Source organism: Treponema sp. (assembly GCF_052169735.1).
GTDB lineage: Bacteria > Spirochaetota > Spirochaetia > Treponematales > Treponemataceae > Treponema.
The window spans coordinates 1-106,253 of sequence record NZ_JBQNBW010000001.1 but is presented as its reverse complement, the minus strand read 5'-3'; the positions used below and the strand labels follow the sequence as shown (position 1 = coordinate 106,253).

General features: G+C 42.8%; 109 protein-coding genes, 1 tRNA gene and 2 pseudogenes. 70 read left to right on the top strand and 42 right to left on the bottom strand.

Going from position 1 to position 106,253, the window contains the following annotated elements; genetic code table 11:
- Positions 1 to 213: 213 nt before the first annotated feature.
- A complete protein-coding gene (locus ACTTJ8_RS00560; protein WP_442720030.1) occupies positions 214 to 1,494 on the bottom strand; it encodes an integron integrase in 1,281 nt (426 codons plus the stop codon).
- A 189-nt stretch (positions 1,495 to 1,683) separates the two neighbouring features.
- Between ACTTJ8_RS00560 and ACTTJ8_RS00555 the strand changes: the two genes are divergently transcribed.
- Together ACTTJ8_RS00555 and brnQ are read left to right on the top strand one after the other, a co-directional pair.
- Complete coding sequence (locus tag ACTTJ8_RS00555) at positions 1,684 to 3,348, top strand: formate--tetrahydrofolate ligase (protein WP_442720029.1); 1,665 nt, start codon at positions 1,684 to 1,686, stop codon at positions 3,346 to 3,348.
- A 19-nt stretch (positions 3,349 to 3,367) separates the two neighbouring features.
- Positions 3,368 to 4,699, top strand: a complete 1,332-nt coding sequence (gene brnQ, locus ACTTJ8_RS00550; RefSeq protein WP_442720028.1) for a branched-chain amino acid transport system II carrier protein — start codon at positions 3,368 to 3,370, stop codon at positions 4,697 to 4,699.
- A gap of 124 nt (positions 4,700 to 4,823) precedes the next feature.
- Here the strand turns inward: brnQ and recO are convergent, their stop codons facing one another.
- The 3 genes from recO to ACTTJ8_RS00535 form a co-directional block, all read right to left on the bottom strand.
- Complete coding sequence (gene recO, locus ACTTJ8_RS00545) at positions 4,824 to 5,615, bottom strand: DNA repair protein RecO (RefSeq protein ID WP_442720027.1); 792 nt, start codon at positions 5,613 to 5,615, stop codon at positions 4,824 to 4,826.
- A 68-nt stretch (positions 5,616 to 5,683) separates the two neighbouring features.
- Positions 5,684 to 7,105, bottom strand: a complete 1,422-nt coding sequence (gene asnS / locus ACTTJ8_RS00540; protein WP_442720026.1) for an asparagine--tRNA ligase — start codon at positions 7,103 to 7,105, stop codon at positions 5,684 to 5,686.
- Between the two features lie 20 nt (positions 7,106 to 7,125).
- Positions 7,126 to 7,656 (bottom strand): adenine phosphoribosyltransferase, encoded by a 531-nt coding sequence (locus ACTTJ8_RS00535; protein WP_442719447.1) that lies wholly within the window; start codon positions 7,654 to 7,656, stop codon positions 7,126 to 7,128.
- A 187-nt stretch (positions 7,657 to 7,843) separates the two neighbouring features.
- On the opposite strand from ACTTJ8_RS00535, the gene ACTTJ8_RS00530 reads away from it, so the two are divergent.
- Both ACTTJ8_RS00530 and vapC read left to right on the top strand, forming a co-directional pair.
- Positions 7,844 to 8,047, top strand: a complete 204-nt coding sequence (locus ACTTJ8_RS00530) for a type II toxin-antitoxin system VapB family antitoxin (RefSeq protein WP_442719448.1) — start codon at positions 7,844 to 7,846, stop codon at positions 8,045 to 8,047.
- Positions 8,044 to 8,445, top strand: a complete 402-nt coding sequence (gene vapC / locus ACTTJ8_RS00525) for a type II toxin-antitoxin system VapC family toxin (RefSeq protein WP_442719449.1) — start codon at positions 8,044 to 8,046, stop codon at positions 8,443 to 8,445. Before ACTTJ8_RS00530 ends, vapC begins: the two co-directional genes overlap by 4 nt.
- A gap of 895 nt (positions 8,446 to 9,340) precedes the next feature.
- Here vapC and efp read toward each other — a convergent pair.
- From efp to ACTTJ8_RS00490, 7 genes are all read right to left on the bottom strand, one after another.
- A complete protein-coding gene (efp, locus tag ACTTJ8_RS00520; RefSeq protein WP_442719450.1) occupies positions 9,341 to 9,904 on the bottom strand; it encodes an elongation factor P in 564 nt (187 codons plus the stop codon).
- Between the two features lie 312 nt (positions 9,905 to 10,216).
- Positions 10,217 to 10,612, bottom strand: coding sequence for a type II toxin-antitoxin system VapC family toxin (locus ACTTJ8_RS00515; protein WP_442719451.1), 396 nt, complete (start codon positions 10,610 to 10,612; stop codon positions 10,217 to 10,219).
- The gene (locus ACTTJ8_RS00510; RefSeq protein ID WP_442719452.1) at positions 10,609 to 10,848 is read right to left on the bottom strand and encodes a type II toxin-antitoxin system Phd/YefM family antitoxin; all 240 of its coding nucleotides are present in this window, start codon (positions 10,846 to 10,848) and stop codon (positions 10,609 to 10,611) included. The genes ACTTJ8_RS00515 and ACTTJ8_RS00510 overlap by 4 nt, the downstream gene beginning before the upstream one ends.
- Positions 10,849 to 11,483: 635 nt before the next feature.
- On the bottom strand, positions 11,484 to 12,512 hold the full coding sequence (locus ACTTJ8_RS00505) for a hypothetical protein (protein WP_442720025.1): 1,029 nt from the start codon (positions 12,510 to 12,512) through the stop codon (positions 11,484 to 11,486).
- Positions 12,513 to 12,609: 97 nt separating this feature from the next.
- Positions 12,610 to 12,933: a type II toxin-antitoxin system RelE family toxin gene (locus tag ACTTJ8_RS00500; protein ID WP_442720024.1), complete on the bottom strand. Its 324-nt coding sequence runs from the start codon at positions 12,931 to 12,933 to the stop codon at positions 12,610 to 12,612.
- Between the two features lie 3 nt (positions 12,934 to 12,936).
- Complete coding sequence (locus ACTTJ8_RS00495; protein WP_442720023.1) at positions 12,937 to 13,257, bottom strand: type II toxin-antitoxin system Phd/YefM family antitoxin; 321 nt, start codon at positions 13,255 to 13,257, stop codon at positions 12,937 to 12,939.
- 298 nt (positions 13,258 to 13,555) lie between these two features.
- Positions 13,556 to 13,945: a nuclear transport factor 2 family protein gene (locus ACTTJ8_RS00490; RefSeq protein ID WP_255806286.1), complete on the bottom strand. Its 390-nt coding sequence runs from the start codon at positions 13,943 to 13,945 to the stop codon at positions 13,556 to 13,558.
- A gap of 138 nt (positions 13,946 to 14,083) precedes the next feature.
- On the opposite strand from ACTTJ8_RS00490, the gene ACTTJ8_RS00485 reads away from it, so the two are divergent.
- Positions 14,084 to 14,419: a winged helix-turn-helix transcriptional regulator gene (locus ACTTJ8_RS00485; RefSeq protein ID WP_442720022.1), complete on the top strand. Its 336-nt coding sequence runs from the start codon at positions 14,084 to 14,086 to the stop codon at positions 14,417 to 14,419.
- Positions 14,420 to 14,627: 208 nt separating this feature from the next.
- On the opposite strand, the gene ACTTJ8_RS00480 is transcribed toward ACTTJ8_RS00485, so the two are convergent.
- The 3 genes from ACTTJ8_RS00480 to ACTTJ8_RS00470 all read right to left on the bottom strand — a co-directional run bounded on the left by ACTTJ8_RS00480 (position 14,628) and on the right by ACTTJ8_RS00470 (position 17,890).
- A complete protein-coding gene (locus ACTTJ8_RS00480) occupies positions 14,628 to 15,638 on the bottom strand; it encodes an SH3 domain-containing protein (protein WP_442720021.1) in 1,011 nt (336 codons plus the stop codon).
- A gap of 46 nt (positions 15,639 to 15,684) precedes the next feature.
- Positions 15,685 to 16,794, bottom strand: a complete 1,110-nt coding sequence (locus ACTTJ8_RS00475) for a hypothetical protein (protein WP_442720020.1) — start codon at positions 16,792 to 16,794, stop codon at positions 15,685 to 15,687.
- Between the two features lie 94 nt (positions 16,795 to 16,888).
- Positions 16,889 to 17,890 (bottom strand): DNA-methyltransferase, encoded by a 1,002-nt coding sequence (locus ACTTJ8_RS00470; RefSeq protein ID WP_442719389.1) that lies wholly within the window; start codon positions 17,888 to 17,890, stop codon positions 16,889 to 16,891.
- A 217-nt stretch (positions 17,891 to 18,107) separates the two neighbouring features.
- Between ACTTJ8_RS00470 and ACTTJ8_RS00465 the strand changes: the two genes are divergently transcribed.
- Both ACTTJ8_RS00465 and ACTTJ8_RS00460 read left to right on the top strand, forming a co-directional pair.
- Entirely contained in the window at positions 18,108 to 18,638 is a 531-nt protein-coding gene (locus ACTTJ8_RS00465; protein ID WP_442715290.1) for a hypothetical protein, read from the top strand.
- Between the two features lie 158 nt (positions 18,639 to 18,796).
- Positions 18,797 to 18,868 (top strand) — tRNA-Gly (locus tag ACTTJ8_RS00460).
- 32 nt (positions 18,869 to 18,900) lie between these two features.
- Here the strand turns inward: ACTTJ8_RS00460 and ACTTJ8_RS00455 are convergent.
- From ACTTJ8_RS00455 to dnaN, 3 genes are read right to left on the bottom strand one after another with little or no spacing between them, the layout of a single operon-like run.
- Positions 18,901 to 19,407: a DciA family protein gene (locus ACTTJ8_RS00455; protein ID WP_442719390.1), complete on the bottom strand. Its 507-nt coding sequence runs from the start codon at positions 19,405 to 19,407 to the stop codon at positions 18,901 to 18,903.
- Positions 19,397 to 20,470: a DNA replication/repair protein RecF gene (gene recF, locus ACTTJ8_RS00450; protein WP_442719391.1), complete on the bottom strand. Its 1,074-nt coding sequence runs from the start codon at positions 20,468 to 20,470 to the stop codon at positions 19,397 to 19,399. The genes ACTTJ8_RS00455 and recF overlap by 11 nt, the downstream gene beginning before the upstream one ends.
- 3 nt (positions 20,471 to 20,473) lie before the next feature.
- Positions 20,474 to 21,577: a DNA polymerase III subunit beta gene (gene dnaN, locus ACTTJ8_RS00445; RefSeq protein WP_442719392.1), complete on the bottom strand. Its 1,104-nt coding sequence runs from the start codon at positions 21,575 to 21,577 to the stop codon at positions 20,474 to 20,476.
- A gap of 401 nt (positions 21,578 to 21,978) precedes the next feature.
- Here dnaN and ACTTJ8_RS00440 point away from each other — a divergent pair, with 401 nt between their 5' ends.
- Genes ACTTJ8_RS00440 through ACTTJ8_RS00425 form a run of 4 tightly spaced genes read left to right on the top strand, consistent with a single transcriptional unit; the run spans position 21,979 to position 26,969 of the window.
- Positions 21,979 to 22,782 carry an alpha/beta hydrolase gene (locus tag ACTTJ8_RS00440; RefSeq protein WP_442720019.1) on the top strand — a complete coding sequence of 268 codons (804 nt, stop codon included), beginning with the start codon at positions 21,979 to 21,981 and terminating at the stop codon, positions 22,780 to 22,782.
- A gap of 32 nt (positions 22,783 to 22,814) precedes the next feature.
- Positions 22,815 to 23,474: a YoaK family protein gene (locus tag ACTTJ8_RS00435; RefSeq protein WP_442715285.1), complete on the top strand. Its 660-nt coding sequence runs from the start codon at positions 22,815 to 22,817 to the stop codon at positions 23,472 to 23,474.
- A 59-nt stretch (positions 23,475 to 23,533) separates the two neighbouring features.
- Entirely contained in the window at positions 23,534 to 24,637 is a 1,104-nt protein-coding gene (locus ACTTJ8_RS00430; RefSeq protein WP_442720018.1) for a LysM peptidoglycan-binding domain-containing protein, read from the top strand.
- 43 nt (positions 24,638 to 24,680) lie between these two features.
- Positions 24,681 to 26,969, top strand: a complete 2,289-nt coding sequence (locus ACTTJ8_RS00425; protein ID WP_442720017.1) for a flagellar assembly lytic transglycosylase — start codon at positions 24,681 to 24,683, stop codon at positions 26,967 to 26,969.
- 97 nt (positions 26,970 to 27,066) lie between these two features.
- On the opposite strand, the gene ACTTJ8_RS00420 is transcribed toward ACTTJ8_RS00425, so the two are convergent.
- A complete protein-coding gene (locus tag ACTTJ8_RS00420) occupies positions 27,067 to 27,942 on the bottom strand; it encodes an SPL family radical SAM protein (RefSeq protein WP_442720016.1) in 876 nt (291 codons plus the stop codon).
- Between the two features lie 107 nt (positions 27,943 to 28,049).
- Here ACTTJ8_RS00420 and ACTTJ8_RS00415 point away from each other — a divergent pair, with 107 nt between their 5' ends.
- The gene (locus tag ACTTJ8_RS00415) at positions 28,050 to 29,000 is read left to right on the top strand and encodes a hypothetical protein (protein WP_442720015.1); all 951 of its coding nucleotides are present in this window, start codon (positions 28,050 to 28,052) and stop codon (positions 28,998 to 29,000) included.
- Between the two features lie 36 nt (positions 29,001 to 29,036).
- Here ACTTJ8_RS00415 and ACTTJ8_RS00410 read toward each other — a convergent pair whose 3' ends face one another.
- From ACTTJ8_RS00410 to ACTTJ8_RS00400, 3 genes are all read right to left on the bottom strand, one after another.
- Positions 29,037 to 29,297 carry a type II toxin-antitoxin system Phd/YefM family antitoxin gene (locus tag ACTTJ8_RS00410; protein WP_487248071.1) on the bottom strand — a complete coding sequence of 87 codons (261 nt, stop codon included), beginning with the start codon at positions 29,295 to 29,297 and terminating at the stop codon, positions 29,037 to 29,039.
- An 86-nt stretch (positions 29,298 to 29,383) separates the two neighbouring features.
- The gene (locus ACTTJ8_RS00405; RefSeq protein WP_442720014.1) at positions 29,384 to 29,896 is read right to left on the bottom strand and encodes a ClbS/DfsB family four-helix bundle protein; all 513 of its coding nucleotides are present in this window, start codon (positions 29,894 to 29,896) and stop codon (positions 29,384 to 29,386) included.
- 81 nt (positions 29,897 to 29,977) lie between these two features.
- Positions 29,978 to 30,805, bottom strand: a complete 828-nt coding sequence (locus ACTTJ8_RS00400; protein ID WP_442720013.1) for a helix-turn-helix transcriptional regulator — start codon at positions 30,803 to 30,805, stop codon at positions 29,978 to 29,980.
- Between the two features lie 194 nt (positions 30,806 to 30,999).
- Here ACTTJ8_RS00400 and ACTTJ8_RS00395 point away from each other — a divergent pair.
- From ACTTJ8_RS00395 to ACTTJ8_RS00385, 3 genes and pseudogenes are all read left to right on the top strand, one after another.
- Positions 31,000 to 31,212: pseudogene (locus ACTTJ8_RS00395) on the top strand (PD-(D/E)XK nuclease domain-containing protein); the annotation flags it as partial.
- Between the two features lie 11 nt (positions 31,213 to 31,223).
- The gene (locus tag ACTTJ8_RS00390) at positions 31,224 to 31,901 is read left to right on the top strand and encodes a YoaK family protein (RefSeq protein WP_442720012.1); all 678 of its coding nucleotides are present in this window, start codon (positions 31,224 to 31,226) and stop codon (positions 31,899 to 31,901) included.
- Positions 31,902 to 31,927: 26 nt separating this feature from the next.
- Complete coding sequence (locus ACTTJ8_RS00385) at positions 31,928 to 32,476, top strand: GNAT family N-acetyltransferase (RefSeq protein WP_442720011.1); 549 nt, start codon at positions 31,928 to 31,930, stop codon at positions 32,474 to 32,476.
- A 31-nt stretch (positions 32,477 to 32,507) separates the two neighbouring features.
- Here ACTTJ8_RS00385 and ACTTJ8_RS00380 read toward each other — a convergent pair whose 3' ends face one another.
- On the bottom strand, positions 32,508 to 33,476 hold the full coding sequence (locus tag ACTTJ8_RS00380; RefSeq protein ID WP_442720010.1) for a GNAT family N-acetyltransferase: 969 nt from the start codon (positions 33,474 to 33,476) through the stop codon (positions 32,508 to 32,510).
- A 258-nt stretch (positions 33,477 to 33,734) separates the two neighbouring features.
- On the opposite strand from ACTTJ8_RS00380, the gene ACTTJ8_RS00375 reads away from it, so the two are divergent.
- The 11 genes from ACTTJ8_RS00375 (at position 33,735) to selD (ending at position 45,945) form a co-directional block, all read left to right on the top strand.
- Positions 33,735 to 34,796: an extracellular solute-binding protein gene (locus ACTTJ8_RS00375; RefSeq protein ID WP_442720009.1), complete on the top strand. Its 1,062-nt coding sequence runs from the start codon at positions 33,735 to 33,737 to the stop codon at positions 34,794 to 34,796.
- Between the two features lie 278 nt (positions 34,797 to 35,074).
- The gene (locus ACTTJ8_RS00370) at positions 35,075 to 35,695 is read left to right on the top strand and encodes a GDSL-type esterase/lipase family protein (protein WP_442718523.1); all 621 of its coding nucleotides are present in this window, start codon (positions 35,075 to 35,077) and stop codon (positions 35,693 to 35,695) included.
- An 11-nt stretch (positions 35,696 to 35,706) separates the two neighbouring features.
- Positions 35,707 to 37,407 carry a methyl-accepting chemotaxis protein gene (locus ACTTJ8_RS00365; RefSeq protein ID WP_442718522.1) on the top strand — a complete coding sequence of 567 codons (1,701 nt, stop codon included), beginning with the start codon at positions 35,707 to 35,709 and terminating at the stop codon, positions 37,405 to 37,407.
- A gap of 258 nt (positions 37,408 to 37,665) precedes the next feature.
- Entirely contained in the window at positions 37,666 to 37,842 is a 177-nt protein-coding gene (locus tag ACTTJ8_RS00360) for a hypothetical protein (protein WP_442715272.1), read from the top strand.
- A gap of 7 nt (positions 37,843 to 37,849) precedes the next feature.
- Complete coding sequence (locus ACTTJ8_RS00355) at positions 37,850 to 37,945, top strand: transposase family protein (RefSeq protein ID WP_442715296.1); 96 nt, start codon at positions 37,850 to 37,852, stop codon at positions 37,943 to 37,945.
- A gap of 32 nt (positions 37,946 to 37,977) precedes the next feature.
- Positions 37,978 to 39,738 carry an ATP-binding protein gene (locus ACTTJ8_RS00350; protein ID WP_442720008.1) on the top strand — a complete coding sequence of 587 codons (1,761 nt, stop codon included), beginning with the start codon at positions 37,978 to 37,980 and terminating at the stop codon, positions 39,736 to 39,738.
- A gap of 185 nt (positions 39,739 to 39,923) precedes the next feature.
- Positions 39,924 to 41,447 carry a glutamate--tRNA ligase gene (gene gltX, locus ACTTJ8_RS00345; RefSeq protein WP_442715270.1) on the top strand — a complete coding sequence of 508 codons (1,524 nt, stop codon included), beginning with the start codon at positions 39,924 to 39,926 and terminating at the stop codon, positions 41,445 to 41,447.
- A 106-nt stretch (positions 41,448 to 41,553) separates the two neighbouring features.
- Positions 41,554 to 42,906: a glycine--tRNA ligase gene (locus ACTTJ8_RS00340; protein ID WP_442715269.1), complete on the top strand. Its 1,353-nt coding sequence runs from the start codon at positions 41,554 to 41,556 to the stop codon at positions 42,904 to 42,906.
- A gap of 91 nt (positions 42,907 to 42,997) precedes the next feature.
- Complete coding sequence (locus ACTTJ8_RS00335; protein ID WP_442720007.1) at positions 42,998 to 44,008, top strand: CDP-alcohol phosphatidyltransferase family protein; 1,011 nt, start codon at positions 42,998 to 43,000, stop codon at positions 44,006 to 44,008.
- Between the two features lie 252 nt (positions 44,009 to 44,260).
- The gene (locus ACTTJ8_RS00330) at positions 44,261 to 44,869 is read left to right on the top strand and encodes a LemA family protein (protein ID WP_442718517.1); all 609 of its coding nucleotides are present in this window, start codon (positions 44,261 to 44,263) and stop codon (positions 44,867 to 44,869) included.
- 11 nt (positions 44,870 to 44,880) lie between these two features.
- Positions 44,881 to 45,945 carry a selenide, water dikinase SelD gene (gene selD, locus ACTTJ8_RS00325; RefSeq protein WP_442715266.1) on the top strand — a complete coding sequence of 355 codons (1,065 nt, stop codon included), beginning with the start codon at positions 44,881 to 44,883 and terminating at the stop codon, positions 45,943 to 45,945.
- 56 nt (positions 45,946 to 46,001) lie between these two features.
- Here selD and ACTTJ8_RS00320 read toward each other — a convergent pair whose 3' ends face one another.
- The 3 genes from ACTTJ8_RS00320 to ACTTJ8_RS00310 form a co-directional block, all read right to left on the bottom strand.
- Positions 46,002 to 47,033, bottom strand: a complete 1,032-nt coding sequence (locus tag ACTTJ8_RS00320; RefSeq protein ID WP_442715265.1) for a hypothetical protein — start codon at positions 47,031 to 47,033, stop codon at positions 46,002 to 46,004.
- A 223-nt stretch (positions 47,034 to 47,256) separates the two neighbouring features.
- Positions 47,257 to 48,708, bottom strand: coding sequence for a chromosomal replication initiator protein DnaA (dnaA, locus tag ACTTJ8_RS00315; protein ID WP_442720006.1), 1,452 nt, complete (start codon positions 48,706 to 48,708; stop codon positions 47,257 to 47,259).
- Between the two features lie 53 nt (positions 48,709 to 48,761).
- Entirely contained in the window at positions 48,762 to 49,901 is a 1,140-nt protein-coding gene (locus ACTTJ8_RS00310) for a glycosyltransferase family 4 protein (RefSeq protein WP_442720005.1), read from the bottom strand.
- A 138-nt stretch (positions 49,902 to 50,039) separates the two neighbouring features.
- Between ACTTJ8_RS00310 and ACTTJ8_RS00305 the strand changes: the two genes are divergently transcribed.
- The gene (locus ACTTJ8_RS00305; protein WP_442720004.1) at positions 50,040 to 51,230 is read left to right on the top strand and encodes a DEAD/DEAH box helicase; all 1,191 of its coding nucleotides are present in this window, start codon (positions 50,040 to 50,042) and stop codon (positions 51,228 to 51,230) included.
- A gap of 146 nt (positions 51,231 to 51,376) precedes the next feature.
- Here ACTTJ8_RS00305 and ACTTJ8_RS00300 read toward each other — a convergent pair whose 3' ends face one another.
- The 3 genes from ACTTJ8_RS00300 to ACTTJ8_RS00290 all read right to left on the bottom strand — a co-directional run bounded on the left by ACTTJ8_RS00300 (position 51,377) and on the right by ACTTJ8_RS00290 (position 55,980).
- On the bottom strand, positions 51,377 to 52,414 hold the full coding sequence (locus ACTTJ8_RS00300) for a permease (protein ID WP_442720003.1): 1,038 nt from the start codon (positions 52,412 to 52,414) through the stop codon (positions 51,377 to 51,379).
- Positions 52,415 to 52,425: 11 nt separating this feature from the next.
- Positions 52,426 to 53,616, bottom strand: coding sequence for a THUMP domain-containing class I SAM-dependent RNA methyltransferase (locus ACTTJ8_RS00295; protein ID WP_442718703.1), 1,191 nt, complete (start codon positions 53,614 to 53,616; stop codon positions 52,426 to 52,428).
- A gap of 168 nt (positions 53,617 to 53,784) precedes the next feature.
- Positions 53,785 to 55,980 (bottom strand): hypothetical protein, encoded by a 2,196-nt coding sequence (locus ACTTJ8_RS00290; RefSeq protein WP_442718702.1) that lies wholly within the window; start codon positions 55,978 to 55,980, stop codon positions 53,785 to 53,787.
- Between the two features lie 187 nt (positions 55,981 to 56,167).
- On the opposite strand from ACTTJ8_RS00290, the gene eno reads away from it, so the two are divergent.
- From eno to ACTTJ8_RS00270, 4 genes are all read left to right on the top strand, one after another.
- Entirely contained in the window at positions 56,168 to 57,466 is a 1,299-nt protein-coding gene (gene eno, locus ACTTJ8_RS00285; RefSeq protein WP_442715258.1) for a phosphopyruvate hydratase, read from the top strand.
- Between the two features lie 221 nt (positions 57,467 to 57,687).
- Positions 57,688 to 58,068, top strand: coding sequence for a RidA family protein (locus ACTTJ8_RS00280; RefSeq protein ID WP_442715257.1), 381 nt, complete (start codon positions 57,688 to 57,690; stop codon positions 58,066 to 58,068).
- Positions 58,061 to 59,215: a DUF8086 family protein gene (locus ACTTJ8_RS00275; RefSeq protein ID WP_442720002.1), complete on the top strand. Its 1,155-nt coding sequence runs from the start codon at positions 58,061 to 58,063 to the stop codon at positions 59,213 to 59,215. The genes ACTTJ8_RS00280 and ACTTJ8_RS00275 overlap by 8 nt, the downstream gene beginning before the upstream one ends.
- A 20-nt stretch (positions 59,216 to 59,235) precedes the next feature.
- Positions 59,236 to 59,535 (top strand): DUF2087 domain-containing protein, encoded by a 300-nt coding sequence (locus ACTTJ8_RS00270; RefSeq protein ID WP_442720001.1) that lies wholly within the window; start codon positions 59,236 to 59,238, stop codon positions 59,533 to 59,535.
- 43 nt (positions 59,536 to 59,578) lie between these two features.
- On the opposite strand, the gene ACTTJ8_RS00265 is transcribed toward ACTTJ8_RS00270, so the two are convergent.
- A complete protein-coding gene (locus tag ACTTJ8_RS00265) occupies positions 59,579 to 60,256 on the bottom strand; it encodes a PrsW family glutamic-type intramembrane protease (RefSeq protein WP_442720000.1) in 678 nt (225 codons plus the stop codon).
- A 284-nt stretch (positions 60,257 to 60,540) separates the two neighbouring features.
- On the opposite strand from ACTTJ8_RS00265, the gene ACTTJ8_RS00260 reads away from it, so the two are divergent.
- The 5 genes from ACTTJ8_RS00260 (at position 60,541) to ppk1 (ending at position 67,847) form a co-directional block, all read left to right on the top strand.
- On the top strand, positions 60,541 to 61,374 hold the full coding sequence (locus tag ACTTJ8_RS00260; RefSeq protein WP_442715253.1) for a PilZN3 domain-containing protein: 834 nt from the start codon (positions 60,541 to 60,543) through the stop codon (positions 61,372 to 61,374).
- Positions 61,375 to 61,412: 38 nt separating this feature from the next.
- Positions 61,413 to 62,552 carry a tetratricopeptide repeat protein gene (locus ACTTJ8_RS00255; protein ID WP_442718699.1) on the top strand — a complete coding sequence of 380 codons (1,140 nt, stop codon included), beginning with the start codon at positions 61,413 to 61,415 and terminating at the stop codon, positions 62,550 to 62,552.
- 61 nt (positions 62,553 to 62,613) lie between these two features.
- A complete protein-coding gene (locus ACTTJ8_RS00250) occupies positions 62,614 to 63,720 on the top strand; it encodes a D-alanine--D-alanine ligase family protein (protein WP_442719999.1) in 1,107 nt (368 codons plus the stop codon).
- Between the two features lie 262 nt (positions 63,721 to 63,982).
- Positions 63,983 to 65,425: an MGH1-like glycoside hydrolase domain-containing protein gene (locus ACTTJ8_RS00245; RefSeq protein WP_442715250.1), complete on the top strand. Its 1,443-nt coding sequence runs from the start codon at positions 63,983 to 63,985 to the stop codon at positions 65,423 to 65,425.
- 256 nt (positions 65,426 to 65,681) lie between these two features.
- The gene (gene ppk1 / locus ACTTJ8_RS00240; protein WP_442719998.1) at positions 65,682 to 67,847 is read left to right on the top strand and encodes a polyphosphate kinase 1; all 2,166 of its coding nucleotides are present in this window, start codon (positions 65,682 to 65,684) and stop codon (positions 67,845 to 67,847) included.
- A gap of 84 nt (positions 67,848 to 67,931) precedes the next feature.
- Here the strand turns inward: ppk1 and ACTTJ8_RS00235 are convergent, their stop codons facing one another.
- Both ACTTJ8_RS00235 and ACTTJ8_RS00230 read right to left on the bottom strand, forming a co-directional pair.
- Positions 67,932 to 68,189, bottom strand: coding sequence for a SemiSWEET family transporter (locus ACTTJ8_RS00235; protein WP_442719997.1), 258 nt, complete (start codon positions 68,187 to 68,189; stop codon positions 67,932 to 67,934).
- A 289-nt stretch (positions 68,190 to 68,478) separates the two neighbouring features.
- Positions 68,479 to 69,474: pseudogene (locus ACTTJ8_RS00230) on the bottom strand (RpnC/YadD family protein).
- A gap of 145 nt (positions 69,475 to 69,619) precedes the next feature.
- On the opposite strand from ACTTJ8_RS00230, the gene ACTTJ8_RS00225 reads away from it, so the two are divergent.
- The 3 genes from ACTTJ8_RS00225 to ACTTJ8_RS00215 all read left to right on the top strand — a co-directional run bounded on the left by ACTTJ8_RS00225 (position 69,620) and on the right by ACTTJ8_RS00215 (position 71,773).
- Positions 69,620 to 70,381: a LuxR C-terminal-related transcriptional regulator gene (locus ACTTJ8_RS00225; RefSeq protein ID WP_442719996.1), complete on the top strand. Its 762-nt coding sequence runs from the start codon at positions 69,620 to 69,622 to the stop codon at positions 70,379 to 70,381.
- Positions 70,378 to 71,058, top strand: coding sequence for a hypothetical protein (locus tag ACTTJ8_RS00220; protein ID WP_442719995.1), 681 nt, complete (start codon positions 70,378 to 70,380; stop codon positions 71,056 to 71,058). Before ACTTJ8_RS00225 ends, ACTTJ8_RS00220 begins: the two co-directional genes overlap by 4 nt.
- Before the next feature lie 64 nt (positions 71,059 to 71,122).
- Positions 71,123 to 71,773, top strand: a complete 651-nt coding sequence (locus ACTTJ8_RS00215) for a sensor histidine kinase (protein WP_442719994.1) — start codon at positions 71,123 to 71,125, stop codon at positions 71,771 to 71,773.
- Positions 71,774 to 71,865: 92 nt separating this feature from the next.
- On the opposite strand, the gene ACTTJ8_RS00210 is transcribed toward ACTTJ8_RS00215, so the two are convergent.
- The 8 genes from ACTTJ8_RS00210 to ACTTJ8_RS00175 form a co-directional block, all read right to left on the bottom strand.
- A complete protein-coding gene (locus tag ACTTJ8_RS00210; RefSeq protein ID WP_442719993.1) occupies positions 71,866 to 72,123 on the bottom strand; it encodes a helix-turn-helix domain-containing protein in 258 nt (85 codons plus the stop codon).
- 295 nt (positions 72,124 to 72,418) lie between these two features.
- Positions 72,419 to 72,838: a hypothetical protein gene (locus ACTTJ8_RS00205; protein WP_442719992.1), complete on the bottom strand. Its 420-nt coding sequence runs from the start codon at positions 72,836 to 72,838 to the stop codon at positions 72,419 to 72,421.
- Positions 72,839 to 72,862: 24 nt separating this feature from the next.
- On the bottom strand, positions 72,863 to 73,750 hold the full coding sequence (locus ACTTJ8_RS00200; RefSeq protein ID WP_442719991.1) for an AAA family ATPase: 888 nt from the start codon (positions 73,748 to 73,750) through the stop codon (positions 72,863 to 72,865).
- Complete coding sequence (locus ACTTJ8_RS00195) at positions 73,750 to 75,750, bottom strand: hypothetical protein (RefSeq protein ID WP_442719990.1); 2,001 nt, start codon at positions 75,748 to 75,750, stop codon at positions 73,750 to 73,752. The genes ACTTJ8_RS00200 and ACTTJ8_RS00195 overlap by 1 nt, the downstream gene beginning before the upstream one ends.
- Entirely contained in the window at positions 75,747 to 76,073 is a 327-nt protein-coding gene (locus ACTTJ8_RS00190; protein WP_442719989.1) for a DUF3164 family protein, read from the bottom strand. The genes ACTTJ8_RS00195 and ACTTJ8_RS00190 overlap by 4 nt, the downstream gene beginning before the upstream one ends.
- Before the next feature lie 13 nt (positions 76,074 to 76,086).
- Complete coding sequence (locus ACTTJ8_RS00185) at positions 76,087 to 76,275, bottom strand: hypothetical protein (RefSeq protein WP_442718561.1); 189 nt, start codon at positions 76,273 to 76,275, stop codon at positions 76,087 to 76,089.
- A gap of 26 nt (positions 76,276 to 76,301) precedes the next feature.
- Positions 76,302 to 76,556 (bottom strand): hypothetical protein, encoded by a 255-nt coding sequence (locus tag ACTTJ8_RS00180; RefSeq protein WP_442719988.1) that lies wholly within the window; start codon positions 76,554 to 76,556, stop codon positions 76,302 to 76,304.
- A 103-nt stretch (positions 76,557 to 76,659) separates the two neighbouring features.
- Positions 76,660 to 76,995, bottom strand: coding sequence for a hypothetical protein (locus ACTTJ8_RS00175; RefSeq protein WP_442718559.1), 336 nt, complete (start codon positions 76,993 to 76,995; stop codon positions 76,660 to 76,662).
- A gap of 295 nt (positions 76,996 to 77,290) precedes the next feature.
- Here ACTTJ8_RS00175 and ACTTJ8_RS00170 point away from each other — a divergent pair, with 295 nt between their 5' ends.
- The 28 genes from ACTTJ8_RS00170 (at position 77,291) to ACTTJ8_RS00035 (ending at position 103,472) form a co-directional block, all read left to right on the top strand.
- Complete coding sequence (locus ACTTJ8_RS00170; protein WP_442719987.1) at positions 77,291 to 78,409, top strand: LexA family protein; 1,119 nt, start codon at positions 77,291 to 77,293, stop codon at positions 78,407 to 78,409.
- A gap of 66 nt (positions 78,410 to 78,475) precedes the next feature.
- The gene (locus ACTTJ8_RS00165; RefSeq protein ID WP_442719986.1) at positions 78,476 to 78,739 is read left to right on the top strand and encodes a hypothetical protein; all 264 of its coding nucleotides are present in this window, start codon (positions 78,476 to 78,478) and stop codon (positions 78,737 to 78,739) included.
- On the top strand, positions 78,721 to 79,317 hold the full coding sequence (locus tag ACTTJ8_RS00160) for an ImmA/IrrE family metallo-endopeptidase (protein WP_442719985.1): 597 nt from the start codon (positions 78,721 to 78,723) through the stop codon (positions 79,315 to 79,317). Before ACTTJ8_RS00165 ends, ACTTJ8_RS00160 begins: the two co-directional genes overlap by 19 nt.
- A 135-nt stretch (positions 79,318 to 79,452) precedes the next feature.
- Positions 79,453 to 80,088, top strand: a complete 636-nt coding sequence (locus ACTTJ8_RS00155; protein WP_442719984.1) for a hypothetical protein — start codon at positions 79,453 to 79,455, stop codon at positions 80,086 to 80,088.
- Positions 80,089 to 80,094: 6 nt separating this feature from the next.
- The gene (locus ACTTJ8_RS00150; RefSeq protein WP_442719983.1) at positions 80,095 to 80,436 is read left to right on the top strand and encodes a hypothetical protein; all 342 of its coding nucleotides are present in this window, start codon (positions 80,095 to 80,097) and stop codon (positions 80,434 to 80,436) included.
- Positions 80,418 to 80,909 carry a hypothetical protein gene (locus ACTTJ8_RS00145; RefSeq protein WP_442719982.1) on the top strand — a complete coding sequence of 164 codons (492 nt, stop codon included), beginning with the start codon at positions 80,418 to 80,420 and terminating at the stop codon, positions 80,907 to 80,909. The genes ACTTJ8_RS00150 and ACTTJ8_RS00145 overlap by 19 nt, the downstream gene beginning before the upstream one ends.
- On the top strand, positions 80,906 to 81,196 hold the full coding sequence (locus tag ACTTJ8_RS00140; protein ID WP_442719981.1) for a hypothetical protein: 291 nt from the start codon (positions 80,906 to 80,908) through the stop codon (positions 81,194 to 81,196). The genes ACTTJ8_RS00145 and ACTTJ8_RS00140 overlap by 4 nt, the downstream gene beginning before the upstream one ends.
- A complete protein-coding gene (locus ACTTJ8_RS00135) occupies positions 81,174 to 81,695 on the top strand; it encodes a phage protein Gp27 family protein (protein WP_442719980.1) in 522 nt (173 codons plus the stop codon). The genes ACTTJ8_RS00140 and ACTTJ8_RS00135 overlap by 23 nt, the downstream gene beginning before the upstream one ends.
- Positions 81,692 to 83,197 (top strand): terminase large subunit domain-containing protein, encoded by a 1,506-nt coding sequence (locus ACTTJ8_RS00130; RefSeq protein WP_442719979.1) that lies wholly within the window; start codon positions 81,692 to 81,694, stop codon positions 83,195 to 83,197. Before ACTTJ8_RS00135 ends, ACTTJ8_RS00130 begins: the two co-directional genes overlap by 4 nt.
- Positions 83,198 to 84,457: a phage portal protein family protein gene (locus ACTTJ8_RS00125; protein ID WP_442719978.1), complete on the top strand. Its 1,260-nt coding sequence runs from the start codon at positions 83,198 to 83,200 to the stop codon at positions 84,455 to 84,457.
- 8 nt (positions 84,458 to 84,465) lie between these two features.
- The gene (locus ACTTJ8_RS00120) at positions 84,466 to 85,926 is read left to right on the top strand and encodes a phage minor head protein (protein ID WP_442719977.1); all 1,461 of its coding nucleotides are present in this window, start codon (positions 84,466 to 84,468) and stop codon (positions 85,924 to 85,926) included.
- 131 nt (positions 85,927 to 86,057) lie between these two features.
- Entirely contained in the window at positions 86,058 to 87,149 is a 1,092-nt protein-coding gene (locus ACTTJ8_RS00115; protein WP_442719976.1) for a DNA-methyltransferase, read from the top strand.
- Positions 87,146 to 88,123 (top strand): hypothetical protein, encoded by a 978-nt coding sequence (locus ACTTJ8_RS00110; RefSeq protein WP_442719975.1) that lies wholly within the window; start codon positions 87,146 to 87,148, stop codon positions 88,121 to 88,123. Before ACTTJ8_RS00115 ends, ACTTJ8_RS00110 begins: the two co-directional genes overlap by 4 nt.
- 63 nt (positions 88,124 to 88,186) lie before the next feature.
- On the top strand, positions 88,187 to 88,540 hold the full coding sequence (locus ACTTJ8_RS00105; RefSeq protein WP_442719974.1) for a hypothetical protein: 354 nt from the start codon (positions 88,187 to 88,189) through the stop codon (positions 88,538 to 88,540).
- A 104-nt stretch (positions 88,541 to 88,644) separates the two neighbouring features.
- Complete coding sequence (locus tag ACTTJ8_RS00100; protein ID WP_442719973.1) at positions 88,645 to 89,643, top strand: major capsid protein; 999 nt, start codon at positions 88,645 to 88,647, stop codon at positions 89,641 to 89,643.
- A gap of 71 nt (positions 89,644 to 89,714) precedes the next feature.
- The gene (locus ACTTJ8_RS00095; RefSeq protein WP_442719972.1) at positions 89,715 to 90,146 is read left to right on the top strand and encodes a hypothetical protein; all 432 of its coding nucleotides are present in this window, start codon (positions 89,715 to 89,717) and stop codon (positions 90,144 to 90,146) included.
- A 94-nt stretch (positions 90,147 to 90,240) separates the two neighbouring features.
- Positions 90,241 to 90,885, top strand: a complete 645-nt coding sequence (locus ACTTJ8_RS00090) for a phage virion morphogenesis family protein (protein ID WP_442719971.1) — start codon at positions 90,241 to 90,243, stop codon at positions 90,883 to 90,885.
- Positions 90,866 to 91,333, top strand: coding sequence for a hypothetical protein (locus tag ACTTJ8_RS00085; RefSeq protein ID WP_442719970.1), 468 nt, complete (start codon positions 90,866 to 90,868; stop codon positions 91,331 to 91,333). The genes ACTTJ8_RS00090 and ACTTJ8_RS00085 overlap by 20 nt, the downstream gene beginning before the upstream one ends.
- 65 nt (positions 91,334 to 91,398) lie before the next feature.
- Positions 91,399 to 92,253 (top strand): hypothetical protein, encoded by an 855-nt coding sequence (locus ACTTJ8_RS00080; protein WP_442719969.1) that lies wholly within the window; start codon positions 91,399 to 91,401, stop codon positions 92,251 to 92,253.
- 123 nt (positions 92,254 to 92,376) lie between these two features.
- Positions 92,377 to 92,781 carry a hypothetical protein gene (locus ACTTJ8_RS00075; protein ID WP_442719968.1) on the top strand — a complete coding sequence of 135 codons (405 nt, stop codon included), beginning with the start codon at positions 92,377 to 92,379 and terminating at the stop codon, positions 92,779 to 92,781.
- The gene (locus ACTTJ8_RS00070) at positions 92,778 to 92,960 is read left to right on the top strand and encodes a hypothetical protein (RefSeq protein ID WP_442719967.1); all 183 of its coding nucleotides are present in this window, start codon (positions 92,778 to 92,780) and stop codon (positions 92,958 to 92,960) included. The genes ACTTJ8_RS00075 and ACTTJ8_RS00070 overlap by 4 nt, the downstream gene beginning before the upstream one ends.
- A gap of 19 nt (positions 92,961 to 92,979) precedes the next feature.
- A complete protein-coding gene (locus tag ACTTJ8_RS00065; protein WP_442719966.1) occupies positions 92,980 to 96,756 on the top strand; it encodes a phage tail tape measure protein in 3,777 nt (1,258 codons plus the stop codon).
- A gap of 4 nt (positions 96,757 to 96,760) precedes the next feature.
- Entirely contained in the window at positions 96,761 to 97,201 is a 441-nt protein-coding gene (locus ACTTJ8_RS00060) for a hypothetical protein (RefSeq protein ID WP_442718536.1), read from the top strand.
- A 21-nt stretch (positions 97,202 to 97,222) separates the two neighbouring features.
- Positions 97,223 to 97,816: a hypothetical protein gene (locus ACTTJ8_RS00055; RefSeq protein WP_442719965.1), complete on the top strand. Its 594-nt coding sequence runs from the start codon at positions 97,223 to 97,225 to the stop codon at positions 97,814 to 97,816.
- Between the two features lie 6 nt (positions 97,817 to 97,822).
- Positions 97,823 to 100,189 carry a hypothetical protein gene (locus ACTTJ8_RS00050; RefSeq protein ID WP_442719964.1) on the top strand — a complete coding sequence of 789 codons (2,367 nt, stop codon included), beginning with the start codon at positions 97,823 to 97,825 and terminating at the stop codon, positions 100,187 to 100,189.
- Positions 100,190 to 100,231: 42 nt separating this feature from the next.
- On the top strand, positions 100,232 to 102,127 hold the full coding sequence (locus ACTTJ8_RS00045) for a hypothetical protein (protein ID WP_442719963.1): 1,896 nt from the start codon (positions 100,232 to 100,234) through the stop codon (positions 102,125 to 102,127).
- Between the two features lie 14 nt (positions 102,128 to 102,141).
- Entirely contained in the window at positions 102,142 to 103,032 is an 891-nt protein-coding gene (locus ACTTJ8_RS00040; RefSeq protein WP_442719962.1) for a leucine-rich repeat domain-containing protein, read from the top strand.
- Between the two features lie 134 nt (positions 103,033 to 103,166).
- Entirely contained in the window at positions 103,167 to 103,472 is a 306-nt protein-coding gene (locus tag ACTTJ8_RS00035) for a sensor histidine kinase (RefSeq protein WP_442718531.1), read from the top strand.
- A 28-nt stretch (positions 103,473 to 103,500) separates the two neighbouring features.
- Here the strand turns inward: ACTTJ8_RS00035 and ACTTJ8_RS00030 are convergent, their stop codons facing one another.
- A complete protein-coding gene (locus ACTTJ8_RS00030; protein WP_442716890.1) occupies positions 103,501 to 103,815 on the bottom strand; it encodes a BrnA antitoxin family protein in 315 nt (104 codons plus the stop codon).
- A complete protein-coding gene (locus ACTTJ8_RS00025) occupies positions 103,781 to 104,107 on the bottom strand; it encodes a BrnT family toxin (protein ID WP_442718530.1) in 327 nt (108 codons plus the stop codon). Before ACTTJ8_RS00025 ends, ACTTJ8_RS00030 begins: the two co-directional genes overlap by 35 nt.
- An 80-nt stretch (positions 104,108 to 104,187) precedes the next feature.
- Between ACTTJ8_RS00025 and ACTTJ8_RS00020 the strand changes: the two genes are divergently transcribed.
- The 3 genes from ACTTJ8_RS00020 to ACTTJ8_RS00010 all read left to right on the top strand — a co-directional run bounded on the left by ACTTJ8_RS00020 (position 104,188) and on the right by ACTTJ8_RS00010 (position 105,132).
- Positions 104,188 to 104,352 (top strand): hypothetical protein, encoded by a 165-nt coding sequence (locus ACTTJ8_RS00020; RefSeq protein WP_442716888.1) that lies wholly within the window; start codon positions 104,188 to 104,190, stop codon positions 104,350 to 104,352.
- A 197-nt stretch (positions 104,353 to 104,549) separates the two neighbouring features.
- Positions 104,550 to 104,732, top strand: coding sequence for a type II toxin-antitoxin system HicA family toxin (locus ACTTJ8_RS00015; protein WP_442716887.1), 183 nt, complete (start codon positions 104,550 to 104,552; stop codon positions 104,730 to 104,732).
- Between the two features lie 10 nt (positions 104,733 to 104,742).
- Positions 104,743 to 105,132: a type II toxin-antitoxin system HicB family antitoxin gene (locus ACTTJ8_RS00010; RefSeq protein WP_442716886.1), complete on the top strand. Its 390-nt coding sequence runs from the start codon at positions 104,743 to 104,745 to the stop codon at positions 105,130 to 105,132.
- A 432-nt stretch (positions 105,133 to 105,564) separates the two neighbouring features.
- On the opposite strand, the gene ACTTJ8_RS00005 is transcribed toward ACTTJ8_RS00010, so the two are convergent.
- Positions 105,565 to 106,253: PD-(D/E)XK nuclease domain-containing protein (locus ACTTJ8_RS00005; protein ID WP_442719961.1), on the bottom strand; the 689-nt coding region annotated here is incomplete at its 5' end.

The window sequence follows — 106,253 nt, the reverse complement described above, 5'->3', positions numbered from 1 at the left end:
GATTTTCTCATACCCCAGCTCAAATGTTGACGGCATTGCCGTCAATCAATCTAACTTACTTTCGACCTTTCCTCATTATATCACGCAAACTACGCATTTTCAATCTAAACTATCGCGGATTAAACCAATAACATCTTTCTACCATAATGTCACCCGGAACACATCATCAACAGCCAGATTAGGCCTATCTTCACTAAATAGGATAAAGACAAATCACATTCGGTCGATAGGGCTTTGAACGCCGAGACCGCCGCGGTTGAGGACGTGGGTGTAAACCATAGTGGTTGAAACATCGCTGTGACCGAGAAGTTCTTGGATGGTGCGGATATCGTAACCGGATTCCAGTAGATGCGTTGCAAATGAGTGGCGGAACGTGTGGCAGCCGATTGGCTTCGGAATACCCGACCGTAAAACAGCTTCGTGCAGGGTGCGTTGAATAACCGAAGGATCAATATGATGCCGTCCCTGCTCACCGGTTTCTTTATTTTGCCATCGGCGTGCTTGGGGAAACACCCACTGCCATGCCCACGTTTTACCGGCATTAGGATATTTTTTTGCAAGGGCAGACGGCAGCGGCACCGAACCGAAGCCGTCTTTGCAATCTTCCTCATAGATGCGGCGGACATTTTCCAAATGTTTTTGTAGCGGAAATTTCAAAGATACCGGCAGCATAGTTTTACGGTCTTTTGCTCCTTTTCCGCAGTGTACCGTAATTTCATTTTTATCAAAATCAATATCCTGTACCCGTAACCGCAAGCCTTCCATCAACCTCATTCCCGTTCCATAAAGTAAGCGAATAAAAAGACCGTAGTCGTTTTCAGGCAACAGAGAGAATATCTTTGCCGTTTCCTCACGGCTCAGTACAGCAGGCAGCTTCTTAGACTTTTTGGCACGGATGATATTTTCAGGACTTTGTATCGTTAATCCTAATATGTTTTTATAGAGAAACAAAAGAGCCGCAAGAGCTTGATTTTGACTTGAAGCAGCAACCTTTTCTTTTGTTGCAAGACGGCTTACAAAGGAATTTATCTCCACATCGGAAAATGCTTTAAGATTTTTATCCTTATGTTCACGGATAAAACGGCTTATCCAATAGCTGTATGCTTCCCGTGTACGTTTGCTGTAGTGTTTTGCAGTAATCACTGCATCCAACTTTCTTAAAATATCTTGAATATCCGGTGCAGTAGGCGTATTACTTTCCTCAACCATTGCGGTATTCAAAACTATAGCATTATGAGGATAGCTATCAGCACTTTCACAATTTTTCTCGATAAAATCGGAATCTACACGGCAAAATCCTTCACTATAAATAGTATTTAATAAAATATCACAAGAATTACGGTCGGCAGGAATAGTCCAAAAGCATTGAGCCGGAATCCAAGCTCTGTTGGGTACTTTTTTTATCGCGTGCAAGATTTTAGAAAAATCTTCTCTACCTGCTTTAAAACGTACTGATAGCGTTTCGTTCTCATAAGGTTGAATTTCAATAAACATAGCTTCTCCTTTGTCATATCTCATTATCGTATAAACAGAGCAACCAAGCAGCAGGTTTCCAATGTAACTGCTATAGCATCTTAAAGCAATCTCTCTAATATATATCCTTATTGCAGTTACTGCTATCACTTCATCTGCACAAATACCCTTGCTTGTCCTTTTTGAAGCATTATAGTACACTCACTCCCTATGAAAACTGATATTGAGATTAGCCGTGAAACGCAGCTTGAGCCTATTCAAGCTATTGCATCAAAGCTGAATATAGATTCCTCTTCCGTTATACCATATGGTTTTTACACAGCGAAAATTCCATACACAACCATTGATGATTCCTGTGTGCAAAAGCATAAGTTGATTCTTGTAACCTCTATGACACCGACAAAGGCAGGTATTGGAAAAACAACGGTTTCCATCGGTCTTGCTCTTGGTATGCAAAAAATAGGGAAAAATGCGGTGCTTGCACTACGGGAACCCTCTCTTGGTCCCTGCTTTGGTATGAAAGGAGGAGCCGCAGGCGGCGGATATGCACAGGTTTTGCCAATGGAAGAGATAAACCTCCACTTTACGGGTGATTTCCATGCCATCACATCTGCCCATAATATGATCAGCGCCCTTGTCGATAATTATGTATTTAGAAACCGTAATACCCCGCAAGGTTTAAAAAAAGTTATTTGGAAGCGAGTTCTTGATGTAAATGACCGTGCGCTCCGTTCCATTATTACCGGTCTTGGGGATGGCAATGGTATACCTGCAGAATCCGGTTTTGATATTACTGCCGCGTCTGAAATTATGGCGATTTTATGTCTTGCCTCTGATCTCAACGATTTACGCCGCCGTATCAATAAAATCATTGTCGGCTACCGTATGGACGACACCCCTTTTACTGTTAAAGACCTTGGAGTCGGTGGTGCAATTACAGTACTGCTGAAAGATGCCTTGAATCCCAACCTGGTACAAACAACTGAACACACCCCAGCCTTTGTACATGGAGGCCCCTTTGCAAATATCGCTCACGGCTGCAACTCGGTGGTTGCAACTAAAACAGCCCTGACGTATGGTGATTATGTTATTACCGAAGCAGGATTTGGGGCAGATCTTGGCGCTGAAAAATTCCTCAACATTAAATGCCGTAAAGCAGACCTTACCCCTGCATTAACCGTCCTAGTTATTACCACACGCGGACTAAAACTACACGGCGGTGTTCCGGAAAAGGATGCAGCAGATCCAAATACAGAAGCGCTCATGCGCGGACTTTCCAACATGGAAAAACACCGGGACAATTTACAGCAATTCGGGCAAACCGTTCTTGTCGTACTCAATCGGCATACCGATGACAAAGACGAAGAAGTAGAAATGCTCCGAACGTATTGCAATGATAGAGCGATACCTTTTGCGGTTGATACCGCTTTTGCCGAAGGAGGAGCGGGCGCTGCCGATTTTGCACGAACAGCTGTGCACCTCATTGAAAGCAAACCTTCAAAGCCGCTGGTATATACTTATCAAGATACCGATGATATAAAAACAAAAATTAAGAAAATTTGTACACAGGTGTATGGTGCCGCCGATGTGAACTATCACACCGATGCAGAGAAGATGCTCAGCCGTATAAAAACGTGGGGTATTGACACATACCCGATATGTATTGCAAAAACACAGTATTCGTTTTCTGATGACCCCAAAAAACTTGGCGTTCCTGAGCAGTTTAGTATGACTGTCCGCGAAATTATCGTAAACAACGGAGCAGAAATGATTGTTGCGGTTATGGGTGATATGATGAGGATGCCTGGATTACCCAAAGAACCGCGCGCGCTCCAGATTGACCTTGTAAACGGTTATATCGACGGATTAGCATAATTTTATAGCAGAGGTATCTATGAAGAAAGGATTGAGAGATTGTATCATCGTCGGCTTTGCCTTATTTGCGATGTTCTTTGGAGCAGGAAACCTGATATTCCCTCCCTTACTCGGTTTTATGACCGGAGATAAATGGTTCATTACCTTTATTGCGTTTTCTATCACCGGTATTTGTATGCCGATTTTGGGTATTTTTGCAGTTGGTAAGGCAGGCGGTGACGTACAGCAATTCGCAGGTAAAGTACATCCTATTTTTGCGAACATATTCGGTACGGTTATTATGCTAGGCATCGGTCCGCTCTTAGCTATCCCGCGAACAGCCGCAACGACCTATGAGATAGGAATACTTCCATTTAATGCCTCAATTAGCCCGATGGTAAGCTCTATTGTCTTTTTTGTTATCGTGCTTATTTTTTCCATTAAGCCGTCAAAAGTTATCGGTTTAATCGGTAAATATTTAACACCGATTCTCATTATTGTGCTTGCAGCCATTGTCATCCGTGCCTTTATTGCTCCGCTCGGTCCGCTTGCTCCTCAAGCCCCCCAAAACTTCTTTTTAACAGGATTTTTAGAGGGCTACCAAACGATGGATGCACTTGCCGCTATGCTTTTTGCAACGATCATCGTTAAGAGTATTAAAGAACTCGGCTACTCTAAGCGAAAATCACTCTTGAAGCTCAATTTATCAGCAGGAATCATTGCTGGAGTAGGATTGTTACTCGTATATGGAGGTTTATTACATGCAGGGGCTTCTGCTTCAACGGTATTTCCGAAGGATATAAGCCGTACGGAGCTGCTGATTAATATTTGCTCACAGCTATGGGGACAAACAGGAAAGATCATCCTCTCGCTGTCTATTGCTTTTGCCTGTCTTACCACTGCAATCGGTCTAACTGCAACGGCAGGAGAGTTCTTCAAAAAGCTCTTTCATAATAAAGTTTCGTATGAAACAATAGTGATTATCGTCTCCGTATTCAGCTGCTGGCTTGCCAATTATGGAGTAGAAAACATTATCCGCTATTCCGTACCGCTTCTTGAAGCACTGTATCCTGTTTGTATCTTACTTATCGTTATGAACTTGCTGGATGATTATATCCCGAATCGGTATTACTATGTCGGCGGAACAGTAGGCACCTTGATTGTGAGCTGCTTACAGGCATTTGCCTCAACTGAAGGTATTATCAATGATTTTCTCGGATTATTCGGTGCACAAACGGTTTCGTTTGCTGGGCTTGCAGCCTCATTGCAAAAACTGCCGCTTTCCAGTATCGGTGTTGCATGGTTAATTCCGGCAATTATTGGAGCATTCCTTTTCGGCTTAGTAGGAAAAAATAAAGCCGGTAAAAGGTAAAAAAGCCGCATACATTTAAAATACTATCCGGACTGTCTTTGCAGCCGGATAGTATTTTTACAAGAAAGACTTTTTCGCTGGGTGCTCCAAGCACAACCAGTACACTCGTTAACCTATCCGTTACTCACACGTACCCAACCTGAAACGTTTTTAATTTACTTCCGATCATCTTTTCCGTTAGAAAAAAGAGAAAGCGTTTAAGCTCTCCATACGCAGCAGGACTTAATGGCAAATGTCGTGAATATCCCGGCGGTTTTTCTGTTACAGCATGAAGATACCCCAATGCTTCAACTGAAAGCGGAAAAGTATAGGCATCAGCACTGCGGCATATCTCGCAAAAACAGGCATCTTCTGTAGAACTATATATGCTACGATTTGCTTGTTCAGCTATACCCTTGGTATCAACGCCAGTGGTGAACCGTGTAATGGGTAATTTGCACCCGCACATATTGCAATGGAATATATCAGGAGCAATGCCGGCAGTCCAGATGAGCCTCCATAAAAACCGCAGTAAACCCCGTTCACAGCCTGCATCATCAGAAACACACAGACCATCCAAAAAAGCATTTGCTAACTGCCAGTCTACGGTGCCGCAGGTTTTAAGCGTAACTTCACTGCAGACAGCGGCACACCAGCTGCGTACTAAACTTTCGCGCAGCTCCATCCGGTATGCAGTAACTGAAAAATCAGTAATTTTATGAGAGTTTTTTATAGGATTGGAGTAAAGCCATATTCTGCCGGTTTGATATGGGGTAACCATACCTTTCAGCTTACTGCGCGCACCGCCAAAGAGTGTTGCAGGCTGAATAACAGACCCATGCTCTTGCGGCACTAACAGCATTACCGTGCGGTGATCATCACTAAACGGCAAAACCGACAGCACAAGCGCTTCGGCATTCCATGCACGGCTGCTCATACTATCGGTTTTTTATTATGCAATGCAAGTATATTCAAAACAGATATATTCAACGTCACGCTATAGCGCTAAAATTCTGCCGACTTTGGCGTACGCGGATACGGAATAACATCACGGATATTTGCCATACCAGTAACATACAATAGCAGCCGTTCAAACCCAAGACCAAATCCAGAATGAGGCACTGTTCCATAACGGCGTAAATCAAGGTACCACCAGTAATTCTTCATATCCAGTCCTAATTCGGTCATTCTTTTTTCGAGTGCCGCAAGGTTATCTTCCCGCTCTGAACCGCCGATAATTTCACCCAAACCAGGTACTAATACATCCATTGCGCGGACTGTTTTACCGTCAGCATTTTGCTTCATATAAAACGCTTTAATCTCTTTTGGATAATCAGTAACAATGACCGGACCTTTGAATACCTCTTCCGTTAAATATTTTTCATGCTCACTCTGAAGATCACATCCCCAGTAGGGTTTAAACTCAAATGCATCGCTGCGCTTCTCCAGTTCTTTAACTGCCTCAGTGTACGTAATACGGGTAAATGGTGTTTGCACCACATGTTCCAGCATTTCGATTAAGCCGGGTTTAATCTGAGCATTGAAAAATTCAAGATCAGCACGGCAATGGGTCAAAGCCCATTTCAGCAGATAGACAACAAAGGATTCTGCCAATTCCATATTATCTTCAAGCTCAAAAAAAGACATTTCCGGCTCTATCATCCAAAACTCTGAAAGGTGCCGAGTTGTATTTGAGTTTTCTGCACGGAAAGTCGGTCCAAACGTATACACGCGCGAAAGAGCGGTTGCATAGGTTTCTATTTCAAGCTGACCTGAAACCGTTAGATAGGCTGCTTTATCAAAAAAGTCTTGTTTATAGTCAAGGGTATAGGTTGCAGGATCCATCTTATCCCGCAAAGCCTTCCGCACCATTTCCTGCATATCGAGCGTAGTAACCTGAAACATTTCACCGGCTCCTTCGCAGTCGGAAGCAGTAATGAGCGGTGTATGTACATACTGAAACCCCCGCTCTTGAAAGAAATTATGCACGGCAAACGCCATCTGATTCCGCATACGGGCAACAGCACCAAAGGTATTTGTCCGGGCACGGAGATGCGCGATTTCACGTAAAAATTCAAAACTATGCCGCTTTTTTTGCAAAGGATATGTCTCAGCCGATGCCTCACCATAAACAGTGATTGTTTTTGCAGCAACCTCTAGAGCCTGTCCCGACCCTGGAGAAGCGATAAGCGTACCCACAGCCCTAACAGAAGCGCCGGTTGTAATTTTAGACAAGGCTTTCTCTGTTTCTTCATCAATACCTTTATCCCGATCAAAAGTCAACTGAATGGAAGCAAGACAGGAACCATCGTTCACTTGCATAAAGATCAGATTTTTTGTTTCCCGCTTGGTACGAACCCAACCGCATACCGTAACTTCCTGATCTTCCGGTTTTTGAGAGAGAATATCTTTTATTAATGTTATCATTTTATCATAAATTCCTTTCTTTATTCACTATCGTATGAGATTAATGTTTTAACCGGTAAATCTCCAATCAAACGGTCATAGTTTAAAAACGGCAGCCCAATAATACCGCAAAAACCGGCTACTTCCGCACCGCCTTGCTTTAGTATTTTCCGAGCAGCATTCAGCGTACCTCCGGTAGCGATAAGATCATCAAGCAACAATATCCGATGACCTTTCTGAATATCAGAAGCGTGTACTTCAATGGTTGCCTGCCCATATTCCAGATCATAAGAACAAGAATATGTCTTACCCGGCAATTTCCCCTTTTTTCTGATAAGAATTAGCGGAATACCCAGCCGGTCTGCAAAAGGAGCCGCAAAAATAAACCCACGCGACTCGATAGCTGCAACCGCATCTATCTTTTCATTCTTGTATAGACCGGTAAGCTTATCAAGACAATAGTGAAACGCCTCAGGATGTATCAGAAGCCCTGTAATATCATAAAATAAAATCCCTTTTGTAGGAAAATCCGGGATTTTACGGATAGCGCCATCTATCAAAGTATCTTTCATAGGATTATTGTAACTGATACGGCACGGGCTAGTCAAGGTAAAGACCATCAACATACCTCTGGCACAGCTTGTGAGTACTACTTAATGTTTTATATTGTGCACTGTATGTATGATTATTGCCCAATCTTTCTTTTATATTTGACAAAACACGATATGTGTATTAATATGTGTATAATGAGGTGTATATATGAGAACAAATATCGTATTAAATGATGCGCTTGTAGCAGAAGCTTTTAAATATTCTGTGAATATTCATACAAAACGCGAATTAGTTGAAGTAGCCCTACAAGAATATATTCAAACTCGAAAAATAAAGGACATAAGAGAGCTGAAAGGTAAAATCTCTTTTGATGAGCAGTATGATTATAAAGAAATGCGGGGAGAAAGATGATTTTAGTTGATACATCTGTCCTTATGAGCTTCTTAAAAGATCAAAAAAACCAAACAACTGCACAATTTGACTATATACTCGATAAAAAAATACCCTACGGCATTACTACCTTTATCTATCAGGAAATTCTGCAAAGAGCAAAAACAGATAAAGAATATCGCCTATTAAAAGAATATTTTGAAACAATTTTGCTCTATCATTTAAAATATGGGAAAGCATCCTATGAGCAAGCAGCACTGCTCAATATTCGGTGTAAACAAAAAGGAATTATCATTAGAAGCACAATAAAGTTACTCATAGCAGAAACAGCAATAGAAAATAATCTCTACTTACTGCATAATGACAACGATTTTATAAATATAGCGGCGGTAATAAAAGAATTAAAACTATATAAATAAATAGCACCTTCTCACTTTTTCATCAATGTTTCACGTGAAACATTGATGAAAATCTACCATATCCTTTAGATTAGAAAAGATAATAACAAAACAATAATCAACAGCCTCCACGCGACATATGAAATACCCCCAAACAGCTTGTGAGCACTACTCAATGTTTCGCACTATATGAGCGATTCAGCACGGATAGTATCGCAATCAAATATACATCCTGAATACATTTGGTTACTTCGAGTTTTTCTGACAAAGAACGCATCGTTGAGCAACCGTACATTCTTGTACAACTGTTCAACGGTGCTACAGACGGCGGTGGTTTCATACAGTAGCGAGTTCAGGTATTAGTCTAAACTTGTACCTCAGACGAAACAGGAATGGTTAGTTTTTGGCAATGTGGTTATAGTCAGCTTTAATACCTATTATTACAGCTTAAGAAGCGCCAAGTATGCAATCCTCTACACAAATCAAGAAAAGAAAAGGACATAAGAGAGCTATCATTTCCTTATCAAAATTCTTTTGAATCAGACTATCTATCCTTATTCTTCAAATAGCACTTATATTGCTCAATATCAAAATGAGTAAGCTTTAAGCATGCTGCAAATACAGCAGCAGCATCCAAAAAGCAAACTATTGGGATAAAATTCAGAATAAAAGCAATAGGCGAAAGCAATATGGTCATAGCTCTTTATCAGTGAAAAGACTTTATCAAAGTAAAATGTTTCACGTGAAACATTCACGAAGTATTTATAATAGTTTTTTATTGCCTTGATACTTGTACTAGGTCTATTAATTACAGCACAAAATAGTAAAACATACATCAATATGTATACAGAACAGCTATTTAACAAATAAAAAAGCCCTTCAATCGCTTGAAGGGCTTTTTACAACGCAGTATTACTTAGGAATTAACACGTTCTTGATATTCATTTGATTCGGTATTTACCAAAATCTTTTCGCCCTGCTTAATAAAGAGAGGAACCCGTACTACCAATCCGGTTTCTGTTGTAATCGGCTTCGTAGCTCCCGAAACCGTATCACCTTTAACATAGTTTTCACTTTCAGCAACTTCAAAAACCATTTTTGCAGGAATCTTTACATCAATAGGATTACCTTCCCAAATAAGAATTTCATATTCATCTCCTTCCCGCAGATAGTATTTTTTATCATTTACAATGTCAGAAGGAACTGATATTTGGTCATAACTTTCGGTATCCATAAAAAGATAGTTTTCACCATCTTCATATTGATACTGCCCTTTATGGGTATCGACCACAGCGTCTTCGACCGTATCAGCTGTTTTAATGGTCTGGGTTAAAACAGCGCCGTCTTTTAAGTTCTTCATCTTAACGCGGGCAAACGCAGCTCCTTTTCCCGGATTTACAAATTCCCGTTCCACTACCAAATAGGGACTACCCTTGTGTAATAATACTGTACCTTTTGCAATATCGCCGCCTCTAATCATACTTCACCTCATAAAAATTTTGGTATTTTAAACTCTGTAAGATACCTTGAATTAGTTGTAAAATCAAAAGATAGTATACATAAGATACCTATTTTGACATACCGAATGCAAAATACTATCAGTTTTTTTTATCTTATACAAGAAGTCTATTTTTTAAGCTACAGTTTGCCTATAATTATTAACATTCGCTTGACCTGCATTTGTGCCTTTGCCGACGCATAGCGGCGGCAAAGTTGGCGCGAAAGTTGCGGTGCCGTATAGGTTCTTTAAGTAACTTTCGTGATAAAACAAATGTCAGCGTTGAAGCGGGTGTTAGGATAATATTTTTAAGCCATATTTTTTATACTTTATAACCTGTGTATCAACAGATAAAAAGTAGTAATCAGACTTTATTGATTGCCAAATCATAATTCTATCAAATGGGTCTTTGTGTTCTATAGGTAAGTTATAAAAACTAATCAATTCATCATTTTTAAAAGGTCTACATTGAAAAAAACTATTTTCTACTTCTTTGTAGAATTCTTCAGGCATCATTCCTTTTAGGGATAATTTTCCCATATTATATTTTATTGATATTTCCCATAAACTCGCTTGACTATAAAAAATTTCATTTTCATCTGATAATAATTTATGATAAACCGATTTAGATATTTTACTTGTATCAATAAATGCCCATAATAAATAATGCGTATCGACTAGGATTTTCATACATTAATAAACTCTTCATCTGTTATTGTCCAATTCTCACTGAATTCAACTTTTACTTTTCCTTCTAATGTGCCAAGCTTTCTCGCTTTGATTCTTTTATACTCTTCAATTGGAACAATCACAGCTATCGTTTCTTGTTTTCGACCAAAGGCAATACCAATTTCGTTACCTGATGCGACTTCTTTCAAAAGTGCAGAAAAATTCATTCTTATTTTAGCTACCGGTAATGTTTTCATATAAACATAATAACATATATGTACAACATAGTCAAGTTGTATCTATTAAGATATTCTGGATTATAAATAAAAATAGACAAAACGAGGTTCTAAACAGTAAAGATGTCTTTATATTTGCAAGTATGAAGATTACATTCCTGTCTAAAAACTTTGTTTTTGTGATTTATAACAGTATTTTTGTTGAATTTTATGCGCAAAAACTACATTTCAAGCTTCAAACAATTACACTTTCCTGTCAGTATTACGAAAATTTTATAGTGAGAATATCCCTCTTATATTTTAAGAATCAATCATAAAATTTTATTTATTACTCGTGCCGTAGGTGTGCACCTAACTACGCAGTTAAACCGTGCCATACTTGACACGGCATCGGCTTTGAAGTGCATGTTAGGCTGAAAATATCTCTTATAGATTCTATATTCCTTTTTATACTTTTGGAAATAAAATCCATATATCTTTAGAAGCAACGAGCCTGTTTTACAAATCCAAAGCGACGAAAGTCGCGTACAATCGCTTCCTCGTCCTAGCTCTAAAGTTCAATTCATTTTATAATCAGTCTTGAACCGATTATAAAATATTCCTCTTTCTGTTATTTCCCAGCTGAAAAATCCTTGTTTTATACCCAAAAAGAATGTTCATTCGTCCAAATCCCCCCTTCCGAGCAATTTGAGGATTTTTTCCGTGGTCAGTTCGCTTATCTTTATCGGAGGCTGAATCGGTCGGCTCTGCTCTTCGGTTTCGTACTCACAAGTCGGATTATCATCGGTTGTCAGCATGGAGTCGATTTCGTACAGGCACGGTTCGCCGTCCATTTCCTTGAAGAAGAAAAGCTCATACCAAAGGTAACGCCCGCCGCCCCAGTCAAATGCTATGTAAAATCCTTCGTCTGTTTCGGCAAATTCGGGGTCGTCGAAATTCTTTGCTTCCCAGTCTGCGACAGGCAGCCGCAGCTCCCATCTTCCGCCGTTCCGTGCGACTGTGGCGTATCGCCTTGAAACCATATAGCCGGGTGAAAATTCTGAAAATTCCTCGTTCCGCCGTTCCCAAGAAAACGAGTATTTCGGGCTTGCGAACGCATGTGCAATTTCCGTTCCTTCGCAATGCATGTTGTAAACCCAGTCGCTTGTTATATCCTCAAAATAGGTGTCGCCGTCGATTTTGTAATCAATTTCCGTAAAATCCTTTTCTTCAGCGTAGCGGTCGATGTATGCTTCTGCGTACCGCACAAGGCGGAACCTGTCTTTTCCTGCATAATCAAAATAAAGCCGGGATAAGACAATAGAATGACTGTCCCCAAAGCTCTGCTGAATGAAAAATCCACTTTCGTACGGTTTTATGGACTGCAAGCCTTCGCCCACAGTGTTCGGCTCGATTTCGATGCTTTCCATTCTGGCGGTTATGACATTCGCCCTGTTTCCGTCCTTCTTTTTCAGAATCAGCACGGGGATTTTTGAGCGACGATATTTGTCTGTACTCCCGTTTTTCTGCAATGCCATAACGCAGAATTCATTTCCGCCAGGAGTTTGCAAGTCAAGCTTTTCAACGGCATAATATTCACGGCTGTAATTGCTAAGTGCATACATATCAACAGTGTAGTTTTTGCCTTGTGCAACGAGAGACACGAGCGAGAAAAATAATACAAAAAGCAACAGTGATTTTTTCATTTTACCCCAAGCGGCTCAGTAAGCCATCAACCTAACATTGTTTTAAACCGGAACGCAGCTTGTCTGTGTTGTCGGCTTTGAAAACGGTGTTATGTGCTTATCTTGATTCCCTTTTTGCTGCAATTTCATATACTTCATTGCCTTCTCGCATAGAAATCACAACAATTTTCATTATATTATCTAAAGCCTCTTGTTCTAGCTTATAAACTATTCTTAATCCTAACCCTTTTAGTTTAATCTTGAATAATCCACTTAAATTATTTCCACCTTTATTTCCAAGCGGTTTACCATAACCGCCTTTCATATTAGACTCTGGATTTTGTGAAACCTTGATTATTGCTTTTAATACTATTTTTTGTTGCGATCCATCTAATTTTTTTAGTTCTTGTTCTGCCTCTGGATGATACATTATTTTCCACATTGATTACTCCAATTCAATATCAATGTTTTCTAGGTCTTGTTCATTTATGTTTAAATCATTCAGAATATCATTATGTGAAATATACCCTACATTATTTGATAATCTATTATTTGCCTCAGCCATCAATAAAGCGTCTTCATATCGTTCAACCAGTGCTTGATAGTCCTTAGGACTTATCAAAACACATTCTGGGGTATTATTTTTTACAACGATTCTTATTCCGTCATTTTTAACTTCTGTAAATATTCTATTCGCCTCGCCTTTATTAAAACGGCTTATAGGAACTATAGAATTTAATATATTAATTGAGTTTACTGCATTCATAAATAAGCCTCCACGCTACAATATCTATTAACAATATACCATTAAAAATAAATACTAACAAGTATATCGCTATATTCATCAATATATTTATTAATAAACACACTTCTGCTTACTTATAAAGCTTAAAAATAAGACTTTATGCATACAACTTTTATTCTCTTTGCTGCCCGAAGGGCAGTCCACATAACGTTCGCTTAGCCTGCATTGCCGCAAAGGCAATGTCAGGTTGGAGCAGGTGTTAGATGCCTTTTATTTATTTTACTACGATGAATTATCTATAACACAGAAAAATTCTATCTTAGCCCCAAAATTTGTCTTCTGCCGATTGTTGTTCGGCAAAAGTCCATACTTCTTGTATCTTGCCATTTTCTATTTTGAATAAATCGATACCAGGATCATTTAGCTTATCAGCACCTTTCTCCGCTACGGAAACAACACTTGCAGCAACAAAACACTCGTTGCTCGCAGCCCAATTGGTCATAACTTTAAATGTGCCGCCACTTCTTTTTGCAAATTCTCCTAGACGCTCTCCCAATGCTTGTTTCCCTATAATCGTACCTGAGAGCGAACTTTCGCCTCCCATGTGCCATACAACAGTATCGGACATTGTTGCAAAAGCTCCCGCAAAATCGCCCTTTTCCAATGCATCTCGATAAGCAGCAAAGACCTTCATTACTTCATGTTTCATAACATTCCTCCAGTAAATATTTAGAAGTTTCTCACTTCTTTAAGTATTATTATAGTCTTTTGTCTTGATTTTGTAAGTACGAACATTTATAATACATAGTATCAAATATAATACTTGAGAAGGATTTTTATAATGTCGATGTATGATAAGTGTCCCTTCGCTACTACTCAAAGAGTATTGCAAGGAAAATGGGCGATTATAATTTTGTATCATCTGAGCACGGGTACCAAAAGGTTTAATGAGCTCGAAAGATTAATGCCCACAACAACTCGAACTGTTTTAACAAGACAGCTCCGTCAGCTTGAAAAAGATAAACTAATCAACCGCAAAGTCTTTGCCGAAGTCCCGCCTCATGTTGAATACTCTTTGAGTAAATTGGGAACTCAGTTTCAAAAAGTATTAGACGCGATTGAGATTTTTGGTTTAAATTATATCGCCGAATTAAATAAAATGCAAAGAGGAAAAAGCGAGTAGCATTTTTCTCGATATACTATTTTTTATATTGAACCCTATTTAGGGAATAATTTTTAATCTATAGAATACTTGAAATATCAAATTCCCGTAGATAGGTCTTTTGGCAATTGTTCATAAGTGGCGTTGGTTGTCAACTTGATATGATTTAAACTGGAATACGATTTACTCATGTTGTCAGTTTTGAAAATTGTGTTATGTGGTTTTTCAATTACATTGAATCAGATTTTTTCTGATGTTCTTCCATAATCGGATTCCAATAATCATGATATTCCTGTTCGTATTGTGTGTTTTTTGCAGAAATCCCATATGCAATCAGTTTTGAAATTAGACGGTATCTTAATTCAAAAAGACTTTGTGTTTCTTTCCAATAGCTAAAAAAAGATGTGCTGACTCCTTTAATTATGTTTACCGGTAAATTATCATCCGAATATGCAATTTTATATATTAAAGGCATTTTAACTACATCTGAATAATGCCAATGATGTCTATGTACAAAAGGCTTGTTTAAATATCGTTTACCGTTAATATAACATTGAGCCTCATCAATAGGCTCAATTTCCAAAATTTCTATTTCATCAATTGATTTCGGAATATACCAATGAATTTCTACCTGATGATTATTCAACACTTTCCATGTACTTTGGTTGTCGTCATCGTCATAATTTTGGAAAAACCAAGCTTTATCGGAATCAACAACTTCTTTGTCCTTTAAATCCGGATCTCTTGATCTTGAATAGGTGTAGGTATACTTTGTATAAAAATTAAAGTGATTATCTTCTCTATAACCTTCACCGGAATATGTGTTCTTATCCGGAAGAGACCAGTTTCCGCATTTTAAATATTCTTTTAATTGATTTGCCGTTTTCGGTTTAATAAATTCAGGTTGAAAATGCGATAAGTAACCGCCGAACACCCAACCGTATTCAGCTTTATCGTCTTTCCATTCATAAGGCGGAATTAAAATTTCAACCCATGGGGCTGTAATTTCGTCGATTGTTTCTTCTTTCCCAACAGCAATAATTTTTACAGGTAATCTGTGTGGTAATCCGCAAAGACGATTTGATTTTAAAGACGGATAGCCTCTCACTTTTAATCCTTCTTTGGAATTAACATACATTGTATCAATCATTTTGCCATTTTCATAAAAATTATTTTTGTCCGCAAAAACCGATGTAATTATTAAAATCGCTACTAATAAAGTTAAGAAAAATTTTTTCATATTTTTTTCTCCAAAATTACGCAGTGTAATGTGCACCTAACATGGTTTAAGCTCCTATCAAATTGTCTATAAATTGCTTTGCTTTGGTCTTATCAATACAGTTTTTAAAATTTTCCATTTTAAGTATTTTATCTAACGTTTCACCAAGAAATTGAGTTACCCCTCTAGAATTTCGTCCAGCCCAGAGAAACTGCTTTACGGTTGCATCAACAAGTTCATTGTGAAACACAGAGCATAAAACTGTACTCAGAACACCATTTTTATCTATTCCAATAAGATAGATAAAAAATATAGAATTCCTTTCAGCCATTATTTCTAAAAATTTATCAATATTATAGGCTTTAGGATTTGAACCTAAGTATAGAACTTTTGTTTTAATGTCTATATATGCATCAGTAGTACCGAACTGTATATGATAATCTTCCAAACCATTTTTTGTATCATAAACAGGAAGCGTACTTCCCTCTGTATTTAGCCTTTGCATAAGCATTTTTCTTTCTTCGTCATTTGCACTAAGTAACGCTTCAATTAATCTCCCACGTATATTTACATTCTCAATATGGGAAACCTTTAAAAGTGCATCAGAGCATTTTTTTACGCGAAAATCTAAATCATCATTGAGTATTTTAAAATTATCCGAATAAATAAACTGTTGAGCACGGTCTATAGACTGATATATTATATTTCTTATTTCTGGAGTAATATCAAATTTTTTTCCAGTGGGAACAATCATAGATGTTGCCGCTACAAGACGTTGTAGGTTATCTTCCCAAGTAAAATCTTGATGAAAAGCAAATAATTGTTCAAAATTTTGAGCGTTATTTTCTAAATTATTATATGTCCGTAATATATCACTCCCATTAAAACTTCCTTTAATATTGATCATTGAAAGATTCTGTGAGCTATGACTAATTTTTGAAAGAAATGTTGTATTTGCAAGAAATATTCTATTTTTTTCGATCCCGGAAACGAGAACAACAAAAAAAGGAATAGCATCGTATTTTTGAAGATTAGAAAGAGATAATATAGTGTTACTAAAACACCGCGTTTTTGTATAACTTATCCGAACTGCAAAATATGCACAGTAAAACACACTTCTATCATGTATTAAAGAAAATTTATCTTGAATAGCTTTTATAACTTTTGCCTTATCCATGTTGAGGACATTCATTAGAAGTAATATATTTTATAAAATTATTTATATACTTATTCATTTTTTCACCTCAATCAAAAAGAGATAGTATATTGGATTATTCCATTGCAATATCCTTATTACTTTTTTCGCACGTTTTGCCAGTAACTTTCTTTGAAAGCTTTTGCTGCATATTGAGTGTATTTCTTTCCCAGAACACCCCATCAGCATAACCTTGTATTGCAGAATCGGTATCAGCTATCTGCAAGCGTTTTTCTGCTAACATACAATATTCTTCATTTAATTCAATACCGCAATAGTTTCTCCGTAATTTTTTAGCAACCACACTTGCAGTGCCGCTCCCTAAAAAGGGGTCAAACACAATATCTCCTTCTTTTGAAGAGGCAAGCACTAATTTTGCATACAATTTTTCACTCTTTTGAGTTGGATGGTCAGTGTTTTCCGGCATTGACCAAAATGGAATTGATATATCATCCCAGAAATTTGATGGATAGGTAAGACGAAACTTTCCATCTTTTCCCTCATCCCAGTCTTTTGGTTTGCCGTCAATCTTATACGGAGCTAACACTCTCCGTTTCATCATTACTGCATCAATATTAAAGTAGTAATGATGAGGATTTTTTACCGCAAACCAAATATCTTCCATTCCATTTTTCCAGTTATGTTTTGCACCTCTGCCTTTTTCACGCTGCCATGTTATTCTATTGATGATAGTTAGGTGTTGTTCAATAACCCGCTGTAAAGAAGAGGTACATTTCCAGTCTCCACACATATAAAGAGACCCGATATCTTTTAATTTTTTACAAACTTCCGGAAACCAAGAGTTCAGATACTCATCATAACTATTATCCGAACGTGAATTAAATTTCATCCCATTAAAATTCTTGGTAAGGTTATAAGGCGGATCTATGATGATTAAATCTGCAAAATAATCCGGAACATACTTGAGCATCTTCAAAAGATCACCATGTACTGTTTTATTAATAAGACTACATCCCTGTATATTATTTTCTGTAACAAGTCTCTTCCTTAATGCATCAATTTCTTTCGGTTTTAATATAAGTGTTCTATTATTTTCTGCCCGCTCTTTTTTTTCCATACAATCTTGTCCTTATTTTGAAATACTATATAGCACAATATTTTATTTAACAAGTATTTTTGACAGTATATACATACATTACAAGAGGTACTCGTTCCGGTAAACCAACAGTCTTGACCAATAACACCTTCAAAAATATAATACCGCTACTTTTTAACTGCATCAACTGTATATATTTATTGTATTTATATTTATGAGTTGATGCTCAGGAGCATATATGAAGAAATTCCTTTTTGTTGGATTATTTGCAATTTTTACAAGTTCACTCACCTTTGCTGCAACACAAGGCGGAAACGGCAATGGAGGAAAGAATAAAATAGGAGGTTACATTGGCTGGCCTATAGGTCTATCATATTCCCATGAATTTAATGACCTGGTTGAATTGGACCTTGTTGCAGCCTTTGGAGGATACTATCATTACTATGAGAGCCGCCTTGCCGTTCATGTCGGTGCGCTTTTTACTGTTTTTGATCCTGTTATTTCTGGACTTGGCAATCAGCATTGCCCTTTAAGTGTTGGTCCGGCGCTTGGTATTAATCTTAATTTTTTCTCTAATACTGTTATCCCCGGTTTTTCAATTTTATGTCCAGTCCGGTGGGAAATAAACTTTGCCGATATACCGGATTTTAACTTATTTATCGATGTAAGCCCCATTGGAATTGAGTTTAACTTCCTTGGAGGAGGTTATGTGGGAACACACTTTACGAGTCGATTAGGTGTTGGACTTCGGTACCGTATTCCCGGCTAAAAATAGTATTAAACAATTACCCCGACGCAGAGTGTTGGGGTATAAATACAAACCGAATGCTGTGCATTACCCTTGCAAAATCTTATTACAATACTTCCTACAGAAAAATCCCGCATCTTGACTTAATCTATCAATAGGTGCTATTCTGTCTAGGTCTTGCGGATGTCGTATAACGGCTATTACCCGAGCTTCCCAAGCTCGTGACGGGGGTTCGACTCCCCTCATCCGCTGATACCTGTTCAATTTTCCCTATACTATTTTGCTATTTTCTTTCGTTTTCTGCGATCGTTTTTCCTAACCGTTCAAGGAGATTTTGTAATTCCATAGGAATATGTGGTTTCATCTGCGTAGAGGATCCTGCTTCAGTTCTTTTATCCTGCTGATGTAGTGCTTTAGTATTTATACATATTTTTTTATCTATATGGTGAGCAGCTGTTGAAACAACAGTTCCATGGTGTTTTTCTTCCGATTGCGGCGGCGAAACCATCACAGAAATATCTTTAACCTCTAATTGAGGATATTTTTTTTGAAAATTCCGTAAAATGCGCCGTTTATTGAGCAAAATTTGCTGACTCCATCCGGGATGATCAGTTTCTATTATTGCTGTTTGGTGTTTTATATCAATTAACTTAGAATGAGCAGCTTGTTTTTCACCGACAATCGCAGTCCAAGAGGCATAAATATCCAAAGCTGTAGCGTATGTAGACAATCCGAGTCTATCAGAATAGAGCGTAATTAACTCTGATATTTTCTTTATATCATTCTGCACGGAATGCTCCGTCTGACACAATATATATACGGGTTTTTTCCCGCATATAATTTTGATACGGTTCTCCAGGCAGAAAGGTACAAATAAGCTGATCATACTGAGGAAGAAGCTCAGTAAATTTTTTCCGTTTTTCAGGATCTAATTCTAAAAGCACATCATCCATGAGTAGGACAGGTAAACGTTCTGTTGTTTCCGTATAAAAATGAGCTTGTGCAGTTCTTAAAACAAGAGAAAGAAGACGCTGCTGTCCGGTAGAAGCTGTTGGTATAAAAGGCTTTTTCTTGCAGATAAACCGTATTTTGTCGCGATGCGGACCGGACATACTGGTATTCATCGTAAAATCAAGCTGGCGTTTTTCTATGAGTGAAACTAATACCTCATCGAAACTATAGGATTTCCATGAAGGACTATAGTCAAGTAAGACAGAATCAATACCGCTAATGTTTTCGTATAACGGAGAAAATATCCTATTAAAAGCAGTAACGAGATTATTCCGTTTTTCCATAATCTGTAAGCCAATAGGAACGAGTTGAGTATCTATAACATCTAACAGATTACTTTTTTTCTCTTTTATAATTAAATTCCGTGATTTTAATAATTTTGTAAAAGTCCGTAGCGTATCAATATACGAAGGGTCATACAGAGAAAGTGATTGGTCTATAAAAAAACGGCGGCGTTCCGGTGCACCGATTGCAAAATCTAAATCACCATGACAAAAAAGTATACATGGAATAGTAGAAATAAAATCTTTTCTATCATGAATTTTTTTAAGATTTTTTTCTATAATTTTTTTTTTGTCTTTTGAAATAATAGAAATACGATGACTTCGCTCCTCATTTTCTTTAAAAAGAACACGGAGACTATATTCACTTGTGCTTTTTTTATATATTTCAGCTTCGTTGCGGGTTTTAAAGGAGTTACCATACGAAGCAAGGTATAACGCTTCTAAAAGATTGGTTTTTCCTTGTCCATTTTGTCCAACTAAAAAAACTTCAGGAGCCGAAAGATCAAGTGTTTGATTTTCCAGATTCCTGAAGTTATAGAGAGAAAGCGATAAAAACAATGCTTACTCCATCTGCATCGGCATAATGATATGGAAAAAGTTTGTATCTGTTTCAGGACGTAATGTAATAGCCCGCATTGGATCAGTAAATTCAATCTTAATATTCTCTGAACCTAAGACTTTGAGAGGTTCTTCAAGATAGATATAGTTTAATGCGAGTGTTACTTCATCACCTTCGTATTTACAAGGAATTTCTTCATCAGCTGTTCCTAATTCACTTTCATTAGAAGTGATGGAAAGTGTACCGCTGGAAACTTTTAAGAATATCCGTTTTGATTTTTGTTCAACAAGCAATGCAACACGTTTTAGAGCTTGTAGGAAATCACCGGATTGTACTTCAAAAGCATGAGCTTGTGTTTCCGGTATTACCCGTTCATAATTTGGAAATTGTCCATCTATCAATACGGAAGAGAATTTATATGCATTGAACGTAAAGAAAATATTTTTTTCGCTTAGTCCGATCGAAATCATTCCTTCGTCAGGAGAGCGGCGTTGAATGATAGATAATATTTTAGGAGGAATAATACTGCCTTTAAAATCAGGAAGGGCAATACCAAAATCATGCTGCATAAATGCTAAACGTCTACCGTCTGTAGCAGCGAAGATAAGATTATTCTCCTTTTTTTCCATGTGGATGCCATTCATAAAGTAGCGGGTTTCATCATCGGAGACAGCAAAAATTGTTTGAGCTATCATCTCTTTAAATTCTTTTGCAGGAACTTCAAAAAATTGAACGGAAGTAAAATCGGTAAAAGAGGGAAAGTCATTGTCTGATATTGTTTTTAAAGAGAACTTTGCTTTCTTGCTAATTGATTTAATGATAAGTTTTTGATCTTTTTGTTCAGCTTCTATTTCTCCGGAAGGCATTGAAGCAATAATACTAGTAAACTTGTCGGAAAAAACAGTTGTAGCTCCTTCTTCGATAACATCGACAGGTATTTTTGTTTCAAAAGTTACTTTTATGTCTGTTGCACGAATTGTAAGACTGCCATCTTTTGCTATCAATAACACGTTTGAAAGAATGGATATTGCTGTTTTATTTGAGATAATTTCTTGAGCAATAGCCATCTCTTTAAGTAAAACTTCTTTTGTAAAAGTAAATTTCATAGGTTCTCCTAAAAAGAGGTTATTCTTATTATAATATAAATTTAGTAATAGTAATAGTAGTCTTTGTGAATTTCTTAATATTTGGTTTAAATCTTTGTTTAATTGTGATTTATGTCTTTAATAAAAGCGATAAAAGCATTCACAATTTATACTGTTATGCACAACAGAAAAAACTATACACAATAATTTTGATGATGTGAACAGGTTATCAATATGATATACAGAGATTATTCACAATGGGTAAAAGAGGGGTTATTTGTGAGCTGGGCGTACTATCTTGAGACGGGACATTGAAGGTATGTGCTATTTTGTGTGCAGCATATAAAATGGATTGGATAGGAGGTGGTCTTATCTTTTAAAAGGAAGGGTGTATTTGACCTGATCTATTGAGAGGTGGTATAGTGTCTACGTTTATTAGCAATGGGGGAGATGGTACTATGTTTTATGATAATAAACCCGCAAAGATATGCCGATTTACAAAGCCGCATTTTTTTGCAGGTGGGGAACAGGCTATTTTACTTATTCATGGTTATACCGGGTCTCCGCGGGAGATGCTGTGGCTTGGTACTCAATTACATAAAGCGGGTTATACGGTTTCTATTCCGCGGCTGCCGGGTCATGGTACAAACAAAGAAGATTTTATTGCAAGTTCGTGGAAGGATTGGCTTCGTTGCGTGTATGATGAATATATCAATTTAGCTGAAGCATATAAGACAGTCTTTGTGGGAGGTCTTTCGATGGGCGGTGTATTGACTGCTCTTATCGCAGCAAAATTTCAGCCTGAAAAGATATTTTTATGTGCGCCTGCCTTTATGGCATCAGATTCCCGAATTAAGCTTACCCCATATCTCCGCTATTTTATTCAAACGCTGCCTTCCGAAGGTAAGCCTTTTTATCCTGAACCAGAGTTCTATGAGTGTGTGAAAGATTACTGCCGGTATGATTATGTCGGAAAAGCGGCAGACCTTTATACGCTGCAGAAGATGGCTATCCGGCAGCTTCCGGCTATTCAATCAAAAACACTCACCATTTTATCAAAAGCGGATCAGTCGGTACCATTTAAAGAAAAAGCGCTCATTGACCGTTTATTAAAGGCTCCGAATGAGTATGTAATTTTGGAAAAAAGCAGCCATATTGTAACCGACGATGTAGAACGGGAACTAGTTGCACAGCGGATTGTCGAGTTTTTGGGTTGTTGTCTTTAAGCTTTTTTGCTATAATCCGACTATAGTTTTTTATGGTAGAAAAGCAAAATATCAGTATAAAAGTATTGATAAACCTACTTACCTTTCTTGCCGGTTTTGTGAATGGCGTATTTTTTATTACTGCAGGTACTGCTGTAAGCCACCACACCGGGAATCTAACTCGGTTTGCCGTAAAACTTTCCAAAGGAGCGGCAGATGAGACAATCGCAATGCTCCTGCTACTCTTGGCTTTTGGTGCGGGAGCAGGTATTTCCGGTATAATTTTTCCTCCTCAAACGCTTAACTTTGCAAAGCGATACGGCGTAGTTTTGCTGATCTTTGCTGCTGTTTTTTTAGGTATAGCTATTGTGCGTCCTACCATGCCGACCGCCTTGGTGCTTACTTGCATTGTTTTAGGGCTTCAGAATGGAATTTTTATCCCGTATAATGGAGTTTTAATCCGCACATCACATTTTACCGGATATTTAACCGATGCAGGACGTACTTTGGGGCTGCTGCTATGCGGACATAAAAGAGAGATGAATCGCGGATTATTGTATCTTTCAGGTATTGTATGCTTTACAGCTGGAGCAGGCTTTGCGGCTTTTTTACCAAGCGCCTCTGTTTATTATATGAGTGCTCTTTTATATTTTCTGGCAGCATGGATTTATTTTATTTTCCGTATTTATAGTGATAAGCCTAATCACCGCTAAAAATTTGTTTGAATATGCCGATACTATACGAGTAAAGTTTTACTGAAGGAGTAGCATGTATGGCAGCTAAAATAGGCATAAAACTTGCCGATGGGACGTTTTTTCCCATTATGGATGATGATTTTTCTGCTTCCGAAACGCTCGAATTAACCACAGTCCGCAATGATCAAAGAAGTGTACAGATTAATTTATTTAAAAAAGATGATGAGGGATCGGAACCTGCCTATATTGGATCTCTTATTGTAGAAGATATCAATGAAAGAACTGCCGGTGATCCGACTATAGAGCTGCGTTTATCACTCGATGAACACAAAAATCTTTCAGCAGAAGCGGTTGATAAAGATTCCGGTTCTCATCAAGCCCTTCGTGTTTCTCTGGAAAACTTATCCGATCAATCATTTGGAAATCTGGATTTTGATCTTAATGCAGAAACAAGCGAAGCTGATATAGATCTTACCAGCACTCAGGCAAGCAATACAGACACATTGGATGATCAGTATACTTTTTCGGCATCGTCATTTTATACCGATGATGAGTTCGAGGAAGAGCCTGAAAAAAAACGAAGATTTCCAATTTGGCTGCTTGTACTGCTGATTTTACTGGGTTTGGCAGCTCTAGTCCTTGGTATTTTATTGCTAACAAAGAAAAATCTTGTTGAAGATGATAAACTTGTAGCCGTTCAACCCGGACAGACCTTTGTTGTGCCGTCGGAACCTATTAAAGAGAAAGCAGCTTCAGAACCGCAAAAAACAGCGCCTGCCTTACCAGCTGAATCGCACTCTGTAGAGCCTCCTACCCCAGCGCCGGAACAGGCTACTGTTGAACAGCCTAAACTGCAGCAGGATGAACAGATTGCTGCTCCAACAAACACTACTGCCTCGACGGAATCTGTATCTAATACTACATCGGTACAAGGGTCTGAAACCACCGCCGCAGACCAAAAAACGCAAGCGGCAGAAACACCGAAAAATAAGAGTGCTGCTATGGCTGCCTCCATGGGAAAGGCTGTGAAATATAAGCTCCGCTGGGGTGATACCCTCTGGGATCTTTCCGAAACCTATTACCGCAATCCATGGCTCTATACTAAAATTGCAGAGCATAATAAACTTAAAAATCCTGATTGGGTTATGTCCGGAACATATATTGAAATACCTCCGCAGTAAGATAGATGAGACGGGCAGGAGAACTGTGCTTCGCCTGCCGTCTATGGTTCACATTACTTTTCCCCTCTTATTTCTCTGTCTTATCACTATTTCTTCTTGTGCTGCCGATAATACGGCAGCACTGCTGCATGATCTTAAAACAGGACACTATGATTTTTTCCTTCAGGCTGATAATGCTGCATACCGCAGCATTAAAAAAATGGGACGGGGAAGTGCTTACTATGTTGGGCTGCACTTAAAACGGGCAGGACACACCGCTGCGGCGCGCTTTTATTTTGTACTTGGTGAAAAGCTCTACGAAAGCCCATTTAATGCACTGTGCCGTGAAGAGCTCTATCAAACAGGGAACTCTGCTGAGTGTTTAACTTCAGTGCAAACACGGCTGGCTCAGCTTGAAAAACAGGATGATTCGGCAGCCCTGACAGAAAAAGAGCGGCTTACTGCACTGCGTACCCGATTGCTTTTAACGGCAAAAAGCTATACCGAACTTTCTACTGCACCGGAGCAACTCTATTTTACAGGGGCAATAACGCAGCCGCTTGCCGAGGTCTTTCCTCAACTGAGTGTGGCAATGAAGCCTGTAGATAGGAGTCTTGCGGTGTGCCGTATCAGTGTGTTTGAAAAGCGCTATCAGAAGGCATGGATCGCGGTGCAAGCAGCTTTTGCTGTTGATGCGCTTCCTGCTGCGTTGGCTGCTCCAATGCTGCTTTCCGACATCGGTAAGGCAGGGCTGTATGGAGCCGCCTCTCCCGCCGAGGCTGCCGCTTTTTTTGAATCACTCGCGGGCAAAATGCAGCAAAGATCTGTCAATGAGATATTGAGTGAGGTAGAACAGCAGTGTGTACGTTTTTATGCGCTCTTTTATGCAGCCCGCTGTAGGGGCAAACTTGGCGGGGCTGACCAGCGCAGGCAAGCAGCACAGCTATTTCTGCAAGCGGCGGCAGCTGCTGATACTGATGCAGATGAGGATTCTGCGTTATGGTATTATTTAGATACCGTGCGGCAGCTGAGTTTGCGGCAGTATCTCGCTGCCCTTACTGACACTGCTGCCCGCTGGAAAAATCCCAGTTGGTATGCTGATTTGGTACAGGCGCTACGCGTTCAGCTTACGGCTGCAAAGGACTGGGAGAAATTACGGCAGCTCTACACAGCGCTTGGAAAAACAACATTATCGAAACAGCGGGCAGCACTTGCTTATACTCTTGCGCAGTCGGGGGAATTATCTCCGCAGGAAGCCGCTCGGTTCTTGCAAGATGCGGTGAGCCTTTCTGCTTCTTTATCCTATTACCGGATTATGACATCGTACCGCTTAGGGAAGACAATACAACTGCTTCCTACAGAAGCTGCACGTACTAGTGCTGCCGCAAAAAGGTCTGCCGGTGAGCAGATACAGCCAAACGGACAGACATCCTCTCCTACCACTGAATCTGCTCCTTCCCGTACACGGAATACTGCTTTGAAAAATACTGCATCCGCTCAATCGGCTGCACGGAATACGGATGTTGATACACAGAAACAGCTTGCCTCTCTGTCTCCTCAAGATGCGCAAGGATATATAGAAGGGCTTTTACACTTTGGACTGTATGCGCTTGTATATCCGCAAGTTACCGCTGTATATCCATCCATATCTGCTGAGAATGCTGTGTTGTTTGCTTCGGCACTCCAGCAAGCAGGCTTTTATGCAGATTCTATACGGTTAGTGAGTTTTTCTCTGCGGAATCAAGGGGCTGGAGCAAATGAAGTTCAGCTGCGCCTTCTTTATCCTCAGCCGTATCGGGATATTGTTGCAAAGTATGCAGAAATTTATCAGCTTCCGGAATATTTGCTCTATGCTGTAATCAGAAGTGAAAGTTTTTTTCAAGCGGAAATTGTGTCCGGAGCAGGTGCTGTGGGACTGACCCAGCTCATGCCCGCTACTGCTGCAGATATTGCAAAGAAATTAAAGATTTCAAATTATTCGCTCACCGATCCTGAACTCAACATCAGGTTTGGAGCCTACTATCTTGCAGAGATGATCCGCAGGTTGGATAAGCGGATACTGCCTGCGTGCTTTGCTTACAATGCAGGTATTTCACGGGTACGGAATTGGCTGCAGCGCAACCGAGACCTTCCCGATGATCTTTTGTTAGAAAGTTTAGATTATGCCGAAACACGCGATTACGGAAGAAAAATATTATCTGCAGCGGTAGTATATGGTGCGCTGTATTATAATGAGCAACCGGAAGATATTATCAAGTTCTTTTTATCGGAAAAGAATAAGAGTTTGTCAGAAAAATGTGTAAATGAACATCCCTGGATTAGCAGATTGGAAGCAGTTTGTCAAATAGTATGATTTGTTTGGTCAAAGTTTTTCTTGAGCTTATTTGCGATGTTTTTAGATAACTCATAAAATATAAAGACTTATTTAGAAACGCTGTAGTATGCCCCGGTTAAAACAATTCCAGTTGCGCATTCTGCTTTCCGGTGATTGTATCAAAAGAGTTTAAATATGAAAATATGACATCAGGGTTGGTTTCTATGCCGTTTTCTTTGCAGCGTGCGTGGAAGATATTCATAAGGCGTGTATTGTGCGGACTCATAACGGAATAGCGAGTACCATAACGCTGGATGTATTTTTCTTTTAAGCCCAGAAACGCTGCATCAAGTTTTTTATAAAAATATTCGCGGTTGCCGTCTCTGAGCGTTAAGCCCATGCCGAAACAGATGATGCCGCGTACTTTTGCTTCGATGCAATACTGTAAAATACCTTCAAGATTTTCCACCGTATCATTGATGAAGGGAAGAATAGGCGTAAGCCACACAACGGTGGGAATACCTGCGTCGTGCAATGTTTTAAGCACGGCAAACCGTTCACTGGTAACGGCAACATTCGGCTCAAGTATTTTACATAAACTATCATCATAGGTGGTCAGCGTCATTTGTACAACGCATTTTGCTTTGGTGTTTATCGCCTGTAAAAGTTCGAGGTCGCGCAATATAAGCGGGGATTTTGTTATTACGGTAAAACCGAAACCGTAGCGGTGGACGGTCTCTATCGCTTTCCGCGTCATACCGAGTTTTTCTTCCAGCGGCATATATGGATCGGTCATAGAGCCGGTACCGATCATGCACTTATTGCGCTTCCGCTGCAAGGCATCTGTGAGCAGCTCTATTGCATTTTCCTTTATTTCTATATCTTCAAAGCTGTGATTTATATGATAACACGCACTGCGCGAGTCGCAATAGATACAGCCATGCGTACAGCCGCGATATAAGTTCATTCCATTTTTAGCTGATAAAATTCCTTTCGCTTGTACGAAGTGCATGACCTCAGTATAGCATAGCCTCAGAAAAAGCGCAGCACATACCCATTAGTAAGGTTCATCAAGCTCATCGATTTATATACAATAAATGCAAATGATGTTATATTAAAATGATGAAAAGAAAAAATGTTATCGTACTTGTCGTTTTATGCATATTCATACCGGTATATGCGCAAACCGGTTTCCAGCAGAATATAAAAAATCTTGAAAAGATTATACACAACCTGAAAAAATATGATTTTTATGAACATGAATTAAACATGAATACGGTTGAGAATACCATCATGGCACGTGAAACTTTCAGCGAAGATTGCTTAAGTCATACAAAACATGAAAATTTCTATTGTGAACGGATATTTCTTGATGGGTTACAAGGAAAAACATTCGCAATGATGCAAATATCAGGAAGCGGGCGGTTTCCATATTTAACGATTTATACCTATGATTTTCATAGTAAAAAATATACCATATATTTTGAGAGCGATTATAGGCTGGTAATTCCCGTTACCACAAACGGAAAAACACATTTTATTGAGATAATAACAAACTATGACAATAAGCGTTTAATCGGTTATGCGTTATTGGAACTGAATAATAAAGCTTGGAAAAAACAAGATTCGGTTAGCGTTTCGTATTCGTATGCATTATCTGAAGAAGATAAAAAGTGGATATCCGAGAAACGGATAGAAGAATTGGCAAACTTCGATTATTCGTTTTTGGGATATAAGGAGGATCATCCCTGGGAAATCAGAATACCATGTGATAATAAAACTATCATAGGAAAATTATATTTAACCTCTGTCGGTTATCTGCCTTCAAACTATAAAATAGAAATCATCGGGAACAGTAAAAATGTGCACTATTTCGATGAAAGTAAATGGGGATTTTATACTGTCGAAAAAGAAAACAAGCACTATCTCGTCTATATTGGTATGGGAGAAGATAAAGGTGACTGGCGATCCTCCCCAATAGTCAATTTTTATTTAAATGTTATAGATTTGGAAACGATGGAAAAAGTATATAAAAATTATCTACAGGCAAAAATAAACTATCACTATTGAACAGTGCTGCCCTTTGCTTTATCGGTTACTCTGACTTTATAAACCATACTTGGATTTTAGCTCTGCCACTGCATCATCAATATTGGTAACACGGCCTTCTTGTACATCTTGTTCCGCTGCATGCAGACTATCATACAGACGATAAAAAAAGGCGTTTCTTTCAAATGTTTCCATACTCATAATCACCATATCGCCGTAACCGTTTTTTGTTATAAAAATAGGTTCGTTGCTTTCATGGCACAAGGCGGAAATATTTGCAGTATTCTTTAAATCACGTATCGGAACTATTTGCGGCATAACTATCCCTCTATGGTATGATAGTACCACAATAAAGCCGTATTGTCTATGAAAGATTAAACACAGGTAATTCGGCAGTGTTTACACTATCGTGCTCTATATTTTTTCAAGGCTTTTTTAATATCCTTCATTGCCCAATCATAATGACTCGAAGTTGCAGATACACAGTAGCTGCCGAGCGTCGTTGTTCCTGTCCAATTGAAAACGCCTTTGGAAAAAAGGTCTTCGTTAGAAAATGTTTCGATAAGCGCCATCACCTCTTTATGCGTTTTTTTGAGCATTGTTTCCGCATCGGTATATGATGTGCTTTGATGTTTTTCCCAAAATGCAACATTCATCTGAGGATAGGTTTTCCAATTATAGGGCGCCGGCAAAAACGGTGAAGGTTTCCCATTTGTGTTTGTCTGTATCCAATTCAGCAAAAGACAGTGCCATTCATAGAGGTGAACTAAAACATCCCGTACGTTTTTATCGCGTTCGTTCGGAACAATATCGGCGCTCTTTTCTTCGTCAGACATTTCGCCGATTAACGTCCACAGCTTTGCGAATTGGTCATTTGCGGCTTGGATTAAATCGGCTTTGGTGGTAGGTCGTGGCATAGGTTATTGTGACTCCTTTAGGATAGTAAGATGCCCTATTGTACCATAGAAAGCTACAGTATGTCAGGTTTGAAAAAACATTTAAACTTTTTTATGGTGCGCCGCTATTTTTTCAGCGAAATCGATTATTCCTTTTTTTAGGGTTTCCGGTTCAAGAATTTCTACCTCAGTACCGAGCGGCAAAATAAATCCGTACAGCCAATGATCGATCGGAAGGCATACCGAAAGCGTGCACGAGTCGTCGGTATTTTGTGTGATAAGATCGGGAGGAAATTCATCATAAAACCGATAGGCGATTCCGGTGGTGCATTTTAATTTTATGTTCGTAAGCGTCAGGTCATCGGAATAGTCTGTACGGTCAGGTAGCTTGTTGAGCAATTCTGTACGTTTAAATGTGCTTACCGTCTGCATAACGGAAAGCATACGGTTTAACCGGAAAAGCCGATAATCATTTTTGTCGGTACACAAACTTTCAAGGTACCACGCCTTGGATTTAAAAAAAAGGCGAAGCGGATAAATCGTACGCTCAGTTTTTTCTCCATAGGAACTGAGATATTCAATGCGGAGCGCACGGCATTCCAAGATGGCTTGTTTAACCGTATCGAAAATGGACGTGTCGTTTTTGTTGTCCCAGCGGGAATAATCAACCTTAACCCAATCGGCATGACGCTGAAAGACAGCAGACAACCGGTTTAAAATCGATTCGTTATGTATCGCGTCAACAGGCGATAAACATTGCAGGGCGAGCAGAATTTTATCCTGCTCTTCTTGTGTTACAATCGATTTATTGATGGTGTATGTTTCGTCAATAAAAATTCCGCCGCCTGTCCCCTGCACCGTATACACCGGAATACCGGCACAGCTTAAAATATCAATATCACGATATACGGTACGAACAAAGAAAACCAAAGATAGGCTTAATAAGAAAAATTTGCTATACTATCCCTATGCATCTGATTTTTTCGCTGATGGGGCAGTTTGTACAGACGAAGGTGCATTGCTACAGTACCGCCATGGATGGCGGTTGTTCCACGCAGCAGCGATATTTAGGCTCCGCCGAAACTCGTAGTCAAAACTATACACGGATGTATAGTTTTGACAGACGCTCCGATTGTGTCGTGTGGACAAGTGATACCATCTATATCTTCGAGTTTAAACTCAAGGGCACCGGCAGCGTGGAAGACGCACTTGCACAGATACAAGAAAAACGCTATGCCGCCCGGTATCAGGCAAGCGGGAAGAAGATTGTACTGATTGGCAGTTCGTTTGATGAGCAAACAAGAACTAGCAATGACTGGCGGATAGCTCAAGGATAATCGGGATGAGTATGAATTCTCAGCTGGTACACGAGGAAAAACTCCATGACACTATTGTTATCGGTGTATGTCTCTCCTTGGTAGGAGGCTTTTTGGACGCTTACTCGTATCTATTGAAAGGGAAGGTCTTTGCAAATGCCCAAACCGGTAATCTTGTACTCTTGTTTATCTCCGTTGCTAATCGGGAACTGCATAAATCACTTAAATATATCATACCCATTGTTACATTTGCGCTTGGTATTTTTATTTCAGAATTTCTAAAAAACACACAATATATTAAAAATTATACGCGAATGACTGTGGTACTGCTTTTTGAACTAACTGTGCTTGCGGCAATCGGATTGATTGGGACTTATTTTCAGCATGATTTTGTCAATTCCGTTATTTCTTTTATTGCAGCGCTGCAAGTAGCCAACTTTGATAAGGTTGATGGAAATCCTATCGCTACAACGATGATCACCGGCAACTTAAAAAGCAGTATGATACATCTTGCAAAATACTGTGCAATAAAAGACGTGCAGTACTTACATTCGTTTTTTAAGTATTTGCTTATCATCACTAGCTTTGGTATCGGTGTGGCGGTAGGATTTATTACAATCAAATACTACGCGGAAAAATCGATCCTGCTATGTGAAGTATTTATTGTTATTGCCTTATTAATGCTGCAAAGGGACGAAAAACTGAGATAGGATGAGATGGAATCGAGGAGTTGTATATGACATCTGCTGAAAAAGAATGTCCTTTGAAGGATCACCGCGTATGTACACTACGAAGTGCTGCTGTATCTGATGCCGCTGCAATCATCGACTTTTTGCGAATCAGCAATACAGAAACCTATTTTATGCTGCGTTATCCCGAAGAAGTTACACTGACGGAGGACGAAGAGATAGGTATCTTAAAAAACTGGGAGGATTCATCGAATAAATTATTCTTGATGGCTTTAATAGACGGGGAGATTGCCGGTACGTGCGGTATTGCTCCTATCGCTGAGTATCTAAAGACAAAACATCGCGGTCATTTCGGCATTTCAGTAAAACAAAAGTATTGGGGGCTTGGTATCGGAAGCCTGCTCATACGGGAGATTCTATCTTTCGCAAAAGAGCACGGCTTTGATCAAATTGAACTCGGTGTCTATGCCGATAATTTGAGAGCACAAAAGCTCTATGAGCGGTTCGGATTCATGGAATGGGGACGGCTGCCAAATGCGTATAAACTAAAGGACGGCAGTTATCGGGACGAAATCAATATGATCCTGAATCTTTAAAGCCAATGGTTATTTCTGCCCTTCTCTTAAATCATTTAGCGGCTGAAAATCTTCCTTCATATATATAGAAGAGCCCTTGTTGGCTGAACCCCTGCCGTTCCAGCTGAGCAATAAAATGAGGAGGGGTGCAGAAATCGGAAAAAAGCAACGATTGTGCTTCATGCTGCTCAGCATAGTCCAGCGCCCGCTGCAGCAGTTCTTTCCCTAGCCCTAAACCGCGATATTCAGGGATAACCCGTAAAAATGGAATGCACAAGGAGGGGCTGCCGTGCAGCTCGGTAATGACGCATACGGCACACAGTTCATCATTCGTATAGGCACTCAGGATAACTGTATTATCTTGCTCTGTCTTATTATCTCCCATTTCCTCCGTTTCGAGGTTGGTATCAATATACAAGAGCCATGCCTTTCCGAGCAGCATGCTTGCTTCCATCAGAGTTGCCTCTGTGCCTCGACTCCTTTCATCGGCAGAAGTGTCATAGTGTGCCGCGGCACTGATAAAATTTTGTAGCACAGCGCTATCCAGCGTCATAGCCGGTTGTTCTGTAAATATAAAATCTTGCAATAACAGCTGAGGTTCCGTTTCTTCTTCAAAACATATTTTTTCAAGCCCCCACATCGTCCGCAGCTCATTATACCACTCGTACACAGCTGCCTTCATCCGGTTATCTTTAAATCGATACCACTCCTGTTCAATCGCTGGCGCTGTCCGCAATACCTCTTTATACCGGCGGAACACCCCTTTCCGCTGACTCAATGCCTCCCGGAGTGCTTCCCGCAGCAGCGGATTATGTACCTGCGTAGTAAACTGTTCCATAATATGGAATCCGTGCGCGGGGTCCCACCTCGGTATATCATAGTAGCGGTCTTCTTCGTCATCGCTTTTACACTCATCCGGAATACAGCATCCGGTACCTGCATCAAAGAGGAAGCGCGTATTTTGATTTTCCATTGCAAAAATAAGACCGTCGACCATTTCAGGTAATAAAATAAACTCCATCTGTTTTTTCTTTCTTACTTGCCATCACTAAAATAGATATGTTACAATCATAGCTTATATTTTTGCTTAGTTTTTAACAAGAGGTAACGGAAATGGTCTTTACGTCATTACTCCGTTAAACCTTACGTGCCATCGACAAGCGTACCCAGCTTTGCGAGCTGTTGCATTTTGGGGAAACTCTAAAAACTATACCTGAGTTTTTAGAGTTTCCCCAATATATGTCCGTATAGACCATCATCTTATTGTGTGAGGATAGTTATGAATCGATTTTATAAGTCTCTTTCCGCCGGTATGCTGTGGAGTGTGCTCATTTTTGGAGGCGCGATTGCGTTTTCTGCTTGCAGTAAAAAATCGGAACAAGTGCTTCATCTTTATAATTGGACATATTATACGCCTGATTCCGTGATTAAAGCTTTTGAAGAGAAGTATCACGTTAAAGTTGTTTATGACGATTTTGCCTCCAATGAGGATATGTTTGCAAAGTTGATGGCAGGTTCAAAAGGATATGACCTTATTGTGCCCTCTGCAGATTATGTTTCTATTATGATAAAACTGAATATGCTTGAGCATATCGATGTCAGCAAGATTCCAAATATCCGGTATATACGGCAGAGTGTGCGGGATAGGATAGGCTATGATCCTGCTATGGCTTTTTCTGTTCCTTATTACATGGGTGCTGCCGGTATTGCAGTCAATACGAAAGAAATTCCCGATTACGAACAAAATTGGCATATTTTTGAGCGGGAAGACCTTAAAAACCGTATGACAATGATGGATGATATGCGGGAGGTACTGGGAGCAGCCCTTGCCGTGTCCGGTTATGATATTAATACGGCGAATCCGGTAGAGCTTGAACACGCATACCGGCTTGTACAAGAGAAATGGAAGCCGAATTTAGTGAAGTTTGATGCGGATGGCTTTGCAAAATCATTTGCATCGGGTGATTTTTTGGCAGTGCATGGATATGCTGAATCGGTATTTGCAGAATTGCAGGAAGATCAGCTGCAATATGTAGATTTTTTTATTCCTAAGGGGGTGCATTCCGCCCTCTATATCGACAGTTTTTGTATTCCGAAAGGTGCGCCGAACCCTGATCTTGCTCATGCGTTTATCAATTTTATGCTTGAACCGGCAGTGTATGCTCAGTTTCTTGATGAGTTCGGTTTCCCTGCGTCGATTCATACGGAGGCGGAAAAATATCAGACGCGGCAGCCTCATTATACCGTGAATGATTTAAAAGATTGCGTTCTCAAACAAGATTTAGGGGAAAATCTGGAAACTTATACGGGATTTTGGCAAAGCATCCGCTTTACACCGTAGCAGGTTGGTCAGTAATCCGCTTATTTTTAAAGCTGATTTTTAAAATAGACAGCAGCCGAAAGAAGGGGTATACTATTTTTAGGGAAGAATACTATAAAAAAATTAGTATTTATGCTCAGCCTGTTTGCATTGTCAGTTAGCTTTGCGGCTGCAAAAGTTGATTGTGTAGACTTTCCCTGTATAACATTGCATGAAAAAGTCTTGCTGGATTTAATCAGCGGAGCAAGCTTTCGATGGGAGCTGTAAAAGGCTAAGATGGTAAGAGAAGGAGAACGGAGATGAAAACCATTCTTTGTTATGGCGATTCTAATACATGGGGGTATGATGCTGTTTCCGGCGGAAGGTTCCCCTATGCTGTACGATGGACAACCCGCTTAGCGGAGTTTTTAGGTGCAGATTATCGTGTTATCGACGAAGGCTTATGCGGGCGGACAACGGTGTTTGATGACCCTCTCTCTTATGGACTGAACGGATTATGGATGATAGAGCCGATCATTAACAGTCATAATCCGATTGATCTTGTGATGATTATGCTTGGAACCAATGATTGTAAGGGCTATTTTGGCGCAACTGCCCAGAATATTGCGGAAGGAATGCGGCGACTGGTGCTACAAGTGCAATTTCTCGGTATTAAGAATGTTTTGATTGTTACGCCGATCAATATCGATCCTCAAATCTATAACACAGATACTGCTGCTGTAATGGGGAAAGAATGCAGCGAAAAATCGTTTTTACTGGATCAGTATTATAAAGCCTTTGCGGATGAATTACATGTTGCACACCTCAATGCAAACGATTTTGTCAAAGCGAACTCCATTGATTTTATGCACTTTGATGAGGCGAGCCAAGAGCGCTTTGCAAACGGCGCTGCCCAAAAAATAAAAACCATTGTATCATAGGAGGTATGAAGATGAATGTGACAGCTGGTTTTTCGCTTATTTCAAATATTTCATTGTTTTTTATGCTGCTTTATTTTTTATTTAAAATTAAACCGATAAAAGCTGCGATGGTATATCATAATAAAACACAAGCGGAATTTATCGCTGCAATAGGGCTTACTGCTGTTTTTTCAGTTTTAAATATATTGACCTCTGTCTTAGGCATTAAGATAGGAGCTGCTGTGCTTAATCTGAGAACCGGTATTGCAGTTATCGCAACGGTAGTAATTGGTCCGGTATCGGGAATTGTTGTGGGGCTTGTCGGCAGTATTTACCGGTATACATTAGGCGGATGGACAGCGCTCGGCTGTTCAGTGGCAACCTTTGTTGCAGGAGTGGTATGTGCCGGTATTGTATATATATTAAAGCGTAAATATGGGCGGGTTACTTTAACGTTTAAAACGATATTGTTGTTTTCCGTTTTTGCTGGCTTTTGGGAAATTGTTCACACGATGGTACTTGTTCCTATTCTTGGAGAAAAACCTTTTGCAGAGGCTTCTTCCATAATGTTTAAAGCATTTCTCTTTCCGCACCTTATTCTGAATGCTGTGATTACTGCTGTAGTTTTATTGTTGATTGCAGATCTTGGTAAACAAGAGCATGTAGCGCAACTGCAAGAAGATGAATCGCTTTTGCGTGCAAAACAGAATGCGAATAATGCTGTAATAGAGACAATAGATCAAACTCTTGCATATTTAATGGAACGGGATGCCGGTCTTAAAGACTCAATGCATAAAACAGCCGGGGATGCAGATTGTATTACAGACAATATTGATAACTTAAAGCAGCAATTAATGAATCAGGCTGAAAGTATTATAAAAACCGGCGAAACGGTAAATACAATTATTGAGACTGCTCATCTGTTGGAGAGCTGTGTTGGCATTCAATCCGGTATAGTAACAAATTCTTCCGGTTCTATTGAATCGATGATAACGAATGTGCGCTTGGTTACTCAAATGCTTGAGGAAAGTAATGCGCTTATACAAAATGCACATACACTGACTGTTCAAGGGAGAGCTGGAGCAAAAATTGCCAATGAGGCAGCAGAAGAAATAGCAAAAAAATCAGGAGATCTTTTGGAAGCTGGTGAGGTTATTCAAAATGTGGCAAGCCAAACCAACCTCTTGGCAATGAATGCGGCAATAGAAGCTGCGCATGCCGGGGAATCAGGTAAAGGTTTTGCGGTTGTTGCAGATGAAATTAGGAAATTAGCAGAAGAGTCAAATGTACAAGGAAAGAAAATTGCTGCGGTAATTAAAGAATCCTTGCAAATTATCCAAAAGTTAGCCGATGCTGAAACCATAACCGAAAAAACATTTGGGCAAGTGTATGAGCTTGTGGATAAAATTTCCGGGCACGAAGTCCGTATTCTGGAAGCCATGAAGCAGCAGGAAAGCGGAAGCAAAAAAATTATTACTGCTATTGCCGATATGAACGGTGTTACAAAGGACATTAAAATAAAAGCTGGAGAAATGTTTACTAATGGTACTCATACAGCGGAAGAGATGAAGAAGCTGAATACCTTAACAGCTGATATTGCAGAAAAAATGAACGAAATGACCGGCAATGCGGCAAATATAAACCAAGCAATACAAAATGTGCATACAGTAGCACAAAAAAACACCGAAACTATTACACAAGTGGTACAAGAAGTAGGCAAGTTCCAATTATAGTTTTCCGTGACGGTTTTTACGGTCATAACAATGTAAAGACTTATCAAAAATACTCGTTATCAGCTTTGCTAATGCGGCATCTTCTAAAAATCTATACTTGAGTTTTTAGAGATGCCCTGTAATCGATTTTTGGAGGGGCAGATGACAAAAGAAGAAGAAATCCTAGCATTTTTAGATGACAAAGTGTTTCAACCGATTTTGACTTCAGCAAATGCACCTAAAGATTTAAAAGCTTGAGCTCGAATCACGAGACAGCGAATGTCAAAATTAAATGCGGAAAAAATTATTCAATATTATTGGAGTGCAATCGTCGGTACTGAAAAAAGTATAAACTTTGCACGTAATATGAAGGCTTCCGGCTTTGTCAGATTTGAAGAGATTTTAGAAGAATTTCGAAATAAATTTGATGATGCATTTTTAAGAACAAACTCTTAGAAAATATCTGAAACTGGAAAATGGCATACCCAGTAGCGACACGATTCTGCGAGTGTTTGCAAGAATTGATGCAAAGCAGTTTGAAGTGGAAGCGCAAGGATAGGCTTACTGCAATAATCTTGCTATACTACGGGTATGAACGCACCACGCAAACTACCGATCGGCATCCAAAGTTTTAAAGATTTGAGGGAAAAAAATTTTCTCTATGTTGATAAAACGGCGTATCTTTCGCGATTAGTCAATAATAGTAAGGTGTATTTCTTAAGTCGCCCGCGTAGATTTGGCAAGAGCTTGTTTCTTTCAACCCTCGCTGCCTATTTTCTCGGTCAAAAAGAGCTGTTCAAAGGGTTGTACCTTGAACAAGCGGAAGAAGAACAGGCTGTACAAGAGCAGCGAACAGCATGGCTGGAATACCCGGTGTTTTATTTGGATTTTAATATCGGACAGTATCTTGAAAGCGAGGCATTGAGCGAACGGCTCGATTCTTTATTAAAGGAGCAAGAAAGCCTCTATAGTATACTCGTTGCAAAAGAGGAAAAGCCGTTTTTTGCCTCACGCTTTGAACGGCTGATAAAGGCTGCCTATCAGCAAACGGGAAAACAGGTCGTCATCCTTGTAGATGAATACGATAAGCCGCTTCTGCAAACGATGGGTGTGAACGAAGAACTGAACGAACACTACCGTAATACACTCAAAGCGTTTTACTCTGTCATTAAAACCTGTGATCAATACATCCGGTTTGCATTTTTAACGGGAGTAACCAAGTTCAGTAAGATCAGTATTTTCAGCGATTTGAATAATCTCAAAGATATTAGTCTGCATGAATCGTACGCCGGTATGTGCGGCATCAGTCAAAAAGAGCTTGAAATAAATTTTCAGCCGGAGATACAAGCATTAGCGCAAAAGCAAGGATTAGATTATGCTGAGGCGCTTGCAGCCTTAAAACAGTGGTATGACGGGTATCTCTTTCACCCAGCCGGGGAAGGGATGTATAATCCGTATAGTCTTCTTAATGTCTTGGATGATAAAGAGATCAAAAGCTACTGGTTCGGCACGGGAACGCCGACTTTCCTCGTCAACTTCTTAAAAGAAGCACACTATTATATCCCTGATTTAGATGGCAATGTTGAGTTAGACGAAGAAGGACTGCAAACCTATCGCGCGGTGGCACAGGATGCCTTCCCGATTCTGTTTCAAGCGGGGTATTTAACGATCAAGGAATATATCAGCGATCTGCGGCTGTATCGGCTGGGCTTTCCGAATAATGAAGTGAGATACGGCTTTTTACATAATCTTTTACCGGCATACTCTGACGTACCGTTCGGTCAAACCGGGGTATGGATAGGACGGTTTATACAGGACATCCGTAAGGGGAATGTGGACGAGTTTATGGAGCGGCTGAAGTCGATTATTTCCAGTATTTCGTATGACACCTTCACCGAACAAAACTTGAAACTGAGGGAGCAGAACTACCAGACGGCAGTGTATCTCGTTTTTTCGCTGATGGGTCAGTTTGCGCAAACGGAAGTCCACTGCTATGGCAGTGCCGCCACGGATGGCGGTGGTTCCACACAGCAGCGATGTTTCGGCGGTGCCGAAACTCGCAGTCAAAACTATACACGGATGTATAGTTTTGACGATGCCAAGGGGCGTGCAGATTGTGTAGTCAAAACGGCTGATACTGTGTACATATTCGAGTTTAAGCTTTCCGATAACGATAGTGCGGAAGATGCCCTGAACCAGATAAAAGAGCACCGTTATGCGGAACAGTATAAGGCAGATAGCAAGAAGATCGTGCTTATCGGCAGTTCATTCGATGAACACTCACGCACAATTAAAGAGTGGAAAACGGAAGTACTTAAAAACCACGGCTCTGCGGCACAAGATATGGGATGAGGAAAGAAGATAGCGCAAAAGCAGATTCGGAAGCAGGAGCCTTTCCTGCGATACACATACAGCCAATCAGTCAGATTCCCCTACCCTTGCGTAAAAAAATAAAACTTTCTATAATAATGTTTTGTAAAATAACATTAAGAACTTTCTTATAGCGATACTTTTTTACAAATAGTTAGGAGCAAAATATGGAAACGCGAAGCCGTTATGCACCTTCTCCGACAGGATTACAGCACATTGGCGGAGTACGCACTGCATTATTCAATTATCTGTTTTCCCGCGCTACTGGTGGAAAATTCATTTTGCGTATTGAAGATACCGATCAGACCCGCTATGCCGCTGAATATGAAACAAACCTGTACGACACGCTCGACTGGCTTGGGCTTGACTGGGATGAAGGCGGCCCCCGCGGCGGTGAGTATGGTCCCTATATTCAGTCTCAGCGGTCAGACATATACCGTGAGTATGCAGATAAGCTGGTGAAAAGCGGTCATGCGTATTATTGTTTTTGTGATGAAGAACGGCTTGAGCGGATTAGAAAAATACAAAACATGAACAAAATGCCCCCGGGCTACGATCGCCACTGCCGTGATTTAACCCAAGAAGAAATTGATGCAAATATCGCAGCGGGAAAGCCTTATGTTATCCGCCTTAAAGTTCCGCTGGAAGGTACAACGGTTTTCAAGGATGTGCTGCTTGGTACTATCGAGTGGAAAAATGAAGACATTAACCCTGATCCCATTTTGCTCAAAAGCGACGGCTTCCCTACCTATCACCTTGCTAATATCGTTGATGATCATCTCATGAAAATTACCCATGTTATGCGTGCACAGGAATGGATTCCTTCCACCCCTATGCACGTTATTATGTATAAGGCTTTTGGATGGGAGCATCCGAATTTTTGCCATTTACCGATGGTTATGGGGAACGATGGGCATAAACTGTCAAAGCGGCATGGGGCAACCAGTTGTAATGAGTTCCGCAACAACGGTTACTTAAAAGAAGCGATCATCAACTATGTCGCCATGCTCGGCTGCTCTTATGAAGATGGACGCGATATGTTCTCACTCAAAGAACTGGGAGAGCGCTTTAATCCTGAGCACATTAACAAGGCTCCGGCAATTTTCGATTATAAAAAGCTCGAATGGTTTAATGGACAGTATATGCGGCTCAAAACCGATGAAGAACTCTTTGATCTGACCTGGCCCTTCATCGCAAATTCCGGAATATTCGGTGAGCAAGATCAAGCTGCGCGGGAAGCTGCCGGCTTACGTTTCGCTGACCAAACCTTGCTCAAACCTACTGATGAGCAAAGAGCGACCCTGATGAAGGTGATGCCGCTTATCAAAGAGCGGCTGCACTTTCTCACAGAGGCTCCGCAGATGGTACGGTTCCTCTTTGAAGAACCTGCTGTTCCGCCTGCGGAAGAGATTATCCCCAAAAAGCTGGATGCGGAAAAAACACGGGTTGTGCTGGAGAAGGCAAAGACTGTACTGCCTTCTATTGCAACTATGGATGAACACGCGGCAAGCGAGGTGTTCCGTGCAGAAGCAGAGGCAATGGGCGTTAAGCTCGGTGATTTTATGATGCCCATGCGTATGGCGGTTACCGGCAGCCGTATTAGTCCGCCGCTTATCGGTTCCATCCAGATATTGGGAATTGACCGTTCTATCGCACGGATCGAAAAAACGATAAAAGAACGGTTCGCGTAGGTACGGTGGTTATCTCTGCACGCTGCAGCGGACATATCGAAAACCGGAACTTGTGCAATCGCTGTTCCGGTGAATGCGTTTAATAACCAAAAGAGGAGTTTACAGTATGGAAGATCACGCAATTTCAATGGAAAAAATTGTCAGCCTGTGCAAAAGGCGCGGCTTTGTATTTCAGTCTTCGGAAATTTACGGAGGACAGAACGGAGCATGGGATTACGGTCCGCTCGGGATTGAATTAAAAAACAACATTGCCCGTGCGTGGTGGAAAGAGATGACCCAGCTGCATAACTCGATTGTCGGCATCGATGCGGCAATTTTGATGCACCCGCGTGTGTGGGAGGCTTCCGGGCATGTGGAAAACTTTACCGATCCATTAGTTGACTGCAAAAAGTGTAAAGCTCGTTTCCGCGCTGACCAGATAGATCAGGATAAGTTAACGAAAAAAGAATGCCCCGACTGCGGCGGCGAACTCACCGATGTACGGAAGTTCAACTTGATGTTTAAAACTCATATTGGACCAACAGATGATAACAGTAATCTCATCTATTTGCGCCCCGAAACCGCACAGGGAATCTATGTAAATTATAAAAACGTTGCACAGTCCAACCGTATGAAAATCCCCTTCGGTATTGCACAGATCGGTAAGGCATTCCGCAATGAAATCGTAACCAAGAACTTTATATTCCGTACTTGCGAATTTGAGCAGATGGAAATGCAGTTTTTTGTAAAGCCCGGTACCGATGACGAGTGGTTTAACTACTGGCGTGAACAGCGGTGGGCATTCTACAAAAAGCACGGTGTACGGATGGAGAAGCTGCGCTGGCATCAGCATGGGCCGGATGAGCTTGCTCACTATGCAAAAGATGCCTACGATATAGAATACGAATTCCCGATGGGCTTTAAAGAGCTTGAAGGCGTACACAATCGGACGAATTTTGACCTAACCCGCCATACCGAATATTCCGGTAAGGATATGCAGTATATCGATCAAGATAACGGCAACGAGCGGTATATTCCGTATATTATCGAAACATCCGCCGGTTTAACCCGCAATCTCTTGATGTTCCTCTGCGATGCCTACGAAGAGCAAAAAGTTGCCGATAAAGGCAATGATGATGACTGGCGAACTGTACTGCATTTCCATCCGGTTATTGCACCGATTACCGTAGCGGTGCTGCCGTTGATGAAAAAAGACGGTCTTGCAGAATTGGCACAGGAAATTCAAGCTGAACTGCGTGAAGACTTCCGGACAGACTACGACCAATCAGGAGCAATCGGAAAGCGCTACCGCCGCCAAGATGAGGCGGGAACCCCCTTCTGTGTTACCGTTGACTATGACAGCAAAGAAGATGGAACGGTAACCCTCCGCTTCCGCGATTCGATGGAACAAGTACGCATTCCCCGTGCAGAACTTGCAAACCGTATCAGAACCGAAATAAAGAATTACACCAGAGCGTAAGCACTATTTCCCCGTATAATGCAAACAGTACAACATAACGAGTGGGGGCAGCATTATACGGGAAGCACTAATCACTTACGCGGAGTTTTCCATGGCTAAAAAATATTCATATAGCGCAAATGACGAATCGCTATTAACACCGGTGTTATATAAATACTTTGTTGATCCTTTTGTAAAGATTCTACCGTACCGTTTACCAGCGAATTTTATTACGCTCATTTCTTTCAGTTTCATTGTTATTGCCTTTGCTATCGCTGTACGCGGTTATTGGGCTCATCGGTATGATTTTTGGCGGCTTATTCCACTTTTAACATTAGCCTATCTTGTCGGTGATTGTGCTGACGGTAAACAAGCCCGGAGAACCGGTACCGGCTCTCCGCTTGGTGAATATTTTGACCATTTTTTAGACTGTTTTGTAACCGGTCTTTTAATGGGTATTTTGATGATTTCTTTTCAGGTAACAAAACCCGCTATTATCACAATAGGCTTTTTCAATTTATATGCAGGGCAAATCGGAAGTTTTTGGGAACGGTATAAGCGGCGGGTAATGTGCTTTGGAAAATTAAGTACCAGTGAAGGAATCCTTGCTATCGGTTTAACTTCGTGGCTTATGTCGATACCGCCGATTCATACTGCAGCAGACACCGTTCTTTTCTTAGATATAACGGGCGGAGAAGGTCTGATTATCACGATTATGACAGGAACGGCTATCTCTGCGATTCACTCGCTTATCCGTACACAGGAGATTTCATTTCGCTTAATTGCACATTTTGTACTATCTTTGACTATTACCTATACAGCTGCATATCTCTATGGGAAGCATAATATGGTATATATCACGCTTGTAGTAAGTTGCTATAATGTATTTTTCCTTGCTTCGCTTTTGGCGGCAACAAATCTTGAGCGCCGTGAATGCTTGCCGGATATTATCGTTCCTCTTTCATTCGTGTTATTCTTTTTGCTTCCGGCTTATACCTTGTTGATTCAGTCTTTACAAATTGCATATTTAGCAATACGGATCGGTATAAAGTTTATCACATTTGTCAGAATAAACCGGCAGTATTGGTATTGGATTAACCCGCCGCCTCCCGAGCATACCTAAAGATATGGGCATCTCTAAAAATTCAGTTAGATTTTTAGGGGTTCCCAGCTTGCAGGTATGTATATCAAACATGTATAGTTCGATAAATAATGTCGGCAGCTCTTTTTTTCTCGTATCAATTTTAGTATATTACAGTATATTACTTAGTAATTATAATCAAAGGTAACCTGTTCAGAAACGGAAGTTTTCAAGCAGGTTGAATATGCTTTATGCACGCAGCAACGCTTCTGCTGCACTGGAGGAGTATAGCCAATGAGTAAGGGCTTAAAAACAGGACTGATTGTTCTTGGAATTATTGTACTGATTATTTTTTCGCTGTACGGCTGTGTCAGCAGCTCATATAATTCAATGGTTACGGTCGATGAAGGGGTAAAAGCGGCATGGAGTCAAGTTGAAAATGTCTATCAACGCCGGTTTGATCTTATCCCTAATTTAGTCAATACCGTAAAAGGGTATGCATCCCATGAAGAAAAGGTCTTTACAGAAATTGCAGAAATGCGCTCTAAAGCAGGCGGTGTTATCAATGTATCGGATGAAGTCCTCAATAACCCTGAATCCTTTGAAAAATTCCAAAAAGTTCAAAGTGAATTAGGCGGAGCACTGCAGCGGCTCATTTCCGTAGCGGAAAATTACCCGGAACTCAAGGCAAATGAAAACTTCCGGGATTTGCAAAGTCAGCTTGAAGGTACCGAAAACCGTATTGCCGTAGAACGAAAACGCTTTAACGAAGCAGTACAAGCCTATAACTTGCTCACCCGCCGATTCCCGCAAGCAATGCTTGCCAACATGTTCGGTTTCCGGGAAAAATCCTACTTTAAAGCAGACGAACAGGCAGCAACCGCTCCTAAGGTGTCGTTTTAAGTACGAGAGCAATGAGCTGTACTATTCCCGATACAGATTTTAGCTTGATAAAGTCCTCCACGCATTCGGGGTGAGGGGCAAAATTAAGTGCGGGTGCACTTGACGGTTTACTCAAAAGTTTTCACATTTGTACTGATCCCCGTTTATTGGTCGGGTTTGATACATCTGACGATGCTGCTGTGTATAAGATCAACAACGACACAGCCATGATCTTCACTGCCGACTTTTTCCCCGCCATTGCGGATGACCCTTATATGTTTGGGCAAATTGCAGCGGCAAATGCCCTAAGCGATATCTATGCAATGGGCGGAATACCGAAATTAGCGCTCAACCTTTTTTGCATTTCCGAAAAAATGCCGGAGCATATTGTAAAAGAGATATTGCGGGGCGGTGCTGACAAAGTGTTTGAAGCAGGAGCTATCATCTGCGGCGGGCATACCATTTACGACAGCATTCCTAAGTACGGTTTAGCGGTAACTGGTTTTGTGCACCCTGATAACATCCTAAAAAACTCCGGCTGCCGGATAGGCGATGTGCTTATTCTCACAAAACCAATCGGCAGCGGTATTTTAACCACTGCTGCAAAAGCTGATATGGTGAGCCAAGATGAACTGGAAACGGTATACCGCGTTATGGCATTCCTCAATGCTGCAGCCTGTACCATTATGACAAAATATGCAGTACATGCTTGTACCGATATAACCGGATTCGGCTTGCTGGGACATCTGTATGAAATGGCAAAGGGAAGCGGATTAAGCATTGAACTCTCATACAAGGATATACCCATCTTTGAGTCCGCTATTGAATACGCTGAAATGGGCTTTGTACCTGCCGGAGCCTATTCAAACAGAGCTTTTGTTGGTACGAATGTTGACTGTGGCGAAACTCCGCGAGCCATACAGGATATTTTGTTTGACCCGCAAACGTCGGGAGGACTCATTATCTCCGTTGCAGAGCATGACGCCCAAGCGCTATTGCAAGAACTCTGTACCGTACTGGAGCCAACCGTGTGCGGTAAACCGGCGATCATCGGTAGGGTAGTGCAGCAGCGAGAAACAGCGCTGCACGTACGATAGGTAGTAACCGGCTGCCCTGCTGCGGCAACCTTACCGACACCATCTCTACTGATCAACTATTGTGTTTGCTGACTTTCAAAAATAAACTGAATATAGAGGTCTTCCAACGTCCGCTTTGGTCCTGCAACCTGCAAACGCCGCCGGGACTCTGCTGAATTTTTCCGCTCAATAAAAGAAGTATAAAAAGTGCGGGGATCATCAGGCGGAAGATCATTCGTTACGCCTACTAATTGATACGCTTCTTCTCTGCTAAGCGCAGAAAGTTTTCGCTCCTGTAATACGGTTCTAATATAGTTGATCTTCTCTGTGGTTATCCCGAATAGGAACTCTTCCAGAGCCTGCCCAATCTCCGGGTCTGCCATTTTGGCAATCATAAAACGTTCCCACGATTCATCGAGTTCCATAGACAGCAAAAATAGCTCGCTCACCCCTAGCATAGTACCGAAATTAGGTGCCAGCTTATTCCGCGCTGTCCAGACTTTATGTAACACCCCGGCAAAGGAAGATGAGTACTCATCAAGCCTATGCTCCCATAATTCTGTAAGCAAGCTCGCAATATTTTTCCGGATATCATACTCAAGTTCGCCATTATCCAACAGTGTTGTGTATACGTCTTCCGCCATTAGTGCAAACATCGCACGAAGTGTAATGCGGCGTAACGATTGAATATCACTTTCTTCAAAGTATGCGTTCATCGCAATTTTAGTAAGCGCGGTAAATGTCTGGAACTTCGCAATAAGAAAACTTTTACCCAAGATAACCTTTGTAGGTAGGGTAAGCAATCGGGAATCCGGCGCACTACTGCACAGTGTTTCGATCAGCGTTTCCTCAGAACGCTGCTCTCCTGCAAGTACAGTACTTTGCTGGATAGAGGGATAACGGGAAACAGCCATAGCAAGCTGTTCTAATGTAGTAATACAATCGGCAATATTACCAAGGACCCCGGGCGCATAAGCTTGTAAACTTTGTAGAATTTTGTCGATAACTGCGTGTTCATCCTTATCAAACACAACAATATCGGCTGAAATGGTTCCATCTTTAGCTCTACGAGGACTCGAAAGCGTTGCCGACAAAGAAGCGTAAGTCATACACTATCAGTATAGCACAAAGTTATGATTCTGCCAAATATTTTCTGCTCTAATAACAGTAATTATACAGCATAGAAGTGATTGTCTTGATTTGGCGGAGGGTTAATGCTCATAAGCCGCGCCGGGGTTGTTGATTGTACACCGAGCAGAAAACACCCTACTGTCTACAGACATACAGACTTTTTACAAGTTCCGGTAGCCTAAATGAGAGAGCTACCAATGCTTATTTATTTGCGTTTGTTATCCGTTTTTTCAGTTCAGCAATGGTTACCGCCAGGGCAGGCTCGATAGCAAGTTGGGTTTCAATTTTTTGCTGCCCGTGCATAACGGTTGTGTGATCCCTGCCGCCAAGCTCTACACCGATTTCCGTTGTAGATAATTCTGTCATCTCCCGTGCTAAATACATGGCAACTTGCCGTGGAAAGGAAATATTTTTTGTCCGTTTTTTCCCTTTGAGATCAATATATGAGATATTAAAATAGTCGGCAACAGTTTTCAAAATGGCATCAACCGAAATATTATGCTGACGAGGAGAACCGAAGGTATCCTGCAGCAGACGCTGTGCAATTTCAAAAGTGATAGGACCGGTTAGCTCCGAGTATGCTTCCAATTTTGTTAATGCGCTCTCTAAATCACGGATATTGGAAGAAATATTCCGCGCTATTAAATGCACAACCTCATCGGGAATAGCAATATGCTCATCTTGCAGCTTTTTGAATAGGATGGCGCACCGTGTTTCATACGAAGGAATTTTGAGATCAATACTCAAACCTCGGGTAAAGCGGGAACGCAACCGGTCAGTCAGGTTTTTCAGCTCTTCCACCGGACGGTCGCAGGTAAATACAATCTGTTTGTTGCTTTCGTACAAGGCGTTAAAGGTATGGAACAGTTCTTCCTGCGTACCTTCTTTTTTCTCCAAAAAGTGAATATCATCGAGCAATAAGACATCAGCCTTGCGGTATTTATTTTTAAATTCATTCATCTTATTTTTGTTTACGTGTTCTATATACTCATTGGTAAAGGTTTCCGCCGGCGCATAGAGAATTTTAAGATTAGTATTCCGGTACAGAGCGTTCCCGATTGCCTGCATAAGATGCGTCTTCCCCAGTCCGACACCGCCGTAAATGAGCAGCGGATTATAGGCCGTCCCCGGATTTTTTGAAACTGCGATCGCGGCATTTGCCGGTAAGGGGTTATCAACATCAATAACAAACTTTTCAAAGGTATACCGGTCATTGAGCAGGGGATGCTTCTCTTTTTCCCGCGGAGCAGCAGCAGTCCGCTGTTGAGTATGCAGCGCTGTCTCCGCCGCAGGATTGGTGTGTGTATGTTTTACCACAGGCTGCACTCTCGTTTGTACCGCGGGAGTAGGAGAGATAACCTCTGTACGTGGCGGCACCGCTTCGGAGCTTTGCGGCGGCGGAGCTTTAATTTCAAACTCAATACGGATGGGAGACCCAAGCAGCTCTAAAAGTTTTTTTTCTATGAGCATTTGGTACCGAACCTGCACCTTATCTCGGTAAAATGCAGTTGGTACCGATAAAAAAATCACTGTATCTGAAGAACGCTCATACACAATGCGGGAGAACCACATTGCAACCTCTTCTTCACCTATCTCATTTTTTAACTCATTAACAATTTCTTCCCAAAATACACGGTAATCACTGCCACTCATATCGCCTATTATACTATGTCCTTTATTCTCTTGACAATACAAAGTGCAGGGTTTTAACGTGGGTTCCCGGCAACTTTTTCTAAATATGAAAGGGTTTCCTCTGCTGTTTTTTTCCAACTATACTGTTTTACCCATTCTATCCCCGCGCTAATAAGCTGTTGGCGTCTCGCTGTATTGTTTCCTGCCGGGTCATTTACAATATCCGCCATTGCTGCAGCAATGCGTTCAGGCTTGTTCGGCTCAAAGTAGTAGGTACAATCTCCGGCAATTTCAGGTAATGCGCCAGCCCGTGCACAAGCTGTGGGAATGCCGCACGCCATTGCTTCGATAACCGGTAAACCAACCCCTTCAACCGGGGAGGGAAAAATACAAATATCGGCAGCAGAATAAATAAGCGGGAGATTCTCATGCGGCAGATAACCGGTCAATAGAATGTCGGAAGCAAAGGGAGACTGTAACACAGCACGGTGTACCTGTTCAGCATGCTCTCCATCGGCGCCAACAATAACTAAACGGTGCGGACTCTTGTTTTTTTGTTTAAAAATTGAAAAAGCTTCTATCAGTTCAACATGCCGTTTTTCCGGATGGATAATCCGTGAAGCATAAATGATATAGGGACGGCGGATAGCAAACGGCTTAATCATCAATGCTTCCTGAGCCTGTAAGGTATGAGGATGGAATAACTCGGTGTCAATCCCGTTGTGGATAACCTGTATCTTCCTGTCGGTTAGACCACATTGCAGAAGATTATCCTTAATATAGCAACTGGGACTGATAATGCCCTTAACGGAATTCATCATCAGCTTAGAAACAAATGCAGAAATATTTTTTAAGTATCCTTGATTTTTTTCTGCAAGAATATTTTGTACAACGAGGATAGCCGGGACTTCAAAACTCATCGGTAAAAGTTTTAAACCGGAAGGGTAGAGAACAATATCGTATTGCTGCTTCCGTACAAAGGTATTAAATGATAGTTTATGCCACGCCTGCTCTGCAAAAGCGGTATCTGCAATGGAAACACTTGCAAAAGAAACGCCTTCTATGCCTGAGGTATAGGTATATTTATCTAATTCATGTCCAAAAAGCTGAATTTTATGTTCTGTTTTCGGCAGATTATGCACTAAGGAAAGAATATATGCTCCGATACCTGATCTGCCGTGATCGCATCCAAATGTATTAATTCCTATTTTCAAAATAAAACCTCTTTTTGTTCTTTGCATTCCGATAGAGCTGATAGTAAAAAGCTCCAAAATCTCAGGTTTTAGAGATGCCCTGTAATGCTTAACCGTAAAATTATAGCATTTACCGTAACAATATGCTATCCTTGCAGCATGACAGATTTTTTTAATGGACAGCTTTATCCGCCTTTTCTTGAGGCGCTGAATACCTACGGCATTACACAGCCGACCCCTGTACAAAAACAAGTAATCCCGCTTGTATTAGAAGGGAAAAGTGTTTTTTTTGAATCAGAAACCGGTACGGGGAAAACTTTTGCCTTCTTACTACCGCTGCTCAGTCAGGTGATGACAGAAGCTCAGCAGTCTACCGCTCCGCGCATTTTGATTATAAGCCCTACTGTTGAACTTGCCTCCCAGATAAAGGATGCAGCACTCCAGCTGCAAGGAGCTACGCAAGGACTTTTTAAGGTACAGCTTTGTATCGGCGGCAGCTCCATCAAACGGCAGATAGACGGATTAAAGGAGAAACCGGCGGTTGTGATCGGTACGGCGGTACGGATTGCAGATTTAGTCAGTTTGAAAAAGCTGAAATTGCAGGGAATACGGGCAGTGGTTATTGATGAGGCAGACCGGCTGCTGACACGGGAGAGTAAGGAGAGTTTGCAGCATATTTTACAGATGCTGCCTACTGATATTCAAGTTCTTGCATGTTCTGCAACCTTTAACGGCAAAAACACCGATCTTTTGACCGGTATGCTGCCGCGTAGTCCGGATAGCCCTGCACCGGCTTTTATTTCGCTTGCCCATACCGGCGTGCTTCAAGGTTCCATAGAGCATTGGGCGTTTTTAAGTGAGCGGCGGAGCAAGATGGATGCCTTGCGTGCGTTTATCCATGCTGCAGGAGATGCAAAAATCTTGGTGTTTACCGCTCCGGCACAAGAAGTAGAAACGCTCTCACAAAAATTGCAGTATAAAAAGATTGATGCCGTGCCGCTTTACGGTAAAATGGATGGAGCAGCGCGTAAACAAGTGATTGCCCGTTTCCGGTCAGGTAAGATCAAGATACTGATAACCAGTGATTTATCGGCACGCGGGCTTGACATTACCGATATTGACTATGTTGTACAAATGCAGCTTTCGCAGGATACAGATGTGTTTATCCACCGTGCCGGACGTACCGGACGAGCGGGAAAAAAGGGCGTGAATGTTGTTATTGGGGATGAATACGAACTTCGCATTTTACAAGGAATAGAAAAGAAGCTCAAACTCACGGTATATCCAAAGCTCTTACACAATGGGAAAATTGAAAATCCTTCCATAATGGAGGAATACAGAGAGGAATAAAAGCAAGAGGGCACCTCTAAAAACGCAGGTATGGATTTGTAGAGGTGCCCTATAGCGCAATCAGCACCCCCGGCGCGGCTTGTGACGTACCCCTCCGTACGAATAACAGCACACGAAAGCGATTGGAGCAGGGGTACAATACGGTATCACAACAGGAGATACGAGAGGAGCGAAATCCCGATAAAATTCCCCACAGTGATAAGAGCGGTGAGTTCAATTACAAAGCGCTTTTTGAATAGCGTCAGCAGCATTGCAAGGTTTTTTATATCCATCATCGGTCCATAAACCAAAAAACCGAGAATTGCAATAAATGGAAAGCGGGCAGAAAAGCTGCGGGCAATCAGTGCATCCGAGGTTGAACATGCGGAAAAAACAAAGGCAAACAGCATCATTAAAAGCAAGGATGTACCGGTATTTCTGCTTGCCATAGCAAAAAAGCTCTGCGGTACGGCTGTTCGGATAAGCGCCGTGATACAGGCACCAATAATCAAAAAATGCCCCGCAGTAAAAAACTCCGAGCAGGTGTGCATAAGGAGGGTATGCATTTTCAATAAAAGTTCGCTGTGTCTATCACTTTTTGCAGCGGTTCTGCCTGCGGCAATGTGCATAACGGCTTGCAGTGTCCGCCTGCTTCCTTCAGCAGACATGACTGTAGCGTCTGCCGCAGATTCAGTATAATACTGTAAGCGGTTAACGGTATTCAGCTGTCTATTCTGCAGCGTTTCAGGTTGATAGGAGCCAAAGTCATCGCGCAGGTATTTTTCTTTGGGATAAAATAAGAGAAGCAGCCCAATACCTAGTGAGATTATTAAACCGAAACACAAGCGATAGAATGCTGCCATCGGCTGCTGCGGAAACGCATACAGGGTTGACAAAATTGAAATAGGATTGATAAGAGGGGAGGCAAGCATAAAGGTAACTGCAACCGGCATATCAACCCCTTTTTTGATTAAACTGCGCATCAGTGGAACGGCAGCGCATTCACAAACAGGAAAAAAGAACCCTGCAAAAACAGCTGTTGCAAAGCCTATCCCATATTTTTTAGGAAACAGCTTAATAAGAGTGCTGTCGGACACAAATACCCGCAATGCAGAAGACAACAGCGCACCCAGCAATAGAAAGGGTAATGCCTGCAGCAGTATACCGGTAAAAATGGTATGAAAAGCAGAAAAACGTTCCGGCATAACCCCACCCCCTAAAGACCGTATATGTAGAGGCAGGTGTCAAGATTACCGCTTTTTATCGGATGCTTTTTAAGCGTAACGCCCGAACGTAAAAATATATCAGCAAAAGCTGGTTTATCAGTGATAAAACCTAAGCGCCAGTTTTGAAAATCCTGCGGAATGGCAGTCATCTTTTCATACAGAGCCGCCGCATCTGCCTCATCCCCAAGCCGGTCTCCATAAGGAGGATTGGAAAGCAATACCCCTTCCGGGTAGGGCGCTGCAAGATCAGAAAAATCTGACTCTATAAATTCAGGGCGTGGAATACGGTTATCCCGTCCAATCCGCTGCAATGCTTTACCGGCAAGCATACACGCGCGCTCTGCATTCGTTTGGGCAAGGCGTACCGCATCAGGATCATTATCCGAACCGCTGACTCGTACCACACAGTCCGTACGGATTCCAGCAGCACCTCGCAGCCGTTCTTCTTCGATCAGCTTTTGAGCTTTTTTGTCAGTATAGCAGGCAAAATGTTCAAAAGCAAAGGAGCGTCCTATTCCGGGTGGGATATTGTGGGCATACCACACTGCTTCAATCGGGATAGTACCGGATCCGCAAAAGGCATCGTGTAAGGGCAGCTTCCGCTTCCACTGCATACACTGCAGCAGAACGGCAGCGAGAGTTTCCCGCATGGGAGCTGCACCGCCGCTGAGCCGATAGCCTCTTCGGTGCAGCGGTTCCCCGGAAAGATCCAGTAAAAGATAGGCGCGGTTATGCTCAATATATATCCGCACGGTATATTCTCTGCCTGTTTCCGGTAAAACATCCATCTTCCATGCAGAACACAGCGCCGTGCATATTCCTTTATGTACTGCTTTTTGCACTGCGTGTTCAGAAGAAAGCCTGCTCTTAAAAGTGCGTACCTTATCTACGGTAATTTTGGAATCTTTAGAAAAAAAGCGCTGCCATTCCACCGCAGCGACCGTATCGTAGAGGGTATCAAAATTATCTGCGGTAAACTCATTGAGCACCAGATATATTCTATCTGCCGTCCGGAGATAAAAGTTTGCCCGCATGATGCTGACAACTTCCGGTTCAGATTGTACCGAGGTAAAAAAAACGCGGCCCGGTAACCGCTTTTCCGGTTTAAACCCGAGTAATTTTAATTCGTTGGACAAAATCGGTTCTGCACCGACTGCACACAGTGCCAAAAAATGAAACATGCAAGGACTATACTCATTTTTTCCGCTTTATACAATGAGATTTATTGCATCAAACTGATAACACGGCTCCGTTTTCAACAGCGCAAACCGCCTGTTCATCCATACGTTATCCTCGCAATACGGGGCATCTCTAAAAACTATACATGAAGTTTTAGAGATGCTCTACGCTTACTTCTTGAACTTCTTTTCAAGCTGTGTATGTTTATTTGGATATTTTAAGATACTTTCACAGAATGTTGCGAGAATCAGAGAGGTCTTTGTAATTTCATTCTCACCCACGTCGATATATTTTTTGAGAGTTTTAAGCAGCTTCTGAAAGGATTCTTCATTATGTGCATATAAAAAAACTTCATGCGTTTTATGATTGTAATAGAGTTCTCTGCTGTTAAAATCGTCATTTTTATTGTAAACCCAACGTGTATAATTCCCCGATTTCTCCATGAGCCACGACTTCGGCAGTTCCGGAGGCATATTATTTTTGAAGCGGCATTCAAGTGAACATTCAATAGCAATAGTCTCTTTGGAACCGGTAATTGGAACAGGACCAAGAATGACCATCGCCCAAAAGGGACACGGATTAAAGTGGATAACAGCGCTCAATCCTTGCTCTTTGTACATCTGAGGCGCTACTTGTTTTGCCAGAGCAATAATATCAAATAGAAAAAGCCCCCTCCACAATAAAAATGGACCGCACGGCAGATACCAGCCGCCCATATCTACCAGTACGCTCATACAGGTTATGTATGGCTCGGTCATCTCCTCTAGCGCAATGGAATAGACGACAAATATTCTTCCATCCTCTCCTTCGCAGCTAAAAATATTTTCAGCAAGCCTTTCCAGCACTCTAAAAGCTACATAGTTCCATTGCTGATTACCGAATGTACCGCCTCGATTTGCCGTTTTATGCCATATACTCGCAAGCCATTGCCCAATTAACTCTTCGACCGTGTCCTCCATGCTTTCCTTCAAAAAGTCCTCAAACATAGAGAGAACTTTTTTATAGGATGAAGCGATTCGTTTCATCTGTGCGCTGCGAATACTGTCCCAAGGGACTTCGTCTCCGGCAGTACAATACTCATCAAATAACGCCAGCATTGCTTCGCAGTCTGCTTCCGATGGAATACAAGATCCGGCTGGTAAGGCGGCACACGGCTTGTTTGGTATATCATCCGGCTGATCTGCACGGAAATTAGGGATACCTTCTCTATCCGCTGTTTTTTCATCTTTATTGATGGTCTGAGCATTCATCTCATCATCTTCCGAAACTTCACAGGGCGTATGCCCCCACAATGTCCATCGGCGGCAGCCTGTATTGAGAGCCCCCAATAGATATCCCAACTGCTTTTGATCATCACGGGACATCTGGGGTAATACATTATAATGTGGGTCTAACACTTTAAGCTGCTCATCAATTGAGAAATCCAGTTTAATGCATGAGCAAAGGTTCTCTACCATAGACTCTGCCCACTCTACCGCGTCTCGATTGGGGAGGTATTGCGCCAAGCATTCAACACATTGCTTGTACGCTTCTAAGTCGGCATCATAGAATGGGAGAAAAAATTTGTTTACTATTTCTTCTTCCGACGGGATATAAGGCTCAAATTCCCCACGCATTGTCTCGAGTATCTGCTTTTGATCTTCATACTTTTCATGGAATATGTGGTTTGAGACAACAGAGTCTTCAACAAAATAACAATTACCGCTTATAGCAGCAGCTTCTTCCATAGCCCATAAAAAAGCTTGTTTGTCTGTTATCGTATGTATGGTATCACGATTATAGATGCTCATGAACAAGTCGACAGAGCAAATACCGTATAAAGAGGTGAGTACATTTGCGTATAGCATCAAATCATTCCGGGCAATAGGCTGTGTTTCCACTGAAGAAACCGTATTGAGCATCTGCTCTGCAACAGGTTGCAGTTCATCAGGAATAACATACTGTACCGTCCGTTTCCCCTTCGGCAAAAATGCAAAACAAAAACCGTTTTCCATTAATATCTGTGCAGCAATAATTTGCATATGCTCCTGCGGCAGACTGATTTGTTCCAATTCTTTAAAATTCTTGAGGATATCGGACAGCTTTTCTTTGAATACAAAACCGACAAAGAAGGCTGACACAAAGGGATATAAATACTTAAAGGCATACAGCACACGCCGTTGTATTTCCGTTTGTAAGGCCGGCACTAATACCGCCTTGGTATGATTTTTCGCCTTGAAGGAAATAGGCATAATCTCATCGGTAATAATGAGCAGCTGTTTTTTCGACAGGGCATTTAAACAATCAGAGAGTGAATATAAGCGCTCTTTTTTTATAAGAAGCGGATTTTTCGGCATAAAGAGCGAACGACCTTGGAGTGATTTCATACCTCTATTCTAACAGAACTACTAAAAAAACCCAAGGGTTGCAGGACGGCTTTATCTGAGCAAAAATAAACTCCATAACCATTTGATTATATCATAAAATAAGTGTAAAATATATCCGATCTATTTGAAGCTCCTTATTATTTTGAAGATGAGGGAGTTCTATATCAGGCTTTTGAGGAGGTCGTATATGAGTGATATTGTGTATATTGAAGGGCGCGAGATTTTAGACTCTCGTGGAAATCCCACCGTTGAAGTTGATGTTGCGTTGAGCGACGGCAGTTTTGGACGTGCCTGCGTTCCGTCTGGGGCTTCTACCGGTGAGTACGAAGCGCTGGAGATGCGCGACGGTGATGCTGCACGCTATGGCGGTAAGGGTGTTTTAAAAGCGGTGGATAATGTTAATACCATTATTGCCGAAGAGCTTGAAGGTATGGATGCTTTGGAACAGGCAGAAATCGATCAAGCAATGCTAAATTTGGACGGCACTGCGAATAAGTCGAAGCTGGGCGCTAATGCGATGCTCGGTGTTTCGATGGCTGTTGCCCGTGCTGCTGCTGATTATGTAGGATTACCGCTCTATCGTTATTTGGGCGGAGCTCATACCTTGCAAATGCCGGTTCCGATGGCGAATATCATCAACGGCGGTAAGCACTCCGACAATAAAATCGACTTTCAGGAATATATGGTGATGCCGGTCGGCGCTGAATCTATTCATGAAGCAGTACGCATGACCGCAGAAGTGTTCCACGCATTAAAGAGTCTTTTGAAGGCTGACGGCAAGGCTACTTCCGTTGGTGATGAAGGCGGATTTGCGCCCGATATCGATAACGAAGCCGCTCTTGAATACATTATGAAGGCGATTGAGAAGGCAGGATACAAGCCGCGTACTGATGTTGCAATCGCACTTGACTGTGCTTCTTCCGAGTTATTCGATGAAGGCGGACGCAAGGGATATAAGTTCTGGAAGTCCAATCCTGATAAGCTGTTCAGTGCGGATGAAATGATCGAAATCTATAAAAAATGGATTAACACCTATCCTATCGTATCAATCGAAGATCCGCTCGATCAAAATGACTGGGAAGGCTATGCACGTTTGACCAAGGAACTTGGAAATAAAATCCAGATTGTCGGTGATGACTTCTTTGTTACCAATACCGAACGGCTCAAGCGCGGGATTGCAGAAAGAGCTTGTAACTCAATATTGATTAAGCTCAATCAGATTGGAACAGTAACTGAAACCATCGACGCAGTACGGATGGCACAGAATGCAGGATATACCGCAGTTATTTCTCACCGTTCAGGAGAAACCGAAGATGCCTTTATTGCCGACCTCGCTGTTGCGCTGGAAGCAGGGCAGATTAAGACCGGTTCTATGAGCCGCAGTGACCGTATTGCAAAGTACAATCAGCTGATTCGTATTGAAGAAGAACTGGGCTGCCAAGCACGGTATGCCGGACGCGCTACGTTCGCACGGTACGGGTTCTAATCTCTTGTAATAGAGGGAACTTCTAAAAACCTCAGTTTTTTAGAGGTTTCCCTTAGATTTAAGTTGCGATGTTTTAATTTAAGTCATTATGATATAAAGACGTACATTAAAACTCGTCGAGCATCTCTAAAAATCTAACCGAGTTTTTAGAGATGCCTTAGACCTGTTTGATAACTTTTTTGTCGAACAGGTTTAGTATTGTCATTTAAGGAAAAAAGAAGATGAAAAATATTATTGCAACGGATAAAGCTCCCGCAGCGATTGGACCGTATTCACAGGGTATTGCTGCGAACGGTTTTATTTTCACCTCCGGTCAGTTGCCGATTGATCCTGCAACCGGTGCTTTTGTTCCTGGCGGTATTGCCGAGCAAACCCGTCAATCGCTTTTGAATCTAAAAGCAGTACTCGAAGCTGCCGGCAGTAGTCTGGATAAGGTGGTTAAGACAACTGTATTCTTGAGCGATATGAACAACTTTGCTGAAATGAACAAGGTATACGGTGAGGTTTTCGGTACCGGAAACTATCCCGGGCGTTCTGCTGTGGAGGTTGCCCGCTTGCCGAAAGACGGACTGGTCGAAATTGAAGCCGTTGCTCTTGCGTAAGGTTCTTTTGACGCTGCTGCTCTGCGGAGCCGCGCTCATCGTTCCGGCGTGCAGCCGGAACGATGCTGCACCGCAAGCGGTGCAGGGAGCAGCGAAAGCTGCTCCGGCGGCTCTTCCTGCAGCAGCCTCGCATTGGTACTTTTTTTCTACCGATACTGACGGTAGTGTTCGTTTGCAAGGTACGGAGACTATTACCTCAGTGCCTCCAGTGGGTTTCCGTCCATGGACGGAAACCGTCCGGATTGCCGACTCAAGTTTAAACGGCGATACGTTCTTTCTCATCAATAAATGCGGGATATATCCGTTGAATATGTTGCAGCCGGATGTGCCGCTGCGTGTACAGCATCCGCAGCTTGTTGATGCTACTGCCGCAGATATTTACACGGTAGACGGGGATATTTTTATGAGGCTCTATCAAGATTCAGCTTTTTTGCCTCCTGAAAAGATTACCAATACGTCATTTTTATTCAAATATAATGCAGCAACTGCTTCCTGTAGTCCTGTTGCCGATATACGTGCGCTCCATTTACCGAAACAAGCTCAGTGTAAATCTCTTGCTGAGGTTGAAGGACAGTGGTATGCAAGTTTTAAAGCAGATAATGGTACGGATATTGCGTTTACGTACCTTATGTGCAAAGATTTTTCTGTTTTTACCCAGCAGGATGCATCCCAGCACTGTGAACAGATTTCTGCAGAAGCCTTTCGTGCTGCTTGTGAACCTCGCTCTTATACTGCGATGCCGGAGCTGGTGAAATCATTGACTGCTTCGCTTAATAACGCTGCTGATTTGTATATACGGCTCTGTTCCGATACCGGTGTTCAAGGTGATGTCTTTTTTAAGCCTGCACACGGTAAGGCTGCACAATCTGTTTCTGCACAGCAGCCGCTGAATGCATACGCGATTGTATATACGGGGACGCAAAAGCAGCAGTCTGCAGCGCTGTTGCTGCCCGATGGAACTTTTCTCACTTGTACTGAAAAGCAGGAAATGAAAGAGCTGCATCTCCCTGCTTTACCGGAACATTTCAGCTATACTGCCTTTCTTATCTCTGAGGAAAACATTACGGCTGCATGGGAAGAAAGTGTTTTCTACGGTGTGGGACGCACCGGTTTTTTCACCGCAGCTGTGTCTGAATTAAGCCGCTAGTCCTTTAAAAGGTCCATACTATGGAAACTGCTGAACTAATCAAAAAACGTATTATGAATGAGGATGGGCGCATTATACGCTGGCCAAAGAAACAAGCAGAACAATCTGCGGTGCTTGCGTATATTGCACACTATTTTGCTGCCGATGTCCGGTACTCCGAGAAAGACGTAAACGAGCTAATACTACAGCATATCGTTTTTGCTGATTACGCATTGCTCCGGCGCGAATTATTCGAGAAAGGCTATCTTGATAGAACTTCTGATTGCAGGGAATACCGGAGAGGGAACTATGGTATACGAGATATTGGAACAGCAAATTAAATCTCTTTCGTATGAATTTCGTATAACTATTGCTTTATGACGGCTAGCTGCTGCGGTTGGAGGGTATGATTTTTTGCAAGGTGTTACCGGCTGCCATAAGGGTGAGCCCTATTACAGCTAAAGCAGGCAGCATAAACCACCCTCCTAGTGCTGCAAAGAAATTGTAGCAGCCATGCAATCCAACTGCTGTAAGAAAAATGCCGATAGCAGCTGTCTGTGTTTTTGCGTGCAAGATTTTGAAATAAAAATTGCTGAGAGCGCCATGCAGCACAGATGTTGTGCATATCCTCAAAAACTGAAACTGCGGATACCGTATATTATATGATATATTTTCAAAACCGCTAAAAAGACAGCCGAAGAAAAAAGCTGTGAGTAAACTATGATAGGGTAATACTGTAGTGTGATTTTTCTTGCAGCAGCGGTGCATGTAAATGGAAAGCAGTATAAAGACACCGGTTTTACAGCCTTCTTCTATCAGTGCTGCGGTAATAAAGCTGTTCAAAAAACGTTCAAAAAAGTCGGAATAAAAAGCTGATATGTGCAGTAGTGTTTGGGTAAAAAAGCGGCTGGTAATTTGAAAGAAACGTACCGGAAACAGTGTTGCTGCTGCTGCGAAAAAGGTTATGAGTATCAAGACAGGAGGAAACTTTGTTTTTAATACCTGCCGGAGTACTGCAAAAGCCGGTAAAAATGCTGTAATAATCAGAAGAAAGATATTCATGCTTTTAACCGAATGTATATTGTAGCTTAGAAACAGCTATCCGCTCCGGGCGGATATACAGATATTACAGTATAAGCTTTAAGAGAAAAAATCAAGCAGCACTATACACAATAAGAGGCGGATGGCGGCGGTTATAGCAGCAACGATATTTTTGCTGTCCCCAAATCCGCTATCAAACAATGTACAAGGATGTATATTGTTTGATGACCGTATTATTTTTCGTGCTGGAGTCCTATATATTTACTGTCTTGACCTTTTAATAAAATAAAATTATTATTATAGGTATGGGGTTTCTGACAAGTCAACAGCTTAATAGGTATTATGATTGCTTTCAAAAAGCCGAAATAACTTTTACAAAAGAAGTTATCCAAGCGATGAGCTTTAATACACAGCAAGTATCAATACGCTGTGTCGGTGCAGAAGACGGTGGACCATGGTCATGCGTGATTAATTCTTCTTCCATGATGGGAGCAAAAGTAATCGTGCCGCAGCATTGCGGTATTTACGAAAAAATTAAAGATGGAGCAACGGCTATTTCATTAAGGTTTTCTTTTTTTCAGTCGAAGGGAAAAAGCGACCTCTCTTTTTATGTGTCCGGTAAAGTTGTCAGCTGTACACCCTATACTGTAACCCCAGATCTATTACTGTTAAATATTGAGTATACCCAACGTGCCCCCGATGATTTAATTGAGAAATTAGGCATCCTTGTTGACGCAAAGGCCAATACCACAAAACGCGGAGATGAACGGGTTGAGTTAAATGCAGAAGCGGTTCGTAAGCTATCTCTCGTAAAAAAAGAAACCATCGTTTACATTGAAAATATTCCGAGGCGATGTATTTTGCGGGATATTTCTTTTTCCGGCGCTAAACTCATTATGGCTGGTGTCGCGCCCTTTTTACTGAATAAAGATTGTGTACTCAAGTTCGATTTTGAAGATCCTTCTGTTGTGATCGGTATACGCGGTAAAATTATTCGGGCGGAATTAGTGGAAACAAGAAAAGACCTCATTGCAGTTGCTATGGCGTATAATATCGCGAGTGTGCCGCTTGCATACAAGATACGGCTTACACAATATTTTAATCAGCAACGTAAAATCTATCACGTCACCGATTCGTAAAGATACGCGCAGCTTCATAAAAGTAGGATTGAATTGATATGGAAAACTCAGAACAGAGGCTTCTTTACATAAAGGTGCCTGAAGAATATGCTCTGACTGCAAAAATTCCCGGCTTTGATTCGTCGATACCGCTTCCGCTCTTATTATCCGGAGAAAAAGAAGATTTTAGAACAGAAAGTCTTTCAGAAGAGATGATACTTGCAGGTATGCTCAATATCTTTGCTTATGAACGTGATAACCAGCATATTGCATACTATCGGGACATTTTTAAGACGCTTCGCCCAAATATTCATGATGAAATGACAAGCGCAGCAATCTTAAAAATTAAAAATGCTGATTTTGATTTAGCTGAACAGCTGTTGTTTGCGCTTGAAGGATTGTTCCCCGAAGACATGCCGACGAAGCTGAATATTGCTTTACTGATGGATGAGCGGGCTCATTTTTATGAACATGCAGGTGCGGAAGCTTACGCCGATTACTATACTGATAAGGCATTTCAGTCATATAAAGAAGTACTTGCTGCAGAACCTCCTATCCCTGAAGCATTTTTTAATGCAGGCTTTTTTTTTATTAAACAGAAAAATTTTCCAAAGGCAAAAAGTGTACTTGAAACCTATTTACAACTGGTAACTTCCGAAGATGAAGCCGTTATACAGCGCAAACAAAAAGCGGCGGAGCTTATTACATGGATTGAAACCCAAGCGCTTGATGATGAGTTATTTAAAGGTGCATTTGATTTTATCCAAATGGGACAAGAAGATAAGGCACTGGAAAAAATCCGTGAATTTTTGGAGCATCACCCTAAGGTGTGGAATGCATGGTTTTTGTTAGGCTGGGCATTGCGCCGGCAAGAACGGTGGCAGGATGCATCAGAAGCGTTTTTGCATTGTCTGGAGCTGGGAAAGAAGAATAAAGAAGAACTTGCAGTTGCCTATTGTGATATTTGCAATGAATTGGCTATTTGTCTGATGGAGTTGTCCCGGTTTGATGAAAGCCGGCGATGGCTTATTACTGCTCTTGAGCAGGAACCTGAAAATATTAAAATTATTTCGAATTTAGGAACCCTTGCTCTAAAAGAAGGGAAAACCGAAGAAGCAAAGGCTTTTTTTAGAACAGTTGTAGATATTTACCCCGAAGACCCGCTTGCCCGTGAGGTATTACAACGGCTTGGAGAATAAGTGTTGTTATGGATAGTTTTATGATGAGGCTGATACGGACTTCTAAAGGTATGGAGATAGCATGAATATAGCAGTTGTATACGGCGGGCGCTCCGGTGAACATGAAGTTTCACTGGTTTCCGCATCTTTTGTTACGCGGGCAATCGGTACTGAGCATACGGTTTATCTCATTGGTATTACCAAAGAAGGTGAGTGGTATTTGCAGCCTAAGGCAGTCGAAGAGCGTATCCGAAAAAATGAGGCGGAAGTATTAACCATAGAGCGCAGCGAAGGGACAAGGGTTGCTGTGATCCCCGGCGGCGGTACTGCTTCCGGTTTTTTGGTAAATGGCACGCCGATTGCAGTAGATGTGGTATTTCCCGTATTACATGGTAGTTTTGGTGAAGACGGTACTATTCAAGGCTTATTTGAAATGGCGGATTTACCATATATAGGCGGAGGTGTACTGGCAAGTAGCGCTGCTATGGATAAGGAAAAGACAAAAATTATTTGGCAGTACGAAAACTTACCGGTTGTTCCTTTCCTCTGCGTAAGAAAATTTCAATGGGATAACCCAAAAGTACGGGAAAATTTCATTGCTCAGGCAGAAAAAGAGCTGGAATATCCGCTTTTTGTGAAGCCTTGCAGAGTGGGTAGTTCAGTTGGCGCTGGAAAAGCAGCTGACCGTGCCGAATTGCTGCAAAAAATGCAGGACGCTTTTTTGTGGGATAGTAAGGTACTCATCGAAATGTGTATTGCAGCGCGGGAAATCGAATGTTCAGTAACCGGTAATGATGAATGTGTTGTCTATACTCCCGGCGAGATTATCCCTTCCCATGAATTTTATGACTATGATGCAAAATATCTTGATCCAAACGGTGCTCAGCTTAAAATTCCTGCCGATATTGATGATGATCAGCGCCGCAGCATCCGTAATATTGCCCGAAAAGCATACCAAGCCTTAGACTTAACCGGTTTAGCACGGGTCGATTTTTTTATCGACAAAAATACGAAATCCATTTATGTGAATGAAGTAAATACTATTCCGGGATTTACCGCTATTTCAATGTTTCCTAAGATGTGCGAGGCATCGGGGTTACCGTATAAAGATTTGATTATGCATTTGTTCGATCTTGCTATCGAACGATTCCATACAGCACGGCTGATCAAAACGGATTGGAAAAAATAATCATTATTATAAAAATACTTTGGTTTTATGCTTGCGCGATAGTAACCGTATGAAGTTTTAAACGTTTATCTTGGTGTCTCAAAAAAGGATTGTCTCTTTTAAAGAAGAATATCCTTAAAAGTATCGTGGATAAAATCGAAAAAATAATACAATTTTGCGTCAATATATGTTATACTATATTGTCAAGAATTATCAAGAGTATTTTATATAGTTGATATAAATCCGTCTGAAATAGAAAGTGTTTTGAGGGGCAGGTGTAAGAGTGAATAAGCGCGATTTTCCAAAAGTGCATTTTTATGATCAAGACTTTGTTGATATCTATGATAGAACATGGTCTTTTATTCAAAATTTTTTATTTACGGTAAAGACGGAAAAGGGAGGAAATGAAAACTTCTTCCTCTATCCTCATAATAACGAAAATAATAAAGAGTGGTTTTTGAATCAATCTGAAACTATTTTTTCGTCTTTTTTCTTTGTGTATTCAAACCGGAATTATAATGCAAATCAGGGTTTGGATTTTTTCTATGCTCATCAAGAAGAATCGGGCGCAATTCGGTCTAGGTATAATGTAGAGACTGGTGAGCCTGTCTTTTCGAGTGATAATCCTGAAGGGCTTGGAATGCCGCTGTTTGCATGGGCTGAATACAACATGTTCCATAAGACAGCAAATAAGAAACGGGTTAAAGATATAATGCCGGTTCTGACCCGCTACATGAAATGGCTTGAGACATCTTTTAAGCAAGCCAATGGATTGTACCGGGTGCCGCTTGCTGCTGTTGAAATGTATAATACTCCGCGGGAAAAAGCGGCATATCTGGTAGATTTTAATGCGGCATTAGCGGTAAATGCGCTGTATATGTCGGCGCTGGGTGATATTTTAAATGATAAAGAGCTGAGTTTTCAGTATAAACGGGTGTATTTTACGCTGAAAACTCGTATTAATGATCTGATGTGGAATAGTGAAACAGGGTTTTATCATGATATAGATGAAAATGAACAAAAACTCCCGCAAAAGACTATTGCAGGCTTTTTACCGTTACTGGCTGAAATTCCGAATGAAGATAAAGCAGAACAGCTTGCTGCGCATTTGCTCAATCCTGAAACATTTGGCGCAGATCACCCAATCCCTTCATTATCATTAGACGATCCTGCCTATGAGGAGCGCGGTATGGGCGCTTGCGGCAGCGTGTTTCCTCATCTTAATTTTATTGTTATTAAGGGCTTGGAAAAATATGAGCGCTGGGAACTTGCACGGGAATGCGCAATCCGCCATATTTATTACGTGCTTGATGGTCTTGCTCCTGAAGGGAATACGAAAAAGGGTGCATTGTGGGAAGCATATCTACCGCAAAAAGAAGGTCCTGCTCAGTGGCCGGATCACGACAATTTTCCCCGTAAGCAGTATCTGTTTACGACCGCACTTTCAACAATTACGCTGATGATTGAAAATGTGATAGGTCTTTCTATTAGTTTTCCTCGGAAAACCGTTGACTGGATTATTCCTAATTTGGAAGTAATGGGTATTGAAAATTTAAGCTTGAAACGGAATCTTGTAACAATTCTTTCTTCAAAAACACAGAGAGGCTGGGAAATCCACATGGAAAGTGAAAAGCTTTATTATTTTACTATCCATATTTTGGGGCAAAAAAAGAAGACCCTGCCGATACCGTCGGGTAAGTGTTCCATGCTGATTGATAAGCTATAGAGAATAGACCTGTTCGATAACTGCGCTGCCGAACAGGTTGACGAGTTCTAAAGCGTACAAACGGCGCGAGTGAGGACATCGTATTTCAAGGTACCTTGTTCAGAAACATACGTTTCCGAGCAGGTTTAATTTCTACAAATATAACCGATATAATCGATTTGTTAGAGATTCCAAAATGCCTATAGTGTATGCATGTATAAAAGATTTTGACGACTGTAGTTTTTAGCACAGCCTGTGAAGGTAGAAGTAGAAGAGAATGGATTACCTAAACAGAGAGCTTTCGTGGATTGATTTTAACGAACGGGTTTTACTGGAAGCCTGTTCAGATAACGTGCCGCTGTTAGAGCGTCTGAAATTTATTGGCATTGTCTCATCAAATTTCGATGAGTTCTTTATGGTGCGGGTTGCGGGGTTGCAAGAATACTATAAAAGCGGGCATAACGATCCGGAAATAAGCCCCTTGCCAACTGAAGCGCTCCTCGAAGCTATAGTACAAAAAACCCGCCGCCTCTTTAATATACAAGAAGCGGTATTAAATACGGAAATTCTTCCTCAGCTGAAAGATGCCGGATTGGTGTATTGTAAACCGGAGCATTGTTCTTCTGTACAGCAGCAATTTTTGGCAGATTATTTTTATCATCATATTTATCCGCTACTCAAATTACAGCGTTCCGATGATGAACATGCATTAGTAGATAGTGTGGTCAATGTGCAGCTGCATTTAGCATTTTTACTGGCTGATACGGACGGCGGAGAGGACAGGCTTGCGCTTATCACTGTTCCGGATATGCCACGGTTTATTTTCTTACCTGATGAATTGCTGCAAACAGATTATGCGGCGTCTTCTTTGCCTGGATGTAATCATAGAGAACAGCCAGTACTTCAACCTACAGCCGAAGCGAATCGAAAAAAACAGAAGCCTAAAAGAAAAGCCTTTGTATTACTCGATGAATTGATTCGCTATTTCGGCAGAGCGCTGTTTTCCGGATGTACGATTACCGGGACGGGTATTTTTAAAATAAACCGTTCTGCTAGTATGACGATTGACGATTCAAATGATGATGGTTTTATTGAAGCATTAGAAGAAATTTTGATTAGACGCCGGTATTCTTTTGTAGTACGGATGACCAGCACTCACGAATCACCGGCAGTAGTGCAGCGGCTTATGGATTTATTTCAGTTGGATCCAAAAGATGTCTATTTAAGTGAAGCACCTATTGGCTTAGCTTCTTTTGCAAAAATAGCAGAGATAGAGGGTTTTAAAAAACTGCGGAATGAAAAATGGGAGCATTTTGAGCATCCCTTATTACCACAGCAGGGTACCTTGTGGGAAAGTATTAAAGCACACGATATTCTGCTGCATGTCCCGTATCAATCCTATATGCCGGTAATCAGATTTTTGCAGGATGCGGCACAAGACAGCGCTGTTCTTTCTATACAAATGACATTATACCGTACCAGTAAAACCTCCCCGGTTGCGCAGGCGTTGATTGCGGCGGCAAAGCAAGGGAAAAAAGTAACTGTTTTTGTGGAATTAAAAGCACGGTTTGACGAAGAACGGAACCTCGGCTGGGTAAAACGGCTGCAAAAGTACGGTGTCCGTGTTGTGTATGATCTGCCGCATCTAAAAGTTCATGCAAAACTATTACTGATTATGCGGCAGGAAGGGCAAGGTGAGCAGGGGTACGTACACCTTTCTACCGGAAATTATAATGATACTACTGCCCGGCTTTATGTTGATTTGTCTCTATTTACGGTTAATCCGCGCATGATTGAGGATGCAAAAATCATATTTTCGCAATTATGCGGTAAGTATACAAAAGAAAATCCTCAATACATTGTTACAGCGCCCGAACGGCTGAAATATAAACTTTTGGCATATATCGAGCGGGAGATTCACTTTGCACTAGAGCATAAACCGGCTCGTATCATTGCAAAAATGAACAGCCTTTCCCATCCAGAGCTTATTACTGCATTGTACCGTGCTTCTCAAGCAGGGGTACATATCGACTTGAATGTACGGGGTATTTGTATGCTGATTCCCGGACGGAAAGGAATCAGTGAGAATATCAGGGTGATAAGTATTATTGATCGGTATTTAGAGCATAGCAGGATTTTTTATTTTGAAAACGGCGGTACCCCTGAGTGGTTCCTTTCCAGTGCGGATTGGATGCCGCGGAATTTGGAGCGCCGGGTGGAATTATTGTTCCCCATTCTTGACGAGCATAATAGAAGTCTTTTAACATATTTTCTCAAAATATATTTTTCAGACACTGTTAAGGCTTTTGAAATGCAAGCTGACGGTAATTGGCAGCGTTTATCTGCGCAAAAAGACCTGCTGCCGCTTCGCGCACAAGAAGTGTTTCATCAATTTTTTGCACAAAAATCTCTGGTGTTCAATGGACAGGCAGCTAAAAACTAACCTGAGCTTTTCAGCTGCCGCTTTGTTTTAATAGGAAAATACAGTTCCGTATTTACGATACACAGAACATACTGCTTTTGCTTTTTATAGCGCGGTAATAGCTGCTATCAGTCCACAGATAATCCCCGGCATATTTGCTGCAGCAAGCGGATAATCTTTTTTATCTTTTAATAAGGCGTATAGTACCCAGATTGTGCAGTTAATTGCTGCCGCCATCGGCTGAAGAAAGACGCTTTTATTTCCTTGCAGGTTATTGATAATCTGCGGAATATACGAAACATACATGGTAACCGATAATGCAGTACCCATCCATCCGAGAATTTTGAGTTTTGCTTCACTCATGCCTGATCTCCTTTGTGCGGGATGAAGAATATACCTGTACTCGACCTTGTTCGATAACTGTGTTGTCGAACAGGTCGACGAGTTCTAAATCGCACAAATCGTACGATTTAAACATCGCATTTCAAGGTAGCCCGTTCAGAAACGGAAGTTTCTGAACAGGTTTACTATAGCGTATTTAGAATCCTTCTGCAAGATTGGGGAAAAGAGATGGCAGGGATTCCGCATTATAGTTATAAGGCTGTTATTATCATACTCTACACGATAATTTGCTCATTTCTTCAATTATCCATTAGCCAATCGCTTCTATTTCTTCTTTGCTCAATCCTGTGACTTGTATAATCATTGCAGTATCACAATGCAGCTGCTTTAAAATCCGTGCACTTTCAATAGCTTTTTTATGGAACCCTTGTTCTATTCCTTCAGTTCTACCTTGTTCTATTCCTTCAGTTCTGCCTTGTTCTATTCCTTGTTTTATTCCTTCAGCAAAGGCTATTTCACGTTCTTCTGCACGCTGTACGGCAATGTCTTCTTCATAATTATATTCGGCAAGCAGCATATTTATGACCTCCTTTGTCTTGCGTTCAAGATATTCACGCAAAATATTATGTGCTATACACTCCTCAACTGCTTTTTGAAATCCTTGTATCGGATCAATCGCTTTCCACTTCCTCACCGTCTGTACAAAAATGCTATATTCGTTTATAGGGTTACACAGCGCTAATAGCGGATGTTCATTATGCCGATTTATGTTTACTACTTTTACAATCAATTCCAAATCTGGGTGTTCAACCGGTTCTATAAAAGCATCGGATAATTTAAGTGTTACTTCCCGCGAATACGGCTCTTTGCCATTGTAAAAAACATAAAATTCCGGTCTTTTGAAAATATACGACGCATCTGCGTTGTCGCTACGCCGAAATAAATGCTCGACGTACAAAAAGTACGTCTCCGCTTTATTTCGACTAGGATCCTAGCATCTACATCGTCTCTTTTCAAAAGTTCTTCAGTACCCTCATGGATGGCGGTGGTTCTCAGCAGCAGCGATGTTTTTTCGTGAGCAAAAACTCGTAGCTCAAGCCGATACACGGATGTATCGGCTTGAGCGGCTCATATACATAACTTGCTCGAGCTTAATATTTTCTAATAAGGTAACATCATGCAGCTGTGTTCTGTGCAAAGCCTTGTAAAGCGACAAAAAGCGCTCTTTTGCTTTTTCATCAGTACTAAATAGATCGACAAAAACGGAGTCTTTATAGTTACGGTTATCCGCTACAGTTTCCAACATGCCGTTAGTATAGCATAAAACACGATCCTGTGTAAGATTAGGCATAAACAGTAACGCTGTCTTTGAGTTTTCATAGGATAGTTTCATCATATTTTCGGGACTAAACTCCCTATAAATTACCGTGTTATTTCTGTAGAATACCATTATGTCTCAAAATATTATTCTTTGCGATGACCACGCGCTGTTACGGAACGGAATAAAAAGCTGGATAGAAACTCATTCACCCTACAAGGTTACGCACGAAGCCGACACGTGGGCGGAATGTGAAAAAATAATAGATTCTATTGCTGCAACGATTACGTCAATCAACACCTCCGCTGCGGAGTGCAGCCGAGAAACAGCAACTAGTACACCTTCCGCACGAATAAAACTACGGGCGAATGAGGAGCCGTCACCGGAAGCACAAAACGGCTGTATCGCTAGTATCGCCATCGTAGATATTTCGTTTAAAGCGGAATACACGACTGCCGCCCACGAAGAAAATTGCGGTTTTGAAATTATCCGCCGTTTGACTGCACTGGGTATTCCGTGTATCGCATACTCCAGTCATGACTCCGGCGGATTTGTAGAACACGCAACGAGTGCTGTAGTCGGTGCAAAAGGTTTTGTTTCAAAAAATGCCGACGAAACCATCTTGCTTGCGGCGATTAATGCTGTTGCGAATGGGAAATCATACATTCAAGCGGAGCTTGTTACGGGATTGCTTGAAGTTCGCGATATAGCGCAGACCTTTACCAAAAAAGAAAAACGTGTTGCAGAGGCGCTTACGATTTACAACACAAATGCAGAAGTTGCAGCAGCACTTGGCATTACTGAAAAAACCGTTGTAAACTACCTTACCATTATGTATGACAAGGCGGGCGTTAAAAACAAACTTGAATTTTTGCAAAAAATGGGGCGGCTATGAAAAATCATTACGCGGAAAACGCTAATAAGCATCATTTATCACGTGGCGCTGACAGAATTGACAGCAGCGGCTATCGCTCCCGAATGAAGTTTGGGGTGATAGCGGTTTTCTGTCTTCTTTCCATTTTAGGGAATATCGCAACATCATTTTTAGCGTCCGCCCTTCATGCACCGATATTTTTAGATACTATTTTTACGGTAGCCATTACCTTTTATGCAGGGCTTGTTCCCGGCTTAATTGTTGCAGTTTTACGCAATCCGATTAGGACATTCATTCGCTCTGTGATGTACGGAACTGACCTATTCTATTTCGGCTCTCTGTATGCGGTTTGCGGAATGCTGATTGCGCTTTCAACATGGATTTTTAGCCGAAACAAAAAAGACTTTTTCTTTAACCGAACCGTTACCGTGCTGTATCTTTTGATAATTGTATTCGTGTCATCGTTTCTCAGCTGTTTTTCCGCAAGCGCTTTGGACACATTCATCCGTCCATTGTTTAACGACTCTTTAAGATTTTTTCCAATCGACGTTTTTTCTATCCCTTTCCAAAAATTAAAATTCGGAATGTTTTTGTCCTATCTTTTGCCGAGAATTCCCATCACTGTACTGGACAGATTGATTTGCACTTTTTCAGGTTTCGGTCTTTATCGTCTTGTTGAGCGGAGAACTGCATGCTAAAAGTAATTTTTGAAAATACCCCCCCCGCCCCGCTGCGCAATCTTCCATACAAGAGGCGGAAATTGTGACAGAACAAGAATTGCATGATTTGCTTTCCGCCTTAAACCTTTACGCTTCGTTTTTCCTCTTTTTCATTGTGGTGTGCTTTATTGCGTTCATTACCATTTTGGTGATTCTGATCAACAATATCAAAAAAAGAAAGCTGCTCAAAGAAAACCGTACATTCATTTCCGAAATTATTCAGACACAGGAAGAGGAGCGGAAGCGCATCAGTCAAGAGCTGCACGACACGGTAAGCCAGAATATCAAAACGCTTCTCATAGAACAAAAAAGATTTTTGTCAGAGATCAACGGCACAAACGCTCACTTTCCGAATAACGATGCAGCTGCGCCGGACAAATCTGCAATCGAAAAAGTAGAAAAGATCATCAGTCTTGAAAAACAGAATCAAAAAGAACTTCGCGCGATTATTCAAAACCTTTCAATTCCGCTATTAGACAGTGTGCCGTTTAAAACGGTTATACACGATTTGTGCGAACAATTTTCCGAACAGTCGGGGCTTCCCTGTACGTTTTTTGTAGAACAAAATGCGGCGCTTGAAGATTTTACAAACGAACAAAAACATCATATTTTGCGCATTATTCAGGAAGCCTTGAACAATGTCCGTGCTTATCAATTATCACCAAACTTGACCACTAATTATAATCAATTTTGAATATTTTAAGGCGGTTTTTTCCGGTTTTTAATGCGTTTTAACGGTTATTTTGCACATAAATTAACCACTTTTCCCATCAAAAGACATGACGCTTACAACAATGGAATATCAGCAAGCGCATGAGTTTTAATATACGAAATAAGGTCAGCCTTGAGAATTTCTCCGTCACAATTGACCGGCAATACTTTAGAGGAAACCATCCGGCTTATAGTCTGAACCGAAACGGAACAGACTGCGGCGGCTTCTTGCTGCGTCAACAAAGCCGGACAGTTCGGCAATAGGTCAATGTCGACCGGTTCGAGGTAGGGGAATCGGCCGAGGTTTTCGCGGCATAGTTCTGATATAGGCATAGACATCCTCCCGTAAGGTGTCTTGTTCTTCCGTTAAAAGGAAGCCTGCTAAACTATACCACGGAACACGGTACGCATCCCTGAACAGGATCGCGTCAACCTTGTAAAAATGGAGCAAAGTCTGTAGTTCATCTATCGAGCAATGAAGGAATGCACACGACTCTTTCATTGTATAAAAATATTTTAGAGCAATGCGAGCATTTTTAATCAAGAAGCGCACGGAAGCATCCCGCTGTGCAGCAGAAAGCGGGCACCGATACTGCTTTAAATTATCAAAAAGTTCCACACGTGCCATTTATCGATTGCCCCGCTCAATGGCTGACAGGAAGCCCATCACCTGGCGTAATTGGGGATGTGAGCATTCTTCAAGCTGTGATTGTCCTATCTTTTTAAGATAGCCGGTAAGCCGCTGTTCCCACATGGGGCCGAGGATACGGCACGCGCGGACTTTTACCGTATGCAAAAAAGCAGAACCATGTGGTATATAATTTCGGTCTCCCAGCGGGGCGTGCCCTTGTGCGGCAAGGAGTTTATTCAATGCGGTAACGACTGCTTCAAACTGCTGAATAGTCGTGATCTTTGCAGCCGAATCAACGGACGCACATGAATATAACAAGGTCACATACAGTTCATCATCAAGATGCGCTTTTGCCTTTTGGAGATGAATCAGAGACAAGTATTTTTTTCGTTTTGCTTCGGGGATTGTATACGGCATTTTTTCCTCCTCTCTCTCTATAGATTATAGTTGGTTAATCATCTGCTCGGTAATGTCTGGGATGCCGGAAGCATTGGCGATATTGATGAGGGCGCGCGCTTCATTTGCGACTGTGCGAAAGCCGCCGCGGGCTCGGCGTGATAAAAGCGTTGCGTTGGTAACGTCGAGCTTTACTCCTGCTGCCATCTGATAGTACGTTGCAATTTCCACTTCATGAACCGGCTTAAACACTACGATCGGATTACGGATACGGGAGCGAAGACGCGGCACTTGATCTATTTTTGATTTGAGCATTTCTTCCCCGACAAACAAAAAGGGAAGATTGCAGCGCTCATTAATACCGCGGAGTGTTTCAAGAAGCTTAATGGGACACTTATCAGCCTCATCAATGATGACTAAGCGGCGCTGATACCGGCAGGACTGTTCGATCACGGTGATACACTTACTCATCGAATGCGGACGGGTTGCACTGAGTTCATAGCACATATCGCGTAACACTTGAGTAATCGAGGAGCCGTCGATATACAGGATATAGACGGCATTCGGATTGAGGGCGGCGAAGCGTTTAGAGGTGAAGGTTTTGCCGCGCTCAGCAGTGCCGATAACCATACCGAGGCTTGAAGATAAGCTCGATTCAGGGTTTGTGAGGTCGTGCGCCAAATCATTATAGGCGGCGACCGAATCGGTGATAACAAAAGCATCGGGATCAAAATGCATACCCGCTTCCGCTTGTTTTTCTGATACTGCATACCCTTGTTTTTCAAGGCTTTCTATCATTTCCTGTTCTTTATTTTGCCAATTCGGGTATTCGTGAGATGCCACCCGCGAAACCGTTGAGCGGCTTAAATTCAATATTTTTGCTGCAGCGCCGATTGAAAGGCGGTGCTGCGTTAAAAGCTGTTGTAATTCCATCAGTAGTCCTTTTTTTGCGCTAAGGCAAAACGAATTTTATTTTCAAACAAAAGCGCATCATCTTCGCTTAATGTTTGCTCATAGCGGACTTTAAAAGCCATATCCGCATCGCAGAGGGGTGAGCCTGCAATAAGCGCGTCAATGATCGCGGTATACCGCTCACGCTCTGAGGCGTAGACCGGACGCGCATTGTGTCCTTCTTTTAAGACCGTCTGTAACCGTGCGCTTACCGCTTCGGCAAAAACTTCCGCTGAAAGCTCCTCAGCATCAGAATCTTCATTGTAGAGCGCCGCACTTGAGGGGGTGCGATTATCCGGCAGAGCAGCACAGGGAGAGGCAAAGGAGGCGCGGTCTTCTAGGAGTGCTTTTTCCGCGGTCTCTTTCGCCTGTTCAAGCGGTTTATACCGCGTCGAGGTCAGCACATGCCCAAAGCCTTTTGTCTGCTCAAAAAAGGCATCGGTTACTGCTTTCATGTTGCGCCGTTTTTCGGCAATCGCCGCTTCTACCTCATCTTGATTAAAAAAGTCGATTTTCTTTTCAGGGGTCAAAAAGATGACTTCTTGAGATACGGGATCAATCGCATAGGCACCGTGTTCAGGGTGCTCGGGGTTATAGCGCACCTCTATCTTCTGCCGTTCAAACCCGGCAAGATTGGAGCGGTTCAGTTTAACCATATCAGCGGTCAAAGGCGGGCCGACAAAGGTAATGCCGTCAACAATGACGCGGTTATTGCGAACCTTTCTCCAGGAAGGTTCAAGGAATAAAATTTCAAGATCGCTTGGGGTAAGGCGCGTCGGCTGCCAGCCTTCCTGGGGAACTGCTTTCATAAGCTCATCCCGCGGGCTGCATTTAAGAGTGCTGTGTACGCGCATTTCATACCGCTCAAGGGCAAGCTGGACTTGAAGAATAAACTCGTTATAGTGCAGCAAAAAGCCGTTTGCTTCCTGCCACGCCAAGCGGCGCTCCGCCTCCTCATCTTCTGCAGCGCTGAGCGTCAAATCGCGGACAGCGCCCGGGAGACACTGATCCAACAAAAGCACTTCAAGGGTACGGAAGAACCGCTCAATCGGTTTGGTCTTGGCATTTTTGACTTCGGCAAAGATACGCCGGTTTTTCTTATGCCAGGCTTCCGCGGTCTCAGTTACCGCAATGACAGCCCCTGAATCATCTTCGATGACATAGCGGCCGTCTTCGGTTTTATAGAGCTCCGCCTCATCGGTGTACTTCATACCAAAGGTTTGAAGCGATTCGACAAGCCAGGTAATTTTGTGCGCTGTTTCAGGCTTTCCGTTATCGTTATAGGTTGCGTTGAATTTTCCGAACCGGATAAGCCCCTCCCGAAGCGAGCGGGCAACAGTACGGAAGTTATACGGCCCCGCCTCAAAGGAAATGCCGTATGGCAGGCGGGTGCACATATCGAGCCACGCGTAGCATTCAGGACGGATTTTTTCTCCCGTATCGGTTATCACCCAAAAATCAAAGATATGCTGATCGCCGACGACAACCTCAAAGGGAGCAAGATGGGAAAGGTCTCGAGCAATATAAAAGTAATTATCAAGTGCACGCCGTCCGCCTTTGACATACTCGATTAAAAGCGGATGCAGCTGCGCAAGGTGCTTATACGCCGAAGGCTCTGAACCCACCCGCCAGCCGTGCAGTTTTGCCTCCTCGCACGTTGCCCTATAGGCATTCCGGCGGGAGCACCAGCGGACTTTACGGTACATATCAAGGTAAAAAGAGCGCATAAACCGTAAGGCTTCCGCATCCCATGCGTAGACGCTTCGCCCTTGGCTTGGCTTTACGAAAGGAAGATAGCCGTTTTGCTCAATCTCTTTGATATAGCGGCGGACGGAAGAAACCGAAAGGCAAAACCGCTCGGCAATAGCCGCTTCCGCCCGGCGGAAAGGAATGCCCGCCGGACGCTTTCTCCACGCTTCATAGACCGAGACTTTCAGCTGATGCTTGGTATCAGTACGAAATACCGCTAAGCCTTCTTTCATTGTGCCATCTCCGCTTGTTCACTTTGCAGCATATCAAGTTCAGTATAATAGTTGACCGCTTCGCGCAGTTTAAACGACAGATTACAAGCAGCCGTGAGCCGGTCGGTAACCTCACCGAATGATCGAAGATATTCGTCAATAGCATCAAAGGCGGCAATGTCGTCAAAAAAGCCTTTTTTCAAGGCGGCAATCTGACGCGACATTTCCTGTGATTTTTCAACAATCTCCTTGACCAAGCTGTCCCGAGCCAGGTCAATCGGTTTTATCATACTGATAGGGTCATACCCGCCGCGGGCGTTTTTCATATATTCTTTTTCGTTCATAGTGTTATGCTCCTTATACTGCGCTTTCGTCTTTGGAAAGCACTAAATTCTCGCGCAATAGTTGTTGTGCTTGCTGGATAAGTCCGTATATTTTAAGGCACGCATCACGAGTTTCTTTCCCGTGAATACCGCGAGCCGCTTCAATGCGGATTTCATCCAGCGTGCCGGATAAAAGTTCATAGGCTTGTGCTGTTACTCTCATGTTCTCCCACCTCCTCATGCCCTCTTTTAGGGACACATCTTTTCAATAAATGCGAGTACGCGCTCACATTCTCTTTGCGCCGTTTTCTTTCCCGAATACCGCGCATGTGTCCACCAGCCGCGGACAATGCTTACAACGACATCCCGCTCAGCTCCAATCGAAACCGCAGGGGCTGGCTTTTCGGCTTCAAGCGTAAACGGCACATCCTGTATCCCTTCCGCTTCTTTAATCGACTGCTCAAGCCGATTAAAAGCGGTTGTCATCCGTGGACTAAAAGGCATTTTTTTTACTCCTCACGGGTAAAGCCGGTTATTACTCGTCCATCAAGCGAAAGGCGAAAGACCGGATTTTTCTTTTGAAAGAAATGGAGTAAGAGCACATTTCCTAAACCGCGAAACATTTCAGAATCCATATAGACCGTAGTGCATCTACCGCGCTGGGGGTATAGGCAGGATCTGAGACGGCAAGCCGCGCTTCAATGACGACATCATCCCAGCTCTCTTTACCTAAGATGCGGGCAATCTCCGCTTCTACACGGCGGGAACGGCGGCGGCCACAAACGACATTTAAAACAGTTTCGCCCTTGACACAAATACGACATCCAATCGCTGACAAAGAAAACCCTTTTAATTTTAAAAAGTATTTAATGCAATGACCATCTTGCATAGTAGGATGAAGTCGAGGTTCTAGAGTCTTAAAAAGAACTTTGGTGTTTCTCATTTTAGGCAGCCTCCTGATAGGGAGTACCTAAAAAGCACTTAGAAAACAACAAGACATCAATCACCTTGTTAAAATGCTCATTTTTTCTTATAATCACAACAAGCCTCCTGTCTTTAAAGGGGTATTAAGGGAAAGCGAAATCTCTTGGCGGGGATCGCTTTCCTTTTTTTTTCTAAAGCAAGGCTCCTTGCTTTTCGATATATCTTATAATACTCGATTATTCTGATATATCAAGTGATAATATACGAAAAATCGAGTATTATTTTTAAGATATGTCGTATAAAAGAGGTGCGTAATGGAGTGGAGTGAAAAAATAAGTATTTTAGAAAAAGAACTAAAAAACAAAGGAGAAGCATCAGGACTTCCAAAGCTTTTAGGGGTTCGATCAGGTATAATTTCTGATATAAAAAGCGGAAAAGCTAAAAACCCAAGCTCAAAGCTAGCCTTAATGTTAATAAACAAACTGCAAGTAAACCCAGAATGGCTAGAAACAGGAACGCCTCCAATTTTTCTAAACAAGCAAGAAACCTTGCCTCACCATGTGAAATCTTTCCCACCAAAACCACCCGCAGAGACATCTGCAAATGAAGCAGAACAAGCCGCAAATCTTCAAAACGATAAGCCACCAAGTCTGCCTCACCTTGCGCAAATTTTTCACAGTAAAGAACCCGCAGCCAGTCCTGTAAAAGAGGCTGTTTCAGGAAGCATTGAAGCCCTAGCCCGGGAAGCGATTGCTCCTGCCTTAACAGCCATTGAAGAAAAGATAACGGACACCGTAACTACGCTGGCAGCACATACAACGCAATCCGAGACCGTTTTAGCGGCGCATACGGCAGCTTTAGCCGCACATACGCAGCAGCTCAATGAAATCAGCGCCGCGCTGCGGAAGCTGCAAGCATTAAGCGGGCAGCCGCTTGAGGACACGGCTCACGAGCGAAAGCCCCTTTATACGGCAGCGCCTGATATATCGGTTGTGAAAGACCCTGAACCTTCCTACACGGCTCTTACAGAAGAGGAGGAGGAGGAGGAGGAGGAAACACCAACGACCCGCTTGCCGCTTATCGAAAACCTTGCCGCAGGCGTTCCGCGCGAACCGGTTGACACGTATGAAACCTATCCGGTGCCGACTGCATACCTCAAGGCGCATAAAACATATTTTGTCGCAAAAATCCACGGAACCAGCATGACCGAGGCGGGTATTGCCGACGGCTGCCATGTCCTTTTAGAAGCAAAGGACATCCCGGAAAGCGGGGACATTGTCATTGCCCGCTATGAAAATCAGACAACGCTCAAACGGCTCAAGCAGCTGGATGACGGCAGATGGGAACTGTTGTATGAAGACGGCTCACGGGCAAAGATAGAGCTTATCGACCCCGATTGGGCAATACAGGCGAAGTTTATCAGGGTGGTGTAGAAGATATTGGCAAAGGGCTCTTAGTGCGTTATAATAAAAGGAGAGTGCAAAAGTGAGGAGGTTTGTATGGCAAAGAGAGAAAGCGAAGTCGCTATATTTAAGAAAATAAACAGTATCAAAGAACGCCTTTTTATATGTACTGAACGGGAAGAAATTGAGGCTCTTTTTGATTCGGAGGGAATAGGAAATCTCAAGGAAAGAATTGAACTGCTTGACCAATGCATGGGATTTGAGGAAATGGCTAACACCCCCGAAGAATTACCCATTGAGCAAGAATATGACTTTGAATGTGAAATGTTTGTGGAGGGCACATGGAGAATGTTAAGCTAGATGAAACGATTTGCAGCAAATTAAAAGAAGCGTTCCATGTCTGTCAGGCTGACATTGATCAGATGGTTCAGCTCTTTAATGACAAGCTCAAACCGGCAATCAACATCCGGTATCTTTCTCATTTAGTTTCAAGCATTGAAGATATGATCAATGAAGAACAAAAGGCGCTTTTTTTAGAGCAATTAAAGCAGACTAAAACGAATCCAAATGGTATTGATCTATGGACAGAGTTGTGTAATCAAAAAAGATTTCGTTTTTTTTCGATTAGCCTTGTACCGCTGCCAAGCACAAAAGGGCGCAAAGGACGCCTTGCAAAGAAGCCTGGCGGATGCATTATTTATTATGCCAATTATTTACAGCCGAACGAAAAACGCTTTGTTCTTGCCCATGAGCTGGGGCATATAGTAAACGAGCATTTATTGAAACCGTCTTCTACCAATGCAGAATATCGGGCATCGCTTTTTGCTTATATAGCCTTACTTGATAAAAATAATTTCTACCAAAATGAAGCGTTCAAGTTTACCTGCGATACTGATCTTGCATTATTTAAAGAATATTGTACTTTGTTACATGTATAAACTGACAATAGAATCATCATTAATACATTAAACGAAAACCCACCCCCGCCCCGAGAAAAGGCGGGGGTTTCTTTTTATCGGGTACTCTTGTACATGAAGCGCCGCAGTAATGCGGAACTATTACAAGGAGTACCTATGATCAAAAATAACTCAAAGGGCAAACCATATTATACACAGCGGAATAATGAGCTCAATCCTGCATCAAGCTGTAATGTAACGGCGATGATTCAAGGGCTCATCTGTGCAGGCTGGCCGCTCCCGCAAGGTGCGTACCGGCAGCCAGAAGATTCGTTGCTGCATTTTATCCGGCATGACATTGTTATCCTCAAAGAATGGAAGCGCCTTGATCCGCACGGAAAGTATCCGCCGAATGAATGGCATTCGCTTTTGTGTATGGGAACAAACCGCTTTCTTATCTCGAACGGCATTACCGGCAAAAACATCATTACCTTTTGCGACGATTGTACGCTCCTTGACTTTAAGCTCCTCATTGATAAAGGAGGCGTTGCCGTTTTTTCCGGGCAGTTTAAAAGTGAGCGCGGTACAATCGGACATATCGTTACCGGAGTTGGCTACCAGTGCGATAACAGCGGCACGGTAACGGAGATCATGATTGATGACCCGTGGGGAGATTATCACTCGCTGTACCGTGTACATAAAGGCGATGACATTCTCATGCCGAAAGAGGATTTTTATGCGCTTTTTAAGCCGGTAGGCAGCACGCAAAAACGGGCGCATCTCATTCCAAAATACGAAAAGGCAGGAGTGTAAATAGGTATGGAAGAAAAAGAGCAAAAAGACAAGAAACAAGAGAAAGCAGCACTTGCAAAAAAGCAATCGAGGAAAGCGATTATTGCCGCAGGCGTGTGGGTGTCGGTTCACAGTATCATGAAAGCGCTTTTCCCGCTTTTTGGGGCAGGAGAATACGGGCTTTCGATGAGTGATATTATCAGTTCAGGCAGTTTTTTTATTGCCGGATGGGTTCCGGTGTACGGCTCTATCTGGCTTGATAAGATTTTCAACGTCCCAAAAGACGAAACAGGCTCGGATGAAACGACAGAAGCGCCGATTGGGTTTACCATACAAGAAGGGGGGATGGAGTGTGGAAAAAAGGATTAAGTATGCTCTTATCGGTATCGCTGCTTTGTGCGCCGTATATGGGCTTTGCACTGTGCTTAACCGATGCGGAAGCGGAGCAAATAGCGTGCGAGATAGCGAGTATGAAAAGAGAGCTCTCCGCCTTGCAGATGAACTTTCAAGTGCTGAAAGGGACATTGAAAGGGCAAGAGAACGAACTGGCGAAAGCCGAGCAGCAATTAAAGGAGGCCTTGCAGCGCTTGAGCAAAGCAGAAGCGGAATTAGCGAAAGCCTCTCACGAATTGGAACAGTCGGAGAAAGCTTTGCTACAATCGAAGAGTGCATTAGTGCAAGCGAGAGTAGCGTTGAGCGGCTTACAGCAAGCGTTCAGTGCATTGAGCGAATCATACAGGAAGCAGCAGAAAGAGAAAGTCGTATGGATGACGGCAACGGTGACGCTGGCTCTTGTGGTAACCGGCTTTACGATTGCCGAGATAGTAAGGAGTAAAAGATGAGTGATACCTTTTCGGTTATACAGGCTTTAGGGCTTCTGGCGCAAACGGTCGGTCTTATTACCATTGCCATCAAGACGGGCAACTGGAAAGGGGTAACGGAAAACCGGATCAGTAATATTGAAAAAGAACTCAAAGAAATGAAGGTTGAAGTCTCCCGATTAGAGGACATGCAAAAAGAGCTCATGCCGGTATTGATCGGCTTACAAAAGGATATGGAATATGTCCGCAAATCAGTCGACAAACTGAACGAACAGCGAGAAGACCATGCCGAAAAAAAGTACCGTTGAAATAGAAGGACTCATTGAAAAGGCGGTTTACCTCCATGATGTTGCGCATCTGACGAATAAGCAGATTGCAGAGCAATTCCGGCAGGAAGGCTATGTCATTTCAACGTCGAGTGTGCAGCGCGCTCTTCGGGCAAAAAAATTATCTGAAAAAGAGTTTCAAAAAAAGCTCAAAGAGACGGAAATTTTTATCGAAGCGACGAAAAACACCCCCGGGCTTCAGATGGCAAAAGCAGGAACTGACATTGCCATGGTGATGCTCTTAAAAGAGCTTCAGGGGATGGAAGATTTAAGCGCCCTGTCGGAAGGGGAAATTCTTGACAAATTAGCCCGCATTGTTAAGGCACAAAAAGATATTGCGAAAGTATCGCTCGACTATGAGCGCGGCTACAAGCAAGGGCTTTTTTGTGCGCAAAAGGCGATTGAAAAAGTCGTGCAGCAAGGAGGGGTGTCAAAACCGGCAGCAGAAAAAATACTACAAGAATTAGGATTAAAACAATGAGAGCACTGAACGAGTCCATCTCCGCACCGAAAGCACAAGAAGGTACCGCCGCTCCCGTTTCGGCAGAGCTTTTACCCTATCAGGTACACTGGATTACCGATAAAAACCCGCTTCGCCTGTGGGAAAAAAGCCGCCGTATCGGGGCAAGTTATACCCTTGCTTTAGAAGCGGTATTAAACGGTATGGAAACCGGCGGAAGCAATACCTACTACCTTTCCTACAACAAAGACATGACGCGGCAATTTATTAAAGATGCCGCCTATTGGTGCCGCCGTCTTGAGGTGAGCGCGAAGCAGCTTGAAGAGACGATTATCACGAACGATAAAAAAGACATTACCGTCTTCCGCATTGTCTTTGCTTCCGGGGCAGAGATCGCCGCCCTTCCGAGCGTTGAGTATTCCCTCCGCTCAAAACAGGGAAACGTCATCTTAGATGAGGCAGCCTTCGTGGAAGACTTTGAGGGGGTAAAAAAAGCAGCGCTCGCGCTTTTAATCTGGGGCGGACGCTTTAGTATTCTTTCAACGCATAACGGGGAAGATAACCCCTTTAATCTTTTTATCAAAAAAATCAAAAGCGGCGCAGAAAAAGACTGGAGCCTTCACTTCACGACGTTTGACCAAGCGATTGCGCAGGGCTTATACCGGAAAATCTGTGAAGTGCAACAACGGAACTGGACACGAGAAGGGGAGCAATCCTTTACCCGTACCATCTATAACATTTATAAAGACAACGCCGATGAGGAGCTTTGCTGTATTCCCCTCAAAGCCGGAACACGCTATTTTTCCCGTCTGTTGCTTGAAGGCTGCACAGGAGATGGGTGCGCGATTGTGCGGGAGCGCTTCCCCGATACGTTTGTCCATGAGCGGAAAGGGAAAAAAGAAGCGGCGATACAAACGCTCTTTACGAAAAAGATACGGAGTGCGTTACGGCACATCACCGACCCTGCGTATTTCGGGTTTGACTTTGCCCGCTCAGGGGATTTATCCGTTTTGTGGCTCTGTGAAAAAAGAGCAGAAAGGCTTGAAAGCCGTCTTATTCTTGAGCTGCGCAACTGTCCCTTTGACGAGCAGTACCTTCTTTTGACACAGATCATATCAAATGTGAAAACCCTCGTACATGGTAAGTGCGACGCACGGGGAAACGGACAGATGATTGCAGAAAAGTTGAGCCTTGATTTCCCCGGCTTTTGCGATCAGGTGATGATTAGTTCCGGCTGGTATGCCAGGGTTATGCCGCAGGTAAAAAGTCTCCTCGAAGAAAAAGGCTGTCTTATCCCTTCCGATGACTATCTCTTTTCTGACTTTTCGGCGGTACAGCTCGTAAACGGAATCCCGAAAATTGCAGAGCGTATCCGCGAAGGCGCTACCGGAGCCGCACGGCATGGAGACGGCGCGGTTGCCTTAGCCCTCTGTGTCGATGCTCTCTTGGAAGAAGGGGAAATCGCCGCTCCCTATGGTGCCGAAACGCACCCCCGTGATGCGAGTATGTTTCAGGGGTATTAAATGGTATTTGGAAAAAAGAAGGTAACGGAAAAAGAGCTCACCTCGCAGCTCGTTGATCTTAATGGGTTTCGCTCCATTGTTTCAGCGCTCGATGAGATTGAGCCGTGGACGATGCAGGAGCTCCATAACCCGAATCTTTTTACTGAGATGCTTTCCGATGCGCGGATCGGAAGCCTGGTTGAAAACCGGCAGGATAAAGTGCTCCGTCTTGATATGGGGCACCTCGATTCAGAAGATGATGCTTTTAATGAAGCGCACCGCACCGCCTTCCCCTTTAATACGATACAAAAAATAGCGATCCAGCTTTTAAATGCCCTCGTCTATGGCGTTGCAGTCAGTGAAGTAGTCTGGAAAAAAGAAGCAGGTCTTTTTATTCCTTCTGACTTTATTCACATCCCGCGTTCTTTGTATTCCTTTCCGCCCTTCCAAGAAGGGAACCCGATGACGCCGGTTTTAACCGTGTCAAACACCGTGCTCGATACTCCTTATAAATTCCTTATCCACCGAAACGACCGCGGTACGGGTAAGCCGTCGGGGGTGAGTATTTTACGCTCAGTGTATTGGCCGTGGCAGTTCAAAAAACTCGGTTTTAAGTTTTGGGTAATGGCAGCGGAGCGGATCGGAGTGCCGAGTATTTTAGCGCTCTTTGAAACAAAAACCGATGTTGATGCAAGGAAGCGCGCAAAAACCTTAGCAGATGCACTGCACAAAATCAGAAGCGGCTCAAGCCTTGCCCTCGGCAATGTCAAAGATGTTAAGTACCTCAATGCAGAAGGGGCAATCAAAGACTTTGACACGCTCATCGCTGTTTGCAATACGGAAATATCGTATGGGCTTACCGGGCAAAGTTTAACGACCAATGAAGCGCAATACGGCACGCGCGCGAATGCAGTCTTGCATGATGACACCTTTGCCGCCGTTGTCAGTAAAGATGCGCAAGCCTTACAGAGTACCATCCAGCAGCTTTATGACTGGTTTGCCGCTATCAATTTCCCCGGAAAGAAGCCGCTTGCCTTTGAAATTGACGCAGGGGAAGCAGCGCCTTGGGATGCCATTACCCGCGCGATTGAGCTAAAAATCCCCGTGTCAAAGCGGGCGCTGTATAACCGCTATAAACTGCCGGAACCTGAAAACGAGGCGGATAGTTTTGTCTGTGAAACCGCTCCTGTTTCTTCTGACATTCCAGCAGCTGGAGCGGGAGAAGACTTTGCCGATGGCAAAAGCACAGGACAAAACGGCGCCGACGCTTTTTTTTTCTAAAAAAGATTTTGCTCCAAAAAAAGCGCGCGCAGCTACAAGATGAGCAGCGCCTCCTTAATGCTTTTTGCAGCGCCGGACGTTCGCGCTTTAAAAAGGCGGTACGCGAAAGCCTTACCACATGGTTTGATCTTCACTTTACCGATACACCGCCTTCAAAAGAAGCACTCAAAAAATCCCGCACAGCTCCGCCTGTCAATAAGCAGCTTTTTACCATTACCGAAATCGTCTTAGAGGGGGCACTCCTTTTAGGGCGACTCCACGCAAAAGCGCCGCGCGATTCTTTTGCCGATGATGATTTACAGATTATCCGCTCGCGTGAGGCGGTTCCTTTTGAACAGGCGATTGACTTCTTAAAAGGGACGGTGCCGATGCATAAGGGGGAATGGGAGCAGCTTGAAAAGCCGCTTCGCTTCCGCGCCTTTACCGTTGCCCGCCTTGCAGAGCTTGACCATATCGAGAAGGTACGGCAAACGCTTGTAACCGCCCTTGAAAAAGGAGACGGCTTTCAAGAAAAATGGGCAACACTTCGGGAAACTTTGAATACTCGCGGAGAAGATATTGCTCCCGGCTATTTTGAAACAGTCTACCGCACCAATGTCCAGACCGCCTATAACGCCGGGCGGCTTATGCAGTATCAGGATAATCCGCCTCGCGCCTGGGAGCTTTTAGTCATTGAAGACGGAAGGACAAGCGATACCTGTAAGGGTATTGCATCTCTTATTGGGAATGGGAGGGCGCTTCCTTCCAATCATCCGTTTTGGAAAAAATACGGCTTTCCGCCGTATCACTTTAACTGCCGCACTACCTTCCGCGCAGTGTATGACACTGATGCGGCTGTACAGAATGTGCCGATCAAAACATTGCAGAGCGCTATTCATATTCAAAAAGGATTTGGCGGCAACCCGATTGAAAAAGAAAGCTGGTGGCGTATTACCGATACGATGAAAGAGCGGATTGTCAAATACGACATTGCAGATGAGGTCAATGCGTGTGCTCATCAAGTTGGGCTTAAAAATTATGACTTCTCTCTTGCGTCTGAAAAAACAGAAAAACGGCAACTTGGTACAACGAAATATCATGCGACAATAATAAAAGGCGCAGAGCCGAAACAGCACGAAATAGCAATCGCCGAAGCGCTAGAAAAGAAGGGCTATAAAATTGTCTTTACCCCGGAAAATCATTTGATCCAAGGGATAAAAAATCCGGAAGGACTTGAGACCACACTTAATAAAATTGTCGAGATGAAAAAAGTAGATAGCAACAATATCGAGAAAATCGGCAAGAGAATTACAGAAGCGGCACAGCAACATCCTGAAATTGCAATCCTCCACCTTGGCGGGGAAAAACCGTACACAAAACAGCAAGCCATAGAAGCTGCGCGGAAAACATTACATGAAGAAAAAATACCGGACACATTGCAGGAAGTGTGGCTCTTGTTGAATGGAGACCTTATCAGAGTGAAAAAATAAAAAAGGCATACTGCTTTCCGTACCTCCGCGTGCGATAGCTTTCGGAATGTTCAGTATGCCTTATGATAGCCCAATGTGGAGACCGGCGTCACACCCACCCCGCGGCCACACCTCTACCTTATGCATTCAGTATGGCACAGAGAGGAGAAAAAAGCAAGCACAACGCGGGCTTTTTTGAGGCGGTTTTACCCTTTTCTCAAAAAAACGCCTTTCGGCTGCATTTAAGCACATCGGCTCCGGCTAAAACACCCCGCGAGGGGCAAAATGCACTAGTGTACACGGGGTGCACCACCTTTTTTCACACAATAAGCCGACGCAGGAAGAAACACCCCCCTTTTAGGCAAAAAACGCTCGGCATGAGGGGCGCTCTGGAGGAGCCTCGTTCAGCTTTCTCAAGCGCTATCATAGCGGCTATGAACCTTTCAGAAAACATAACACTATTGCACGGTGACTGCATCGACCTTTTGCCCAAAATACCGGACGGCAGTATCAACGCTATTATCTCCGATCCGCCGTATGGCACCACAAAATGTGCGTGGGATATACAGATTCCTTTTGATTCATTATGGAAAGAATATAAACGTATTTTGAAACAAAGCGGAGTTATTATCCTTTTCGGAAACGAACCTTTTACGAGTGATTTGATCTGTAGTAATAAAAAAATGTTTCGCGAGAAATTAACGTGGCAAAAACATAAGCCGAGTAATATGGGAAATGCAAAGCGAATGCATCTTAAATATAGCGAGGATATTGTTGTTTTCTCATACGGGAAAAATATATATACGCCGCAAATGCAACCGAGAATATCAGACCGAGTGCGTCAAGCCCAACGAGGCAAAAGCAAACAATGGCGAACAAATGGAAACAATTCTCGTGAAGTATGTTTTGCAACACAGTACGCACCACGTGATTGGTCTAGCTTCGATGCAGACTATAAATATCCGAGTAATATTATTACCTTTCCGGGCGTTGTCAGCAATTCTCATGAAAAAGTAAATCATCCAACCCAAAAACCGGTGGCTCTACTGGAGTATTTAATAAGAACATATACGGAAGAACAGCATATCATTCTGGATAATTGTATGGGTTCCGGCACAACCGGCGTTGCCTGCATCAATACCGGTCGTAAGTTCATCGGTATAGAGCTTGACGACGGATATTTTGATATTGCAAAAAAGCGGATTGCAGCAGCGTTACAAGAGAAAGGGGAACCAAAGGCATGAGAACAGTGAGGACATTAGAGCTCGCAAAAGTCGGCGAATGGGGAATGGCATCCGATCCGATTACGGCGCAAGACTTACAAGAAGTTGTCGAAACCTTTACGCCGCGCCGTCCTGTCGGCATCGGACATGAGGCAATGCGGCGCGATGATGCGCCGAAATACGGGAACGTGTGGAGCGTTGCGCTTTCGGATGGCGGGGCAACGCTTACCGGGGATGTCGAGTTTACCGATGCCCTTGATACACTGTACACATCCGGCGCGTATGACGGTTGGAGCGTGAGCATCCCGAAGCGGGCGAAAGACGGAAAGGCGTACCTGCACCATCTTGCCTTTTTGGGAGCAACGCCGCCGAAAATACCCGGCTTAAAAGAACTTGAGGTAAAGCCGTTCAGCTATGCCGACGGGGATGTCAAGCGGGTGTTTCAGTTTTCGGGGAACTGTAGTGAATGCGCAGGAGAGGAGGTAAATATAATGAATGAGCAAGAGGTGAAAGCCTTGCAAGAAAAACTAGCCGCATTAGAAAAAGAGAATGCGGAACTCAAGGCTGTCAATGAAAAGGCAGCGGCAGATAAAAAGGAGCTTGAAGAAAAACTTGCGGCTTTGGAAGGGGAAGAAAAAAAAGAAGAGGCAATCCCTGCAGAATTTGCAGACCGGATGCAACGGCTTGAAAAAGAAGCGCGCGTGAGTAGGCTTTCTGCCTTTAAGGCAAAGATTGAGGGGAAGGTTCCTGCGGGGATTGCCTCTCAAGCGGCAGCCCTTGCCGAGCGGCTTTCAGACCGCACGGATGCGTTCAACTTTTCCGATAACGGCACAAATGTGCAAGGAACAGAGCTTGAGGCCTTGGGCGCTCTTTTAATGCACTGGCCGGAGCCGGTGAGTGTTGGGGATGCAGGTTTTGATTATAGCGACAGCGCAAGCAGTACTAAAGAAGAAGGGGCTGCGTCCTGTGGAATGAGGATGCTCGGCGCGCTTTAAAAAGCGGCGTCTTTGTTTTTATTTTCAGCCGTTTACAGGAAATTTTAAGGAGAAAAGAATTTTATGAATGCAAAAATCGGAAGCGTTACGCTTCAAGAAAAATCAGTTATCACAGGCAGTAACCACATTATCGCCGCATACCCTGTTGCAGATGGGCTTAAAGGGCTTACCGCAGGAACGGCGGTCAAAGTTGATAACGGGAAGGTGAGGCACCTTGCAACCGATGCCGATGATGCCGTCGGCATTTTGTACAATACTGTTACAGGAGACGATGACGGCAAAAGTAAAGAAGCCGTTGCGCAGGTGGTGGTATTCGGTGCGGTCAAAAAAGAATCGGTAACTTATACGGAAAGCGCAACAGCCTGTACAGAAACGCTTGTTGAGAAACTGCGGAAAAACGGTATCTACGCACTGTAGTATATGCGCGTGAAGCGTGTGCCTATTCACCCGTGCTCATGCTTCACGTGCGTACGGGTGAATAGCTTTGGATGTTTTGTTTTTGAAAAGGAGTCGATAAACCTATGCCTTTAAATGCAAGAATGACGGGCGCATTAAACGCCTTTTTTACGGTTAAAAATTTTACGGATGTCATTACGAGTTTGCCGAAACCGGCAACGCCGATGACTGATCTGTTATTTCCGAAGAATAAGCGCAAGCAGCTTACCAGTCCCTATATTGCCGTTGCCGATGTACAGGAAGAAACCGGAGCGGTGCCGGTGGTTGTTCGCGGTACTCAATCCTTTTCAGTTGATGGAGATAAGCGGAGTTTAGGGCTTGTCGAGGTAATGCCGCTTTCCATGAACAGGGTGCTTTTAGCAAGCGAGCTCAATAACCTCGTTGCAATGGGGATGACCGATGGGCTCAACGCAAAGCTCACCGAAATCAGCGAAAACCTTCGAGACCGCACGAGTACCTCAACAGAGATACTCGCATGCCAAGCCCTTTCAGGCAAGATTGCATATCCTGCTCACACGGAAGGCGGCGGGAGCGACACGTATCAGGTGGAAATCGGCACCTTAAAATCGCTTACCGCGTCTGCCCTGACTGTAGGCTCTGATATAGGAGAGCTGCAAAAAGCGCTTGAAGCACAGTACATCGAACAGCAGTTGACCGGAGCGTCAAGCGATGTGCGCTTTTTAGCCGGAGTAGATGCATACGCACTGGTCGTTGCGCTCGTAACCAAAAACGCCGGAGCTACTCCTATCCAGTGGACTGATTACGGGTGTGTTCTTTTCGGCAAGTATAAAATACAAGCGGTCTCAGGCACCTATAAGCTGCCCGGATCAGGGTCGATTACCGAAGTCATTGAAGCAAAGTCAATGCAGACGGTAGACCTTGCCAATGCAGGGAAGCTCTTTTATGCCGCCCTCGATGAGTTTGATGCGCGCGTGCAGCCTTTGCCGTTTTTTGCCGCCTATGAGTACAAAAGTGATCCTTCACGGGTTAAGATTATCTCATCGTCAAAGCCGCTTCCTGCTTTTGCCGTATCAAAATCGACGATCAAAAAATACATTGCGTAAAAAAAAGTACGATGGAAGAAACGGCAATATTTAACTCGCTTCCGGCATCCCCGTATGAAGCTGGAGGAGCAATGCACGGAATTGAAAAAAACACAGTGCAGCAGGGACAAGGAAGCGGGAGCCCTGATAGGGTTTCCGTTCCTGAGATACAAGCGTTCATAAGCCCGAAGCTTTTTAGAGAGCTTTCGTGGACGAATGGGCAGAGCGCCGAAGCGGTTACGGAAGGGTGCATCAGCAAAGCATACGACACCCTTGAAACGCTCCTCGCCTTAGTGAAAGAACCGTTTAACGCATGGAGCCGCACACAGCGGGAAGCGGTGAAGCTGATGACCGTTTCAAAGCTCTATGAGTATAACGGGGACGCGCATGGCAGAAAAGAATTTTTGCAAAGAGCAGAGCGGCTGTTAAGTGATCGGTATGGCTCAATAGAAGCCGAACGCGAGTATGCTGCTCCGTGCGCTGCCGTCTGTGTACCGGACGAAGTAAAGATATTCACGTTTTAAAACAGAGGCGCTGCACAAGAAAGACATAACCCACTAACCCTGACAAGAAGCGCCTCCTTTTTCTTTCTAACGATTTTTTTTAAGGAGGCGCTTTTTGCATATACACTTCAAACTTGAAGAAAGACACAGCATTGTACGGAATATCAGCTCATCGAAACCTTTAATGAAAGAGCTTTCTCTTATGGCGCTTTCTACCGTGCAGAAAAATATTGAAAAAGATATTACTCCGGCAAACGCAGCGCTGACGCAGGAAGTAAAACAAGGAAACAAGACACTGCGCGATACGGGACACTTACGGGCAAGCCTTACTGCGCGGCATTCTGACACTGAGGCAGTCGTCGGAACGAATGTCCCGTATGCCCAAGTACATAACCGGGAAGACGGCAGAAGCGAAACGATTATCCGAGCAAAGAATGGCAAGAGCCTTGCAATTCCGGCAAGTGCACGGGTGAGAACCTTTCAGCGGCGCTACGGTTTTTCCGCCCGCGAGGTTATCAAAGGATTACAAAAAGATAATTACAGCGTCTTTCGGCCGCTTAAAAACGGAAAGCCCGGCAATGTTATTTTTGCGCAAAAGAAAATTATTTCCCGTAAAACCATGCGCGGCGCGTCTATCCCGCTTTTTATCTTAAAAAAGAGCGTAAAGATTCCCGCCCGTCCCTTTCTCTTTATCCCCGATGCTGTCCTTGAAACAATGCTTGACCGCGTAGGAACGTATTATGCAAACAGCACCACTTAATATTATCACCTCATATATGGCGCACCTTGAAAAAGAGTGTAAAACGCAAGCCATCCTTTTACCGGCAGAAGTGCAAAGCGATAAATTCCATGTTGAACTTGCCCTGTTACCGCATCCGGTTGTGCCGGGAAACGGCGCAATCAGGATACGGCTTCGGGCAACGGCATGTGCGGAACTCGCGGCAACAGAAGCAGCCTTAAACGACTGCCTTGCCTCCTCCATTCGCTTAGCCCTCTTTTTCGACCACGCGGAAGGGTTTGCCCTCTGCAATGAAGGAACGGGGAGCGCTCCCGATGACGGGGCAAAAGAATACGGCATGGCATATCATACTGCTATCAGAGAAGATGATGAACTCTTTACTGATTTGAATGAGCGGGACGGTCAGTACTCCTACCGGGAAAGCTGGCTTGTTGAGCTTGAAGTGAAAGAAAGCGCAATCGCTTTTTAAGCAACGAAGATTGATGAAAGCAAACCACGGTACTTTCGCATTCGTGCGATTTGAGGAGGAAAAAAATGGACGTAACAAAGGCGCAGCATCCTGACAGTATGGTACTCGCTTCGGTAAAAATCGAATTATCGAATGCGGATATTGCTATCGACAAGGCAAAGAAAACGTACGAGCTTACAGAGCTTTCTGACCTTGGGCTTGCCCGCGGGGTAAAGATTGCCTTTAGCTCAAGCAAAATCGATGTAAAAGCGGATAACGGAACGGTGCCGCTGAAAGGGCAAACAGACATGAAAGCGAGCGTTGAGTTTTCGCTACTTGAGCGGTATGTCCCCTTGATCGGGCAGATTATGAAAGGCATTGCAACGGTCAAGATCATCCCCGGCACGAAGGGTAAAAAAATCGATGAACTCAATGCAGGCTCCGCGATAAAGGATAAACGCTATGAATTTCAGCACCCCAATTATGACGGAGAAAGACCTGAAAACATTGTCATTAAGCAGGGAACAAAAACGCTTACCAGTCCTGCCGATTACACGATTGAAAAAGGAGCCGCCGGAACATGGGGCTATCTTTTTACGGCAGCAGGAGACTTTGATCCCGCTAAGGCGGCAACGGTTGAATACGAAATTACCCCAATCAAAGCGTACTCACTGGGTAAGGGCTCAGGCGGCGTTGTGCAGCCGGTTTCGATGCGGCTTACCAATAAGCGAAAAGCGCAAGACGGCAGAATTATTAGCCGCACCTTTGATTTCCCCTACGGCTTTTATGACGGAGAAGATTCCATCGCGTTTAAGAGCAAAAACGATGCGGATACTGTTGCCGAAGTCGCTATGAAGTTTGAGTTTTCTCCGCACCCCGATTTAGTGTTGGATGAGGATTTTGAGCCGTTTAGTTTGTACCGCGAAACGCCGGAAGTATAGCGCAGTACTCAATGCGATAAGCGAGGGTATTGGTGTTGTTACAAGAGAAAAGGAGAGCGGGGCTTTCTGATAAAACAGGAGACCCGCTTGGCATTATGAACATAATCGGGAGAAGAAAAAAAAGTGGCACAGCAGCTTATTAATTTAGATGCGCTTCGGGCAGAAAGCCGAAAAGTACTTTTTTTAGGGCATGAATTTGAAATCGGCTATATCCCTTCAGGGCTTGCAATCCCATTAATTGAAAATCACAACAAAGACATCCAAGAGCAAAAGGAAAGCGATAGCAAAGAAAAAATTATGAGCGATGAAATCCGCGCCGTCTCTCTTTTTTGCTCCTTTTATGATTCTGCCTTTACGGAAGATTTTTTAAGAAAGCATGCCTCAAAAGCGCAAATTGATTCAATGTATACGATGCTCATTTTTGCAATCTATGAAAACTTTGTGAAAAAAGTACCGGATGAAAAGACCGGAGCAGATGAGAGCACAGAAAAAAAAACGACTGGGGTGTACTCATTGATCAAGCGATGATGCTGTACCATGTTTCAGAGCAGTTGATACTGGAAAGCTGGGCGCTTGAAACATTGGTCATAAAAGTTAGGCACGGCGTTGTCTTTGAACTGGCCAAGCGCGGTATTGTGCGGGAAGAAGCAAAAGAGACCGGCGGTTCAGTCGGAGACGATATAGCGCTTATGAACCTGTATAACTAAAGCAGAAAAGAGAAAAGCTATGGCAGTTACGGCAAAAGAAATCACCTTAAAAATCCTTGCAGACAATACCGACTTTAATAAAAGCGTTACAGAGACAACAAGAAAGCTTGAAGACTTTAAAAAGGCTACGAAGGATGCAAGTGAATTGTTCACAAGTCTTTCAAAACAAGCAGCCGTTGCAACAACCGCGATTGCAGCAACCGGTATGGCTGCGGCGAAGCTTGCCCGTGATTTTAATGCAGGATTCGCTATGGTGCAAACCCTTATTCCCGGCGCAACAGAGCGGATAAAACAGCTGCAAGCAAACATCCTAGACCTATCCCCCGCAGTGGGAAAAACAACGAAAGATTTAACCGATGGCTTATATGAAATAATCTCTGCATTCGGCGATTCTGCCGATAGTGCGAAACATCTTGAACTTGCCGCAAAGGGCGCGACGGCAGGAGGGGCAACGACAAAAGATGCCATCAAGCTCCTTTCAGCCGTTACCAAAGCATACGGAAACACCTCCAACGAGGCACAGAAAAAAGTATCGGATTTAGCCTTTACCACGGTCAAACTCGGGCAGACCTCCTTCCCGGAATTGGCAGCATCTATCCAGCGGGTAACGAGTCAAAGTAATACCTTAGGCATTAGTCAAGAAGAACTATTTGCCGTCTTTTCTTCCGGTACCGGCGTTATCGGCGGGGCTGCGGAAGTTTCAACAAAGTTTTCTGCGGTGCTTACAGAGCTGCAAAAACCGGGGGAGCGTTTAGCGGCAACCTTTCAGGAACTCGGCGTTGTCTCCGGAGATGCACTTATTGAAAAATTCGGCGGACTCCAAGGAGCGCTTACCGCCCTCAAAGAGCAAGCGGCCAGAACCGGAGAGCCGGTCAGCAATCTTTTTGGCAGCGCCGAAGCGGGAAAACTTGCCCTGTATGCGGCAGGCGCGGGCACTCAAAAGTTTACGAGCGATTTACGCGCCATGCAGGAAGCGGCAGGAGCGACGGAACAAGCGTTCACCGAGGCGACAACAGCGGGGCCGAATGCCTTTGGTTTTCAGCTCCAGCAGGCTGCCCTTCATGCACAAAGTTTTGCGATTAAAATCGGGCAAGAGCTCATTCCTTCCGTACAAGCACTTCTTGAGCCGCTTTTTCAAGGCGCTGAATACCTGCAAAAACTTGATAGCGCAACATTACAAAACATTATCAGTGTGGGGAAAATTGTTCTTTCAGTTACCGCAGTTACTGCTGCTGTCATGGGTGTTATCCCGGCAATGATTCAAGCGAAAGGGGCTATCGAAAAAGTGCAAGGAGCGTTTAAGGCGTTCGATGCAGCTTTACAGACGAATCACATCGGTCTTATTGTCATCAGCGTAACAGCGGCGGTTGTGGCGATTAAAGAACTGTGCGCATGGCTTGACCGTGCTGCGGAAAAAGAGCGATCCCTTCGTTTAGCAGCAATGGACGAGAATGCCGCCTTTATGAAAAAGGCGCAAGGAATAAGCGCTCTTGCAAAAGAATATGCAACGCTTGAAGCAAAGCAAAAGCTCTCCAATCAAGAATCGCTTCGCATGAAAGAAATTGCGCAAGAGCTGGCAGCAATTACCGGACAATCAGCCGGCGTTGTCGATGAGATTACCGGTAAAACGATTGCACGCATTGAAAATTTTGTAAGCGGGGCACATGAACTGGCAGCCCTCAAAGAAAGCGATCTTGCGCATAATAAAGAAGTCTTGAATGACCTTGAAAAGGCGGAAGAAGCGCTGACAGAAAAGGTAAAGGAATATGGCGAAAGCACCGCCTGGTCAATTGCAGAAACATTAGAGCATTTTGCCCTATTACCGGCTTCCCTTAAAACGGTAACGTCCGCGAAAGAGGGACTTACCAAGGTCAGAGACGAGATGAGTAAGCTTAAAACCGACATCAGAGAAACGGAAGCCGGTATTGCCTCTTTAAAAGACTTATCAAAAGAGTCCTTCACTCCGGAGTCAGCCGCGACACCAGAGGCTGCCTCTTCAGGAAATACTCCGGAAAAGACCAAAAAAGGAAAAGAAGACAAGACGCAAAAGGAACGTCTTGCAGAACTTGATGCGACGTTTAAACTGGAAATTGAACTGCTTGAAAAACAAAACCTCACGGCAGCACAAAAGCAAACGGAAAAAGAGAAAATAGAAGAAGATCATTACAAAAAGCGGCTTAACCTCTTAAAGACCTTTCATAAAGAAAATGTTACGGAACAATTAAAAGAAAATGGAAATATCTCATTAACCTTAGAGCAATCCTTAGTAAAAGAAGTCGGGAAAGCGCATCAATCCATTAAAGAAGAAACGGAACAAACGAACGCCGACCTTGCCCGCCTTGCCGATGAGCGGCATAAAAAAGAAATTGAAGCCATACATAAAACAGCGGAGGAGACAAAGAAAAGCGTTACCGCAGAAGTCGCCTTAAAAAAAGAACTCAAGACTCTAGAAGGGAAAACGGATGCAGAGCGTACGCGTAATGAACATCTTGCCCGGGCACAAGGGTATTTAGAAAAACAGAATGAACTTTCCCGCGAATACCTTCGCTTAAAAGATTCAGGCAATGAAAAAGAAAAGGAAAAGGCACAAGCCATAAAAGAACAGATCGAGAAACTAAAGGAGATGAAGCAGACGGAAGAAGATGCGGCAAAGGAAACAGGGAAATCGTTTGCGCAAGCGGCAAACGAAGTCGCAGATGCGTTCTCGAAAATCGGAAGCGCTCTCCAGCAGGTTGTACAGTCGATCGCTCAGGCGGGAAAAGCAGCTATCGACAATAAAGAAGCGGAGCGCAAACGGGAACAAGCGTTGAGGCTTGCAGAAATTGAAAAAGAGAAAAATGAGCGGCTTCTTGAACTTGATAATGAGCTTGCCGAAAGAAGAGAGCAAAAGCAAGCAGAGGATGTCGAGCGGGAAGAGGCGCGGCGGAATGAAGAATATGAAAAACAGCAGGCGCACAGAACACGAACAATCCAAGAATTGTCTGGGCAATTTGAAGCAGAGACAAACCTTGAAAAGCTCCGGAACTTAGAAAAGCAGCTTGAAGAGGCACGGCAAAAGAAAGCGGAAGCTGCAGCACAAAAGAAAGAAGCGGATGAAAAACGGAAGAGAGAGAAGGAAGCGCGTATCGCTGAGGTGCAGTTATTAAACGCAAAAGCGCAAGCAGAATATGAGTATGCCGCTGCCCGTATTCAAACGGAAAATGCGGCAGGAGAGGCGTCTGCAAAAGCGGCACAACAGACGGCCGCATGGCAAAAAGCTCAAGGAGTTATCAATCTTTCTATACAGGCCGCTATCGAGACAGCTCAAGCAGTTGCGCGTTTTGCGATACCCGATCCGATTGGCGGGGCAGCACACACAGCAGCAGCTATTGCCGCAGGGATTCAAATCGGTGTGGTAGCGGCTCAACCACGTCCTCCCGATTATATCCAGCAGCCGCTTCCCGCTGCTCCCCGCCCGATAAAATTCGCACAAGGAGGAATCGTCCTTCCATCAAAAGACGGCACCGGCATAACGCTCCCCGGAGGAGCGCCCGGTCTTGTAGGAGAGGCGGGGCTTGCTGAACTTATTTTACCGCTTAATACGCCGAACCTCGAAAAAATGTTTAAAGCGGCAGGAGTGCACCAGCAGCAGGATAATTCCCAACAGGTCAGCTATAATCCGTCGTATCACATTGAGATCACACAAAACCAGCACGATTCTCTTGAGGAGAATATGCTTAACATGCTCCGCTCCCATGACCGGGAATTGCTGCATATTGTTGAAGACGGCAAACAGCGCTGGTATGTCGGGGAGTAAAAAGATGAAAGAAAGTGAATACCTTGCACACTATTATCCGCAGGACTTTATCTGTATTGCCGATGCGTTTTATCCGCTGCCGAAAGGCGGACAGCTTTCCATTGAAGACAAAGAAGTCAGCACCACCTTTACCACAGCAGACGGCTCCAAGCGCAAAGATATTATCCGCCGCTACAAAGCCGTTTCGATTAAATACAATCTTTTAACCCAAGAAGGCTATGAGAGCCTTTCACACATTATCGAACAAATTGAAAGCGCTTTTTATGATGAGGGAAAATACCTGTATCTCAAAAAAGAGCGGATGCCGCCGATAGCGCCTCCTGATGCGGTACGGCTTCTTTTTGACCGCATTACAATTGATACGGTACAACCGAAAAAGATGAGCTACCGCATGAGAAAAAACGGCTGCTTCCTTTATGAAGGGCTTGCATTAAAATTCAATTAACAGGAGGTGCATAAAACGGCTATGGCGTTACGAACAAAGCTTGATCAACTGATTGTACAGCTTAAAAATAGTGTGCCGCAAACAGTACTTGCCGATGATGCTCTTTTAGAAAGTAACTGGAATAATATGTGCGCGTCGATAAAACTTCTGACACAAGCCGTTGAGACAATCCGTTCGGAAAATCCCGATGTGCCGCCGGTTGGTTTTTCTTATGTTCGCTTACCCGGTATGGAAGTGCCATGGGAACAATATCCGAGAACAACAAAAAGTCAGTGGGCGGCTATCCATGAGCGATATCCGGGAGATTTCTTCCGGCTTGCAGGGGGGAACGCCAGTAAGTTTCAAGCAACCGGTACCGCAATAAGCCATGACTCCGGAGTAGGCGGTACAGGCGGCGGACAGATTGATACCATACAATCACATACCCACGGGTATGAAGATTATAATGCATCACGGCATGAGGCGGGAACGGCAGGTGCTTCAAGTCAAAGTTATACGCGATATATGTATGATGAACAACGGAGTGCGTATACCACGAAAGACGATAATGCGCGCCATTCGCAAGAAACGCGCCCGCTCAATGTTACCGTTGAATGGTATGTCTATAACGGGTAGCGACTGATGAAAGCTGTCAGAGACGAGACTGCACGTATCATACGGGGAAATAACCGCCGCTATACGGCCGCTGTTGTGTTTAGTTTTTTATCATGCAGAGCCCCTGAAAGTATTAAAATACAGGCCTCGAATGCGCAAAATGGATCGGTACCCGATCAGATTGTCTATCCCTATCTTTCTCATCTTGAAGATCGTTTTTTTACCAGGAGTATGATGAGAGGGTGCCTGTTTCCCAACCCGGAAAATAAACATAAAGATGGTAGGCTCCATCCGGTAAAAAATCGGGCATATTCACGCATTGGGTACATTGGAGCAAAAGCAGATATACACGGAAGTGTCAGCGATACAATTACCTTATACATGCCGTCGATCGAATTAAGAAAAATAACACTCAAAACAAACCCTGATAGAATCATACAACAAGCTCTCATTACGGCAAAGACAAAAACAGGGATACCTCTCGCGCACTACCAAATCGAAAACAATAGTGCCGACACACTCAGCTTTGACCTACCGGCACAAAATGCGGCAATATTAGAACTACATATCATCAAGCATACGCCAAACAAACGGATATGGATTATCGCCTTTTATCCGGGCTTTGAATTTTCTATTTCCGAAAAAGATATTATCAGCATCAAAACAAAAAAGAAAAAGACGGAAAATAAAGAAGGTTCAATCGGAAGGCTTTATATCAGCTCAATTGATATGGTATTGAATAACATCACCCGGCTCTATGACAATAAAAATAGCAAAAGTCCGATCGCCGGCTATTTAAATACCAATGCAATTTGCTCCGCACGTCTTTTGCTCAAACAACCTGATTCTTATAAGCCTTTCTTCGTTGATTTGGGAACCTTTTTTGTTATGACAATACAAAACAATGAAAAAGATGCAACGGTTACCATCAAAGCGCAAGATTACATCGGCGTCAATAAAAATACCTATCTGACACTCGGTATACAAGAACAGACAAATGCGTTTGCCTGTTTTGCGAAAATAGCGAACGCACTCAGTCTTTCAACAACCCGTATCGACACAGCTTTGAAACGGATACGGCTGAAAAGGATGCCACTCAATGGAACCGTCAGTTCGCTTCTTAATGCTTTGTGCCTTTTAACGAATGCTTTCTGCGCATGCGATGAAACCGGAAGTGCTCTCATTGCAACGGAAACACTCTCCCGTCATGCGGCTTTGCGCTATCCGGTCAGGCACTTTCTTTTGAATGAATATTCAGGAGGCAAACAAGGAGCGGCTGCACAAAATACGCCGAATGTTATCAATCTTTCATATTCGCAGTATGAATATGAAGATGAATATCACATCGGCTCAAAAGACGTTATTCTCTATCAGCGCATAAAAAAACAGTCATTTCCAGATACCTACAAAAATGTACCGTACGGCATGTATCCGGTAGGGGGAGGTCTTGAGCCGTCTTTTACAAAACGATATATACTGCCTACAACCTTTGCGGCAATTGAACTTTCAGATCCCTTTATCCCGAGAGCATTTGAATATCGTATCATCTATCAGTATGACGATGCGGGCAAAGCCATAAAAGCAGAAATAAGCCTCTGGAATTTTGTTGATAAAAATGAAGGAGAACAACTAACGATCTGCATTATGGTAAAAGAAAAGCCTGATCATATTCTCCTTAAAGCTGAGCAGATTACGGTGCCGAAAATGCCGCAAGACTATCAAATCCCTGATAAACACGCAGTATTTAATCAAGGAGATGCTGCCGCAGTTGAGTCCCATAATGCACTGAATAAACCATTGGAATATAAAATTGAAATGAAAGATTGCGTCAATATCTCCCATGTGGAAATCGCAAACCTTTTTTTAAAAAGTCAGTTTGAATTTTCGTATCGAATGACAGCACTGGGGATTCATCTTAAAATATGGAATTATTTCCCGCATCATCCGCAAACTGTTACCGTCAATATCTATGGCAATCGCCTCGTTGCCGGAAAGGAAAAGAAAACCATTACTGCACGCAATGAAGATGATATTCAGCGTAATGGAGAAATTATCAAAAATATTGAAGTCGGCCCGCTTGCAAGTGATACCGTTGCATTAGAGGTATTAAAAAAGATGGCTCACTTTTACCGGCATTTTTCAACCGATACGTCCATTCAAACATGGGCAGACCCGCGCCTTTCACTCTATGACCTCGTAGCGTTTAAAAGTCTGCGCGGCTACGGATTTACACAAGGCGTTATTGATGAGATTGAAATGGAATATAAGGGCTATCTTACCCAAAAAATAAAACTCAAGCAAACCAAAAAGCACTCGCGCGATTCACGGCTTTTTCTCGGTATGGTTTTTAATGATCGCCCGGTCATTTCAAAGCGAGGAACAGACTATGCCTAAAAGCATTACGTTTAAGAAGGTGAAAAAAGAAAAGGAGCTGCTATGCAGAAGGTATTTAACGCAGATATTTTAATGGAAAACCCGGATAATTTTGTTCGGGATGAACACATTACAAACATTATTCCGAATAATCCTTATTATGTTGTTCACAGCATCTATTTTGCACAATCGCTGACCGTTTTTGAAGATGCAGCACGGAAAAAGCGGCTTGTCCTTAATGTCGATTATGAATATGCGAGCATTGATTCTGTTGCTTCCGAGCTTTCAAATAAAGACTGCTATCGGGCAATTATATTCTTAAAAACTGTATCGCAGGCGTACATCGACTATCATTCTTACGGCGATTTAGTGAGCGCAGATATGCTGAACAGAATCAGCGAAAATACAGAACAAGTCAAAGAACAATCAGATATTCTTTCAAAAAAAGTAACAGACCTTACAAATGAGCTTGCCGCACATCAAAAGGATACTGCTCCTCATGGCGCACAAGAAAGCGTCTATCCAAAAGCCCTAGCCTTGCGCAGCGAAGCGGGAACATTGAAAGCCGCAGACGCAACAGACGAACAGGAGCTTACGACACTCGGTCAAATAAATAAAACTATTACAGCGACAAAAAACGACGTACAAACAAGAATACAAAAAGCAAAAGAAGAAGCGCTTGATACGATTGATAAAAACATAAAAGCGCTTATTGATAATGCGCCAGAGGATTTAAATACCTTGAAAAAACTTGCAACACGCGCAAATCAAAACAAGCAGGACATCGAAACGCTCAAAGCGATCAGAGAAAACCGTATGCCCTTAAACCCCGTATGCGCCTACGACATGGCGGATATAGCACTAGATGAAACGCCTTTGTTCACCCTTCCAGCTCCTATTGTTCAAAAGAAAGAAGCTAAAATATACGGAAACAGCGCAATGCCGCTAAAAACAAATACCCGCTATCATATTAGTATTACTTCAAAGTGGACGGGAGATGCCCGGCCGTATCTTATGGTATTTCGATCTGATGGGAAAGAGAGCCCTTGGGGGGCTGACATAAATGACACACAAGAATTTTACGTGGAGATACCGTCCGAAGGTGTCTTTTATTTGGGTATCTGGATGCACGGCTCTGAAAGCTATAAGGTTCAGCTGGCTGATAGCGTAACGATAGAAAAACTTACCATAACAGAGGTAAAAGCCGTAACGGTTATTGATAGCTCTGGGAATATGCAGCAAAGCATTTTAACCGGCACTTTTGAAAAAACAAAAGATGCGTCGGTTGGCTCTGTTATTCATTTTAAAGGAGGGTGCGCTCAAAGAGCTCCGATTCCCTGCATGGGCATAGGCAAACAATGGAGTCATTCACGATGGGTAAAAATAAATACCACGCAGCCTAAAAATTCTTTTAATCATATATGGGATTATAGTAAATTTGATTGTGGGTATTTTTTTACAGATGAGGACGGAAATATAGAGTCCTTTTATGTAACAACCAGTCTGAGGTATGTCCCTTACGAATCTTTTTCTATATCTCCTGAAAAACTTCCCAAAAACGAATGGCTTAATATCGTTACAATGACCGATATGCAGGCTACTTACTGTAGAAAAATCGTATATATTAACAAAGAAAAAGTAATAGATTCAATAACGAAAGAAAAGTTTTCCAATCTTTTGGAAAACGACGAATTGCATTATGATATGGCAGAAAGCCCCTATGTAAAAACCGTAAAAGGGGCACTTGCAAACCTTCTTTTCTTTGACCGGCTTTTAACAGAAGCGGAAGTGCAATGGCTGGGGAGCAATCCCTATTATCCGGTAAAACGATATAGCCTTGCAGAGTATAAGGCAGATGAAAACAGAGCGCTGCTTGAAACGCTACAGCAAGAATTAAAAACCTTGGTACCTAAAAGTGCATTCAACCTTACCGGTTCTACACTCTCAATGCAGCTGTAAGGAGGCGGCTTGAAATGCTTACATACAACGGAACAGCAATAAAGCATGTTAACTTCAATGGCACGGCTATTGAGAGCGGAACCTTTAACGGCGTTACCGTCTTTGAAGAAGGACAAGAAAATACGGTAGTATTACGAACGACACAGCAGACTATAAAACTAACAGTACGAACCCTAACAGGCAGTGATGTAGAAGTATGGAACGCCGGTGAAAAAGTAGCGGTCTTGAAAAGCGATAAGGAGGGAGAGGTTTTACTCAAAGACACGGGGAAGAATGTTACTATCAAAGGGCGTGATATAAATACTCTGTCCTGCAACTACAACCAACTTACGAGCCTGAACGTGCAAGGGTGTACTGAGTTACAAGACCTTGTCTGCTTCGGCAACCCACTTACGAGTCTAAACCTGCAGGGGCTGTCCGCTTTGCAATATCTGGACTGCTTCCGCTGCGAGCTTAGTAGTCTAAACGTGCAGGGGTGTTCTGCGTTGCAAGAGCTGGAATGCTCCCGCAACACGTTTATGAGCCTGAACGCGCAAGGGTGTACTGCGTTGCAATATCTGTCCTGCGCCGACAACCTGATGGAGAGCCTGAACGCGCAAGGGTGTACTGCGTTGCAATATCTGTCCTGCGCCGACAACCTGATGGAGAGCCTGAGCGTGCAGGGGATGTCTGCTTTGCAATCGCTGAAATGCTGCGGCAACCTGCTTACCGCAGATGTTTTTAAGGATATATTTATCAATATTGCAAAAACTAACAAAAGTGGAAGAGCCCTTCTCTATTGCAATGGCGATTATAACTACAAAGATTTTACACAGCCGGCTGAATTAGCGAGTGCTTTTAATGCAGCAAAAGCAAAGGGGTGGAAATTCTATAAGAACGATTCTTCTGAAAGAAATCTATTATAAAGGTGTCGATGCTAGGAGATCAATAAGGGTATTATAAGAATATCGAGGGAATGTCTGGGTTTTGTTTGATGGGTTTCTTTTACACTTAATCTGTATAAGGGCTTTACTGTAAATAGTCATTATTTATTATAATAATGGGTTCAGTATTGGGTATAAGTAATAACGTTCATGCAAAAGCAGAAGAAACAAGTGTGGTTATTAGGAATGTTGAATATTCGGGAAAAGATGGGGCAGCCTTGCCTCACCATGATAAGATCCGCATCATGATTTTTGACGACGGAACAGGTTTTGATACAGCGGCACTGTATGCTGCAAGCGGGCTGCACTTTGGCATGAGGGGTATGGAAATGAGAGCAAAGCTATTGGGAGGAACGCTCACCATCACCAGCAAACCAGAAACGGGGACGGAAGTACGGGTAGACGTGCCGGCGAATGGGTAGCGGTTTCGTACGCCATATTGACCTCTTTTTACATTGATGCAATCGGACATCCGTTCATCCGCGCCCACCGCAGCACATTGTTAAGCCGCGACTGATAGCCTTTTCCATCCTTTCTCAGCCATGCTAAGGTATCATTATCAATTTTTGTATGTATATCGGTCTTGGGGATTTTTAATGACTGAAAATAGTAAAAACCGCCAGTGCTGTCAGGGGCACTTTGAGGAATATCTTCATAATTTATTTCAGTATCGGGCATGTTATCTAGTTTTTCTAATACTGCCCGATCTTCCGCTGTCAACGGTGGAAAATCAATAACCTTGTATTCTCTTTGCGTTCTCTTCATAGCATCGTATCTCCATTTTGTCGGCTTTGCGGGCAGATATAAGCCGTATCAAATTGTCTCTATCAGTTGCGATTACACTTACGATGTAATGCCCTTCAATTTTGCCAATGTACTTCTCTCTATATTCATCATCGGAATGGGAGTAGTCATACACATTGTACAGTAACGGATCGTTGAATACACGACTTGCAAGTTCAAAAGACAACCCTGCATGTTTTTTCTTGTTGAGTTCATTCTTTTCCGTATCCCATACAAATGTATTAAGATATACAAAATCCGTATTCCGCTCCACATCCTTATGGTACATCATCCTTGTACATAAATCAAGAAGGCTGTAACGCTATAGCCGGCTAAAAAGGCAAAGCGGATATAGTGGTTATACGTTTTGATACAACGGCACTGTATGCTGAAAGCGGGCTGCGCTTTGGCATGAGGGGTATGGAAATGAGGGCAAAGCTATTAGGCGGAACGCTCACCATCACCAGTAAACCGGAAACGGGGACGGAAGTACGGGTAGAAGTGCCGCGTGAAGGCTAGAGAGAACTCCGGAAAACATCACGCCTATCGGTTTGTCCGCAATGGTAGGTTAAAACGGGGGTGCTGATTCCTATTTCGGAAAAGCAACTGTCAATTATTGCAGCATGAGGAAGCGTAGCGATTTCTTTTTCGGTTAGATTTAACGTGAGGCAATGCGGTAACTTGACATACGTATTTATAATACGTATTATAAAATTATGACTGCAAAAGAAGTTTTAAAGCTATTAAACCAAAATGGCTGGTATGTGCACGAAACAAAAGGTTCTCACTTTCAGCTCAAGCATCCTGAAAAGCAAGGAAAAATAACTATTCCTATGCACGGCGGTGATTTAAAACCAGGCACTTTGAATAGCGTCTTAAAACAAGCAGGATTAAAGTAGGAGGCGATATATGCGTAAAATGACTTATTTAGCAGTTTTTGAGCCGGCAGGAAACGGCGCCTATAGCGTCTATTTTCCGAATGTCTTAGGTTGTGTAAGTTACGGAAAAAACTTTCAAGAGGCGCAAGCAATGGCACAAGAAGCGCTCGAATTGCATATATACAGTATGGAAAAAGACGGTGATACGTTGCCTATTGAGACTTTTTCTGATATACAAACAAATGCAGGCGATATAGTATATGCAATTACTATTTATCCTGATTTTGTGAAAAATCAAATGGATAATCGGCGAGTTAAAACTAATTGTACTATTCCGTATACGCTAAAACGGAAAGCAGAAATGCAAGGTATAAATTTTTCTCAAGTATTGGAAACTTCGCTAAAAGCAATGCTACAATGAATATTGATTAGTTGCAGCTAAAAACTAACCGAATGCGCATGATTGACAAGAATACGTTCATAGCCTAATACAAAAAAAGTTAGAGTTACACATTTTTTTGACAGATAAAGTGTAAGATAACTAATTAAAAATATGTACTAAAACGCCATAAAATGAGCGATTTGCCCTATCTTTTAGCGTTTTTTCTTGATACAGAGTTAACAAATGTACTCAGCAAGTACATTTGTTAGCGATGCTCTCCATATCGCTGCTGAGCCTGTATCACAATAGCTCTACTTTCCACTCTTTGACGGTACGCTTTTCTTCGTCGAAACCCTGTCAAACAATGTCCGTCCGTGGACCTTGTTTGACGTCGAGTTTTTGCTCACGCAAAAACGTCGCTACTGCGTGGAACCACCGCCGTCCATGGCGGATCGGTGCAGGATTTATCTATCATAGCTGTTCTACTTTCCAGTCTCTAATCGTTCGTGTCACTTCATCAAATCCTGCACCGATGAGCACTATCTTTTTCCCGTCTACAAGATATTTCTCTGCGTAGTGCTTCTCTTTTATCTGGTTGAGCGCATCCTCTGCGCTACCGTTGCCGGTGAGCTTAAACTCGAAAAGGTAAACACACTCAGCCGTGTATACCACACAATCTATTCTACCTGTGCTGCAATACTCCTCCGTCTGCACAAACTGTCCTATCAGCTTAAAGACTAGGTATACCGCGGCTTGGTAGTTCTGTTCCCTCAACCTCAAGTTTTCTTCCGTAAAATTATCATACGGAATACCGGCAATAAGCGACTGCATCCGCTCCATAAAGCTATCAACTTTTCCCCCACGGATGTCTTGCACAAATCGTGCAACCCAGGCTCCCCCTTGGGTAAGCGGTATAGCAGAATATGCAGGCAGCAGATTCTCTAAAAAGCCGTAGCGCACTTCATCATTGGGAAAGCCGAGCCGGTACAGTCTGACATCGCTGATATACTCTTTTATGGTTAAATATCCTGCTTGAAAGAGAATGGGTAGTGCATCTTCTGCCGCCGCTCGATACGTTTCCAATCCTGATTCATTGAGTTCAACATTGCCGTCTAAGTCCGGAATGTAATAGTGTGCTTCTTTTAAGTACTTCACCAAAA

Bases quoted from the DNA above. Each gene is read 5' to 3' on its own strand.
- ACTTJ8_RS00420 (WP_442720016.1), bottom strand. From the start codon at position 27,942: ATGCACTTCGTACAAGCGAAAGGAATTTTATCAGCTAAAAATGGAATG.
- ACTTJ8_RS00170 (WP_442719987.1), top strand. From the start codon at position 77,291: ATGGAGTGGAGTGAAAAAATAAGTATTTTAGAAAAAGAACTAAAAAAC.
- ACTTJ8_RS00175 (WP_442718559.1), bottom strand. From the start codon at position 76,995: ATGAGAAACACCAAAGTTCTTTTTAAGACTCTAGAACCTCGACTTCAT.
- ACTTJ8_RS00465 (WP_442715290.1), top strand. From the start codon at position 18,108: ATGAAGAAATTCCTTTTTGTTGGATTATTTGCAATTTTTACAAGTTCA.
- ACTTJ8_RS00470 (WP_442719389.1), bottom strand. From the start codon at position 17,890: ATGGAAAAAAAAGAGCGGGCAGAAAATAATAGAACACTTATATTAAAA.
- ACTTJ8_RS00475 (WP_442720020.1), bottom strand. From the start codon at position 16,794: ATGGATAAGGCAAAAGTTATAAAAGCTATTCAAGATAAATTTTCTTTA.
- gltX (WP_442715270.1), top strand. From the start codon at position 39,924: ATGGAAACGCGAAGCCGTTATGCACCTTCTCCGACAGGATTACAGCAC.
- ACTTJ8_RS00080 (WP_442719969.1), top strand. From the start codon at position 91,399: ATGGACGTAACAAAGGCGCAGCATCCTGACAGTATGGTACTCGCTTCG.
- ACTTJ8_RS00100 (WP_442719973.1), top strand. From the start codon at position 88,645: ATGCCTTTAAATGCAAGAATGACGGGCGCATTAAACGCCTTTTTTACG.
- ACTTJ8_RS00045 (WP_442719963.1), top strand. From the start codon at position 100,232: ATGCAGAAGGTATTTAACGCAGATATTTTAATGGAAAACCCGGATAAT.
- ACTTJ8_RS00510 (WP_442719452.1), bottom strand. From the start codon at position 10,848: ATGAAAACATTACCGGTAGCTAAAATAAGAATGAATTTTTCTGCACTT.
- ACTTJ8_RS00085 (WP_442719970.1), top strand. From the start codon at position 90,866: ATGCAAACAGCACCACTTAATATTATCACCTCATATATGGCGCACCTT.
- ACTTJ8_RS00200 (WP_442719991.1), bottom strand. From the start codon at position 73,750: ATGGAATTACAACAGCTTTTAACGCAGCACCGCCTTTCAATCGGCGCT.
- ACTTJ8_RS00300 (WP_442720003.1), bottom strand. From the start codon at position 52,414: ATGCCGGAACGTTTTTCTGCTTTTCATACCATTTTTACCGGTATACTG.
- efp (WP_442719450.1), bottom strand. From the start codon at position 9,904: ATGATTAGAGGCGGCGATATTGCAAAAGGTACAGTATTATTACACAAG.
- ACTTJ8_RS00255 (WP_442718699.1), top strand. From the start codon at position 61,413: ATGGAAAACTCAGAACAGAGGCTTCTTTACATAAAGGTGCCTGAAGAA.
- ACTTJ8_RS00150 (WP_442719983.1), top strand. From the start codon at position 80,095: ATGGAAGAAAAAGAGCAAAAAGACAAGAAACAAGAGAAAGCAGCACTT.
- ACTTJ8_RS00515 (WP_442719451.1), bottom strand. From the start codon at position 10,612: ATGAAAATCCTAGTCGATACGCATTATTTATTATGGGCATTTATTGAT.
- ACTTJ8_RS00050 (WP_442719964.1), top strand. From the start codon at position 97,823: ATGAAAGCTGTCAGAGACGAGACTGCACGTATCATACGGGGAAATAAC.
- ACTTJ8_RS00335 (WP_442720007.1), top strand. From the start codon at position 42,998: ATGGCTAAAAAATATTCATATAGCGCAAATGACGAATCGCTATTAACA.
- recO (WP_442720027.1), bottom strand. From the start codon at position 5,615: ATGAGCAGCCGTGCATGGAATGCCGAAGCGCTTGTGCTGTCGGTTTTG.
- ACTTJ8_RS00375 (WP_442720009.1), top strand. From the start codon at position 33,735: ATGAATCGATTTTATAAGTCTCTTTCCGCCGGTATGCTGTGGAGTGTG.
- ACTTJ8_RS00205 (WP_442719992.1), bottom strand. From the start codon at position 72,838: ATGCCGTATACAATCCCCGAAGCAAAACGAAAAAAATACTTGTCTCTG.
- ACTTJ8_RS00130 (WP_442719979.1), top strand. From the start codon at position 81,692: ATGAGAGCACTGAACGAGTCCATCTCCGCACCGAAAGCACAAGAAGGT.
- vapC (WP_442719449.1), top strand. From the start codon at position 8,044: ATGATTTTAGTTGATACATCTGTCCTTATGAGCTTCTTAAAAGATCAA.
- ACTTJ8_RS00015 (WP_442716887.1), top strand. From the start codon at position 104,550: ATGACTGCAAAAGAAGTTTTAAAGCTATTAAACCAAAATGGCTGGTAT.
- ACTTJ8_RS00125 (WP_442719978.1), top strand. From the start codon at position 83,198: ATGGTATTTGGAAAAAAGAAGGTAACGGAAAAAGAGCTCACCTCGCAG.
- ACTTJ8_RS00030 (WP_442716890.1), bottom strand. From the start codon at position 103,815: ATGAAGAGAACGCAAAGAGAATACAAGGTTATTGATTTTCCACCGTTG.
- ACTTJ8_RS00010 (WP_442716886.1), top strand. From the start codon at position 104,743: ATGCGTAAAATGACTTATTTAGCAGTTTTTGAGCCGGCAGGAAACGGC.
- ppk1 (WP_442719998.1), top strand. From the start codon at position 65,682: ATGGATTACCTAAACAGAGAGCTTTCGTGGATTGATTTTAACGAACGG.
- ACTTJ8_RS00105 (WP_442719974.1), top strand. From the start codon at position 88,187: ATGAATGCAAAAATCGGAAGCGTTACGCTTCAAGAAAAATCAGTTATC.
- ACTTJ8_RS00155 (WP_442719984.1), top strand. From the start codon at position 79,453: ATGATCAAAAATAACTCAAAGGGCAAACCATATTATACACAGCGGAAT.
- ACTTJ8_RS00505 (WP_442720025.1), bottom strand. From the start codon at position 12,512: ATGAAAAAATCACTGTTGCTTTTTGTATTATTTTTCTCGCTCGTGTCT.
- ACTTJ8_RS00290 (WP_442718702.1), bottom strand. From the start codon at position 55,980: ATGAAATCACTCCAAGGTCGTTCGCTCTTTATGCCGAAAAATCCGCTT.
- ACTTJ8_RS00065 (WP_442719966.1), top strand. From the start codon at position 92,980: ATGGCAGTTACGGCAAAAGAAATCACCTTAAAAATCCTTGCAGACAAT.
- ACTTJ8_RS00305 (WP_442720004.1), top strand. From the start codon at position 50,040: ATGACAGATTTTTTTAATGGACAGCTTTATCCGCCTTTTCTTGAGGCG.
- ACTTJ8_RS00555 (WP_442720029.1), top strand. From the start codon at position 1,684: ATGAAAACTGATATTGAGATTAGCCGTGAAACGCAGCTTGAGCCTATT.
- ACTTJ8_RS00035 (WP_442718531.1), top strand. From the start codon at position 103,167: ATGGGTTCAGTATTGGGTATAAGTAATAACGTTCATGCAAAAGCAGAA.
- ACTTJ8_RS00225 (WP_442719996.1), top strand. From the start codon at position 69,620: ATGTCTCAAAATATTATTCTTTGCGATGACCACGCGCTGTTACGGAAC.
- ACTTJ8_RS00180 (WP_442719988.1), bottom strand. From the start codon at position 76,556: ATGCCTTTTAGTCCACGGATGACAACCGCTTTTAATCGGCTTGAGCAG.
- ACTTJ8_RS00040 (WP_442719962.1), top strand. From the start codon at position 102,142: ATGCTTACATACAACGGAACAGCAATAAAGCATGTTAACTTCAATGGC.
- ACTTJ8_RS00360 (WP_442715272.1), top strand. From the start codon at position 37,666: ATGTCAAAATTAAATGCGGAAAAAATTATTCAATATTATTGGAGTGCA.
- ACTTJ8_RS00220 (WP_442719995.1), top strand. From the start codon at position 70,378: ATGAAAAATCATTACGCGGAAAACGCTAATAAGCATCATTTATCACGT.
- ACTTJ8_RS00235 (WP_442719997.1), bottom strand. From the start codon at position 68,189: ATGAGTGAAGCAAAACTCAAAATTCTCGGATGGATGGGTACTGCATTA.
- ACTTJ8_RS00535 (WP_442719447.1), bottom strand. From the start codon at position 7,656: ATGAAAGATACTTTGATAGATGGCGCTATCCGTAAAATCCCGGATTTT.
- ACTTJ8_RS00560 (WP_442720030.1), bottom strand. From the start codon at position 1,494: ATGTTTATTGAAATTCAACCTTATGAGAACGAAACGCTATCAGTACGT.
- ACTTJ8_RS00340 (WP_442715269.1), top strand. From the start codon at position 41,554: ATGGAAGATCACGCAATTTCAATGGAAAAAATTGTCAGCCTGTGCAAA.
- ACTTJ8_RS00095 (WP_442719972.1), top strand. From the start codon at position 89,715: ATGCACGGAATTGAAAAAAACACAGTGCAGCAGGGACAAGGAAGCGGG.
- ACTTJ8_RS00430 (WP_442720018.1), top strand. From the start codon at position 23,534: ATGGCAGCTAAAATAGGCATAAAACTTGCCGATGGGACGTTTTTTCCC.
- ACTTJ8_RS00350 (WP_442720008.1), top strand. From the start codon at position 37,978: ATGAACGCACCACGCAAACTACCGATCGGCATCCAAAGTTTTAAAGAT.
- ACTTJ8_RS00320 (WP_442715265.1), bottom strand. From the start codon at position 47,033: ATGACTTACGCTTCTTTGTCGGCAACGCTTTCGAGTCCTCGTAGAGCT.
- ACTTJ8_RS00410 (WP_487248071.1), bottom strand. From the start codon at position 29,297: ATGCCGCAAATAGTTCCGATACGTGATTTAAAGAATACTGCAAATATT.
- ACTTJ8_RS00265 (WP_442720000.1), bottom strand. From the start codon at position 60,256: ATGAATATCTTTCTTCTGATTATTACAGCATTTTTACCGGCTTTTGCA.
- ACTTJ8_RS00115 (WP_442719976.1), top strand. From the start codon at position 86,058: ATGGCACAGAGAGGAGAAAAAAGCAAGCACAACGCGGGCTTTTTTGAG.
- ACTTJ8_RS00270 (WP_442720001.1), top strand. From the start codon at position 59,236: ATGGAAACTGCTGAACTAATCAAAAAACGTATTATGAATGAGGATGGG.
- ACTTJ8_RS00070 (WP_442719967.1), top strand. From the start codon at position 92,778: ATGATGCTGTACCATGTTTCAGAGCAGTTGATACTGGAAAGCTGGGCG.
- ACTTJ8_RS00435 (WP_442715285.1), top strand. From the start codon at position 22,815: ATGGTAGAAAAGCAAAATATCAGTATAAAAGTATTGATAAACCTACTT.
- asnS (WP_442720026.1), bottom strand. From the start codon at position 7,105: ATGATAACATTAATAAAAGATATTCTCTCTCAAAAACCGGAAGATCAG.
- ACTTJ8_RS00185 (WP_442718561.1), bottom strand. From the start codon at position 76,275: ATGAGAGTAACAGCACAAGCCTATGAACTTTTATCCGGCACGCTGGAT.
- ACTTJ8_RS00390 (WP_442720012.1), top strand. From the start codon at position 31,224: ATGAATTCTCAGCTGGTACACGAGGAAAAACTCCATGACACTATTGTT.
- ACTTJ8_RS00055 (WP_442719965.1), top strand. From the start codon at position 97,223: ATGGCGTTACGAACAAAGCTTGATCAACTGATTGTACAGCTTAAAAAT.
- ACTTJ8_RS00295 (WP_442718703.1), bottom strand. From the start codon at position 53,616: ATGTTTCATTTTTTGGCACTGTGTGCAGTCGGTGCAGAACCGATTTTG.
- brnQ (WP_442720028.1), top strand. From the start codon at position 3,368: ATGAAGAAAGGATTGAGAGATTGTATCATCGTCGGCTTTGCCTTATTT.
- ACTTJ8_RS00415 (WP_442720015.1), top strand. From the start codon at position 28,050: ATGATGAAAAGAAAAAATGTTATCGTACTTGTCGTTTTATGCATATTC.
- dnaN (WP_442719392.1), bottom strand. From the start codon at position 21,577: ATGAAATTTACTTTTACAAAAGAAGTTTTACTTAAAGAGATGGCTATT.
- ACTTJ8_RS00260 (WP_442715253.1), top strand. From the start codon at position 60,541: ATGGGGTTTCTGACAAGTCAACAGCTTAATAGGTATTATGATTGCTTT.
- ACTTJ8_RS00365 (WP_442718522.1), top strand. From the start codon at position 35,707: ATGAATGTGACAGCTGGTTTTTCGCTTATTTCAAATATTTCATTGTTT.
- ACTTJ8_RS00135 (WP_442719980.1), top strand. From the start codon at position 81,174: ATGCCGAAAAAAAGTACCGTTGAAATAGAAGGACTCATTGAAAAGGCG.
- ACTTJ8_RS00280 (WP_442715257.1), top strand. From the start codon at position 57,688: ATGAAAAATATTATTGCAACGGATAAAGCTCCCGCAGCGATTGGACCG.
- ACTTJ8_RS00380 (WP_442720010.1), bottom strand. From the start codon at position 33,476: ATGGAGTTTATTTTATTACCTGAAATGGTCGACGGTCTTATTTTTGCA.
- ACTTJ8_RS00160 (WP_442719985.1), top strand. From the start codon at position 78,721: ATGGAGAATGTTAAGCTAGATGAAACGATTTGCAGCAAATTAAAAGAA.
- ACTTJ8_RS00110 (WP_442719975.1), top strand. From the start codon at position 87,146: ATGAGAACAGTGAGGACATTAGAGCTCGCAAAAGTCGGCGAATGGGGA.
- ACTTJ8_RS00425 (WP_442720017.1), top strand. From the start codon at position 24,681: ATGGTTCACATTACTTTTCCCCTCTTATTTCTCTGTCTTATCACTATT.
- ACTTJ8_RS00190 (WP_442719989.1), bottom strand. From the start codon at position 76,073: ATGAACGAAAAAGAATATATGAAAAACGCCCGCGGCGGGTATGACCCT.
- ACTTJ8_RS00165 (WP_442719986.1), top strand. From the start codon at position 78,476: ATGGCAAAGAGAGAAAGCGAAGTCGCTATATTTAAGAAAATAAACAGT.
- ACTTJ8_RS00140 (WP_442719981.1), top strand. From the start codon at position 80,906: ATGAGTGATACCTTTTCGGTTATACAGGCTTTAGGGCTTCTGGCGCAA.
- eno (WP_442715258.1), top strand. From the start codon at position 56,168: ATGAGTGATATTGTGTATATTGAAGGGCGCGAGATTTTAGACTCTCGT.
- ACTTJ8_RS00490 (WP_255806286.1), bottom strand. From the start codon at position 13,945: ATGAAACATGAAGTAATGAAGGTCTTTGCTGCTTATCGAGATGCATTG.
- ACTTJ8_RS00250 (WP_442719999.1), top strand. From the start codon at position 62,614: ATGAATATAGCAGTTGTATACGGCGGGCGCTCCGGTGAACATGAAGTT.
- ACTTJ8_RS00500 (WP_442720024.1), bottom strand. From the start codon at position 12,933: ATGTGGAAAATAATGTATCATCCAGAGGCAGAACAAGAACTAAAAAAA.
- ACTTJ8_RS00370 (WP_442718523.1), top strand. From the start codon at position 35,075: ATGAAAACCATTCTTTGTTATGGCGATTCTAATACATGGGGGTATGAT.
- ACTTJ8_RS00385 (WP_442720011.1), top strand. From the start codon at position 31,928: ATGACATCTGCTGAAAAAGAATGTCCTTTGAAGGATCACCGCGTATGT.
- ACTTJ8_RS00330 (WP_442718517.1), top strand. From the start codon at position 44,261: ATGAGTAAGGGCTTAAAAACAGGACTGATTGTTCTTGGAATTATTGTA.
- ACTTJ8_RS00060 (WP_442718536.1), top strand. From the start codon at position 96,761: ATGAAAGAAAGTGAATACCTTGCACACTATTATCCGCAGGACTTTATC.
- ACTTJ8_RS00485 (WP_442720022.1), top strand. From the start codon at position 14,084: ATGTATGATAAGTGTCCCTTCGCTACTACTCAAAGAGTATTGCAAGGA.
- ACTTJ8_RS00495 (WP_442720023.1), bottom strand. From the start codon at position 13,257: ATGAATGCAGTAAACTCAATTAATATATTAAATTCTATAGTTCCTATA.
- dnaA (WP_442720006.1), bottom strand. From the start codon at position 48,708: ATGAGTGGCAGTGATTACCGTGTATTTTGGGAAGAAATTGTTAATGAG.
- ACTTJ8_RS00210 (WP_442719993.1), bottom strand. From the start codon at position 72,123: ATGCCTATATCAGAACTATGCCGCGAAAACCTCGGCCGATTCCCCTAC.
- ACTTJ8_RS00530 (WP_442719448.1), top strand. From the start codon at position 7,844: ATGAGAACAAATATCGTATTAAATGATGCGCTTGTAGCAGAAGCTTTT.
- ACTTJ8_RS00195 (WP_442719990.1), bottom strand. From the start codon at position 75,750: ATGAAAGAAGGCTTAGCGGTATTTCGTACTGATACCAAGCATCAGCTG.
- ACTTJ8_RS00480 (WP_442720021.1), bottom strand. From the start codon at position 15,638: ATGAAAAAATTTTTCTTAACTTTATTAGTAGCGATTTTAATAATTACA.
- ACTTJ8_RS00405 (WP_442720014.1), bottom strand. From the start codon at position 29,896: ATGCCACGACCTACCACCAAAGCCGATTTAATCCAAGCCGCAAATGAC.